Source organism: Serratia fonticola (assembly GCF_001006005.1).
Classification (GTDB): Bacteria; Pseudomonadota; Gammaproteobacteria; order Enterobacterales; family Enterobacteriaceae; genus Chania; species Chania fonticola.
This window is the reverse complement of sequence record NZ_CP011254.1, coordinates 57,672-173,014: the sequence shown is the minus strand read 5'-3', so window position 1 is coordinate 173,014 and position 115,343 is coordinate 57,672. Positions and strand designations below refer to the sequence as shown.

Annotated in this window: 85 protein-coding genes, 4 pseudogenes and 1 riboswitch (2 of these 90 cut by a window edge); of the genes and pseudogenes, 34 read left to right on the top strand and 55 right to left on the bottom strand. The window is 53.9% G+C overall.

Annotation, left to right across the window (positions count from 1 at the left end; translation table 11 throughout):
* Positions 1–1,380 carry the 3' portion of a glutamine-hydrolyzing GMP synthase gene (gene guaA, locus WN53_RS00660; RefSeq protein ID WP_024484226.1) on the top strand. The gene continues 198 nt to the left of window position 1, outside the view, so only the last 1,380 of its 1,578 coding nucleotides appear in the window; the start codon falls outside the window, past its left edge; it ends in the stop codon at positions 1,378–1,380.
* A gap of 217 nt (positions 1,381–1,597) precedes the next feature.
* On the opposite strand, the gene WN53_RS00655 is transcribed toward guaA, so the two are convergent.
* Entirely contained in the window at positions 1,598–1,885 is a 288-nt protein-coding gene (locus WN53_RS00655; RefSeq protein ID WP_037411904.1) for a putative quinol monooxygenase, read from the bottom strand.
* 2 nt (positions 1,886–1,887) lie between these two features.
* On the bottom strand, positions 1,888–2,337 hold the full coding sequence (locus WN53_RS00650; protein ID WP_021807173.1) for a winged helix-turn-helix transcriptional regulator: 450 nt from the start codon (positions 2,335–2,337) through the stop codon (positions 1,888–1,890).
* A 94-nt stretch (positions 2,338–2,431) separates the two neighbouring features.
* On the opposite strand from WN53_RS00650, the gene WN53_RS00645 reads away from it, so the two are divergent.
* Positions 2,432–3,640, top strand: coding sequence for an MFS transporter (locus WN53_RS00645; RefSeq protein ID WP_024484225.1), 1,209 nt, complete (start codon positions 2,432–2,434; stop codon positions 3,638–3,640).
* 109 nt (positions 3,641–3,749) lie between these two features.
* On the opposite strand, the pseudogene WN53_RS27010 reads toward WN53_RS00645, so the two are convergent.
* From WN53_RS27010 to pcaB, 3 genes and pseudogenes are all read right to left on the bottom strand, one after another.
* Positions 3,750–4,781, bottom strand: a pseudogene (locus WN53_RS27010) (MFS transporter); the annotation flags it as partial.
* A 229-nt stretch (positions 4,782–5,010) separates the two neighbouring features.
* The gene (locus WN53_RS00640) at positions 5,011–6,435 is read right to left on the bottom strand and encodes a DASS family sodium-coupled anion symporter (RefSeq protein WP_024485810.1); all 1,425 of its coding nucleotides are present in this window, start codon (positions 6,433–6,435) and stop codon (positions 5,011–5,013) included.
* 41 nt (positions 6,436–6,476) lie between these two features.
* Positions 6,477–7,829 (bottom strand): 3-carboxy-cis,cis-muconate cycloisomerase, encoded by a 1,353-nt coding sequence (gene pcaB / locus WN53_RS00635; protein WP_024485811.1) that lies wholly within the window; start codon positions 7,827–7,829, stop codon positions 6,477–6,479.
* Positions 7,830–8,074: 245 nt separating this feature from the next.
* Between pcaB and WN53_RS00630 the strand changes: the two genes are divergently transcribed.
* Entirely contained in the window at positions 8,075–8,803 is a 729-nt protein-coding gene (locus tag WN53_RS00630; protein ID WP_024485812.1) for a GntR family transcriptional regulator, read from the top strand.
* Between the two features lie 8 nt (positions 8,804–8,811).
* Here WN53_RS00630 and WN53_RS00625 read toward each other — a convergent pair whose 3' ends face one another.
* Positions 8,812–9,237, bottom strand: a complete 426-nt coding sequence (locus WN53_RS00625; RefSeq protein ID WP_024485813.1) for a GNAT family N-acetyltransferase — start codon at positions 9,235–9,237, stop codon at positions 8,812–8,814.
* Between the two features lie 88 nt (positions 9,238–9,325).
* On the opposite strand from WN53_RS00625, the pseudogene WN53_RS27005 reads away from it, so the two are divergent.
* The 3 genes and pseudogenes from WN53_RS27005 to WN53_RS00610 all read left to right on the top strand — a co-directional run.
* A pseudogene (locus tag WN53_RS27005) lies at positions 9,326–9,540 on the top strand (PTS sugar transporter subunit IIC); the annotation flags it as partial.
* Between the two features lie 219 nt (positions 9,541–9,759).
* On the top strand, positions 9,760–10,077 hold the full coding sequence (locus WN53_RS00615; RefSeq protein ID WP_024485815.1) for a helix-turn-helix domain-containing protein: 318 nt from the start codon (positions 9,760–9,762) through the stop codon (positions 10,075–10,077).
* Positions 10,070–11,329, top strand: coding sequence for a type II toxin-antitoxin system HipA family toxin (locus WN53_RS00610; RefSeq protein ID WP_024485816.1), 1,260 nt, complete (start codon positions 10,070–10,072; stop codon positions 11,327–11,329). Before WN53_RS00615 ends, WN53_RS00610 begins: the two co-directional genes overlap by 8 nt.
* Positions 11,330–11,366: 37 nt before the next feature.
* On the opposite strand, the gene WN53_RS00605 is transcribed toward WN53_RS00610, so the two are convergent.
* Together WN53_RS00605 and WN53_RS00600 are read right to left on the bottom strand one after the other, a co-directional pair.
* Positions 11,367–11,945 carry a hypothetical protein gene (locus WN53_RS00605; protein WP_024485817.1) on the bottom strand — a complete coding sequence of 193 codons (579 nt, stop codon included), beginning with the start codon at positions 11,943–11,945 and terminating at the stop codon, positions 11,367–11,369.
* A 55-nt stretch (positions 11,946–12,000) separates the two neighbouring features.
* On the bottom strand, positions 12,001–13,593 hold the full coding sequence (locus tag WN53_RS00600) for an ABC transporter substrate-binding protein (RefSeq protein ID WP_024485818.1): 1,593 nt from the start codon (positions 13,591–13,593) through the stop codon (positions 12,001–12,003).
* A gap of 245 nt (positions 13,594–13,838) precedes the next feature.
* Between WN53_RS00600 and pepT the strand changes: the two genes are divergently transcribed.
* Positions 13,839–15,068: a peptidase T gene (gene pepT / locus WN53_RS00595; protein ID WP_024485819.1), complete on the top strand. Its 1,230-nt coding sequence runs from the start codon at positions 13,839–13,841 to the stop codon at positions 15,066–15,068.
* A gap of 99 nt (positions 15,069–15,167) precedes the next feature.
* On the opposite strand, the gene WN53_RS00590 is transcribed toward pepT, so the two are convergent.
* From WN53_RS00590 to rluF, 3 genes are all read right to left on the bottom strand, one after another.
* A complete protein-coding gene (locus tag WN53_RS00590; RefSeq protein ID WP_024485820.1) occupies positions 15,168–15,383 on the bottom strand; it encodes a YgdI/YgdR family lipoprotein in 216 nt (71 codons plus the stop codon).
* Between the two features lie 81 nt (positions 15,384–15,464).
* Positions 15,465–17,051, bottom strand: a complete 1,587-nt coding sequence (locus tag WN53_RS00585) for a phosphoethanolamine transferase (protein WP_024485821.1) — start codon at positions 17,049–17,051, stop codon at positions 15,465–15,467.
* Between the two features lie 313 nt (positions 17,052–17,364).
* Positions 17,365–18,168 (bottom strand): 23S rRNA pseudouridine(2604) synthase RluF, encoded by an 804-nt coding sequence (gene rluF / locus WN53_RS00580; RefSeq protein WP_024485822.1) that lies wholly within the window; start codon positions 18,166–18,168, stop codon positions 17,365–17,367.
* Positions 18,169–18,369: 201 nt separating this feature from the next.
* Here rluF and WN53_RS00575 point away from each other — a divergent pair, with 201 nt between their 5' ends.
* From WN53_RS00575 to WN53_RS00555, 5 genes are all read left to right on the top strand, one after another.
* Positions 18,370–19,194: a hypothetical protein gene (locus WN53_RS00575; protein WP_024485823.1), complete on the top strand. Its 825-nt coding sequence runs from the start codon at positions 18,370–18,372 to the stop codon at positions 19,192–19,194.
* 256 nt (positions 19,195–19,450) lie between these two features.
* Positions 19,451–19,542, top strand: a riboswitch (TPP riboswitch).
* Positions 19,543–19,578: 36 nt separating this feature from the next.
* Positions 19,579–20,373 (top strand): hydroxyethylthiazole kinase, encoded by a 795-nt coding sequence (gene thiM, locus WN53_RS00570; RefSeq protein WP_024485824.1) that lies wholly within the window; start codon positions 19,579–19,581, stop codon positions 20,371–20,373.
* On the top strand, positions 20,370–21,170 hold the full coding sequence (thiD, locus tag WN53_RS00565; RefSeq protein ID WP_024485825.1) for a bifunctional hydroxymethylpyrimidine kinase/phosphomethylpyrimidine kinase: 801 nt from the start codon (positions 20,370–20,372) through the stop codon (positions 21,168–21,170). The genes thiM and thiD overlap by 4 nt, the downstream gene beginning before the upstream one ends.
* Entirely contained in the window at positions 21,157–21,432 is a 276-nt protein-coding gene (locus WN53_RS00560; RefSeq protein ID WP_024485826.1) for a hypothetical protein, read from the top strand. Before thiD ends, WN53_RS00560 begins: the two co-directional genes overlap by 14 nt.
* A gap of 19 nt (positions 21,433–21,451) precedes the next feature.
* Positions 21,452–21,910 carry an inhibitor of vertebrate lysozyme family protein gene (locus WN53_RS00555; RefSeq protein ID WP_024485827.1) on the top strand — a complete coding sequence of 153 codons (459 nt, stop codon included), beginning with the start codon at positions 21,452–21,454 and terminating at the stop codon, positions 21,908–21,910.
* Between the two features lie 70 nt (positions 21,911–21,980).
* On the opposite strand, the gene gutQ is transcribed toward WN53_RS00555, so the two are convergent.
* The 16 genes from gutQ to WN53_RS00475 form a co-directional block, all read right to left on the bottom strand.
* Entirely contained in the window at positions 21,981–22,952 is a 972-nt protein-coding gene (gene gutQ, locus WN53_RS00550) for an arabinose-5-phosphate isomerase GutQ (protein ID WP_024485828.1), read from the bottom strand.
* Positions 22,945–23,721, bottom strand: coding sequence for a glucitol operon DNA-binding transcriptional repressor SrlR (srlR, locus tag WN53_RS00545; RefSeq protein WP_021178807.1), 777 nt, complete (start codon positions 23,719–23,721; stop codon positions 22,945–22,947). The genes gutQ and srlR overlap by 8 nt, the downstream gene beginning before the upstream one ends.
* An 83-nt stretch (positions 23,722–23,804) precedes the next feature.
* Positions 23,805–24,161 carry a transcriptional regulator GutM gene (gutM, locus tag WN53_RS00540; protein WP_024485829.1) on the bottom strand — a complete coding sequence of 119 codons (357 nt, stop codon included), beginning with the start codon at positions 24,159–24,161 and terminating at the stop codon, positions 23,805–23,807.
* A gap of 511 nt (positions 24,162–24,672) precedes the next feature.
* Positions 24,673–25,452: a sorbitol-6-phosphate dehydrogenase gene (gene srlD, locus WN53_RS00535; protein WP_024486186.1), complete on the bottom strand. Its 780-nt coding sequence runs from the start codon at positions 25,450–25,452 to the stop codon at positions 24,673–24,675.
* A gap of 10 nt (positions 25,453–25,462) precedes the next feature.
* Positions 25,463–25,825, bottom strand: coding sequence for a PTS glucitol/sorbitol transporter subunit IIA (gene srlB, locus WN53_RS00530; protein WP_024486185.1), 363 nt, complete (start codon positions 25,823–25,825; stop codon positions 25,463–25,465).
* An 18-nt stretch (positions 25,826–25,843) separates the two neighbouring features.
* Complete coding sequence (gene srlE / locus WN53_RS00525; protein WP_024486184.1) at positions 25,844–26,833, bottom strand: PTS glucitol/sorbitol transporter subunit IIB; 990 nt, start codon at positions 26,831–26,833, stop codon at positions 25,844–25,846.
* Between the two features lie 15 nt (positions 26,834–26,848).
* A complete protein-coding gene (gene srlA, locus WN53_RS00520) occupies positions 26,849–27,397 on the bottom strand; it encodes a PTS glucitol/sorbitol transporter subunit IIC (protein WP_021807150.1) in 549 nt (182 codons plus the stop codon).
* Positions 27,398–27,640: 243 nt separating this feature from the next.
* The gene (fbaB, locus tag WN53_RS00515) at positions 27,641–28,690 is read right to left on the bottom strand and encodes a class I fructose-bisphosphate aldolase (RefSeq protein WP_021178801.1); all 1,050 of its coding nucleotides are present in this window, start codon (positions 28,688–28,690) and stop codon (positions 27,641–27,643) included.
* 251 nt (positions 28,691–28,941) lie between these two features.
* Positions 28,942–29,628, bottom strand: a complete 687-nt coding sequence (locus WN53_RS00510; protein WP_024486183.1) for a GntR family transcriptional regulator — start codon at positions 29,626–29,628, stop codon at positions 28,942–28,944.
* Between the two features lie 101 nt (positions 29,629–29,729).
* Positions 29,730–31,190 carry a mannitol dehydrogenase family protein gene (locus tag WN53_RS00505; protein WP_024486182.1) on the bottom strand — a complete coding sequence of 487 codons (1,461 nt, stop codon included), beginning with the start codon at positions 31,188–31,190 and terminating at the stop codon, positions 29,730–29,732.
* Positions 31,191–31,257: 67 nt separating this feature from the next.
* Positions 31,258–32,652, bottom strand: coding sequence for an MFS transporter (locus WN53_RS00500; protein ID WP_037413078.1), 1,395 nt, complete (start codon positions 32,650–32,652; stop codon positions 31,258–31,260).
* 107 nt (positions 32,653–32,759) lie between these two features.
* Positions 32,760–33,773, bottom strand: a complete 1,014-nt coding sequence (locus WN53_RS00495) for a Zn-dependent oxidoreductase (protein WP_024486180.1) — start codon at positions 33,771–33,773, stop codon at positions 32,760–32,762.
* Between the two features lie 14 nt (positions 33,774–33,787).
* Complete coding sequence (gene manD / locus WN53_RS00490; protein WP_024486179.1) at positions 33,788–35,002, bottom strand: D-mannonate dehydratase ManD; 1,215 nt, start codon at positions 35,000–35,002, stop codon at positions 33,788–33,790.
* A 283-nt stretch (positions 35,003–35,285) separates the two neighbouring features.
* A complete protein-coding gene (gene yegS / locus WN53_RS00485) occupies positions 35,286–36,185 on the bottom strand; it encodes a lipid kinase YegS (protein ID WP_024486178.1) in 900 nt (299 codons plus the stop codon).
* A gap of 534 nt (positions 36,186–36,719) precedes the next feature.
* Entirely contained in the window at positions 36,720–38,072 is a 1,353-nt protein-coding gene (gene trhP / locus WN53_RS00480; RefSeq protein ID WP_024486177.1) for a prephenate-dependent tRNA uridine(34) hydroxylase TrhP, read from the bottom strand.
* A gap of 180 nt (positions 38,073–38,252) precedes the next feature.
* The gene (locus tag WN53_RS00475) at positions 38,253–38,591 is read right to left on the bottom strand and encodes a YegP family protein (RefSeq protein WP_024486176.1); all 339 of its coding nucleotides are present in this window, start codon (positions 38,589–38,591) and stop codon (positions 38,253–38,255) included.
* A 153-nt stretch (positions 38,592–38,744) separates the two neighbouring features.
* On the opposite strand from WN53_RS00475, the pseudogene WN53_RS00470 reads away from it, so the two are divergent.
* Positions 38,745–39,107: pseudogene (locus tag WN53_RS00470) on the top strand (transposase); the annotation flags it as partial.
* Positions 39,108–39,197: 90 nt separating this feature from the next.
* Here the strand turns inward: WN53_RS00470 and baeR are convergent.
* The 6 genes from baeR to WN53_RS00440 are packed head-to-tail and all read right to left on the bottom strand — an operon-like array spanning position 39,198 to position 50,232.
* On the bottom strand, positions 39,198–39,914 hold the full coding sequence (gene baeR, locus WN53_RS00465; protein WP_024486275.1) for an envelope stress response regulator BaeR: 717 nt from the start codon (positions 39,912–39,914) through the stop codon (positions 39,198–39,200).
* A gap of 12 nt (positions 39,915–39,926) precedes the next feature.
* Positions 39,927–41,297: an envelope stress sensor histidine kinase BaeS gene (baeS, locus tag WN53_RS00460; RefSeq protein WP_024486274.1), complete on the bottom strand. Its 1,371-nt coding sequence runs from the start codon at positions 41,295–41,297 to the stop codon at positions 39,927–39,929.
* The gene (gene mdtD, locus WN53_RS00455) at positions 41,294–42,739 is read right to left on the bottom strand and encodes an MFS transporter (RefSeq protein WP_024486273.1); all 1,446 of its coding nucleotides are present in this window, start codon (positions 42,737–42,739) and stop codon (positions 41,294–41,296) included. Before mdtD ends, baeS begins: the two co-directional genes overlap by 4 nt.
* Before the next feature lie 34 nt (positions 42,740–42,773).
* Positions 42,774–45,854, bottom strand: coding sequence for a multidrug efflux RND transporter permease subunit MdtC (mdtC, locus tag WN53_RS00450; protein WP_046807986.1), 3,081 nt, complete (start codon positions 45,852–45,854; stop codon positions 42,774–42,776).
* Positions 45,851–48,970, bottom strand: a complete 3,120-nt coding sequence (locus WN53_RS00445; protein ID WP_024486272.1) for an MdtB/MuxB family multidrug efflux RND transporter permease subunit — start codon at positions 48,968–48,970, stop codon at positions 45,851–45,853. Before WN53_RS00445 ends, mdtC begins: the two co-directional genes overlap by 4 nt.
* A complete protein-coding gene (locus tag WN53_RS00440) occupies positions 48,970–50,232 on the bottom strand; it encodes an MdtA/MuxA family multidrug efflux RND transporter periplasmic adaptor subunit (protein ID WP_024486271.1) in 1,263 nt (420 codons plus the stop codon). The genes WN53_RS00445 and WN53_RS00440 overlap by 1 nt, the downstream gene beginning before the upstream one ends.
* Positions 50,233–50,504: 272 nt before the next feature.
* On the opposite strand from WN53_RS00440, the gene WN53_RS00435 reads away from it, so the two are divergent.
* Positions 50,505–51,458 (top strand): aldo/keto reductase, encoded by a 954-nt coding sequence (locus WN53_RS00435; RefSeq protein WP_024486270.1) that lies wholly within the window; start codon positions 50,505–50,507, stop codon positions 51,456–51,458.
* 217 nt (positions 51,459–51,675) lie between these two features.
* Here WN53_RS00435 and WN53_RS00430 read toward each other — a convergent pair whose 3' ends face one another.
* The gene (locus tag WN53_RS00430) at positions 51,676–52,221 is read right to left on the bottom strand and encodes a GNAT family N-acetyltransferase (protein WP_024486861.1); all 546 of its coding nucleotides are present in this window, start codon (positions 52,219–52,221) and stop codon (positions 51,676–51,678) included.
* 40 nt (positions 52,222–52,261) lie between these two features.
* Positions 52,262–53,614 carry a molecular chaperone gene (gene yegD, locus WN53_RS00425; protein ID WP_024486862.1) on the bottom strand — a complete coding sequence of 451 codons (1,353 nt, stop codon included), beginning with the start codon at positions 53,612–53,614 and terminating at the stop codon, positions 52,262–52,264.
* Between the two features lie 253 nt (positions 53,615–53,867).
* On the opposite strand from yegD, the gene alkA reads away from it, so the two are divergent.
* A complete protein-coding gene (alkA, locus tag WN53_RS00420) occupies positions 53,868–55,376 on the top strand; it encodes a DNA-3-methyladenine glycosylase 2 (protein ID WP_024486863.1) in 1,509 nt (502 codons plus the stop codon).
* On the opposite strand, the gene WN53_RS00415 is transcribed toward alkA, so the two are convergent.
* The 3 genes from WN53_RS00415 to WN53_RS27000 form a co-directional block, all read right to left on the bottom strand.
* Positions 55,344–58,685: a diguanylate cyclase gene (locus tag WN53_RS00415; protein ID WP_046807985.1), complete on the bottom strand. Its 3,342-nt coding sequence runs from the start codon at positions 58,683–58,685 to the stop codon at positions 55,344–55,346. The genes alkA and WN53_RS00415 overlap by 33 nt on opposite strands.
* Positions 58,686–58,877: 192 nt before the next feature.
* The gene (gene mgtE / locus WN53_RS00410) at positions 58,878–60,311 is read right to left on the bottom strand and encodes a magnesium transporter (protein ID WP_024486372.1); all 1,434 of its coding nucleotides are present in this window, start codon (positions 60,309–60,311) and stop codon (positions 58,878–58,880) included.
* A 165-nt stretch (positions 60,312–60,476) separates the two neighbouring features.
* The gene (locus tag WN53_RS27000; protein WP_065686557.1) at positions 60,477–60,644 is read right to left on the bottom strand and encodes a YfgG family protein; all 168 of its coding nucleotides are present in this window, start codon (positions 60,642–60,644) and stop codon (positions 60,477–60,479) included.
* A 527-nt stretch (positions 60,645–61,171) separates the two neighbouring features.
* On the opposite strand from WN53_RS27000, the gene WN53_RS00405 reads away from it, so the two are divergent.
* Positions 61,172–63,415, top strand: coding sequence for a sensor domain-containing phosphodiesterase (locus WN53_RS00405; RefSeq protein ID WP_024486373.1), 2,244 nt, complete (start codon positions 61,172–61,174; stop codon positions 63,413–63,415).
* A gap of 265 nt (positions 63,416–63,680) precedes the next feature.
* On the opposite strand, the gene ppx is transcribed toward WN53_RS00405, so the two are convergent.
* The gene (ppx, locus tag WN53_RS00400; protein ID WP_024486374.1) at positions 63,681–65,240 is read right to left on the bottom strand and encodes an exopolyphosphatase; all 1,560 of its coding nucleotides are present in this window, start codon (positions 65,238–65,240) and stop codon (positions 63,681–63,683) included.
* 10 nt (positions 65,241–65,250) lie between these two features.
* Positions 65,251–67,314 carry a polyphosphate kinase 1 gene (gene ppk1, locus WN53_RS00395; protein WP_024486375.1) on the bottom strand — a complete coding sequence of 688 codons (2,064 nt, stop codon included), beginning with the start codon at positions 67,312–67,314 and terminating at the stop codon, positions 65,251–65,253.
* Positions 67,315–67,569: 255 nt separating this feature from the next.
* On the opposite strand from ppk1, the gene WN53_RS00390 reads away from it, so the two are divergent.
* Genes WN53_RS00390 through pstB form a run of 3 tightly spaced genes read left to right on the top strand, consistent with a single transcriptional unit; the run spans position 67,570 to position 72,219 of the window.
* Complete coding sequence (locus tag WN53_RS00390; protein ID WP_046807984.1) at positions 67,570–69,729, top strand: ABC transporter permease subunit; 2,160 nt, start codon at positions 67,570–67,572, stop codon at positions 69,727–69,729.
* Entirely contained in the window at positions 69,726–71,378 is a 1,653-nt protein-coding gene (pstA, locus tag WN53_RS00385; protein ID WP_046807983.1) for a phosphate ABC transporter permease PstA, read from the top strand. Before WN53_RS00390 ends, pstA begins: the two co-directional genes overlap by 4 nt.
* A 28-nt stretch (positions 71,379–71,406) precedes the next feature.
* Positions 71,407–72,219 (top strand): phosphate ABC transporter ATP-binding protein PstB, encoded by an 813-nt coding sequence (pstB, locus tag WN53_RS00380; protein ID WP_024484912.1) that lies wholly within the window; start codon positions 71,407–71,409, stop codon positions 72,217–72,219.
* A 12-nt stretch (positions 72,220–72,231) separates the two neighbouring features.
* Here pstB and WN53_RS00375 read toward each other — a convergent pair whose 3' ends face one another.
* The 4 genes from WN53_RS00375 to purM form a co-directional block, all read right to left on the bottom strand.
* On the bottom strand, positions 72,232–72,972 hold the full coding sequence (locus tag WN53_RS00375; protein WP_080949233.1) for a bactofilin family protein: 741 nt from the start codon (positions 72,970–72,972) through the stop codon (positions 72,232–72,234).
* Positions 72,973–73,298: 326 nt separating this feature from the next.
* Entirely contained in the window at positions 73,299–73,856 is a 558-nt protein-coding gene (gene speG / locus WN53_RS00370) for a spermidine N1-acetyltransferase (RefSeq protein WP_024484910.1), read from the bottom strand.
* 111 nt (positions 73,857–73,967) lie between these two features.
* On the bottom strand, positions 73,968–74,606 hold the full coding sequence (purN, locus tag WN53_RS00365) for a phosphoribosylglycinamide formyltransferase (protein ID WP_024484909.1): 639 nt from the start codon (positions 74,604–74,606) through the stop codon (positions 73,968–73,970).
* Positions 74,606–75,643, bottom strand: coding sequence for a phosphoribosylformylglycinamidine cyclo-ligase (gene purM / locus WN53_RS00360; protein WP_021807122.1), 1,038 nt, complete (start codon positions 75,641–75,643; stop codon positions 74,606–74,608). Before purM ends, purN begins: the two co-directional genes overlap by 1 nt.
* 255 nt (positions 75,644–75,898) lie before the next feature.
* Between purM and upp the strand changes: the two genes are divergently transcribed.
* Positions 75,899–76,525, top strand: a complete 627-nt coding sequence (gene upp / locus WN53_RS00355) for a uracil phosphoribosyltransferase (protein WP_024484908.1) — start codon at positions 75,899–75,901, stop codon at positions 76,523–76,525.
* Between the two features lie 120 nt (positions 76,526–76,645).
* A complete protein-coding gene (gene uraA, locus WN53_RS00350; RefSeq protein ID WP_021178765.1) occupies positions 76,646–77,935 on the top strand; it encodes a uracil permease in 1,290 nt (429 codons plus the stop codon).
* Between the two features lie 213 nt (positions 77,936–78,148).
* Here the strand turns inward: uraA and WN53_RS00345 are convergent, their stop codons facing one another.
* The 4 genes and pseudogenes from WN53_RS00345 to WN53_RS00335 form a co-directional block, all read right to left on the bottom strand.
* The gene (locus WN53_RS00345; protein WP_046807982.1) at positions 78,149–78,649 is read right to left on the bottom strand and encodes a hypothetical protein; all 501 of its coding nucleotides are present in this window, start codon (positions 78,647–78,649) and stop codon (positions 78,149–78,151) included.
* Positions 78,639–79,433, bottom strand: coding sequence for a winged helix-turn-helix domain-containing protein (locus tag WN53_RS00340; RefSeq protein ID WP_158645258.1), 795 nt, complete (start codon positions 79,431–79,433; stop codon positions 78,639–78,641). The genes WN53_RS00345 and WN53_RS00340 overlap by 11 nt, the downstream gene beginning before the upstream one ends.
* 236 nt (positions 79,434–79,669) lie before the next feature.
* Positions 79,670–79,780: pseudogene (locus tag WN53_RS28865) on the bottom strand (IS200/IS605 family transposase); the annotation flags it as partial.
* A gap of 44 nt (positions 79,781–79,824) precedes the next feature.
* Positions 79,825–80,322, bottom strand: coding sequence for a hypothetical protein (locus WN53_RS00335; protein WP_046807980.1), 498 nt, complete (start codon positions 80,320–80,322; stop codon positions 79,825–79,827).
* Between the two features lie 172 nt (positions 80,323–80,494).
* Between WN53_RS00335 and hda the strand changes: the two genes are divergently transcribed.
* The gene (gene hda / locus WN53_RS00330; RefSeq protein ID WP_024484905.1) at positions 80,495–81,196 is read left to right on the top strand and encodes a DnaA inactivator Hda; all 702 of its coding nucleotides are present in this window, start codon (positions 80,495–80,497) and stop codon (positions 81,194–81,196) included.
* 37 nt (positions 81,197–81,233) lie between these two features.
* Here hda and WN53_RS00325 read toward each other — a convergent pair whose 3' ends face one another.
* Positions 81,234–81,914, bottom strand: a complete 681-nt coding sequence (locus WN53_RS00325; RefSeq protein WP_024484904.1) for a GntR family transcriptional regulator — start codon at positions 81,912–81,914, stop codon at positions 81,234–81,236.
* Between the two features lie 125 nt (positions 81,915–82,039).
* On the opposite strand from WN53_RS00325, the gene WN53_RS00320 reads away from it, so the two are divergent.
* From WN53_RS00320 to WN53_RS00305, 4 genes are read left to right on the top strand one after another with little or no spacing between them, the layout of a single operon-like run.
* Positions 82,040–82,756, top strand: coding sequence for a DUF2848 domain-containing protein (locus WN53_RS00320; protein WP_024484903.1), 717 nt, complete (start codon positions 82,040–82,042; stop codon positions 82,754–82,756).
* A complete protein-coding gene (locus tag WN53_RS00315; RefSeq protein WP_024484902.1) occupies positions 82,756–84,105 on the top strand; it encodes an amidase in 1,350 nt (449 codons plus the stop codon). Before WN53_RS00320 ends, WN53_RS00315 begins: the two co-directional genes overlap by 1 nt.
* Before the next feature lie 51 nt (positions 84,106–84,156).
* Positions 84,157–84,810, top strand: a complete 654-nt coding sequence (locus WN53_RS00310; protein ID WP_024484901.1) for a DUF4286 family protein — start codon at positions 84,157–84,159, stop codon at positions 84,808–84,810.
* Complete coding sequence (locus tag WN53_RS00305; RefSeq protein ID WP_024484900.1) at positions 84,807–86,132, top strand: MFS transporter; 1,326 nt, start codon at positions 84,807–84,809, stop codon at positions 86,130–86,132. The genes WN53_RS00310 and WN53_RS00305 overlap by 4 nt, the downstream gene beginning before the upstream one ends.
* A gap of 44 nt (positions 86,133–86,176) precedes the next feature.
* Here WN53_RS00305 and arsC read toward each other — a convergent pair whose 3' ends face one another.
* Both arsC and bepA read right to left on the bottom strand, forming a co-directional pair.
* Positions 86,177–86,530 carry an arsenate reductase (glutaredoxin) gene (gene arsC, locus WN53_RS00300; protein ID WP_024484899.1) on the bottom strand — a complete coding sequence of 118 codons (354 nt, stop codon included), beginning with the start codon at positions 86,528–86,530 and terminating at the stop codon, positions 86,177–86,179.
* 22 nt (positions 86,531–86,552) lie between these two features.
* Complete coding sequence (gene bepA, locus WN53_RS00295) at positions 86,553–88,022, bottom strand: beta-barrel assembly-enhancing protease (RefSeq protein ID WP_024484898.1); 1,470 nt, start codon at positions 88,020–88,022, stop codon at positions 86,553–86,555.
* A gap of 304 nt (positions 88,023–88,326) precedes the next feature.
* Here bepA and WN53_RS00290 point away from each other — a divergent pair, with 304 nt between their 5' ends.
* Complete coding sequence (locus tag WN53_RS00290; protein WP_024484897.1) at positions 88,327–89,403, top strand: AI-2E family transporter; 1,077 nt, start codon at positions 88,327–88,329, stop codon at positions 89,401–89,403.
* Positions 89,404–89,445: 42 nt separating this feature from the next.
* Here WN53_RS00290 and bcp read toward each other — a convergent pair whose 3' ends face one another.
* Positions 89,446–89,910, bottom strand: coding sequence for a thioredoxin-dependent thiol peroxidase (gene bcp / locus WN53_RS00285; protein WP_021178751.1), 465 nt, complete (start codon positions 89,908–89,910; stop codon positions 89,446–89,448).
* A gap of 2 nt (positions 89,911–89,912) precedes the next feature.
* Positions 89,913–90,518, bottom strand: a complete 606-nt coding sequence (locus WN53_RS00280) for a glycine cleavage system transcriptional repressor (RefSeq protein ID WP_071784392.1) — start codon at positions 90,516–90,518, stop codon at positions 89,913–89,915.
* Between the two features lie 108 nt (positions 90,519–90,626).
* Here WN53_RS00280 and dapA point away from each other — a divergent pair, with 108 nt between their 5' ends.
* The 3 genes from dapA to purC all read left to right on the top strand — a co-directional run bounded on the left by dapA (position 90,627) and on the right by purC (position 93,604).
* Positions 90,627–91,508 (top strand): 4-hydroxy-tetrahydrodipicolinate synthase, encoded by an 882-nt coding sequence (gene dapA, locus WN53_RS00275; protein ID WP_021807111.1) that lies wholly within the window; start codon positions 90,627–90,629, stop codon positions 91,506–91,508.
* Between the two features lie 16 nt (positions 91,509–91,524).
* Positions 91,525–92,577: an outer membrane protein assembly factor BamC gene (gene bamC / locus WN53_RS00270; RefSeq protein ID WP_024484895.1), complete on the top strand. Its 1,053-nt coding sequence runs from the start codon at positions 91,525–91,527 to the stop codon at positions 92,575–92,577.
* Between the two features lie 313 nt (positions 92,578–92,890).
* On the top strand, positions 92,891–93,604 hold the full coding sequence (gene purC, locus WN53_RS00265) for a phosphoribosylaminoimidazolesuccinocarboxamide synthase (protein ID WP_021178747.1): 714 nt from the start codon (positions 92,891–92,893) through the stop codon (positions 93,602–93,604).
* 182 nt (positions 93,605–93,786) lie between these two features.
* Here purC and WN53_RS00260 read toward each other — a convergent pair whose 3' ends face one another.
* Complete coding sequence (locus WN53_RS00260) at positions 93,787–94,431, bottom strand: response regulator (RefSeq protein ID WP_024484894.1); 645 nt, start codon at positions 94,429–94,431, stop codon at positions 93,787–93,789.
* Positions 94,432–94,926: 495 nt separating this feature from the next.
* Here WN53_RS00260 and WN53_RS00255 point away from each other — a divergent pair, with 495 nt between their 5' ends.
* Positions 94,927–98,133, top strand: coding sequence for an ATP-binding protein (locus WN53_RS00255; protein WP_158645257.1), 3,207 nt, complete (start codon positions 94,927–94,929; stop codon positions 98,131–98,133).
* A gap of 199 nt (positions 98,134–98,332) precedes the next feature.
* Positions 98,333–101,785, top strand: a complete 3,453-nt coding sequence (locus WN53_RS26690; RefSeq protein ID WP_024484892.1) for a hybrid sensor histidine kinase/response regulator — start codon at positions 98,333–98,335, stop codon at positions 101,783–101,785.
* Between the two features lie 250 nt (positions 101,786–102,035).
* On the opposite strand, the gene WN53_RS00245 is transcribed toward WN53_RS26690, so the two are convergent.
* The gene (locus tag WN53_RS00245) at positions 102,036–107,078 is read right to left on the bottom strand and encodes an Ig-like domain-containing protein (protein WP_152526594.1); all 5,043 of its coding nucleotides are present in this window, start codon (positions 107,076–107,078) and stop codon (positions 102,036–102,038) included.
* An 854-nt stretch (positions 107,079–107,932) separates the two neighbouring features.
* Here WN53_RS00245 and WN53_RS00240 point away from each other — a divergent pair.
* Positions 107,933–113,887 (top strand): Ig-like domain-containing protein, encoded by a 5,955-nt coding sequence (locus WN53_RS00240; protein ID WP_158645256.1) that lies wholly within the window; start codon positions 107,933–107,935, stop codon positions 113,885–113,887.
* 440 nt (positions 113,888–114,327) lie between these two features.
* On the top strand, positions 114,328–115,343 hold the start of the coding sequence (locus WN53_RS00235) for an Ig-like domain-containing protein (protein WP_046807979.1). Its footprint extends 4,954 nt past the window's final position; the window shows 1,016 of its 5,970 coding nt (coding positions 1–1,016); it begins with the start codon at positions 114,328–114,330; the stop codon falls past the right edge of the window.

The following is a 115,343-nucleotide window of genomic DNA, read 5'->3' as shown; positions in this document are numbered from 1 at the left end:
AGCAGCCCGCGCGCGCCAGAATATGTCTTCACCGCCGGCGTACCGGTATTGGGCGTGTGCTACGGCATGCAGACCATGGCCATGCAGCTGGGCGGCCATGTACAGGGTTCAACCGAGCGTGAGTTCGGTTATGCGCAGGTGGAAATCACCCAATCAAGCGCCCTGATCCGCGATATCGAAGATGCGATCAGCCCGGCAGGCAAACCGGTATTAGACGTATGGATGAGCCACGGCGATAAAGTTACCGCTATCCCGTCAGATTTCGTCACCGTTGCCAGCACCGATACCTGCCCGTTTGCCATTATGGCCAACGAGGAAAAGCGCTTCTACGGCGTACAGTTCCATCCGGAAGTGACCCATACCCGTCAGGGCCAGCGTATCCTGGAGCGTTTCGTACTGGATATCTGTGGTTGTGAAGCGCTGTGGACACCAGCCACCATCATCGAAGATGCCGTTGCGCGTATTCGTGAGCAGGTCGGTGAAGATCACGTGATCCTCGGCCTGTCTGGCGGCGTGGATTCATCCGTTACCGCCATGCTGCTGCACCGTGCCATTGGCAAGCGCCTGACCTGCGTATTCGTAGATAACGGCCTGCTGCGCCTGAACGAAGCTGACCAAGTGCTGGAAATGTTCGGTGACCACTTCGGCCTGAACATCGTGCACGTAGCGGCAGAGAACCGTTTCCTGAGCGCGCTGGCGGGTGTTGATGAGCCTGAAGCCAAGCGTAAGATCATTGGCCGCGTCTTTGTCGAAGTGTTCGACGAAGAAGCCTGCAAGCAGAGCGCCGTGAAGTGGCTGGCTCAGGGCACCATCTACCCGGATGTGATCGAGTCTGCCGCTTCCGCTACCGGCAAAGCGCACGTGATCAAATCGCACCACAACGTCGGTGGCCTGCCGAAAGAGATGAAGCTGGGTCTGGTGGAACCGCTGAAAGAGCTGTTCAAAGACGAAGTGCGCAAGATTGGTCTGGAGCTGGGCCTGCCGTACGACATGCTGTACCGCCACCCGTTCCCAGGGCCAGGTCTGGGCGTGCGCGTATTGGGCGAAGTGAAGAAAGAGTATTGCGATCTGCTGCGCTGTGCCGATGCGATCTTTATCGAAGAGCTGCACAAAGCAGATTTGTACAACAAGGTCAGCCAGGCGTTCACCGTGTTCCTGCCGGTGCGTTCTGTCGGCGTGATGGGCGATGGCCGTAAATACGATTGGGTTGTCTCTCTGCGTGCGGTAGAAACCATCGACTTTATGACCGCGCATTGGGCACACCTGCCTTACGATTTCCTTGGCCGTGTTTCCAACCGTATCATCAACGAAGTCAACGGTATTTCCCGTGTGGTTTATGATATCAGCGGGAAGCCACCGGCGACGATCGAGTGGGAATGATTCAGTCGATTTCCTCCCTGCACTGAAGCATTTAGTTTGATGATAACCCTCTGTTTTTACAGGGGGTTTTGTTTTTACTCTATTATGAATTTCGACTAACTCACACCTGTTGACGGTATTTTTGACGGTATTGCCAATTGGCATATTGTTAGTCTGCTTAACTTTATTTTTGTACGAAAAACTAGCCCAAGGAGCGCATGGGCTGCAATGCATGTTGTTAGACAAAGGGATCCATCAATATATAGCTGGCATCCTTACGTTTATGTTGATCAATTAACGGCACCAGGCGTTTAAAGTGTTCGCTCGCGCAGTGAGCATCCAGCGCCGCGCGATCGGGCCACTCTTCGATAAAGATAAAGTGCCCGGCGTCCTTTTGATCGACATACAGATCATAGGCGATACAGCGGGGTTCCTGCTTGGTGGCTTCAACCAGTTCTTGATAAAGCGGCAACACCGTTTCTATCGCTTCAACCTTGATAAAATCTTCGGCAATGACTTTCAGCATTTTTATTCCTCATCCACTTTTACGACCCGGGTATTGCCTAAGTTGAGTGCTTGCCCGGCATGACCGATTGGTGTCATGCGAGGTATCGGCTGGCCGCTGTCGTTTTCCACCAGGCGTGAATAGTCCTCTCCTGCCGCAAAAAGATGATCTTCTCCCCATTGGCGCAGTGCGACGATAATCGGGAAGATTTCTCGGCCTTTATCGGTCAGCAAATACTCCTGATAGGCGCTGCCATCGGCGGCAGGGCTAACTTGCAAAATCCCCTGGGCGACCAGCGTGCGTAGCCGAGTGGAAAGAATATTCTTTGCCATCCCCAGATTCTTTTGAAACTCACTAAACCGGCTGATGCCGTCAAAGGCGTCGCGGATAATCAGCAGTGACCACCAGTCACCCAGCACATCCAAGGTTCGTGCTACCGGGCATTGAGCATCCTCAAGGCTTTTACGTTTCATGCTGCGGCTCCAGAATTATTCTAGTTGCATTATAAAACCTCCTTCACTAAAGTGCATTGAGTTTAATAATGAAACCACCTTGACGAGGCGCTTGATGAGTGATAAACCGCTGGAAATCTTCCGCTCGCAGTCTGTTGAGCTTTTACCTACGTCATTGGTGCTGCTGTTGTCTGCAGCCTGCGCTTTCAGCGTGGCCAATGTTTATTACGCGCAACCGCTGCTTGATGCCATTGCGGTGGATTTTAAGATCAGCCTGGCAAGAGTAGGGATGGTGATCGCGGCGACCCAGGTCGGCTGTGCCTGTGCGCTGTTATTGGTGGTTCCTTTGGGGGATTTGCTGGATCGCCATCGCCTGCTAGCGGTGCAGCAAATACTGTTGATTGGTGCGTTGCTGATGGTGGTAGCGTCTAGTAGCAGCCTGGCGCTACTGGCGGCTATGCTGCTGGTGGGGCTGTTGGGAACCGCGATGACGCAGGGATTGATTGCCTTTGCCGCTACGTTAGCCTCTCCGCAGGAACGTGGACGCGTAGTGGGGGCCGCTCAGGGAGGAGTGGTGATGGGGTTACTGCTGGCGCGCACTCTCTCTGGGTTGCTGGCGGATATCGGCGGTTGGCGAACGGTCTACTGTTTCTCAGCGGCTATTACCCTGATATTGCTTCCTGTTCTAGCTCGTTTATTGCCAAAGCAGCCAACTTCCGAGTTGAAGTTAAGTTATTGGCAACTGCTGGGCTCAATGCTGAGCCTGTTGCGCCATGACCGGATTTTGCAGATACGCGGTATGTTGGCGTTGCTGATGTTCGCGGCATTCAGCATCTTCTGGAGCACGCTGGTTCTCCCTTTGAGCCAACCCCCATTTCTTTTTTCTCATTCGACTATTGGTGCATTTGGGCTGGTAGGGGCAGTCGGTGCGCTGGCGGCGATGAGAGCCGGGCATCTAGCTGACCAAGGCTGGGGGCAGCTAGCTAGCGGGATATGCCTGCTATTGCTGATGATCGCTTGGCTGCCGCTTGGGTTGATGGAGCGAGGAATGGTGTACCTGATTGGCGGTATCATCCTGCTGGATCTTGCCGGGCAAGCGATCCATGTCCTCAACCAGAGCATGATTTTCACTGCGCACCCGCAGTCCCACAGTCGTCTGGTCGGGTGCTACATGCTGTTTTATGCCGTTGGCAGTGGGTTGGGGGCGTTTGCCGGTAGCCATATTTATGCGTGGGCAGGCTGGCATGGCGTATGCTGGCTGGGCGGCTCGGTAAGCCTGATGGCATTGCTGTTTTGGTGGTGTACGCTGAAATATTGCCGTTGACCCTTCCATACGCCAGTGCAGGTTTATCCAGCAGCTTTTTTTCCGCCATACCCTGGATAAACAACAATCCCAACGCAATGACGACTGGGATAAACACCAGCATATTCAGCCAGAACCAGCCGAGAATATGCATCATCTGCCCAGATAACAGAGAGGCTAATGCGGTGGTGCCGAAGACAAAAGAGTCATTCAGTGATTGCACCTTCAGCCGTTCTTGATGCGTGTAACAAGCGCTCAGCATGACGGTCGCGCTGACAAAACCAAAGTTCCAGCCGACGCCCAGTAGGATTAATCCGCCCCAGAACCAGATGACCTCGGTGCCTATCATGGAAACCGCAGCGGCGCAGGCCGTCAGCAATAGCCCGCTGGCGCAGACGTTACGAGGCCCGAAACGCGATATCAGCCTGCCAGTGATAAACGCCGGCGCGTACATGGCCAGAATATGCCATTGGATACCTAATGTGGCGGTGGACAGGCTGTGTCCGTGATGGATCATTGCCAGCGGCGTTGCAGTCATCATAAACGTCATCAGCCCATAAGAGACCAGGGCCGCGACTGCGGTGGTGATAAAGCGCAATGAACCGGCGATTTCCCTCAGAGAGCGAATTTTATCTGTTGATGTTGATTGAACGGGTTCGGAAAGTGGGTTTGGTTGAGCCGCCAAGCGAGCGGTCATGCGCCGCATTTGCCATAAAAGCAGCAACGCAATCAACGCCAGCAGAGACTGCCCGAGGAAACTGGCCGACAGGGGGACTGGCAATAGGTTTTGCGTCCAGATCACCAGTTGTGGGCCAATTACCGCTGCCAACAGTCCGCCGAGCATAACCCGGGAGATCGCCACGGGTTGCTCAGGTTTGGCGACATAATCCGTTACCGCAAAACGGTAGCTTTGTACGCACGCCGCGTAACCCCCGGCCATCAGGCAGCCCAGACAGAACAGGATGAAGGAGCCGTTTATGACGCCCCATGTAGCTATTATCCCCCCGATGAACGCACTGAGCGCACCAAGGGTATAGGCGTTAACACGCCCAAAGCGGGCTATCAGGGCTCCTACAGGTAACACCGACAAGGCCAGGCCAATGTTGAAGAGACTGACCGGTAACGTGGATAAGGCTTTATTACTGCTTAATGTCTCACCCACCAATCCGCCTAGCGAGATGATAATCGCAGGTGAGGATGCACCTATCGCCTGAAGGGCAAAAAGCAGATGTACGTAGCGCTTTGTTTGTGCGCGGTAGGTGTCTATCCCTGTATTGACGCCAGCCGGATCCACGATGGCTATTCCTTGGTTGGTTATGGGTAGTGAATATCCTGAATGAATCAGGCGCAATATTGAACTGACCCCATGACGCCTGATTCGGTAATAGCGATCAATAGTACCCTAGCAATTTCCACCAGGCGAGGCCGACAACGAAGATCAGAATGACGTTGAACGTCACCACGCAAAAATTGATTTTGTAGAAACGTGGCCGTTCAAAATATCCCTGAGCGAAGTAAATGGGGCCAGGGCCGCCGCCATATTCGGTATTTCCCCACATCAGATTGCTGAAAATACCAAAACAGATGGCAACCATCATCGGTGGTGCGCCAGCAGCGATGGCGGTAGCTGCGAACGGAGCATACAGCGCGGCGACGTGGCCGGAGGCCGTGGCAAACAGATAATGCACATAGATATACAGTATCCCCAGAATGACAAACGTCTGCATTGCGCCAAAACCGCTAATAGTGGTTTCGAGCTTGGTGGTCATCCAACTGATAAAACCGAGGCTGGACAGCCCGCCCGCCAGGCTGATGATGACGCTGAACCAGATCACCGTATCCCACGCGGCCTGATCTTTAAGCAGATCTTTCCAACTCACCGCATGAGTAGCAAACAGATAGGCAGCCAACCCCAGCCCTACCGTGGTAGCCGATAATCCTGTCAGCAGACTGGTGCCCCAGCCCAGCAGTGCCAAGATAAAACCCAGCGCGACCTTTTTTTCAACGCCTGACATCGCACCTAGCTCATTGAGAGCACGGCGTCCCATGTCTTTCGCTTCCGGGGTCTTTTTAAGTTCCGGGTTCAAGATCTTATAGACCAGCAGTGGCATCAGGAAAAAGCACACCATGGCGGGAACGACCGCGGCCACGAACCAGCCACCCCAGGTTATTTCTACCCCCAACGAATCTTTTGCCAGACTGCCCACCAGTGGGTTCGCCGCCATACCTGTCAGAAATATGGCACCGGTAATGGGGGTGAACTGGAAGCACACCATAATCAGAAAGTCGCCGATCTTTTTACCGCTCTTACCTGGTGCCGAACCTAAGACTTCATTGATAGAGCGTACGATGGGAAAGATGATGCCTCCCGATCTGGCGGTTACCGAAGGCATGGCCGGAGCCATAATCAGATCGGATACCCCTAGCGAGTAGGCAATCCCCAGGCTGCTGCCACCAAATAATGACAGCATTTTATAGGCGATGCGCTTACCTAAACCGGAGGTAACGAACCCCAGTGACAGGATATAAGCACAGAAAATCAGCCATACTGTCCCACTGGCAAAGCCGGATAAGGCTTTAGCCTCTGTCAGGGTACCGGTAAAAATGGCTACGCAAAGCGCGACCAGCATAACGGCCCCGGAGGGCAGTGGTTGAGTCAGAATTGCTGCAATAGTTGCTGCAAAGATGGCGAACATCTGCCAAGCCTGCGGTGTTAATCCCTCGGGTACCGGATAAAACCAGATCGCCAAGCCTAAAAGCAGGGGGATCAGGGTGGCGATAGCTTTTTTCTTTCTGTCGGGTGATCCTGCTGACATAATTATCTCCTTATACAAGGATTGAATTTCCTGCGGATGCGTTAGCCCTGTTTGGCTGAATGTTGTACTGCCCGATCCACCATTTGCGGTGCCATACCCAAATAATTGGTCGGGTCGGTAAGCTGCTCAATCAGCTCTGGCTGCAGACGGCTGGCAATGGCCGGCAACGCGTTCAGCACATCGGCGAGGCGTCCTCCCTGTTCATTGACAATACGGCAGGCGTCATACACCACATCATGGGCATCCTGGCGGCCAATATAAGGTGCAAGCCCCATCATCACGGCTTCGGCTACGATCAACCCATTAGTCATGTTCAGGTTTTTTGCCATGGCAGCTTCATCCACAATCAGCCCACCGAGCATAAATCTTGCCTGCTTCAGTGCACCGGCGCTGAGAATGAAGCTTTCTGGGATGGCTATCCATTCGGCATGCCAAGGCCCGGTGGCGCGCTCAAGATCCTGGACCATCGCATCCAACATCAACCCAGCCTGTTGACGGACCCCTTTGGCGCAGGCCAGCATAAGTTCACTGGAAATAGGATTTCGTTTTTGCGGCATGGTACTGCTGGCACCACGGCCTTTGACGAAGGGCTCATAGAGTTCGCCGAATTCGTTTGAGGCCATCAGCATGACGTCATAGGCGATTTTGCCCAGTGAGCCGGTGATCAGGCCCAACAGGTTAACGGCTTCGGCAAAACCGTCGCGTGCTACATGCCAGGTGGAGGCAGGAGTGCCCAGCTTCAGCTCTTCCATCATCGCCTGCTGCACAGCCAGCCCCTTATCCCCCAGCGATGCCAACGTCCCGGCGGCTCCGGCGAATTGGCCTACCAGAACGCGCGGGCGGGCTTGCGCCAGGCGTTCGGCGTGTCGATCAAACATATTGAGCCAGATTGCCGCCTTATAGCCGAAGGTGATCGGCAAGGCTTGTTGCAAATGGGTGCGTCCGGCCATTGGGGTGGTTCGGTAGCGCTGTGCCATGTCAGCCAGAATGCGGCGTAGTTCGGTGATATCGGTTTCGATAAGTTCGAATGCATCGCGGATTTGCAGGACGACAGCGGTATCCATAATATCTTGTGTCGTTGCACCCCAGTGAACGTATCCCCCTGAGCTGCCAGCCTGCTTCGATATCTGATGCACCAACGGCAAAATGGGATAGCCAACGATTTCGGTTTCATGACGCAGTAGGTCAAAATCCAGCGTGTCTGCACTGCAACTGGCCGCAATTTCCTCTGCGGCTTCCGCTGGGATCACCCCACAGCGAGCTTCGGCTTTGGCCAGAGCGACCTCCACCTCGACGTACTTGCGCACCAACTCGCGATCATCAAAAATGGCACGCATTTCCGGGGTACCAAAAGCGTCACGGAACAGAATAGAATCAAGAACATTAGAAGCCATATTGCCTCCCTGAGTGTAAGAATGATGGTAAGATTTATTTCATATGTCATATAGGGACAGGTGGCTAAGCAGCAGCTCGTGAGGAGCGAGGAAACGAGGGCTCTTGCTGTTCAGGTTACTTTAAATGTCCGTACATTTGATATGTCCGGACAATATATAATGTACGGACATTTGAGCAAAGCTGTCTTGCTACAACTTTGTGATGTTGATCTGAAAGTTTTTTCGGGAGTAACGGCCAGACCGCTATGAAAGAATCTCTTTATAAACGTATTGCTCGTGAGCTGGTGCAAAGCATTGCCTCGGGTAAGTACCCGGTTGGCACGTTGCTGCCACCTGAAATGGAGCTGTGTGAACAGTTTGATGTCAGCCGACATACCATTCGTGAAGCCTTGCGTGATATCACCGAGCAGGGATTGATCGTCAGGCGCAAGGGGATTGGCACTCTGATAGTGGAAAAAAAATCAGACAGCGCTATGAATCACCCGTTGGCCAGCCTGGAAGATTTGCTTTTCCTGGCCAACAATAACCTTCGGGTGGTTAAAAAGATTGATGAGGTGGTGGCTGATGAGGAACTATCTCAAGTGATCGGCGGTTCGCCGGGTTCGCGCTGGTTACATATCGCCAGTATCCGCGAAGACGGCGCAAAGAAAGACGCGCCCATTTGCTGGACAGACAGCTATACCCGCCTGATTTACGACAAAATACGTCGCCTGGTGCGCAGCGATCCCTATGCATTGATCAGTGAGCTGATTGAAAAACATTATGGGGTCAAGAGTGAAGAGGTTCGGCAGACCATCACCGCCGTTGGCGTATCGCCGAAAATTGCCAAAGTGCTTGGCGTTGAACCCGGTTCACCCGCGCTGAGAATTGTTCGTCGTTATGTTGACCGCCATGGGGAGACGTTCGAAACGACGGTGTCTATCCATCCGGCGGACAGATACGCTTGTTCCATTGTGCTGAAACCGCAAGCTTAAGAACAACGCTATCTTTTCGGCGAATGCATCAGGTAATACTCTTCTCCGCCGTCACCACCGGTGGAGACGCTCTGCCAGCCGTGTTTGTGATAGAACGCTAGCGCCTTGCGATTTTGCACCAGGCACTTGAGCGAGCCGGTTGAGGTAAATGTCTGCTCTGCGGCATGCAATAGCGCACTGCCCACGCCCTGTGGCGGCAGGAGGGGATCGACATACAGATTATGAATAAAATCTTCAGCTCGATAGATCGAGACAAAGCCGATCAGCTTGCCGTCCTGTTCGGCTACCCAGATCTCTTCGCCAATCGTTGAACGATCAAAATCTTCCAGCCGGTAATTTCGCGTGTCGCGCCAGGTAAAGGCGGCTTGGCGGGCGGCAAGGTACAGGCTGCGCAGGAAAGGGCGATCGGCCTCTTGGTAAGGTCTTATTTGCATGGCGGCTCCTGATGATTTGCTAGCACTATAGCTGACAATCAACTCATTTCAACGCTGGTACCTAGCCATTTACCGACCCTTCTACTTCGCCGTTGGTTTTGGCCTGCTGCTCAAGGTTATGATGAAGACGCCGTTTATTCCGTTCTTTATCGTCGGCTTTTTGTTCGTCACCTTTATTCCGGTACAAAATCTGCTGCCGGTAGCCGTGCTGGGCGCGGCGTTTGCGGTCTACGAATTCTTTAACCAGCAGAAAAAGGCTGGGTTCCAGCAATCACTTCGGGGGATCTGGAAGATGGCATCTGAAATCAATGTGACCGAAGCGGCGCTTGAAACTCTCCCTCGGGCTACCTGGGAGTGGCCCTTTATTTTTCGAGTGATTCAGGAGTGTAAATCCATTTTATTGTGGATTAAATCTAATTTATTAGTATAAGACACAATATTTTATAGTTATGAGCCTTGTTGGCTGTAACTGCTAACTCTATAATTTAGTGTGTTAGGGAGCATAACTAAGGGGGGACAAACATGTTGGACTTAAGCCTCAGTAAGCCGAGTGAGATAGTCAAACTGCTGTGCGAGCGCCTACGTACAGAACGGTTAGCTTTGCAGATGACGCAAGCTGATGTGGCCGCACGCGCTGGTATTGGGGTCAATACGGTGTCCAATTTGGAGGCTGGGCGCAGCGTGGGCTTCGAGAACGTGATCCGGGTAGCCATGGTGCTTGGACGAAGTAAGGAGCTGGAAGCGCTCTTCTTGCCTAAGCTGGATAGCTTGGAGGACATTCTGCGCTATGAAAGCAGTGCCAAGCGTCAACGCACCAAGAGGAAACTCACTCATGCTTGAACAGGTTGATGTCTATTATGATGGCTGGGGTGAGCATTGGCGGTGGGGCACACTGGTTTCTACGACAGCGATTACCGGTCGTCCGCTGATTGCGTTTGAGTTCAGCGACGAGGCGAAGAATAGAGGATTAGAGTTGTCCTCCTTCAGACTTCCTTTGGCGGGGGGCAAGTTACGCAGGGATTTCCCACCCCATCAATGGGGGCTACCTGGGCCTGTCTACGACTCGTTGCCAGACGGCTGGGGCATGTTGCTGATGGATCGTTTGTTTAAGCGCCGCGGCCTCAATCCAGCACGTATTGGCCCATTAGAACGCTTGGCCTACATTGGCAATAATGCCATGGGGGCAATGTCGTTCGAGCCTGTGGCACTCGAGGGGCTAGTGCCTGAAGTGCATCTTGCCGTTGAGCGGCTGGCCGCAGAAGTACAGGAAGTGCTCAATGGTGAGGGAGGGGAGTTCCTGCAGCAATTGCTGTTGGTGGGCGGTTCTCCGCAAGGTGCCAGGCCAAAGGCCCTGGTTTATCGCGATCCTCAAAACGGAACATTTACCACCGCTTCCATACCAGGATTTGAAGCCTGGCTGATCAAGTTTCCGGCCAAACAAGAGCATCCCGAAGTGTGCGCCATCGAAATGGTCTATGCCGAATGCTTGCGCACGTGCGGTATCCAGACCCCCGATACTCAGCATTTCACACTGCCTGATGGGTTGGCGGCCTTCGCGATCAAACGCTTTGATCGCCAAGACGGCCTACGCGTGCCCATGCAAAGTCTTGCCGCGTTTACCGGAGCCGATTACCAAACTGCTGGCGCTTTGGACTACGTAAATTTCTTGCGTGCAACTCAGTTATGCACCAATGATATGCGGCAGAAGGCGCTCGCGTTTGAGCGTGTAGTCTTCAATATTGTGTTCAACAACCGAGACGACCACCCCAAGAATTTTTCCTACATCATGTCATCGACCGGTGAATGGAAGTTAGCACCAGCCTACGATGTGACTTTTTGCGAGGGGCCGGGCGGGTACCATCAGATGGACGTGATGGGCGAGGCTTTGGAGATCTACCGAGAAGGTCTGCTAGCCCTGGCGGATGAAGCAGAAGTCCCAATGGATACGGCTGGCAGCATCATTGATCGAATGTGTGACGTGGCCAGTCAGTTTGCGACTATAGCTCGCAACATGTACCCAAGTGCGATCACGCAAGATACCCTGCGCACTATTCAACATCGCATTGACGAAAACATCGATCTGCTACGCTAAACCTGGGGTTAAGTACTCAAGGGCAACGGCCCGAAGGTTATAACCCCTTCACCGTAATCAACGCGGTGTTTAACTGAGCTACCGCCTGCTTGGCAGACATATCGGGATAGGTGAAAAAGACATTCAGCACGCGGAAAAACACCTCTTTCGTCTGTACATCCACCGCTATTGAGTGTGCCATGCTCGGTAGTAAATGGTCGGCGGCTCCTGCACTCTTGAACAGCTTGGCAGCTTTTTGTGCGCAAACATCAAAGGTGCTCATGTCGATATCGGTACGTGCCGGAATTGACCCTTTGAACTGATTAAAACGACGTTGGAAATCGGGATCCATAAGCACATCCGCCAAGTGGCGCTGTGCCTCAATGGCTGTGGCGTTGCCGCTCTGCTGCAAAATGGTAAAGCTGTCGGTGCCGTAGATAAAATAGTTTTCACTGCCGGGTGTCGCGACGCACAGAAAATCGTTCCCCGGCACGGCGCCCATCTGCATCAGTTCGTCTTTGGCCCTGTCCCCCATGATCATCATGGCTACCTTACCGCTGTAGAGCAGCTCGACGGACTCATGCCATGGGCTGCGTACGTAATTAGGATCGATCTCGTCATGCAGGCGGCGGAACAAAAAGGCTTCATTCCTCTCGGTTTGAAGCCACTAGTCATCGGTCATAAAACCGTGTTTACTTCATATCGACCTGATAGAAAATGTGTTTGCCGAACGGGTCGATTTCGTACCCGGTCACTTCTTTGCGCACTGGCTCGAAAATCGTTGAGTGGGCAATCATCACCGCTGGCATCTGGTCGTGCATCATCTGCTGGGCTTCCTTGTACAGCTCCACGCGCTTTTGGTGATTACTTTCGGCGCGCGCTTCCAGGATCAGCTTATCAAACGGCTGATAACACCACTTCGACGAGTTGGAGCCGCCGTTGGCTGACGTACAGCTATACAGCGGGCCAAAGAAGTTATCTGGGTCGCCGGTTGCAGTGGTCCAGCCCATCAGTGCGGCCTGATGCTCGCCGTTTTTCACCCGCGTCAGGTACTCGCCCCACTCAAAGGTGACCACTTTGGCCGTTACGCCCACTTTCGCCCAGTCTGCCTGGATCATCTCGGCCATGCGCTTGGCATTCGGGTTATATGGGCGCTGAACCGGCATTGCCCACAGATCGATGGTCATGCCGTTGGTGAAACCGGCTTCTTTCAACAGCGCTTTGGCCTTCTCAGGATCGTAATCGTAGTCTTTCAAATCCGCATCGGCACTCCACACGCCTGGCGGCAGTATATTTTTCGCCGCTGTGCCGGTGCCGTGGAATACCGCCTCGATGATCGCCGGTTTATTAATGGCCAGCGCCAACGCCTGACGGACCTTCACGTTATCCAGCGGTGCCTTCTGGGTGTTAAATGCCAGGAAGCCGGTGTTCAAACCCGCTTTTTGCATCAGGTTGATGTCTTTATTTTCCCTCATGCGCGGCAGGTCTGCCGGGTTAGGGAACGGCATCACCTGGCATTCATTTTTTTCCAGCTTGGCGTAACGGATCGACGCGTCCGGCGTGATGGAGAACACCAGACGGTCGATTTTCGCTTTGCCCTGCCAGTAATCAGGGAAGGCGCTAAACAGGATGCGGGAGTCTTTATGATATTGCTTCAGTTCAAACGGCCCGGTGCCAATCGGGTCCATATCCACACGCTCTGGTGTGCCTGCCTTCAACATGCTATTGGCGTATTCCGCAGAGAGAATTGAGGCGAAATACCAGCCTAAATCGGCAACAAACGGCGCTTCCGGATGGGCCAGCGTGAAACGCACGGTATGGTCATCAACCTTGTCGATCGCGGTGATTAGCTTGCCGAACTCCAGGCTTTCGAAGTTGGAGTAGTTGCCGTTGGAGACGTTGTGATAGGGATGGTTTGGATCTTTCTGGCGCATAAACGAGAAGATCACATCATCGGCGTTAAAATCGCGCGTTGGCTTGAAATATTTGTTGCTCTGGAACTTCACCCCTTGGCGCAGATGGAAGGTGTACACCTTACCGTCTTCGCTGACGTCCCAGCTTTCTGCCAGGCTAGGCTGCAGCTCGGTGGTACCGACTTTGAAATCCACCAGCCGGTTATAGATCGGCACCGCGCTGGCATCTACGCTGGTCCCGGAGGTGTAGAGCTGCGGGTTAAAGTTTTCTGGTGAACCTTCTGAACAATAGACTAATGTTTTTGCTGCTACCCCAGAGCTTATTGAGAGCGCTGCTATGGCCAGCGCAAGCTTTGTAATTTTAATTATCATTACTATCTTCCTGTTGGTGAGCCTACCACTGAAAAATAAAGCTTGTACTAAAGCGCTTAATAAATAACATTAAATTTACATTGTCAGCAAACAACATCGAACGATAACCATAAGGTCAACGCTAGCCTCGGTAAAGGCGGTAGTTGGCAAAGATAAACTCTAACGAAAGGGTGAATTCTGAAAGATTGCTCTGGTGATCCTAGCCATGGAAGCCTTGCAAACGGGATGCGTTCATATACAACACAATGTCTTCACCGCTCGCCACGCAGTTAACCCAACGTTTCTTCCGCTACCTGGCCGTCACCAGCCAGAGCAACCCAGCGGTAAGTACTTTGCCCAGCACTCCTGGCCAGTTCGCTATGGCGGAGATGCTGGCTGAGGAACTACGCCAACTCGGCCTGGATAATGTGGTTATTGACGAACATGCCACCGTCACCGCAGTGAAAAAAGGCAACGTACCCGGCGCGCCACGTATCGGGTTCATCACCCATATCGATACCGTTGACGTCGGTTTATCGCCGGACATCCATCCACAAATCTTGCGCTTTACCGGTGAGGACTTGTGCCTGAACGCGCAGCAAGATATCTGGCTACGCACTGCTGAACACCCGGAAATCAAAGCCTATCCGGGGGAAGAGATTATTTTCAGCGACGGCACCAGCGTGTTGGGGGCGGATAACAAAGCGGCCGTCACGGTAGTGATGACGGTGTTGGAAAACCTTACTGCCGAGGACCAACACGGCGATATCGTGGTGGCGTTTGTACCGGATGAAGAGATTGGCCTGTGCGGTGCCAAAGCGCTGGATCTGGCGCGTTTCGACGTCAACTTTGCCTGGACCATCGACTGCTGCGAATTGGGCGAAGTGGTGTATGAAAACTTCAACGCCGCCAGCGCCGAACTGCGCTTTACCGGCGTGACCAGCCACCCGATGTCCTCCAAAGGCGTGCTGGTGAACCCGCTGCTGATGGCGATGGATTACATCAGCCACTTCGATCGCCAGCAGACTCCTGAGCATACCGAAGGGCGTGAAGGCTATATCTGGTTTAACGGTATGCAGGCATCACAAAGTGAAGCGCTACTTAAAGCCAATATCCGTGATTTTGATTTGGCGAACTTTGAGCGCCGCAAACAGCAGATTGGTGAAGTAGCGGAGAAGATTGCTGCGCAATATCCCACTGCCCGCGTGGAGTATCACATCACCGATACCTACAGCAATATCAGCAATGCCATCACCGATGACCGCCGTGCCATCGATTTGATTTTTGCCGCACTGGCCGAGTTGAACATTGAGCCTAAAGTCATCCCGATGCGTGGAGGCACTGACGGTGCTGCGTTGTCCGCCAAGGGGTTATTAACGCCCAACTTCTTTACCGGCGCGCATAACTTCCATTCGCGGTTCGAGTTTTTACCCCTTAAGTCGTTCGAGGCTTCCTACAATGTGGCGTTAACGCTGTGTAAGCTGGCAGCTAAATAAGGGCGGATATCGCTTCAACATTATCGCTAACCAGGCTTGTTCAAGCCTGGTTAGCGAAAGTTCTATTGGTTTGGTTAATTCCAATAAACAAGAAAGCCGCTATTTTTTCACTATCCCTGAAATATCATTGGTATTGATCAGATGATAATCGCCGTTCATGCCGGTATAGCTGGTCATACCGCTATTGCGATCTGTGTCCGGCTCGCCGTGGGCCTGTAGGATATCGCCATATTTAGTCGTGATAATGTAGTCACTGGTACAACCCGCCAGCGCCAGTGTTAGGACAATGAGAGGCAGAAAAGTCAGTTTTTTCATTGGGTAACAGGCTCTTTTCATTTTAACTGCCTCATATTACAGACAAAGTGGCCCGAGATGCAAAGGCTACCTTGTTACACTTCAGCGCGTTTGGGTTTCAAAGATATCTGTTGGCAAATGAGTGTAGTCCACCGGCTTGAGCTTAAAGTTGGTGATATAGACGGGGCCGGCTTTTTGCTCTGAAAGAAACGAGTATTTCGGCGTTAGCTCTTTGGTTTTAATCCCGGTCCACGAGGCGAAAAAGGTCAGGAAATCATTGGCTGAACGAGGGGCTTTAATCAGGCGGTGTGCGGTGTCATCGCTGGAAAGCACCATAAAGGGGACCTGAAAATTTTGCTGAAACTGGTCATCGTGCGCCAGATATTGCACCTGGGTGCCGCGCTCTTTAAACGCCAGACCGTGATCGGAGAAGTAGACCATTGAGAAACTTTCCCCGGTGTCGCGTAACTGCTGATAGAGCTGTTTCAGCAGGTTGTCAGTTTGCGTCATGGTGTAAAGATAACAGGAGGTCTCTTTGGATTGCACAAAGTCCGTGTATTTCCCCTGAGTCCGGTCGCAGGCTTGCGGATGTGAACCCATCAGGTGCAAGACGATCAACTGCGGGTTAGTGCTGCGCGGAGCGGCAAAAACCTGGGCGGTCATCTTGAGCAGCGTTTCATCATGGGTATTCTTATCCGCTTCAAAATCACCGTTTTTCAGGAACTGCACTTCATCGGCACGTTTGGCAATGCTGGCGATAGCGGTGTCATATTCGCCAATTTGGCCTTGGTTTGAGAACCACCAGGTCTGAAAACCTGCCCGATTGGCCAACGTGACGAAGTTATCCTGATACTGTGGTTTGCCGTTAATGACACGAGTTAACGTTAAGCCGAGCGATTTCTGTGTTGAGCCGCTGGCAGCAATATAGTTAAGCAACAGCGTGCCGTTTACGTGGCTGGCAAAAGGTGTATTGTCCCAATGCCCACCAAACGCACCTAAGGCATCTCGCCGCGCGCTTTCGCCGATCACTACCATGTAGATGTGATACTTCGGTTTCACCGCCAGCACGTTCCAGGAATCTTTCAGCTGTGAAAACGCCTGCATACGGGCTTTTTCATCAATCACTTCCTGGTTATTGACGATCACATCCCTGACGAAACGAAATACCGGATAACCAGAGTCGGTCAATTTAAACACGCCACCATACGCCAGATTCTGCACTGGCGTGACAAAAAAGCAGACCACGCTGATGGTGAGACATAAGCTGTGGAGGGTGTTCCAAGCGCCTTTCGGGGTTGGCTTGCGACGTAACGCGATAATGCCCAGTGCCAGAATAAACAGGGACACCAGATAGCTGTACCACGGGAAGATGGTCAATATCTCGCTGGACTCTTCCACCGTGGTCGAGTGTAACGCCAGCAGGGTATTAAAATTGGGCGAGCCATAGGCCTGAGAAAATGGGAAATACATGGCGGCGATGAGGCTACACAGCCCGATCACACTCTTTTGCAAGCGTGGGCTGAGACGCCACAGCAGCAATAACACACAGCCGAACGCCACGGCATACAGCAGACTAAATGGATAGCCGAGAGCGAAGTTGATCAGCAGCGACTGCAGGAAGTAAAAGCCTGTCCACGGGGTTAGGGTGACGTCACGCGCTGCCAGGGTATCTTTAACCGTTGAGTTCATGTTTACCGAAAGTTATCAAATGCTGTGTGGTAACTCTGACAAGAAAAGAGTCATAAATCCGTTTGGTAGACGGAAAGGGGAGGAGGGATAGACCGCATCCAGCGAGCCGCTTCATGTACCCGGATGCGAGAAGATAGAGCCGAATGAAAACAAGATCAACTGATAATTATCGGCTGTTTTGAGAGGTTGATTGCAATTTCGAACGCAAGGAGAGGTAAAGGTAGGAAGGTGCGGATTTTCAAGAAAATTGCAGGCCCCTCAGTGAGGACGGATCGCTATCAGTACGCCCCATTCCTGGAATAACGCAATCAGGTTAATCAGTGATTGCCGGAGTTGGAGTAACGTTACTGTCGCTTAAATTTGGCGTTATTGAAGCGGGAGTGAAAATATCCTCGGACGAGGAGTGTTCAATCAGCTCGAATAACTCGATCCGTTCATCAGCGGTAAAATCCCGCCATTCGCCTAGCGGCAACCCTTTCAGTACGATGTTCATAATACGTTCGCGCTCAAGCTTGATGACTTCATATCCAAAATATTTGCACATGCGGCGGATTTGGCGGTTAAGCCCTTGCACCAGGGTGATGCGAAACACCCGTGGGGCTTCTTGTTCCACTAGGCATTTTTGAGTCACCGTGCCCAGGATGGGGACGCCCGCACTCATGCCCTGAATAAACTCATCGGTTACCGGTTTGTTGACGGTGACCAGATACTCTTTTTGGTGATTGTTGCCAGCACGGAGGATCTTATTGACCAGTTCGCCGTCATTGGTCAGGAAAATCAGCCCCTGGGAGTCTTTATCCAAGCGCCCGATAGGAAAGATGCGTCTGCTGTGATTAACGAAATCACCGATGTTATCCCGCACATGCTTCCCCATGCTGGTAATGATGCCAACAGGCTTATTCAGTGCGATAAGCACCAGATCGCCCGCATCACGCGGTTCGATCGGCTGGCCGTTAACTGTCACCACATCCCCGGCCAATACCTGAGCGCCCACGGAGGCTAACTTGTCGTTGATGAAAACGTTGCCTTGCTTGATGTGGCGGTCGGCAGAGCGACGAGAACAAATGCCGCTGTCGCTAATGTATTTGTTCAGGCGGATAGATGAGTGAGTGAGCATGGTTTCCCCGTTAAACGCGAACTATACATTACCTGAGGGGCCTTGCGAACTGCGTAAGGCGCTTGAACGGAGCGAAAGCATACGGATATGGCGATCGTGCCTTTAAATATCCCTAGCCCTAAGGAGCGCGTCCCAACGTTGGGTTACAAAACAACAACATCTTCTTTAAGATGTAAGCAAGATAATTATCTGGGGGACAAAATGAAACAAGCGAAAGGATATGTTACGACAAGGATTGGCCAATCATTCCTGATAACGTGGTGTAGGCAAGGGGTGCTCGGATTCCTTGGGTTGGTACTGAGTATGGCATCTGTTTATGGGCAAGAGGATGCTCTCCCCATAAAATATCAGTCTATAGTGCACTCTTTTATCGATGCTGCAAAAAATAAGGATCGTCAGGCCATTGGCGACCGGATCGCCTACCCTTTGAAGCGAGAATATCCTATTGCGGAGATCCGTGGCCCACAGGAGATGCTTTCACGCTTTGATGAAGTATTTGATAGCACCCTTCTCGATACCATTGCGCAATCCAGTGCCCAACAAGATTGGCAGGCGATGGGATGGCGAGGCATTATGCTGGGTAGAGGTGTGATATGGATGGATTACGATGGCAATATTATTGCTGTCAATTATCAGACAGCGCTTGAAGCCAGGTTGGTCAGCGAGCTGATCGCCAAACAAAAAAATACACTGCATTCAAGCCTGAAAGAGTATCAACGTCCGGTGCTGATGTGGCAGACCGAAAAATTTACTATTCGCATCGACCAATTGAACAATGGCAAGTATCGCTATGCCTCTTGGGCCAAGGGAAATCCGATCGGTGAAAAACCAGATCTGGTACTGAAAAATGGCGAGGTAAAATTCGAAGGGAGTGGTGGCAATCACACATTTCAATTTCAAAGCGGCCCTTACCAATATGACTGTCTGGTGACGGTGATTGGTACCAGTGATAGTCCGCCAGGTGTGTTGATGGTTTATAAAAATGGGGAGTTAATAGTGGAGCAGCCAGTGCTCAAAGTGCAATAACTTTAATTAGCACATGTACTTAGCGAGACAGACCCCTTGTTTGCCTTGCTTAATGGTAGAACACACCGTTTGTTCTTAAAGTTCTGCAATAAGCATCCCTTTTTGCGCTCTGGGAAGATGCGGTGTTTAAACTACCCTATATCGCTATCAAAGAGTCTGTTAGGCCGTAGGACAGACGATGTTGGTGGCGGCCAGAGCTCACTCTCGCACATACCCATTCGGATTGACCTTATCGACCGTAACGCCAATAATGGCATACGTCGACACGGGGTGCCCTTAGGGGCTGAGAAATTACCCGTATTACCTGATCTGGATTATGCCAGCGTAGGGATGTCGCGGTATCTCAACCGGTACCCGCCTTCTTGAACGCCGGTTGGGAGCATTATGTTCACTCGACCTGATGTGTTACCCGGCACCCGTGCCGCGGCCTGTTTTAACCAATTTAAACGCCAACCTCCATTGATCCACTGCCTGACCAACGAAGTGGTGCAAGAGCTGACGGCCAACGTGCTGCTGGCGCTTGGCGCTTCTCCAGCCATGGTGGTGGAACCGGAAGAGGCCGCGCAGTTCAGCCGCGTGGCTGATGCGCTGTTGATCAATATCGGCACCCTGCACGCATCGCGGGCAGAGTCGATGTTAGCCGCCATCGAGGCTGCAAATCGTGCTGATAAACCCTGGTTACTGGATCCGGTTGCCGTTGGGGGATTGGAATATCGCGCTACCTTCGCCCGCCGTTTGCTCACCCTGCGGCCAGCAGCGATCCGTGGCAACGCGTCGGAAATCATTGCATTGAGTGGCCTGCAGACCAGCGCCCGTGGCGTGGATAGTCAGGATGACTCGCTGGTGGCGTTACCCGCAGCACGCGTATTGGCACGTAATTGCGGGGCCATTGTGGCCGTCACCGGTGAGACAGACTATATCACCGATGGTGAACGAGATTGGGCCGTCACGGGTGGTGATGTATTAATGACGCGCGTGGTGGGAACGGGCTGCGCGCTTTCGGCCGTCGTGGCAGCGTTTTGCAGTTTGCCGGGCGATCGGCTGGATAACGTCGCCACCGCTTGTCGGGTGATGGCGCTATGTGGTGAAAGGGCCACGGCGCAATGTTCTGGCCCTGGCAGCTTTACTGCTGCCTTCCTGGATGCTCTCTACCAACTGCGCATGGAGGATCTGCTATGAAACGGATTAACGCTCTCACCATCGCTGGCACCGATCCTAGTGGCGGAGCCGGTATTCAGGCCGATCTGAAAGCCTTCTCCGCGTTGGGGGCCTATGGCACCAGCGTGATCACCGCGCTGGTGGCGCAGAACACCCGTGGCGTACAGTCGGTATATCATATCGAACCGGCATTTGTGGCCGCCCAGTTGGATTCGGTACTCAGCGATGTGCGTATCGACAGCGCTAAAATTGGCATGTTGGCTAATGCCGATATCGTGCGGGCAGTGGCCGAGCGTCTACGCCATTACAAGCTGCCTTATGTGGTGCTGGATACGGTGATGCTGGCTAAAAGTGGTGACCCGCTGTTGGCACCGGAAGCGGTGGGGTCCATCCGCCGTGAGCTAATGCCATTGGTTTCCATTATCACGCCGAACTTGCCAGAGGCCGCTGCTTTGCTGGCCTGCGCTCCGGCACAAAACGAATCGCAAATGCGTGAGCAGGGCCAGGCATTGTTGGCGATGGGCTGTCAGGCGGTGTTGATGAAGGGCGGCCACCTAAGTGAAGAGGAAAGCCCAGACTGGTTATTTACTCCCGGCTTTGAGCAGCGCTTTAGTGCGCCACGCATAGCGACCAGGCACACGCACGGCACTGGTTGCACCTTATCTGCGGCATTGGCTGCCCTGCGCCCGCGCCACCAGAACTGGGCCGATACCGTGGCAGCGGCAAAAAACTACCTGCAACTGGCTTTACAGCAGGCCGATAGCCTGGAGGTGGGGCAGGGAATTGGGCCGGTACACCATTTCCATGCCTGGTGGTGAGCCTGAGGTTGAGATTATTCTGGCGAAACGGGTGGCGGCATTAACTGAAGATATTGGTGACAAGCAGAGAATCCTAGCCAAAATGTCGGAAGAAATGTCGGAAGAAATGTCGGAAGAAAATTTACCTCCGCTTCCTGGAGCGAAAGCGGTTAATCAGGGTTGGGGCAACCAAAAAAGGGTATTGGCAGGTAGTCTGACGAAAAACGCTGAGCCAACTTTCCCGTTTAATTGTGGTCTGAGCTACTTGGAGCTACGCTTTTGATTTACCGAGGGAGAAGACCATGATAGGAAAAAAGAGGTTGCTGGGAGCCCTGGTTGCGACCCTGCTTGGATTTAGCACCGGCAGTTTTGCCGAACAGATTATCACTGCCTCAGATCTGATCCAGCAGCCGGGCTACCAAACCAGTTGGAAAAATATGGTAAAGGGCCAAGCACAGTTACCGGGTTGGGCGCGCAAAGGGATCGGCACTTCCACACCAGCCGAAACTGTCACCTGGCAAGGGCAAAGCTACCAGATCGGTAATATCTGCAAGCCGCATGACTGCGCCAATAACTTTATGATTGTGGCTTTTAAAGCAGACAAGTCCCAGGCTTGGGGCGTGCGGGTTGAAGTGCACAATAAGCCGCAGGCCATCGACCATCCGAAGAAATACGCCAAATATCAATGGCTGGGTAAACCGGATGATCAGATGAAAGCGTTGCTGAAGAAACAGTTTGAGGGTAATCCGGACTGGAAGTAACGCTGCTGAGGGGCAAAGCTACGCGCCAGGGTAGTTAAGCGGGCGTAGCATGCTACGCCCCTACGTGATATCAGCCGATCCCGGCCTGATGCAGGTCGTGCAGGTTGATTGCCCCTACCAGTACGCCATCGATGTCCACCACCGGAGCGGCGCTGATATGTTGTTCGTGCAGCGCTTCCAGGGCTTCCCCGGCACGCCACTGTTCTGGCAACCGGTAGCCGGGGCGAGTGATCGCCGGGCTGAGGCCGTCATTGAGGCTATTGCCCTTCACCAACCAGCGGCGCAGGTCACCGTCGGTAAACACCCCCACCACTTTTTGCTGTGCATCACATACGGCTACCAAGCCTAGGCCGGTACGGCTCAACTCCAGCATGGCTTCCATCACGTTGGCGCTTTCTTGCACCATCGGCAGACGATCGCCGGTACGCATCAAATGATGGACGCGATTTAGTAGGCGAGCACCCAGGCTGCCACCTGGATGGGAGCGGGCAAAATCCTCGGCATTAAAACCGCGCTGTCGCATCAGGGCCATCGCTAATGCATCCCCCATCATCAGCGTAGTCACTCCGCTGGAGGTTGGTGCCAGGCCCATCGGGCAGGCTTCACGTTCAACGCTGATATCTAACGTACAGGCAGCCCCGAGCGCCAGTGGCGACTCTTTGCCACCGGTCATGGCAATGACTGGGATCTTGCTCTCTGCCAGCAGAGGCAGGATCAGATCCAGTTCTTTGGCGCGGCCTGAATAAGAGATAAAGATCACCACATCATCGGTGCCGATCATCCCCAAATCGCCATGCAAGGCTTCCGCCGGATGGACGAAAAACGACGGGGTGCCAGTGCTGGCCAATGAAGCGGCAATCTTCTTGCCGATATGGCCGGATTTACCAATACCGGAAATCACCGCCTTGCCACGGCAGTTGAGCAGCAGTTCACAGGCTTGGACAAAGTTGTCATCCAGGCGTGTCAGCAGGCGCTGCGCTTCGGTCAGCTCAATTTCCAGCGTTTCACGGGCAAAGTTGAGCAGGGCAGTGGCGTTACTCATCAAGGGGGTCTCCTACCAGAATGATATTGATACCTTTGGCCTGTAGCGCAGCCAGGTAATCCGGGTTGATGCCGTTATCGGTGATCAGGGTATCCACGACGCTCAGATCGCACACCACATTGGGGCTTTTGCGACCAAACTTCGAGGAATCGACCAGTAACACAATACGGCTGGCGGCTTCACACATCGCCTTGCTGACATTATGCACCTCATTAAAGGTGGTGACACCCGCATTGAGGTCGACACCGTCGGCCCCAATAAACAGCTTATCGAAGCTGAACTGCTGAAATGCCGACTCCGCCAGGCTGCCATGGAAGGAGGCGGATTTTTTACGGTAGGTGCCGCCGGGCATCAGGATGGTTTGATCGTTATCCAGTTCCACCAGCGCGTTAACGATAGTCAGGCTGTTGGTCATCACGGTGATGTTATTGAACTGCGCCAGATGGGGCACCATCTGCAATACCGTGCTGCCTGCGTCAAAGATCAGCGAATCACCATCGTCGATCAGCTTGATGGCCGCATAGGCGATCTGGCGTTTCTTTTCGGTGTTGATATGGGTTTTACGATCGATGGGCTGATCGCCATCGTCACGGCTAAGCACCACGCCGCCATAGGTGCGGATCACCTCGCCTTCTTCTTCCAGCAAGGTGAGATCTTTACGGATGGTGGTGCCGGTCGTGGAGAAATGCTCTGCCAGGGCATCCACTGCCGTTTTGCCATGCCGCTGCAAGTATTCGAGGATAGCGGCTTGCCGCTGCTTTGGTTTCATAGAGATCCCTGTTCACAAGAGTTGACCATTCCTCTCGGTGATATAGTTCACTATGAAAGGTAATGTCTTTTAATGTGAAAATATCATGATTTCGGTGCGATCGCTAACGATAGTGCAGTTTGGCATGCCCGATCCTGAGGAAAGATCACATCTGGGCAGAGTTGTTGCTGGTGCATACCATGTAACTGCGTGAGTTGTTTCGGCTGGGCGAAGATGGTCAGGCCGCGCATCAGCATGCTGCCACATACCCGCTGTTGGGCGTCAAACGCCAGCGCCAATACCACGCGGGGTTTGAACCGGCCCCCAGAGCGGCCAACGCCCACGGTGCCTAACTGGCATAGGCTCTCGAACGCGCGGTTAAAGCGTTCGAGCTGCCACCAACCCAAGGCGATTTGCAGCAGCCAGGCGATAACGGCGAAGGTAACTAGTGCGCTGGTCATACGGTTGTTCTCCTGTGTGAAGATAAAGGTGAGAGTCCGGTGATCGTCCCCTCACCCTAACCCTCTCCCACAGGGAGAGGGGACTGTACGTGCTACGAATTAACTTTCGTACCTAGCCATTGAGCCTATGCCACAGATGATCTCCAGCACCTTACCGCGACACCGAACTGGCTCCCTCATCCACAGGGAGAGGGGACTGTACGTGCTACGAATTAACTTTCGTACCTAGCCATTGAGCCTATGCCACAGATGATCTCCAGCACCTTACCGCGACACCGAACTGGCTCCCTCATCCACAGGGAGAGGGGACTGTACGTGCTACGAATTAACTTTCGTACCTAGCCGTTGAGCCTATGCCACAGATGATCTCCAGCACCTGATTGCGACACCGAACTGGCTCCCTCTCCCTAAAACAGGTGTCCATGAGGAGCACGGTCTATGCATTGGGAGAGGGGGGGGTGAGGGGCTGTTAGGTACATATTTTAGTTAGCCCTTATTCCCAGCCCGTAAATTAGAACATCACCTGCCCACCAGTAATGTTAATCGACTGGCCGGTGCAGTAAGAGGCTTTATCGCTGGCATAAAACAGCAGCGTGTTCAGCACGTCCTGGTAGTCACAGCCGCGTTTCAGTGGCACCTTATCGGTGTAATATTTCTCAACTTCTTCCGGCTTGATGCCCAGCTTCTGCGCATATTGCGGCAATAGCGACTGGAACATCGGCGACTTCAGCAGGTTACCGAGCATCAGAGAGTGCACGGTAATACCGTAATCGGCCAGATCGAGCGCCAGCGACTGTGTCAAACCAACGCCACCGAACTTGGCGGCGCTGTAGCCGGAATTATGCTTGCTGCCGACCTTGCCGGATTTAGAGTTGATTTGAATGATGCGCCCGGCAATACCGTCGCGGATCATCAGGCGAGAGAACTCGCGGGCACACAGGAAATAACCCACCAGGTTCACCTGCAAGGAGCGGTCAAAATCCCCCAGTGGGAAATCGGTGATCGGCGCGGCTTTGGCAATCCCGGCGCTGTACACCAATAGGTTGGTCTGACCGAAAGCCCGGTCGACTGCACCAGCCAGCGCGATAACGCTGGCCTCATCGGTGGCATCGGCCTGGAAACCGATGGCGCGATCGGCCCCGAACTCCTGATTGATTTGCTGTGCCACCAGATTGGCGTTGTCGGCATTCAAATCGGCGACCGCAACGCGATAACCCGCTTCAGCCAGGCCATGGCACAGGAAAGCCCCCAACGTTTGGCCACCGCCAATCACTACAGCTACTTCAGACATGATCTACTCCTTATGCGATAAATTTCAGTGTGCTGCCTAACGGGATATCAGCGGGCGTGCTGCCTGTTACGTGGATCGTGCCAGGGAATTCGGCCTGAGTTTCTCCATCAAAACGTATGGTGATATGGCCCAGTTCGCGCAGGTTCTGGGTGGCAACTTCTCCGACGGCGGTGATGGGATAGCGCCGATCGCCAAGCTCCATCACGCCCCCGGTTTGTAATTCACCGGCGGTCTCGCCGTGCTGGTGGATGAAGCAGTACTCTTCAATATCTGCCGGAGCGCCTTCGCGGAAGGTGATCAGCATGTTGTCCAACAGTGCGTCACGGGCGCAGCCGCCAATCTGGGTGATAGTGGTCTGGAAAATGGTGCTCATGGTTTTCCTCCGGGAAATTTATTGATAGATAAAGGCCGATGCGGCCCAGGCGATCAGTACCGTAGGTGCGCCAGTGAGGAAGCGCCCAACCAGTACCGAAGGGACGCCGACACGCACCGTATCCTGCTTGGCCTCTGCCAGGGACAGACCCACCGGGATAAAGTCACAGGCGGCCTGGGCGTTAATGGCGAACAGCGCCGGGAGCGCCAACTGAGGGGGGATATGGCCAAGACCAATCTGTACGCCCACCAACACGCCGATGACCTGAGCGATGACGGCGCCAGGGCCGAGGAACGGTGAAAGCAGGGGGAAGGAACAAATCAGCGCCAACGTCACCAAGCCGATTGGGCTGTTGGCCAGCGGCGTCAGGCCGTGGGCGATAAAGTCACCCAGACCAGAGGCCATGATGATGCCGATCAGCGCCGAGACGAAGGCCATAAACGGCAGAATGGTTTTTAACACGGTGTCGATGGTGTCACGCCCAGACTGGAAGAACACCGCTACCACCGAGCCCATCCCCATCCCGACTTTTGCCAACAGGCCATCGCTCTGTTCGGTGATTTTTTTGCTGGTATCGTAGTCACGAACCTTTGGTTGTGGCTGTTTTTCGGTGAGCGGAGGAGTTTCAGCCCCTTGTGCAACCTCAATCAGGCTGATGTTGTTTTCCCGTACGCCGGAAACGTAAATATCCTCCAGAATAAACTGCGCCAGCGGGCCAGAGCGGCCAGTTGAATGAATATTGATGGTTGGGATGCGGCGTTTAGGATAGATGCCACAACGCAACGTCCCCCCACAGTCAATAATCGCCAGACCAATCTCTTCCGCCGGTGGTTCGCCTTCTTTGAAACCGTCTACCGCAGGCCAGCCGGTTAAATCGCTGAGTTTGTCGACGATCGCCGGGCGGGTACCGGCGGTGATATAGACGATTTTCTTACCTGGCTCGATAGGTAACTGTAGTGGGCCACCCCAGCCGCCAGCACCTTTCTCAATACGGATATAAGCACTCATGCTGCGCTCCACAAATTAAAGTTGAACCTGGCGATCCAGTTGGATGCCCATCTTGCGTTCAAATATGCTGGTGGTGAGATCGGTGATCCAACCGCGGAAGAAGTTGGTGAACAGCCCAACCAGGAAATAACTCACTGCCAGAGGAGCCAACGGCAGGCCAAGCGTGGTCAAACCGCTGGCAATTCCGAGGTAAACGAACAGTTCACCAGGGTTGATATGAGGGAACAGGCCGTTCATGGAGTGGCAACTGTAGGAGGCTGCGGCGTAATAACTGGGTTTATATTTCTCTGGCATAAAACGTCCGAGACTCAACGTCATCGGATTACAAAACACAAAGGTGCCGATCAGGGGGAGTAGCAGGTAGCGTGAAACCGGGTTACCGGCACAGCGCTGTGCCAAACGTTCGATACGTTCCTGGCCAACAAAGTTGATCAACGCGTTCATGATAACTAACAGGCTGATCAACAACGGTAAAATGCCGGTCACCATACCGACAAACACTTCCCCGCCTTTTTGGAACAGGCCGATAAACCATTCGGCTCCGTGGGTTATTAGCTCAATCATTTTTTTCTCCTGTGATGGATGCTATGGCCTGGAGCGAAGTGCGGCTCTGTCGCCATGGGTCATACAGTAACCACTTTGGTTCGGCTTTTGTTTTAAATGGATCACACTTTGAAAGATAAATATTTTATTGTGAAAGATTAAGTTGAAAGAAAAACAATCATTGATGAAGGGAGAGGGGAGTTAGGACATGAAAAAGGCCCAGCAGAGCTGAGCCTTGAAGACTAATAATTTGATAAATAACGATTAAGCGATGGTGACGCTATTGTCGAGATAGGTGTCCTGCACGGCATTGATCAGGGCGATGCCATCCTTCATCGATTTCTTGAACGCTTTACGCCCCAGGATCAGGCCCATCCCACCAGCCCGCTTGTTGATCACGGCGGTACGCACTGACTCTTGCAGGTCGTTTTCCCCTGCCGCGCCGCCAGAGTTGATCAAACCGGCACGGCCCATGTAGCAGTTTGCCAACTGGTAGCGCACCAGATCGATCGGGTGATCGGTGGTCAGCTTGTCATAGACGCGATCGTCGGTATAACCGAATTTCACTGCACGGTAGCCGCCGTTGTTCTCGGCCATTTTCTGTTTGACGATATCGGCACCGATGGTGGCCGCAATGTGGTTGGCTTGGCCTGTCAGATCGGCGCTGGAATGATAATCGACGCCATCCTTATTGAACGCAGGGTTACGTAGATAGGCCCACAATACGGTCACCATGCCCAGTTCGTGAGCGCGCTCAAAGGCGATCGAGATTTCTTCAATCTGGCGGCGTGATTGCTCGGAACCGAAGTAAATGGTTGCACCAACCGCCACCGCCCCCATGTTGAACGCCTGCTCAACGCTGGCATACAGGGTCTGGTCGTATTGCGTTGGGTAACTCAGGGTTTCGTTGTGGTTCAGTTTGACCAGGAACGGGATCTTGTGGGCGTAGCGGCGGGAGACCGAAGCCAGCACGCCGTAAGTGGATGCCACGCAGTTACACCCGGCTTCGATCGCCAGTTCAACGATGTTTTTTGGATCAAAATAGAGCGGGTTGGCGGCAAATGAGGCCCCGGCAGAGTGCTCCACACCTTGATCGACCGGCAGGATCGACAGGTAACCGGTGCCCGCCAGGCGGCCATGGTTGAGCAAGGTTTGCATTGAGCGCAGCACGCTGTTTGGGCGGTTGTTGTCGATCATCACCCGATCAACAAAGTCGCCACCGGGCAGGTACAGATTTTCCGCAGGGATGGTGGTGCAGCGGTGTTGCAAAAGGTCTTCCGCTTCCTTACCTAACAATTGTGCAATATCTGTCATGATTCACTCCCGTTAAAGCTTCCTATACACCGGTAAGTCTGGGTATTTGGCCACCGGCGTAGTCAAAAGCGGTGATTGAAGCTATGCAAAAGATACTAATCAAAACCTGATGATGCGAAGAGACAATAGATGCGATTGAGAATAAATGCCATTTAAACGAGACAACATTCAGTAATCAGATCGCGGAGTAGGGGCGCCGCATGCTGCGCCCGCTTGGCTGTACGTGGCACTTGTTTAGATAATCAGCGGGGTTACTCGGCTTCAAACCAGTCGGTGTTTTGCAGGGCAATCGGGGTAATCGAATAGATCATTTCCTGCAAATGCTCATGAATAGCCCGCTCCGCCGCATCCGGATCCTGGGCCTTCAGGGCCTCAAAAATACGGTAATGCTGGTGGATCAGATTCTCCGGCGGAGACACTTCGCTCAGGCTGAGGAAGCGCACCCGGTCCATCGTCGCTTTGATGGTCTCGATGGTTTCCCACGCCAGGGCGCAGTTGGCCATTTGCGTCAGCAGATGGTGGAATTCGTCGTCCAGCGCCAAAAACTCACGGATCTGATTATTCTGTGCCGCCAGCTCCTGGCGATGCAGGTTATGTTCCAGCGTCATCAGTTGTTCGGGGGTGATACTGGTGGCAACGCGCCGCACGATGGCACATTCCACCGCCTGACGGATAAAGCGCCCGTCGGCCACTCGTTTGGCGGAAATTTTCATCACGAAGGTACCGCGCTGCGGCAAGATCTGCACCAGCCCGGCTTCAGCCAGTTTGATAAAGGCTTCGCGCACCGGTTGGCGTGAGACGCTGAAACGGGTGGAGATCTCTTTCTCGGAAAGCAACGTGCCCGGTGGGATGGTGCAATCGACAATATCTTTGCGCAGGAAACGATAGATCTGCTGATTGACCGGGACATTATTCGTGAGGACGTACGATTCTGACATGGCGACAATCAATATATGAGGGTAATAGTGAATGTCACCATACTAGCAGATTAACCTGTGAAAGAGGGCGGATAAATCCACCCGCATTCTAGGCTTTTCTATTAACGCGCCAGCACCCTTGCCACCGTTGCTTTAGCTCCCCGCGCCAACAGTGCCAGATAAGCATTGGTCACGGCATTGACGAAGCGTTGGTTATCCGGCAGGTCGCGTCCGAACACCGAGGTCATTTGCAGTAACGCCATCACGCGAGGCTCACCTTCAGCACTGTTGGCGACGCGCCGGGCAATTTCCTCACGCAAGGGATCGCTGATGTCGATCGGTTGACCCTGTTCGTCCTTACCGCCGACGTAACGCATCCAGCCCGCTACGCCTAGCGCCAGACAGTCAAAATCACTGCCGTTGGCCAGGTGCCAGCGCACCGAATCCAGCATGCGCTGCGGCAGCTTTTGCGTGCCGTCCATGGCGATCTGCCAGGTGCGGTGCTTCAATGCCGTATTGCGATAGCGTGCCAGCAGGGAATCGGCGTATTTCTCCAGATCGGTGCCCAGGGTGTTCAGTGTTGGAGCCTGCTCAGCCAGCATCAGATGGCGGGCGGCCTTGACGTAATGCTCATCCTGCATACAGTCACTGATGTGTGGGTAACCGGCTAGATAACCCAGATAGGCCAGGAACGAGTGGCTACCGTTCAGCATACGCAGCTTCATCTCTTCGAACGGCAAGACATTGCTGACCAGTTCTGCACCGGCTTGTTCCCATACCGGGCGGCCCGCGACAAAATTGTCCTCAATCACCCATTGGCGGAACGGCTCGCAGGCCACTGCTGCTGGATCCTGCACGCCGGTTTGTTGTGCGACCTGGGCCAGGGTGTCTGGTGTCACGGCAGGCACGATGCGATCGACCATGGTCGAAGGGAAGGTGACGTAGGTTTCGATCCACGTTGCCAACGCCGGATCGAGCGCTTTGGCATAGGCGGTGATCACGTTACGGGTTACATGGCCATTTTCCGGCATATTGTCGCAAGACATTACGCTGAACGCAGGTTGCCCGGCCGCTTTACGCTGCGCCAAGGCTGCGACGATGACCCCAACGGCGCTCTGCGGCTGATGCGGATTAGCCAGATCCCGCACAATTAGCGGATGATCAAGCTGCAACTGGCCGGTGGCGGGGGAATGACAGTAGCCTTTCTCGGTGATGGTCATGGACACAATCGCCACTTCGGGCTGGGCCAGGGCCTGGAAAACGGCGTCCAGCCCGTCGACCTGCGCATGCAGCGCCTGTTTTACTACACCCACCACCCGGCATTGCCAGGCATCGGCTGACATCTCGGCCACGCTGTAGAGCATATCTTGCTGTTTGAGATCGGCGATTTGTTGCTCGCCGCCGATCAGGTTGATTTCGCAGTAACCCCAGTCGCTGCCATGCTCCTGTGCCAGGATATCGGCGTATACCGCCTGGTGGGCGCGATGAAAGGCACCAAAGCCCAAATGAACCAGGCGTGGAACCAGTTTGCTACGATCGTACTGCGGAACAATGGCGTTGGCGGCTAACAGCTTGGTATCCATGTTAAAACTCACTGTGTGAAGGTTTGATTGCCGCAGAACGCTCTCTGCGGCAGAGAATTGAAGGGAATTAATGACTGCTGACGCGTTGGGCTATCGGGAGCGCTGGGCTTTCCGCGGCATCTTCCGCCAGGCTCAGGTCGCGATCTCTGACTTCTGGCATCAATATCGCTGCCAGCAAGCCGATAACGGAGTACAGGATCATCATGACGGCGATTGGCCACCAGGAGTCGGTCATATTGCAGAAGATACCGGCTAATACCGGGCCGAAGCCGACCGCCACCAAACCACCGGCCTCTTTGGAGATCGCCATGCGGGTAAAGCGGTTACGTGAACCAAACATTTCCGCCATGGTGATGTTTTCCAGCGCAAACAGGCCCAGCACCGCGACGTTATGGATAATAATGATCGAGGCCATAACCACGTTCACCTCATTGGTCTTGTCCACAATCATCGAAATCATTGGGTAAGCCAGAATGATGGCGGAGATATTGACCAGGATATAAGGTACGCGGCGGCCGATCTTGTCGGAGAGCCAACCAAGGAACGGGATGGTAATAAAGCCAATGGCGGAGCTGATCATCAAGGCGTCGGTTGGGATAGCCTTCTCAAACAGCAGGGTTTGCACCAGATAACCGGCCAGGAAGGTCTGGATCAGCCCGGAGTTGCCTGCCTGACCGAAACGCAGCCCGGTAGCCAGCCAGAAGGATTTGCTGCTGAACATTGCCGACAGCGAATGGGTATTGTCAGCCACGGCGTTAGCCGGTGTTGCGGTAGTGCTGTCGTCGTTAACCTTTTCAAACACCGGGCTTTCTTTCAGGTTCATACGCAGCCAGATGGCGAACAGCATAACGACCACGCTGGCCAGGAAAGGTACGCGCCAGCCCCAGGCCAGCAGCTCTTCTTTAGACAGGAAGAAGAACATGACGGCCCAGATGGCGGTTGCCGACAGCGTGCCGCAATTGGTGCCCATGGCCACCAGTGAGGAGATAATCCCACGTTTACCTTTAGGCGCATATTCCGCCAGCATGGTTCCTGCTCCGGAAATTTCCGCACCGGCGCCCAGCCCTTGAATAATACGCAGTAACACCAGTAACAGAGGGGCGAAAATACCGATTTGCGCATAGGTTGGCAGCACACCGATTAAGGTGGTGCAGATCCCCATCATGGTAATGGTAATAAACAGCACCCTTTTACGCCCGATGGTGTCCCCCATGCGGCCAAAGAAGAAGGCACCCGCGATACGGGCGATATAACCCGCGCCGTAGGTTCCCATCGCCAAGATTAATGCCATGGCGGCGGACTGTTCCGGGAAAAATATTTCATGGAAGACTAATGCTGCACCTAGCGAATAAAGCTGAAAATCCATAAATTCCAGTGCGGTACCAAGCCAGCCAGAAACGGCCGCCTTGATCAGGTCCGAGGTACTTCTTTCCGGCTGAGTGTTGTCAATTTTTGCGTTCATCATTGTTCTGTTCTCTGCAAATTGTTGTTGTAAGGACGGCAAAGATGAGGTTCAGAAGCCCCTGTTTCTTTCCAGCTACAGCAGGCCGTAGCTGGAAAGTGGTCAGGTCAGAATTTCAGTAAAACCTTACAGCACTGCTTTTGGTCTTTTTCGAAGATCTCCATCGCCTCAAGCACTTGCGTAAACTTGAACTGATGGGTGATCAACTTCTCTGGTTGGATCTGGCGTTGCGTCATCCAGGCAATCACCTGCGGGAAGCGGTTGCTGTTGAGGCGTGAGCTGTAAATCGAGATCTCTTTGCTGGTAATGGCCTGCTGGCTGATCACGCAGGGTTCGGCAGAGAAGCCCATAATGCCAATGCGTGCGGCGGGAGAAGCCAAGCCGATTGCCTCTGGCAGAATGGCAGGGTGGCAGGCTGCATCAATGATCAGCGTTGGCCGGATGCCGAGTTTTTGTAACTCGCTGGCCAAATCAAGCTGGCTGTTGTTGATCACCACATCTGCACCGTTGGCAGTGGCCATTGCCAGGCGCTCATCGATACGGTCAGCCACCACAATCTGTTTAACGCCGTAAACGCCGCGCAGCGCCTGAATAGAGGTGAGGCCCATCGGCCCGGCACCATACACCAACGCCACATCAAGCGGGCCAGGTTGCAGTTGGCTACAGATGTTGGCGGCAATGGTGAAGGGTTCGACCATCGTGGCTTCGTTGTCTGGAATGCAGTCCGGAACTAGATGGGCATTTTTGGCCGGTAGCGTCACATATTCGCTGAATCCGCCGTCACGGTGCACGCCAATGACCTGCAGTTCGGTGCAGACGTTTGGCCTGCCCACCGAGCAGGGATAGCAATGGCCGCAACTGACAACCGGATCGCCCACTACGCGTTCGCCGATACGTGACGGATCGACACCTTCGCCGATAGCGTCGATATGGCCAAAGAACTCATGGCCGATTACGCGCGGGTATTTGGCAAACGGATTATGGCCCCGATAGATATGCACGTCGGAACCGCAGATCCCGGCGCTAGCCACACGGATCCGGACTTCACCTTGCTGCGGCGATGGCAACGGGCGTTCTTCAATCACCAATTGCCCTGGCTGTTGAACAGTAATGCTTTTCATAGAAATTCCTCGGTTTACCAGTTCCACAGGGTGCCGTCTTCCAGGCGCGCTACCGGCAGGTAGGCAGGATCGTAGGGATATTTGGCAGCCAGTTTTTCGTCAAACTCGATGCCCAACCCTGGTTTTTCGCCCGGATGCATGTAGCCGTTGTCGAACGTCCAGTTATGTGGGAACACTTCCAGCATCTGTTCGGAGTAGCCCATATATTCCTGCACGCCGAAGTTCGGCACCCACAGGTCAAAGTGCAACGCCGCCGCCATGCAGATTGGTGAAAGATCGGAAGGGCCGTGTGAGCCGGTACGCACCTGATACAGCGAAGCGAAATCGGCGATACGGCGCATGCCGGTGATGCCCCCGGCGTGGGTGATGGTGGTACGGATGTAATCGATCAGCTGCTCTTCAATCAGCTGTTTGCAGTCCCAGATGCTGTTGAACACCTCACCGACCGCAATTGGGGTCACGGTATGTTGGCGGATCAGGCGGAAGCACTCCTGGTTTTCGGCCGGGGTAGGATCTTCCATCCAGAACAGGCGATATTGTTCAACGCTTTTGCCAAAGCGGGCCGCTTCGATTGGCGTCAGGCGGTGATGCATGTCGTGCAGCAGATGTTCGTCAAAACCGAATTTGTCACGTACGGCTTCAAACAGTTTAGGGGTGAAGTCGAGGTATTTCTCGGTTGACCATAGCTGCTCTTCCGGCCAGTTACCTTTGGTCGCAGGCTCATACGCCAGGCCTTTACCCTTGGCCATGCCGTAGGTGGTTTTCATCCCCGGTACGCCGCATTGTGCGCGGATTGCCTTGAAGCCCAACTCCTTGTGCTTGGCATAATCGTCCAGCACTTCGTCAATCGAGTGGCCGGTGGTGTGGCAATACACCATGACGCCGGTACGTGAGGCGCCACCCAGCAACTGGTAAAGCGGCATATTGGCCGCTTTGGCTTTGATATCCCACAATGCCGTATCCACCGCAGAGATGGCCGACATGGTCACCGGGCCACGGCGCCAGTAAGCACCTTTGTAGAAGTACTGCCAGATATCTTCAATCTGATGAGCATCGCGGCCGATCAACTGCGGGCAGACGTGATCTTCCAGATAAGACGCGACCGGCAGTTCGCGGCCGTTCAGAGTCGCATCGCCGATCCCGGTTAGTCCACAGTCGGTAGTGATCTTCAGGGTGACGAAATTTCTCCCCGGGCAGGTGACAAACACCTCGGCTTTAACAATTTTCATGACTTCCACATCCTGTTGTTGCTGATAACGTATGGGCGGAAATTAACCTTGAACTAACTACCATACAAGTATGATTTGTGAGAATTGCCGCTGAAGATCACATTTATTGGTGGATCGCAGACATGGGCTGGCGGTTTTATCTTGAGGTAAAAGGAGGGATGTTGGTTCGCAGGCGTGTTCAGGAGCGGGGGCTAAACAGGGTTAAAGCCTGCGCGTTCTGAGCTAACTAATCGATTATTTTAACGGGCGCAGCATGCAGCGCCCCTACGTGAGGAAACCGCGTTTATTCCAGCAGATCGCAATTTGGCGGTAAGCGGCACTCGATAGCATTAGGCAGCACCTCAATGCGGAAATCACGACCTTTCAGCGGTTCGCCATCAAGGTTAAAGGTGATTTCATGCGGCGCGGTGATTTCCAACCATGGCAATGAGGCATCGACTACGTTGCTGTTTTCCTCACCGCTAAATAAGATATTGACCAGCGTAGGCAGCAACTCTTCGGCAGTGAGCAGGCGCACCTGCAATAAACCATCGTTAATCAGCGCACCAGGGCAAAGTTTCTGCCCGCCCCCTGCCTGCCTACCGTTGCCGATACCAATCACCAGCGCTTCTCCGGTCCAATGGAAATCTGGCCCGCGGATCTCGCAGCTGTCGGCTTTCAGCGCATCCAGGCGCAGCAACCCATGGATGAAATAAGAAACGCCCCCCAGCGCCGCCTTCAGTTTTTCCGGGGTTTCGGTGGTGATGCGGGTGCCAAAGCCGCCGGTCGCCATATTGATGAAATAGCGTTCGTCATTGACCTTGGCCAGATCGATCGGTACCGCTCGGCCCTTGATGGCTAACTGCAAGGCCAAATCTGGCTGTAGAGGAATAGAGCAGGCGGTAGCAAAGTCGTTGGCGGTGCCCAGCGGCAGTATGCCGAGTATTGGCCGAAACTCTGCGGGCAGTTGTGCCAGTGCGGCAGCGACTTCGTTGATGGTACCGTCGCCACCACCGGCGATCACGGTTTCAACCCTCAGTTGGCTAGCCTCTTTGACGTAACGAGCGGCATCCCCCAGTTCCCAGGTGACGCGGACATGCAGGGTCTGGCCCTCATTACGCAGCTGGTTCACCGCTGCGCGAACTTCCTCGTTGCCGGAGCTTTTACCATTGATGATAAGCAGTGCTGGTGCATATTGGTGCATTCCTGATCCTTGTGGCGAAAAACGAATCGGCTGTCAAAGGGTGGCCAGATGGGTTTCCATGTAGCTAAACCCCTAACCCAAGCCGTTAACGATAAACCACAAGCCAGTGGTGGGCCATAAGAATATTCAGGTAATGCCGAGTTTGGCTGCTACAGGGTATTTATATAGTCAATGCCCAATGGGGGGTAATACCTTTCTCTCACGCGAGTTAAGCGTTGGTATTAACGACCTTATTAATCGCTATAGAATAATTTATATATTGCAGGGAAAATGATAAGCCACTTGGCGAATGCAAGAAATATCCTAAAAATGCCAATGAAATTTTCAGCTAATTGAAATTAAAGGGGATAAAAAAGAAAAGGCCAACCCAAGGGAGATTGGGCTGGCTAAGGAGGTGGTTCCTAGTATTGCTATGCAAATATTTTCGTTATTAGTTTTAAGCAGCCTGATAATAACCAAGCTGCGCGCTAATTGATGTGATCTGATTCTAATATTTGCCAAAAATTGCCACCCAGGTGGGTGGCGATAAACATCTTAACCGTTCTGGCTATCGTCCTGCTGCAAATTGCGGATCAACAATGCATAATTGAGGTCGATATCCTCGGGGATCGGCAAATAAACGATATGGCCGTTGCCCGGAGCGACATCGATCGTCTCGCCCTTCTTGTTTTGCAGGCTTTCCAGGGTAAACAACACGTTACCCCCTGGCGTCATCATCTCTACGCTGTCACCGACCAGGAATTTATTTTTTACATCCACTTCCGCCCAGCCGTTACGGCGCACCCCGGTAAATTCCCCGACAAACTGCTGCAGTTCGGAAATGGAGGAGCCGTAATCATAGTTCTGGTGGGCATCGTGCGTATGGCGGCGCAGGAAACCTTCGGTATAGCCACGATGAGCCAGGCCTTCCAGCGTGGTTAGCAGGCTAGGATCGAAGGGTTTACCGGCAACGGCGTCGTCAATGGCACGGCGATAAACCTGCGCGGTGCGGGCGCAGTAATAAAACGACTTGGTCCGGCCTTCAATTTTCAGCGAATGTACGCCCAACTGGGTGAGCCGCTCAACGTGCTGGATGGCTCGCAGATCTTTTGAGTTCATGATGTAGGTGCCGTGCTCGTCCTCAAACGCGCTCATGTACTCGCCGGGTTTCTGCGCTTCGGAAAGCATAAAGACTTTATCGGTTGGCGCGCCAATGCCCAGCGTCGGCTCAACGTTTTGCACCGCGATAGGCTCATGCAGATGCACGATGCTGCCGGTATCGTCTTCCTTGCCTTCTTCTGCCTTGTACTGCCAGCGGCAGGCATTGGTGCAGGTGCCTTGGTTGGGATCGCGTTTGTTGATGTAACCGGAAAGCAGGCAGCGGCCGGAATAGGCCATGCACAGTGCGCCATGTACGAAGATCTCCAGCTCCATCTCTGGCACCTGGCTACGGATTTCCGCCACTTCATCCAGCGACAGTTCGCGGGAAAGGATCACTCGCGTCAAGCCCATCTGCTGCCAGAACTTCACCGTTGCCCAGTTGACCGCGTTAGCCTGCACCGAGAGGTGAATGTCCATCTGCGGGAAGGCTTCGCGCACCATCATGATCAAACCGGGGTCGGACATGATCAGCGCGTCCGGGCCCATGTCGATCACCGGTTTCAGGTCACGCAGGAAGGTTTTCAGTTTGGCGTTGTGTGGCGCGATGTTAACCACCACGTAGAATCTTTTGCCTAGCGCATGGGCTTCGTTAATCCCAAGCTGCAGGTTCTCGTGGTTAAATTCGTTATTACGTACGCGCAGGCTGTAACGCGGCTGGCCAGCGTAAACCGCATCGGCCCCATAGGCAAAGGCGTAACGCATGTTTTTCAGCGTTCCCGCCGGGGAGAGGAGTTCTGGTGTAAACATAGTGATTCTCGGTCTGATTTCAGGTCAGCACCGCGCCACCCAATGGCGCAGTGAAAGCGGGGGATTGTAGCGGCAGCCCGCCAAGAAATCAGCAATTAACCGGAAATTTTCAAGGGAGATTGATCTTCATCATCAGAAAAACCGCGCGGTAGCGGATACCGCGCGCAGGCCGGATGAGATTTATGCGCTTAAATCGCGCACGTCGGTGGTAGGGCCATTTTTGATCACCGACTGAATACCGCTTTTCGCTGCGCTATCCGAGCTGTACATCTGGCTGGTGCCAATCACCTGATGGTTTTTGGCTTTCAGCACGAAATAGGGTTTGTTGTTGCTGCTGATTTTCACTTCAAACTGCGCCTCATGAGGCGAATTGGTTTGCACGGACGCAATCCCGTTTTCCGCCGAGGCTTTGCTGGCATACATCTCGCTGGAGAGAATGATCTCGCCATTGCTGGCCTTCAGGTTGAAGTGATACTGCCCGTTGCTCGATTTTGTCAGCTCATAATGTCCGCTTGCCATGGTCCTGCTCCTGATTAGTGCCAATAAGTGAGATAAGTGTAGCTAATGTCTCAGCCAGCGTTTTTTTTAACGGTGAAGTAATGCGTAACAGTGCACAGAAATGGGTGGCTTTTTGTGCTTTTGGTTTGAACGGAAAGGATTGCATGGTTAAAATTTGTCCTGGTAAAAACGATGCTGGATAAGGCGCTGAGTACGCTAAAAACGGAAGAAAAGCCGTTGCTGCACAGTGACCAAGGTTGGCACTATCAGATGGCGGCTTATCAGCATCAGTTGCAGGAAAATGGGATAGAACAGAGCATGTCTCGCAAGGGTAACTGCCTGGATAATGCGGTAATGGAAAACTTCTTTGGCCATCTGAAAGCTGAACTGTATTATTTACAACGCTTTGAGAGTGTGGAACAGCTGTCTGAAGAGATAGACATGTACATAGATTACTACAATAACCGACGTATCAAGCAGAAGCTCAAAGGCCTGAGCCCTGTGGAGTACAGAACGCAGGCCTTGATGGTTGCTTAATTTTAAACCGTCCAACTTCTTGGGGTCAGTTCATTGCAGCGCCCCTACACGGTCGCGGAGCTTGAGGTGGAAGACTGGACGCAGTAAGCGTCACAGCCCATTGACCAGCCGACACTGTTCGGCTTCCCAGCGGTAGCCCACCCCGTAGACCGAGCGGATAAACGCCTTGTCACCGTCGATCAGCTCCAGCTTGCGGCGCAGGTTCTTGATATGGCTATCGATGGTGCGGTCGGTCACCACCCGGTAATCGTCATACAGATTGTTCAACAGTTGTTCGCGTGAAAACACATTGCCCGGCTGGCAGGCCAGGGTTTTCAGCAGGCGGAATTCCGCCGGTGTCAGATCCAGGATATGGCCCTGATAGCTGGCTTGAAAGCGCGGCTCATCAATGTGCAACAGAGACTCATCGTCACTATGTTCCTGTGGACGATAGCAACGACGCAAGATGGTTTTCACCCTGGCAACCACTTCGCGCGGGCTGTAAGGTTTGCAGATGTAGTCATCCGCCCCGATCTCCAGCCCCAGCAGCCGGTCGATCTCTTCGATTTTGGCGGTCACCATGATGACGGGGATGTCGGTAAAGCGCCGTAGCTCACGGCAAACGGTTAAGCCATCGCAGCCAGGCAGCATTAAATCCAGCAAAATAAGCGCCGGTGGCTGCTCATGCACCGCCGGGATCACCTCGCTGCCGTTGCTCAGCCAGCGGGTGGCGTAGCCAGCAGCCTGCAAGTAATCTACCAACAACTGGCCCAGCTTGGGTTCATCTTCCACAATCATGATCTGTAGTGACTGATTTTGGTTTTCCATCAAACAACCTTATTATTCACCAGAGATGGGGAAATCTACTGTAATGCGCACGCCGCCTAAAGGCGAGTGTTGTGCACGGATCTCGCCGCCGTGTGCCTCCACAATGTTCTGACAGATGGAGAGCCCCAGCCCCGAACCGCCGCTGGCGCGGTTACGCGATCCTTCGGTGCGATAGAAACGTTCGAAGATGAGAGCCAACTGCTCGTCGTTCACTCCCGGGGCGCTATCCTGCCAGTAAATCCGCACCGTTCCCGGCAGGCGTTCGATACCAATCTCCAACCGGCCACCGGCATCGGTATAGCGTTGGCTGTTTTCCAACAGGTTGTTGAATAACTGGAGCAGTCGGTCGGGATCGCCAAACAGTGGCATCTGTTCCGGTAGATAGGTGACGATATCCAACTGCTTGGCATGAAAACGTTCACGGAAGGCCGCCACTGCGATCTGCACCAGATGCACACAATCTACCGGCAATTTACGGTAGGCGAGGGCACCGAGATCGGAGAGTGACAGTTGGTGCAGGTCGTCCACCAATTTGGTGAGGGTTGAGACTTCCGCCTGTAGCGAACTGAGCGACGCCGGTGTGGGTTGGCGAACGCCGTCTTGCAGCGCCTCTAACTCGCCACGCAATACCGCGAGTGGGGTACGCAGCTCGTGGGAAACATCCGCCATTAACGCCCGCCGCATCTGTTCGTTCTTTTCCAGCGAGGTGGCAAGCTGGTTGAAATCCTGCGCCAGTCGGCCCAGCTCATCCTGGCTGCTGACCGCCACCCGAGCGCTGAAATCACCCGCCGCCAGCCGATGAGTACCACCGACCAGGCGTTTGACAGGTGCCAGCAGGCCGCGTGACATCAGCCAGGTCACTGCCGCCGCCAACAAGGTGGATAACCCAACGATCATCCAACTGGTGCGCCGCTGTTGGCGATCGAAGTTGATGTCCGCATTACGCGTCAGCTTTTCCGGTGGGGTAGCCACCACCCAACCGACGATCTGATTGTTGTAATGAATCGGGTGGCGTGTGCTCTCTTTAGGGATCGGGCCGGAATGACCCACCAGCCGGTTATACTGGCTGTCCACCACCCAGAATTGGGTGCGCCAGCCCTTGGGGGGCAGATTGTGGCTGCTGTCGCTATTCTGCTCAAACGAACGCATGATCTGATACACCACCTGATCGTTGTTACGCAGAAATTCCCAGTTGCCGTGGCGGCGATACTGATCCTCCAACGCGTCGCCGAGCATGCTGATGCGTTGCTCATTGCTGTGCTTGATGTAATCGATAAAACCCCGTTCAAAGCTGACGCGTACGCCCCAGTGCATGGTGATCAACACCAACATGCAGGTGGCGAAGATCGCCATAAACAGCTTGCCGGTTATGCCAATTCTCATTGTTTCCTCGTGGAGCCGGTGCCCGGCTCTTTGGTCAACGTACGGTTGGGGGCGATGTCGGTCGGTACGCGGGCGAAAGCCAGCGCCGGCAGGGCAATAATCAGTGCCATGCAGCCATAGCTGTAAATAAAGGCATTGTGGATCGCCGGGCTATCGGCCACCACCTGATGATGCGCGAAGCTGCCAATCAGGATCCCGGCAATGCTGACGCCCAGGCTCATGGACAGCTGCATCACCATCGACAGCAGGCTGTTACCACTGCTGGCGAGCCGATCGGGCAAATCTTTCAGCGTCAGGGTATTCATGGCGGAAAAACGCAGGGAGTTAACCATGCCTTGGAAGAAGAGTATCACCGGCAGCAGATAAACCCAGCCCAGCATCGCCACCAGCGGAAAACTCAGGGTGACCAGCGCCAGCATCAGCGTGGCGGCCACCAGCACATTACGATAACCGAAGCGATTCACCACCTGCACCACGATGCGCTTCATGCCCATGCTGCCGATGATCATCGGGATCATCATCAACCCGGCGTGAAACGGGGAAAACCCCATGCCCACCTGGAGAAACAGCGGGGTCATAAAGGGCAACATACCGCTGCCGATCCGCCCCAATAGGCTGCCGGTCAGGCCGACGCGGTAGGTTTCGGTCTTGAATAATCGCAGTGAGAACAGCGCGCGGCTGTTCCCACGGGCGTGCAACCAGTAGCCAGCCAGCGCAGCGCAACCCATTGCCACCAGCCCGACGATGGTAGCAGAGGAAAGCCCCATGCCTTTGTGCCCGTCGAGCGCCAGCGTCAGCGTCGCCATGCCGATCGCCAACATGATAAAGCCGCTGATATCAAAACGCCGGGTCTGCATGGTGTAATTGGGCATCAGCAGCGCGGTGGCAATTGCCCCGGCGATACCCACGGGAATGTTGATCAGGAAGATCCAGTGCCAACTGGCGTATTGCACCAGAAAGCCCCCCAATGCTGGCCCCATCAGCGGGCCGATCTGGCCGGGCAGGGTGACGAAGGTCATTGCCGCCATATACTGTTCACGCGGGACGATTTTCATCACCGTCAGCCTGCCGACCGGTACCATCATCGCGCCGCCGATGCCCTGTATCACGCGGGAGGCCACCAGCTCATTCAGGGTTTCAGAACGGGCGCACAGGATCGACCCGAGCGTGAACAGCACGATGGCGCTGAAGAACACCCGTTTGACGCCTACCCGATCCGCCAGCCAGCCGCTGGCGGGCAGCATCACCGCGACCGTCAGCACATAGGAGACAATCACCGACTGCATGCGCAGCGGGTTTTCCCCCAGGCTGGCCGCCATGGAGGGCAACGCGGTATTGACGATGGTGGTATCCAGCGTCTGCATGAAGAAGCCGAAAGCCACGATCCACAGCTGCCATCGCACCGAGGTGGACCCTAGCGGGGCGCTGGGTTTGATGCTCATCTCATAAGCCCTTTATCTCCCGCGTTGCTGCCGATCAGTGAGGCAGCGGCGTCAGTTTTTTACCGCGACGGAACTTCATCTGTAAGCGGTCAAAGTACAGATAGATCACCGGCGTGGTATACAGCGTCAACAATTGGCTCATCAGCAGCCCCCCGGCAATGGTGATCCCCAGCGGCTGCCTCAGCTCCGCCCCATCGCCGCTGGTCAGAACCAGTGGTAAGGCGCCAAACAGGGCCGCCAACGTCGTCATCATGATGGGGCGAAAACGCAGTAAGCAGGCCTGGAAGATCGCCTCACGGGCGCTGATCCCGCCGTTGCGTTGCGCATCCAGGGCAAAATCGACCATCATGATGGCATTCTTTTTAACGATACCAATCAACAGCATAATACCGATTAGCGCAATCAGGCTAAACGGTGCGTCAAACAGTTCCAGTGCCAATAGCGCCCCGACCCCGGCAGAAGGCAGCGTGGATAGTATGGTCAGCGGATGGATATAGCTCTCATACAAAATACCCAGCACGATATACACCGTGGCGATGGCCGCCGCGATCAGGAACAGCTGTGATTGCAATGTTTCCTGGAACACCTGTGCGGTGCCGGCAAACGAACCTCGCACGGTGGAGGGAACTCCCAGCTGCGTCATGGTCCGTTCGATGGCTGTCGTCGCCTCGGACAGGCTGCCACCGTCCGGCAGGTTGAACGAGATGGTGGAGGCTGCCGACAGCCCCTGATGGTTCACTGCCAGCGGTGCGTTGGCTGGCCGCCATTGGGCAAAGTAAGACAGCGGGATCGGCTGGCCGCTGCTGTTGATCACAAACATTTTGTCCAGCGAGCTCACGTCCTGGGTATAGGGCGGAGCCACCTCCATCACCACTTTGTATTGGTTCAGCGGCTGATAGATGGTGGAAATCTGGCGCTGTCCGAAGGCGTTGTTGAGCAGGTTGTTGGCGTCGTTGACCGAAATGCCCAGCCGCGCCATGGTTTCGCGATCGTAGGTCAGATCCATTTCCGAGCCTTTGTCCTGCTGATCGGAGTTGACGTCCGCCAGCTCCGGCAAGGCTGCCAGCGCGGTGCGGATCTTTGGCTCCCATTCGCGCAGCGCGCCAAGATCGTCGGCCAACAGCGTGTATTGATAGCTGGCGTTAGCCTGCCGCCCGCCGACGCGGATATCCTGCACCGCCATCAAGAACAGGCTAGCCCCCGGTTCTTTCGCCAGTTTGGCACGCAGGCGAGCGATCACCTTCTGGGCATCATCGGTGCGTTCCGACAGCGGCTTGAGGGAGATAAACATCGAGCCGCTGTTGGTGCGCGAGCCGCCGGTGAAACCGGTGACGTTATCCACATCCTTGTCTTCCCGCACGATCTTCATAAATTCTTGCAGTTTAACGCGCATCGCCTGAAACGAAATGCTCTGGTCGGCCTGGATAAAGCCCATCAGGCGGCCGGTATCCTGCTCGGGGAAGAAGGTTTTTGGAATACTGATGTACAGCCAGACGTTGAGGGCAATCGTGGCCAGGAACACTGCCATGACCCAGCGGGAATGGCCCAATACCCAGTTGAGCGAGCGGCCATAGCCCTGCTGTAAACCCAGCAACATGCGGCCAAAACCCCGAATACGCCGCTGTTCGCGCGGTGGCTGGTAGCGCAGCAGATAGGCACACATCATCGGCGTCAGCGTCAGTGAAATCAGCAATGAAAGCCCGATCGACACCGAAAGCGTCACGGCAAATTCACGGAACAGCCTGCCTGGCAAACCAGCCATAAACAGCAAGGGAATAAACACCGCCACCAGCGATACGCTCATGGAAAGCACGGTGAAGCCGACTTCACGCACCCCTTGCAGGGCGGCTTTGATCGGTTTCATTCCGGCCTCGACGTGGCGAGAAATATTTTCCAGCACCACGATGGCGTCATCCACCACAAAACCGGTGGCGATGGTGAGCGCCATCAGCGATAGGTTATTCAGGCTGAAGCCGCACAGGTACATGGCGGCGAAGGAACCGATCAGGGAAACCGGTACGGCCACTGCCGGGATCAGCGTTGCGCGGCCAGAGCGCAGGAAGATGAAGACCACCAGGATCACCAGCCCGATGGCTATTACCAAAGATTGCTCCACCTCGGCCAGCGAGGCACGGATCGTCGGTGAGCGATCCTGGGCAATACTCAGTTCGATCGAGGCGGGGATGTTCTCCCGCAACGCGGGCAACTCGGCGCGGATACGATCCACGGTTTGAATGATATTGGCACCGGGAGCACGGCTGATGGTGAGAATGATGGCCGGTTTGGCGTTGGTCATCCCGGCGTTGCGTACGTCCTGGACCGAATCGATGACGTTGGCCACGTCGCTCAATCGTACCGCCGCGCCGTTGTTATAGTGAATAACCAACGGCTGGTAGGCCGCCGCGGTTTTCAATTCGTCGTTGGCCTGGATCTGCCAGCGCTGCTGCGGGTCATCCACCGCGCCTTGCGGGCGGCGCACGTTGGCGTTGGCGATGGTTTGCCTTACCGCATCCAGTGAAATCCCCTGGTTGAATAAGGCACCGGGATTAAGCTCCACGCGTACCGCAGGTAAGGAACTGCCGCCGACCGAGACATCGCCTACGCCTTCCGTCTGGGCAATTTTTTGCGCCAACTGCGTAGACGCGAAGTCATACAGCTGCCCTTGGTTGTAGGTATCCGAAGTCAGCGTCAGGATCATGATTGGCGCGTCGGACGGGTTGATCTTGCGATAGGTGGGGCGGCTTGGCATCCCGGTAGGCAACAGACTTTGGGCGGCGTTAATCGCGGCCTGTACGTCACGCGCAGCCCCGTTGATATCGCGATCGAGATCGAACTGTAGGATCACCCTGGTGCTGCCAAGTGAACTCGTCGAGGTCATTTCATTAACCCCGGCGATCCGGCCCAGGGCCCGTTCCAGCGGTGTAGCTACCGAGGAGGCCATGGTTTCCGGATCGGCGCCAGGCAATGAAGCGCTGACCAGAATGACGGGGAAATCCACCTGCGGCAGCGGCGATACCGGCAGCAACTGGAAGCCAATCACCCCGGCGAGGGTGATCGCCAACGTCAACAGCGTTGTGGCAACCGGCCGGTAGATAAACAGGGCGAAGAATTTCACGACAGCTCCTGCGGTTCTGGCTGACGGCGGGTATTGCGCGCCAATTTATCAAACAGCAGGTAAATCACCGGCGTGGTGAACAGCGTCAGGATCTGGCTCATCACCAGGCCACCGACCATACAGACGCCCAGAGGGCGGCGCAGTTCGGCCCCGACGCCGGTACTCAGCATCAGCGGTAATGCCCCCAACAGCGCGGCCAGCGTGGTCATCAGGATCGGGCGAAAACGCAGCAGGCAGGCCTGATAGATGGCGTCGTACGGCGTCATCCCTTGCTCACGCTCGGCAGCCAATGCAAAGTCGATCATCATGATGGCGTTCTTTTTCACGATGCCGATGAGCAAAATTATGCCGATAATGGCGATCACATCCAGCTCATGGCCGGAGAGCATCAGCGCCAGCAGGGCCCCGACACCGGCGGTGGGCAGGGTAGAAAGAATGGTCACCGGGTGGATAAAGCTCTCATACAGCACGCCCAGCACGATATACATCGCGACCACCGCCGCCAGGATCAGCCACAGCGTGCTGCCAAGGGCAGCCTGAAATGCCAGCGTGGCACCCTGGAACTGGGTGGTGATGTCTTTGGGCATGTTGAGGTCTTTCTCAGCCTGAGTAATGGCCTCTACTGCTTCCCCGAGCGAGTAATTACCAGCCACGTTAAACGACACGGTGGCCGACGGGAACTGATCGAGATGGTTGATCGACAGCGGGCCAAAGCGCTCTTCTATTTTGGCGATGGTGCTTAATGGCACGATGGTGCCGTTGCTGCTGGTCAGGCGGATATCGTTTAACGCGGAAAGCCCTGGTGTGCTGGAGACATCATGCTCCAGCACCACCCGATATTGGTTGGCCTGGGTGTAAATGGTCGAGATCAGGCGCTGACCGAAGGCGTTATACAGCGCGCTGTCGACATCGCTCATGGTGATTCCAAGGCGCGAGGCTGAGTCTCGGTCGACATTCACATAGGCCACCAGCCCCTGATCCTGCCAGTTGCTGGTTACTTCGGCCAGTTGCGGCGCCTGCTGCAATTCGGCCATCAACTTCGGCACCCACAGGCTGAGTTCATCCAGTGACATCGCCTGCAGGGTGAACTGGTACTGCGTACGGCTCACCTGGGTGTCGATGGTCAGATCCTGCACCGGTTGCAGATACAGCTTCAAGCCGGGGAACTGCGCCGTCTGTTGCTGCAGGCGGGTAATGATCGCCGGGATGCGATCGCTCCGTTCGCTCAGCGGTTTAAGGTTGATCTGCAAACGGCCGCTGTTGAGCGTAGCATTGCTGCCGTCCACGCCGACAAAGGACGTCAGGCTTTCTACAGCCGGATCCTTGAGGATTTCGGCTGCAACCTGCTGTTGGCGCTCGGCCATGTTACTGAATGACACGCTCTGTGGCGCTTGCAGCGTGCCCTGAATGATGCCGTTATCCTGTACCGGGAAGAAGCCTTTCGGCATCAGCAGATACAGCAACACGGTCAGCGCCATAGTGCTGAACACGACGCCTAACGTCAGCCACTGATGGTTCAACACCACTTTCAGCCACACGCCGTATTGGGCGATCACCCGGTCAAAGAAACGCTCGGAAGCACGAGAGAAACGGTTTTGCTTACGCAGCGACTCGTGGCTAAGCATTCGGGCGCACATCATCGGCGTCAGCGTCAGCGACACCAGCGCGGAAATCAGGATCGCCACTGCCAGCGTCACCGCAAACTCACGGAACAGACGGCCAACGATATCCCCCATAAACAACAGTGGGATCAGCACGGCTACCAGCGAGAAGGTCAGCGAGATAATGGTAAAGCCGATCTCTCCGGCCCCTTTCAGCGCCGCGTCGAGCGGTTTTTCACCTTTTTCGATATAGCGCGAGATATTCTCGATCACCACGATGGCGTCATCCACCACAAAGCCGGTGGCGATGGTCAGCGCCATCAGCGTCAGGTTGTTGATGGAGAAGTCGAGGAAATACATGACGGCAAAGGTGCCTACCAGGGAAAGCGGCACCGCCACGCTCGGAATAATGGTGGCGGGAACGTTACGCAGGAAGACGTAGATCACCATGATGACCAGGGCGATCGCCAGCAGTAGCTCAAACTGTACGTCGCTGACCGAGGCCCGGATGGTGGTGGTGCGGTCGGTCAGCACCTTCACATCTACCGACTTTGGCAGGCTCTTGATCAGCTCTGGCAGCATCTCGCGAATACTGTCAGCGGTGGTGATGACGTTGGCACCCGGCTGGCGCTGAATATTCAGCACGATGGCCTGCTCTTTATTGGCCCATGCCGCCAGGCGGTTGTTCTCTGCGCCTTGCTCAATGGTGGCGATATCTTGCAGGCGGATGGCTGCGCCGTTCTGATAGGCGATAATCAGCTGACGGTAATCCTCTGCGGTTTTCATCTGATCGTTGGCAGAGAGCGTAACCGAACGCGTCGGGCCGTCCAGGCTACCTTTGGCCGAGTTGACGTTGGCGTTACTGATGGCGGTGCGAATGGTTTCGCTATCCAGCCCATAGGCGGCCACCGCCGTAGCATTGAGCTTCACCCGCACGGCCGGGCGTTGTCCGCCAGAAATGGTGACCAGACCGACCCCGGTAACCTGCGAAATCTTTTGCGCCACCCGGGTTTCCACCATGTCTTCTACCTGGGTCATCGGCATGGCGGTTGAGGTGACGGCCAGCGTCAGGATCGGTGGATCGGCCGGGTTAACCTTACTGTAAATCGGCGGGTAGGGCAGATCGCTGGGCAGCAGGTTGGTGGCGGCATTGATGGCCGCCTGCACTTCCTGCTCGGCAACGTCCAGCGGCAGTTCAAGCTGGAATTGCAGGGTGATCACCGAGGCACCACCGGAGCTCTGCGAGGCCATCTGCTTAAGGCCGGACATCTGGCCAAACTGGCGCTCCAACGGCGCAGTGATCGCCGAGGTGACCACATCCGGGCTGGCGCCTGGGTAAAGCGTGACGATCTGGATGGTTGGGTAATCCACTTCCGGCAGGGCGGAAACCGGCAGCGAGCGATAGCCAATGATCCCGGCCAGCATGATAGCCAGCATAAACAGCGTGGTGGCTACCGGGCGAAGAATAAACAGGCGGGAAGGCCCACCGCCGCTATGGGGGGACATCGACTGCATCAGGAGTTCCCCTGAGGTTTAGCGCGGTGCTTCGGTTGTTCTACATTCGGGGTAGCCGCTGTTTGATGAGGCGCCACCACTTCAACCTGCATGCCTTCGGTCAGGCGGTCGATGCCGTCGGTCACGACGCGGTCGCCCGCATTGACACCGGCGCTAATGACCACCTGCTGGCTATCCTGAATACCGGCGGTAACCCGATGTTTGCTGACCTTATTGTCTGCGCTCAGCAGCCAGACGAAGTTGCCTTCATTGCCCATTTGCAGTGCGGCAGTAGGGATCACCACCGCATTTTGCAGGGTGGCAACCTTCAGCCGGGCGTTAACGAACTGATTCGGGAACAGCGCATCGTCCAGATTGTCGAAGCGAGCCTTCAGTTTGATGGTACCCGTCGCGGTATCGATCTGGTTATCCAGGCTCAATAGCTCACCGGTGGTTAACAACTGCTGGTTGGTGCGGTCCCAAGCTTCGACGCTCACGGGGCCAGCTTTCTGCGCTTTGACCAGATCGGCGATATTGCTCTCCGGCAGGGTGAAGACCACATCGATCGGATGCGTTTGGGTGATCACCACGATGCCGGTAGTGCTGCCGCTGGCGATGTAATTGCCCACGTCAACCAGCTTAAGGCCCACGCGGCCATCTATAGGTGCGGTGATTTTGCTGTAGGTTATTTGCAGTTTGGCGCTGTCCACCGCCCCTTGGTCGGCCTTGATCGCCCCTTCGGTCTGGCGAACCAGCGACTCCTGGGTATCCAGCTCCTGGCGCGATACCAGATTGGTTTTTGCCAACTGTTGGTAACGGGCGAGGTCGCGTTTGGCATTGGCCAACGTCGCCTGATCTTTGGCTAACTGCCCCAGAGCCTGAGTTAATTGCACTTCGTAAGGGCGTGGATCGATTTCAACCAGCAGGTCTCCCGCCTTGACCTGTTGGCCTTCGGTAAAGTGGATTGCCATCAACTGACCATCGACGCGGCTGGTGACGGTCACGGTGTTGGCCGCGGTGGCGGTGCCCAATCCCGAGAGGAAACGCGGTACGCTCTGCACTGTGGCGGTGGCGGCCTGTACTGGAGACATAGGAGCCCCTCGTCTACCACCGGCTCTGCCTGCAGCTCCTGCGGGACCTGAACCTGCCTGCTGCGCACCCGGCGCTGCATCGGTAGCCTGTGGCGCGCTAAAGTGACGCCAGATCAGAATGGCGGCAAGCACTACGATAACTATGGCTAACAGGCGCAGCAGCAGTGAGCGGCGTTTGGGTTTTGTATTCATGGCGTTGGGTATTCTCTCCAGAGACAGTCGTGCGGGCAATCAGTTGCCAAAAGTGATACTCCTTACAGGATACTAGTTTAGCGAGCTGTCACGGTGTAAAAATGAAGGAAATATGGAGGAAGCGTCAGGTTTGTCGGCAGAGAATGTCTATTTTACCGAAACAACGCTTAGCTAGACATTTTCTGACATATAACCGATTCGTTTTAGCGTTCCAGCCGCTTTCGCGCTAATAATTGAGAGCGAATTTTTTCTTTTCCCTCAGGAGCCACATCATGAGTAAGAAACCGTTGGGTCGTTCAGGCATTCAGGTCCCGCAGCTGACCTTTGGCGGCAACGTATTTGGCTGGACGGCAGACGAGGCCACGTCTTTCAGCCTGCTGGATGCGCTGGTAGCCAATCAGCTGAATTTTATCGATACCGCCGACGTCTATTCGAGCTGGGCGCCGGGCAATCAAGGCGGTGAATCAGAAACGGTGATTGGTAACTGGCTGAAGAAAAGCGGCAAGCGCGACCAGGTGATCATCGCTACCAAAGTGGGAAAACCGATGGGTGAGGGCAAGCAAGGCTTGTCGCCACGCTATATTCGTCAGGCCGTAGAGGATTCGTTGCGCCGCCTGCAAACCGATTATATCGATCTTTATCAGTCCCATGATGACGACCAGGACACCCCGCTGGCGGAAACCCTGGCGGCGTTTGATGAACTGATCAAGGCCGGGAAAGTGCGTGCCATAGGCGCTTCAAACTATCAGGCAGACCGGCTGGTGGAAGCACTGAAAGTCAGCGAGCAAAACGGACTGGCGCGCTATGAAACCTTGCAGCCGGAATACAATCTGTATGCTCGTGAAGGTTATGAGCAGGCGCTGGAAGCGGTGGCGCAGCAACAGGGATTGGGGGTGATCAACTTCTTCTCACTGGCTAGTGGTTTCCTTACCGGCAAATATCGTAGCGCACAGGATGTGGGTAAGAGCCAGCGTGGGGATACCATTGTGTCGCGTTATCTGAACCCGCGAGGTTTCCGCATTCTGGCAGCCCTCGATCTGCTGGCCGAGAAGCACCAGACTACACCCGCACAGATCTCGTTGGCCTGGCTGATTGCTCGCCCAAGCATCACCGCGCCAATCGTCAGCGCCACCTCGTTAACCCAGTTGGATGAGTTGGTGAGTGCCACACAGTTGCAATTGGCTGCCGAGGATATCAAGGCGCTGGATGAGGCAAGTGCCTGGTAAGTTTCTGCGATGCCCCTCACCCCAGCCCTCTCCCACAGGGAGAGGGAGTTAGATTGGTGGTGATTTATATGATTTTCAATCACCTAGACTTTATGAGGTTGGATTGTATGGTGGTCAGATGCAGGCGCTAAACTGTGGCTCGTTCAGTCCCCTCTCCCTTTGGGAGAGGGTTAGGGTGAGGGGATATCAACTATTATTCAATGAGTTATCATCACCATCACTTGTTTGGCGATAGCTTACGATACAACACATGCTTGCGTAACGGATGGCACAGAGGTAAACGGGGATGTTCGAAGGTTTCACCGCTGAAGTTCATCCCGATGCGCTCCATCACTCGGCGGGAAGGGAGATTAATTTCAGCAGTAAAGGACACTACTTCTGACAGTTGCAGCCTATTGAAAGCGATATCCAGCGCGCAACGTGCCGCTTCGCTGGCATAGCCTTGGCCCCAATGCTCCTTCGACAACCGCCAGCCAATTTCCACGCAGGGAGAGCAGGGCAGATCGTCACCAGGAATGGCCAGCCCGACAAAGCCGATAAAGGCAGCCTGATGCTTCACCTCGACGGCCCACAGCCCCCAGCCGTGCTGTTGCATAAATTGGCGGATGCGATTTGCCTGGGCATCGCTTTCAGCGCGGTTTAGCGCTGCCGGGAAGTATTTCATCACCTCAGGGTCGCTATTGAGCGCAGCAAAGGCGGGCAGATCGCTATCTTGCCAACCGCGCAGCAGCAATCTGGGTGTTTCACCAGTTGTGATAGCCATAATGCTCCATTGTCAGGGGCGTTAGCCGCCCCTGCGTTAATCAACGAAACAGCGTCTGCGCCCAGCGTGCCAGCCCGGCGGTAACCGAGCCAAAATCGTTGCCACCGACGATCGGGATCCCTGGCAACTGCTGTTGCAGTGCGGTTCGCAGCAGTGGTGAGCGTGCGCTACCACCGGTCAGGTAGATAACCTGCGGCTTGCTTTGGCTGGTGGCCAGGGCGGCGCTAACCTGTTCCTGGATACGCAACAGAGGTTGGGCAATGGCATCGGCCAACTGCTCCTGGCTGATCATCTCTGCCAGCTCCGGCTGCACAAAATCCAGTTGGGCGCTGATGCTTGCCTGACCCGACAGCGCGATTTTACTCTCTTCCGCCGCACGTACCAGCCGATAGCTCAGGCGCTGCTGATGGACTTTCAACAGACGTTTCACCTTCTCGGGTTCGGCAGCGTCGCGGATCAGATCGCGCAGCATACGGCCATTGGCCGTGCTGTAGAAATCGATTTGGGCCGGGACATCGTTGGTCGCTACCGCGTTCCAGTAAGGCAATGCAGGCATGGCAATGCCTTTCTCGGTTTCACCGCCCATACCGAACAGCGGCATCAGCTGTTTGAACGCCAGCATAATATCCAGATCGTTACCGCCCACGCGGCAACCGCTGTGCCCCAACAGGCTCTGTTGGCGATCGGCACGATCGCGCCATTGTGGCCCCATCAGCAGCACCGAGCAGTCGGTGGTTCCGCCGCCGATATCGACCACCAGCACGGTTTTCTCTTCGCTCAGCGTCGCTTCAAAGTCCAGACCGGCGGCAACCGGTTCGAACTGGAACTCGATCTCTTTGAAACCGGCTCGTTGTGCGGCACGATGCAAAATCCCCTGCGCCTGCTGGTTAGCCTCTTCACCGCCGGTTCCCTGGAAGTTGATCGGGCGGCCAATGACGGCCTGTTCGATGCTGGTTTGTAATACGCCTTCCGCCTGGCGCTTGATGTGGAACATCATGGCGCACACCAGATCTTCAAATAGCGCAATCTGCTGTGGCTTAAGGCCGTTAGCCCCTAGGAAGGATTTCGGTGAGCGGACAAAATACACTTCTTCCGGATCTTCGATGTAGTGGGCCAGCGCCTGCAGGCCGAACAGCACGCTGTCGCCGTTGACCGGAATATCTTCTTCGCGGTTGAAGGTGATGGCGCGGCGCAGCAGTTGCTGGTTTTCCTCGCTGCCGGTTGGCACCTGCCAGTGGCGATGCAGGCACTCACTCACCGCTTCACGCGTCGGTGCGCACAGCATTGAAGGGAGATACGGTTCGTTGTTTTCCAACGTCAGTAATTCAGGGCCCTGATCGCGCATAACGGCGACAGAACAGTTGGCAGTGCCATAATCGAAGCCAATAAACATTTTTCGTTCCCCATGCCGATGAAGGGGGGCGACTTTACCCGAGACTGGTCTGCCGAGCAACGAGTGGGCGGCTAACTGGTGAAAAATTTAGCGGTAATCGCGGCGGCATGGTTAACTTGAACCAGATTGGAGACAAGGACACTGAATTTGTAGGGGCGCCGCATGCTACGCCCGTTTAACTGTATCCCGACAAAGTGAGTCAAGCAGGTTAATGTCCGATTCCCGCACGTCAGCCACAGGTCCGAGCGCCATAATGAACAAAAAACTGACTCCGAGCGATGCCATGAAGAATCAACAACAGGCGCTGTATAGCGCGCTGAGTGCGCGTGACCGTAAGTTTGACGGACGATTTTTTGTCGGTGTCTCCTCCACCGGTATCTATTGCAGGCCGGTATGTAGCGCCCGCACGCCGAAAATCGAAAATTGTACGTTTTACCCCAGCGCCGCTGCCGCCGAACTGGCCGGTTTTCGCCCCTGCCTGAAATGCCGCCCTGAATTGGCTCCAGGGCTGGCGCTGATCGACCTGGGCAATCGCTATGCTCAGGTTGCGGTTCAGCTGATCGAGCAGGGCTATCTTTCAGAGCACAGCTGTGAACAGCTGGCTACCCGCTTGGGGATTTCCGATCGCCATCTGCGGCGCATTTTTGCCGAGCAGTTCGGCGCCTCCCCCATTGATTACGCCCAGTCGCATCGTCTGTTACAGGCCAAACGGCTGCTGGCGGATACCGATTTGCCCCTGAGCGAGGTGGCATTTGCCGCCGGGTTTGGCAGCCTGCGGCGTTTCAATGAGCTGTTTAAGGCCCGTTATCGCCTGATCCCTTCGGTATTGCGTAGCACTGCTGGCCGTAGTGAGCGTGCCGCCACCAGCGGACTGGTGTTTCATCTGGGGTATCGGCCACCTTACGATTGGCCGCGTATGCTGGGGTTCTTACAGACGCGTGCGGTCAGCGGCGTGGAAAGCGTTGTCGGTCAACAATACTGCCGTTCGATCGCGGTGGAGCAGGGCGGCGTCGAATATTGCGGTTGGGTGAGCGTCCAGCCGGAAGAGGCGCGAAACCGGGTTCGGGTGGAAATTGCCCCGTCACTTAGCCGGGTGACGACCGAAGTCCTGCGGCGCATTCGCCAACTGTTCGATCTGGATGCCGCGCCGGACCGCATTTGCGAGGCGTTAGGCGCGCTAGCGGCAGATGCGCCCGGCTTACGTTTGCCTGGCTGCGTCAGCAGCTTTGAGCAGGCTACGCGTGCGGTATTGGGGCAGTTGGTCAGCGTCAAGATGGCGGCTACCTTTGCCGGGCGGATGGCCGAACGCTGGGGAACGGTCCTGGAGCAGCCGTATGGCGATATCACTCATGTTTTTCCGCAGGCGGCGCGGATCGCCCAACTGCAACCGGAGGATCTGCGACCATTGGGCGTACAGCTGAAGCGCGCGGCGGCGCTGATAGAAATTGCACGCAGGGTGACAGAAGGGCGTTTGCAGTTGGATAACGTGTTGGATATCGAACAGGGTATCAAGGAGTTAACCGCACTGCCGGGGATAGGCAGTTGGACCGCCAGCTATATCGCGATGCGGGCCTGGTCATGGCCGGACGTTTTTCTGGCAGGGGACTATCTGATCAAACAGCGTTTCCCCGGCATGACGCCGCGCCAGATTGAGCGCTATGCCGAACGCTGGCGGCCTTGGAGGTCCTACGCCACCTTGCATCTGTGGCATAACGATTGTTGGGCACCTTCAGTGAATACCGAAGTAGCCGCCGCTGAGTAAATCGCTCAGCGGTAGCTCCAGCGCAACGGTGTCACCGTCTACCAGATCGACCCCGATGGCTGTCAGCGCACTTAGCGTAACCTGTTGATGTGCTGGGCCGGCCAGAGTTTGAGTATTAATACGGTGCGCGGCACCATGGATCATCGACACCATCAGTTCATCCATTTGGTTGCAGTGGACGTCGGTGATAAAACGTTCGTCAATGCGGATGTAATCGATAGTCTGGCCGTTTAACTGATCGAAGGCGTTCAGGTTGCGGCCAAAATCATTGACGATCAGCTTGCAGCCCATCTGCTGCAAACGGCGGATAAAGGCACCGCCATCCTCTGGGTGATCGAGCACGATGGTCTCGTCTACCATCAGATACAGCGTGCTGGCCGGCAGCACGGAAGCCGCCAGTAACTCCAGCAAGTAATTTTGAAAATCAAGATCTAGCACGCTGTCTGTGGCCAATGGCAGCGTAATGGCCAGCCCCTTGCGGCGTAGAGCTTCGGCGTGTCTTTCCAGTATCTGGCTTACCAACCAGCGATCGACCTCCGGCAGCAGGCCGTAGAGCTGGGCAGCGGCGAGGAAGGACTCAGAGGCCAGCAGGCGATCATCGGGTGGGCGAACGTGCAGCTTTAACTGATAGAAACAGACCGCCTGCGGCGTTTTAGGCGGCGAGGCTGCCCTGACGCGTAACAGCAATTGCTGATTATCGATAATATTCAGCACTTCCTGGCGCGTTAGCAGCTCATGCCGGCGCTCCATCTGCTGTTTTTGCCGGGCTTCATAAATATAAACCTGGCCGCGGCCGTGGTGCTTGGCGGTATAACAGGCGATATCGGCCTGTGCCAATAGCTCGCTGCTCTTGCCGCTGGCGGCACCGATTGGTGTAATACCGGCGCTGGCGCCAACATGATAAATCTTGCCTGCCCAGCAGAATGAGTATTCGCCGATCTGCTCGATCATCTGTTGCATCAGCAACTTGGCCTGCTCCAACGAACAGTCGAACAGGATCAGACCAAATTCGTCGCCCCCGAGCCGTGCCAGGCAGTCGCTGTTACGCAGCTGGCGCTGCATCAACTGGCCAATCTCCCTGAGCAAGGCGTCGCCTGCCGCGTGTCCGGCACTATCGTTAACCGCTTTGAACCTGTCGAGATCGAGGAACACCAGCGAGTGCTGTTGCTGGTTTTCGGCCACGCTGGCAATAGCGCCCTTCAGCCGCTTTTCGAAGCTGGTACGGTTTTTCAGGTCGGTCAGCGCATCGTGAGAGGCGTTGTAGCTGAGCTTTTTCATCAGTTCCCGCGAGGCGCTGACGTCCTGCAACACCATCACTGCCCCCATCACCTCCCCCTCGATGGTTTTCAGCGGCGATACGGATTCCTGTACGTCGAAGCGGCGGCCGTCGCGGCTATGCAGTACCAGCGCGTATTCTGCTGGCAGGGGAGGCCCCTCTTGCAGGCAGTTTTGCACCGGATTTTCTATTTCTGGGCCATTCTGGCCGTTGGTCATCCGCACCACGCCGTTAATCGGCATACCTAGCGCCATCTCCAGCGGCCAACCGCACATCTGTTCTGCTACCGGGTTCATAAAGGTGATGCGCATTTCGCGATCGGTGGAGATCACCCCTTCGCCGATGGCGTCCAGCGTAATGTGTAAACGTTCCTTCTCTTCGTGCAGCGCTTCGGCCAGCGATTTGATTTCCGTCATGTCGATATTGGTACCGATCATCCGCTTCGGCTCGCCGTGCTCATCGAGGATGGTATTACCCTGGCCGCGAATATGACGAATTCCCCCCAGCCTGGTCTTGATGCGGAACTCCATCACAAACGGCCGATGCCGATCGCTGAGCGTAGCCACTTGCCGCCCGATGCGTTCGCGATCTTCTTCCAGCAGTAATGAGCTCCACAGCGCCAGGGTGGGAGTTTGGTCCGGCGTCAATTCGTACAGCTCGAACATTCGCTTGTCCCAGGTGAGCTTATCTCCGTTCAACATCCATTCCCACACGCCGATCCCACCAGCCTGATTGGCTAGTGTAATGCGTTCTACCAGGCTGCGGTTCTCCGCTTCGGTACGCTTTAGCTCGTTGATATCTTCTACTTGAGAAATAAAGTACAGCGGTTGGCCCTGCGGATCGCGCACCAGGGATACCGCCAGCAGTGTCCAGACGCTCTCACCGTCGCTACGGATATAGCGTTTTTCCATGGTGTAGCTGCTGATGTGGCCATCAAGCAGGTCTTGTAACTGTGTCAGATCGGCATTTAAATCATCGGGATGGGTGATTTCTTGAAACGTCAGGCGGCGCAGGGTTTCTGGGGGATAGCGCAGCAGTTTGCACAGCGCCTGATTGACCTGTAACCATTTCCCTTCTGGTGACACCAGCGCCATGCCGATGGCCGAATACTCCAACGCATTACGAAAACGCGCTTCGCTTTCCACGATATGTTCTTTTTCCACCCTGAAAGCATGCATCACCATTGCCATGGCGTGGGCCGGGATCAGGATCAACATCAGTGGCAGGTAGACTGTCACATCGCTTAAAAACGTTCCCCTATCCTGAAAATGCAACAGCCCGAGCGAGATCATCACCGTAATCATCAGGGTCGTGGTAAAACAGATAATAAAGGCTTCGAGCCGCGGCAGGCTGATCGCTGCCCACAGCAACGGCAGGATGATAAAGGTAAACGGGAAGGGTAGGTTGAGCAGCGCCAGAGAGCTGAAGGTCAGTGTTCCCAGCAATACTAACAGCAGTTCGAACAGGTTCAGCGTTCTTAACATTGAGCGGCGATAAACCAGCCCGATCGGTGCCAGAGCCAGTACGCCGATCGCTTCGGAAATAAACCAGGTGCTGAAGGGCTGCCAAAAGGTTTCCCCAGGTGCGGGCGCTAGTGAGGCCGCCAGCAGTGCGCTGAACATTGGCGTGAAGATCACGGCGCAGAACACAAATTTCAACCAGCTTGCCAAGCCGTTTAACGGATCGTCTGGTTTCAGTACTCGCCGTAACAGCAGGGTACAGACGATGGCTTCCAGCAGGTTAATCAGCGTGAGTTTGACCGGGAACCAACTGAGGCCGAATAGCAGGAAACTGGCAATACACATGCCGATCCCGCTGAGGATCAAGTGCAATGGCCAATTGCGCGGTGGCTGGTGGAACATCAGCATAATAACGGCGGCAGTCGGGAACCACAGCGGGGTAAAGTGGCTGGATTCTGCTGACAGCGTCAGGCACAGGTAGGCCAGCAGAAACACCATCAATGCGCTCAGCAACGAGTGAGTGAACAAGGTACCTTTAGCTTTGAGTGGGTGCTGCGCTGCGCTGAGATCCATCGGTAACCTTCACTTTGTGCTATCGACCACTAAACCCTGCCGCCGCAGTACTCACCAGAGGGGAGTACTGCGGGCGAGGAATACCTATCCAAGTATATACCCAACCTTTATCAAGACACACCGTGGCGATTCGGCACTTTCTCCGCAAGGGAAACCTGCGATTTGCTCTGGCCTAGCTATAGGTGACGTTGACTAAAGCAGGAACACGGTCGCCAGCCCCAGGAAGATAAAGAAGCCGCCGGTATCGGTCAGGGCGGTGATCAGTACGCTGGAGCCGACGGCAGGATCGCGGCCCAGTTTGAGCATGGTCATCGGTATGATCACCCCCATTAGTGCGGCTACCAGCAGGTTGAGCATCATGGCCAGCGTCATCACGCCCCCCATCGCCAGATCGCCATACAGCAGATAGGTGACCAGCCCCATGATGCCACCCCAGACTACCCCGTTGATGATGGCTACGCCCAGCTCTCTGAACAACAGGCGCGAAATATTGCCCTCTTCGATCTGATGCAGCGCCAACGCGCGCACGATCATGGTAATGGTCTGGTTGCCGGTATTGCCGCCGATACCGGCGACGATGGGCATCAAGGCAGCCAACGCCACCAATTGTGAAATGGTGTGTTCAAACAGGCCAATGACCCTGGAGGCGATAAAGGCGGTACAGAGGTTGATTGCCAGCCAGGCCCAACGGGTTTTCACCGCTTTGCTGACCGGGGCAAACACGTCTTCTTCCGGGCTTAACCCGCCCATACGACGCAGAGTGGTGTCGCTTTCTTCGTTAACCACGTCAACGATTTCTTCGATGGTTAACCGCCCCATCAGTTTGCCTTTGGCATCGATCACCGGGGCGCTGATCAGGTCATAACGTTCGAACGCGCTGGCCGCAGCCTCGGCTTTGTCTTCCGGCTGGAAAGTGGTGGGATCGCTGTCCATCACCTTAAATACCGGGGTTTGCGGATCGTTAAGCAGGATCGCGGTCAGCGGCAGTTCGCCTAACAGGGTATTTTTGCGATCGGTGACGAACAGTTTATCGGTGGCATCCGGGATGGCTTTACGTTGACGCAGGAAGCGGTGTACGGCCCCCAAAGAGACATCCGGGCGTACCGAGACCAGTTCGAAGTCCATCATCCAGCCGACGGTATCCTTACCGTAATGGACCATCTCGCGCACCTGCTCACGCTGCTCTGGCTCCAGTGAGGTCAGCAGGCGGCCCATCAGGTTACGTGGCAGGTATTGCGCCAGATAGGCCTGTTCATCGACATCCAGGGTTTTGATCGCCTTGAGCAGGTCTTTATCGCTCATCTCTTCGATCAGGCTATCCCAGACGGGTTCGGCAACTTCTACCAGGGTTTGGCCGCGCTTGGTGTTATCCACCAGCCGCCACAGCGCCAGGCGTTCATCTTGTGGCAACGCTTCTAGCAGGTCCGCCAGGTCAGCGGCGTGCATATCTTGCAGCAAGTGGGTGATTTCGGCGGTATGATTAAGCAGTTCGCCTTCGCTGAGTTGTTTTTCATCCCCTGGGCGGCCAAGAATGCCGTCAACCAAAGGGGTATTATTTAACAGTAGGCTTAGAATGCGCTGGCGATACTCAGCGACTTTTTTGACGTTATGTGTTGCGGCGGACATGGAATTCCTTAACGCTGACTTGGCACACCGGGTTCCTTTTAGACTATCTTTAAAAGATAGAGCATAGCGGCAGTTGGCGTGATTTTTATCAATCTGATGGTGCAGGGTCAGCAGCTTTGGCGTGCCGGTGACTCAGGGTGATGGTCGCTTGGTAGGGCAAGATAATCACCGATTATCCACGCGGGCTTCCTGGGTCTGCGGTTCAGGCAGCGATCTTTTTTCCTGATGATGGGGAATAGCGGCAATGGCGGCATACAGCAGGCGACCGACTAGAATGATGAAACTGATCAGCAGCACGACTTTGGTCATGCGCCCGGTTGTGGTCTTTCTCATGGTTCATTGAGCCCGTCGGTTTTTCCCATTGGCATTGTTTAAGCACCCTGTTGGGGCTGCCGCTGGAAAATGATGGTGGCGATTACTGTTGTTTGACGCATGCCTGCCATGGCTAACATTGCTTTAAATTGTAAATGGAATTCTAGGCTCTGATGACAAAAGATGTCCATTTATTTCCGTGCGTTTGACTGAGCAATTTAGCTGGGGTTTATGTCCACCCCTTTTTAAGCGGTCACTCGAAATGCATGGGATATAGATTTTGTCTGATTTTTTGTTGTCTATTAATAGGTTATTATCAGCCTATGAAGTGGCTTATGGATTTTTCTTAGCCTTTTCTCTATTAATTGATCGTGGTCAAATCTTAAGCTATCGCAGAGAATAGAATTCACAGCCATTCTTGATGCTGGAAGTGCATGTCTCAGCTTGCTCCCCGAATGGTTCTGTGGTGGGATCGGATCCTGCCTTTTCTGCGATTTAAAACGCTTGAGCGACGAAGTGAATCACGCCTTAGCGGATACAGTGTCTTGATGGGTATTTTAAAGTTCTGGAATAATTTACGTGACCGTTGGTGGGGGCAGCCTATCGTGCTGAGCCTGCTGCTGGTGCCGCTTGCAGGCTGGCTATCGCCACGCCTGATGCTGCCTGATGGCAAAGTGTATCTGGTTTATCTACCGCTGGTGGTCTGCTTTTCTTTGCTGATGGTTTATGACTGGCGTGCCATGCCAGGCATCGCTTTGGCTATCCTTATCCGCTACTCCAACCGTACCGGCAGCGAAGTCGACGTGATCATGACGTTGCTGTATGTGGGATGTCTGAGCATTTGCTGGTGGGGCTATCGCTGCCAGTCGCAGCGCCACTGGTGTGTGGGGCTCACCGAGTTAAAGCTGGGTAAACACCGGCTGATCTGGCTGGTGCTGATGCCGCCAGTGCTGTTTATTTTTGGTTTACAGCTGGTTATCGGCCTCGATTTGCTGCCGGATGAACTCGGCATGCTTTCCGGTAGCGGTAATCATTTACACGCACTGATCAATTTTCAGGCCATTTTGATTGGCTGCCTGTCATCCATGCAACTGTTCTATTTCGCCTTGCGGATCATTAAGAACCCCAAATTTGCCCGCGTTTTGTGGGGGCGGATCAGCCGTGAGATGGCGCCGTCGGTCAAAAAGAGCGAGCTGCAACTGTGGTTGGTGGTGCTGGTTGCCTTGGTGGGGGTGCTTGCCTACCACTCGGCAGATACCAACGCGATGCAGGTGCCCGACTACAGCCTGACGCTGTTATTGCCGGTGATGTTGTATAGCGCCATGCGCTTTGGTTATCTGTTCAACTGTATTATTTGGGCAGCAACCCTTCTGGTGCTGTTCTTTAACTATCCGGGTTATGTGCAATGGGACAGCCTGCTGCATAACCTGACCATGATCTCGTCAATGATGCTGGCGTTCACCCTCAGTATTTTGCTGACATCTGCGGTGCATACTCGCCAGCGGATGGATCATGCCAAGGCGCAAAACGCCTCGCTGAAAGATCCGGTCATCGGCTTACCCAACCTGCGCGCATTGAAGCGCGATCTGGCCAAGGTGCCGCGTTCTACGCTGTGCTTCCTGCGGATTTCCGAGCTGGATTTGCTCAGCCGGAACTATGGCATGCAGCTGCGCATCCGCTTCAAACAGAAGCTGGCGGGCAGCCTGCGCACGGTGCTGGAGGAAGGGGAAGACGTCTATCACCTGCCGGGGTACGATCTGGTGCTGCGGCTCAACGGTTCCGACGGTGAGGCCCGGGTGGCCAAAATCCACAGCACGCTAGAGAAGTTTCGTCTGGTGTGGAACGGTCTGCCAATCCATCCGCCGCTGGGAATTAGCTACTGTGGAGTCTATTCGGAAGTGGAACACCTGCATGTGTTACTGGGGGAATTGAGTTCGTTGGCGGAAATGTCTCTGACCAGTGGCCGGCCTGAAAACGTGCAGAACGATCATCATGTGGTTCAGAATGAAATCAAGCGCAAGGTCGCCTTGTTACACTGGGTGCAACGCTCGCTGGATAACGACGGTTTCATGTTGATGGCTCAACCGATTGTTGGGGTTCGTGGCGATTCTTACCATGAGATCCTGCTGCGTATGCTGGATGATGAAGGTAACGTCATTCCTCCCAACGAATTTCTACCGGTGGTGCATGAGTTCGGGTTGGCTTACCAGTTGGATATGTGGGTACTGCGCCAAACCTTGCAGTTTATGCAGCTCCATCGCGAAGGTATGCCTAGCGCGCGCTTTGCCGTGAATCTGTCACCGTCCTCGCTGTGTCGCCCGAGCCTGTGCCAAGACGTGCGCGATGCACTGCGGCAATATCAGATTGAGCCTTATCAACTGGTGTTGGAAGTGACAGAGTCTCATCTGGTGCAGGATGTGAAGTATGCCAAGAACTCGCTGAAAGAGCTGCGCCAGTTAGGTTGCCGCATTGCCCTGGATGATTTTGGCACCGGCTATGCCACCTACGATCGCCTGAAGGAGCTGCATGTCGATATCTTGAAGATCGACGGCAGTTTTGTGCAGGACATGCTGACCAGCAAGGTGGATTACCAGATCATTGCGTCAATCTGTAAGGTAGCGCTGATGAGAAGGTTGTCGATTGTGGCGGAATATGTCGAGTCGGCCGAGCAGCGCGATGCGCTTAAAAGCCTGGGCGTGGATTATATGCAGGGCTACTTTATCGGTAAACCTCAGTTGTTGGCGTCTCTGGTGCCGATGGAGCCACTACCGGAAGACGAAGAGTCTGACTGAGAATATGGCCCCTCACCCTACCCCTCTCCCACAGGGAGAGGGAACCGATCGAGCGAGGTTGAAATTGTAGTGATTCATCTTGGATGAGAGACGATCGAGTACGCTGATTTTTCTGCGCCATACCTTGGCTTTATTATTCAACATGTTATGAAGTAACGTAGCCAACCAAGTGCTCCGGTCAGCTCCCTCTCCCTGTGGGAGAGGGTTGGGGTGAGGGGGAGCAAACGGTTATGCTCCATCAGGATATCACCAGAAATTCAATGAATTAAGCCGCAGGTTTTGCGTCTGCGTCCTGTTCGCCTTCTTCTTCTATCACCAGTTTCCAGCCAACCACGTCATTCCAGTATTCCTGCTCGCGCTCAAAATCGAGCTGTACCAGGTTGTTCTGCGTCAGATAGCCCGCGGGGAAGCGCAGCGTCCAATGATTATCATCCGTTGCCAGACGCAGGGTTTCCGGTGTAGTGGTGGCCTGACGCTGATTGTTAAGCAGGGTGCTCAGGCGTAACAGCTGGATCAGCGGCAGATAGTACTTCTTCTTGAACAGGTTCAAGCGGGGTAACTCTTCGAGCTTGATCGCTTTACGCTGGAAACGCACCAGCGCCGACAGCAGCAACTGCTGCTCCTGGTTGAAGCCTGGCAGGTTGGTATTTTGCAGAATATAGGCGGAGTGGCGGTGCATACCGCTATGGTTGATGCTCAACCCCACCTCATGCAGCATGGCGGCCCATTTCAACAGCGCTTCCAACTGTGGCTGCACCAGCTTGGTATTTTGCGCCATCCACTGGGCGTATAACAGCTCGGTGGTTTCGAGCACGCGCTTGGCCTGCTCGCGGTCAATATTATAGTGATCGGCCAGGCTTTTGGCCGTGCGGCTGCGAATATCCTGGTGGCGGAAGCGACCTTCCATTTCATACAGCACGCCTTCGCGCAAGGCACCGTCGGACAGGCGCAGATCGCGGATTGCCAGCGCATCAAATACCCCACACAGGATCGCCAGCCCCGGCACAAATACCGATTGACGATCTTCCGACAGGCCCGGCAGGCTCAGGGCGCTGAAGTTTTTAAACTGCAACACCTGCTCAACCAGCAACTCCAGCCTTTCAAGGGTAATCAAACCGTCTTTTTCACCCATGGCCACCAAAACTTCGTGAGCGGCCTTGATGGTGCCAGATGCCCCCAAGGCATATTGCCAGCCCTGGATGCGGTATTGCCAGGCCAGGGTTTCCAATTTTTGTGCGGCGGCCAGGCGTGCCCGCTTAAAGTTGGTTTTGCTGATCTCCCCTTCAGGGAAGAACATGTGGGCAAAGCTCACGCAACCCATGCGGCGGCTCTCTGCCAGCAGAGGCTCGAAATCCTCCCCGATCACCAGTTCGGTAGAGCCACCGCCGATGTCGATCACCAGCTTGCGGCCTTTTTCCGGCTGAGTATGTTCGACCCCCATAAAAATCAGACGGGCCTCTTCCTGCCCGGCGATGATTTCGATCGGATAAGGGATCACTTTTTCCGCCCGCTTGAGGAACACCTCGGCATTCACCGCCTGACGCAGGGTGTGGGTACCCACGATGGTGACGTTATCCGCCGGGAACCCCTGTAATCGCTCGGCAAACAGCGCCAGGCAGGCCAAGCCCCGCTCCATGGCTTCTTCACTGAGCACGTTTTCGCTGTCCAATCCATCGGCAAGGTGTACCCGCTGTTTTAAACGGCCTAACACCTGTAAGGCGCCGTTAACGACGCGGGCGATCACCATATGGAAACTGTTCGAGCCAAGATCGATGGCAGCGATTTCCTGTGGCTTATTATTGGTTGCAGTGCTTTTTAGCGGCATAGTGGCTGGCCTAGTTGTCCGGTTGTTCCAGAGCTTTTAAATACTCATAAATGGCCACCTGTGCACGGACCTTACGGCGATTGCCACGCGGTACATACTGGTTGCTCAGTTCTTTATCGATATAGCGGGCCTTGACCGTATCGCTAAACAGCAGCTCCAGAATATCCAGAACGCGCTGCTTGAGCGCCGGATCAAGCAGCGATACTGCCACTTCGATACGGTAATCTATGTTACGGGTCATCCAGTCGGCGGAAGAGAGGTAAACCCGTTTGTCACCTTTGTTTTCGAAAACGTATACCCGATCGTGTTCCAGAAAACGGTCGACGATGCTGATAACCTGAATATTGTCACTAATTCCCGGCAGGTTGGGGATCAGCGAACACATGCCGCGCACCAACAGACGGATTTTCACGCCAGCAGCGGCAGCGGTATATAACCGATCTACCAGCCCTTTATCCACCAGATTATTTATTTTCAACATAATAGCGGCGTTTTCACCGGCTAATGCGTTGGCAATTTCCCGATCGATCAGATCGTACAGCATGCGGCGGGAGTTCTGCGGCGAAACCATCAGGTTGTCGAAGGAGACCGGCCGGTACGGATTTTCAATAAAATTGAATACCCGGCGTACTTCGTTAGTGATGCGCGAATCGGCGGTCAGCAGCGAGTAGTCGGTGTAGATACGGGCGGTTTTTTCGTTAAAGTTGCCGGTACCAATATGAGCATAGCGCACAATATCGTCGCCTTCACGGCGCGAGATCAGGAATAGTTTGGCGTGAATTTTCAGCCCCGGCGCGGAGAAGATCACGTGCACCCCGGCCTCGGTCAAGCGTTTGGCCCAGTGGATGTTGGCCTCTTCGTCGAAGCGTGCCTGTAGCTCCACCACCACGGTCACTTTCTTACCGTTATGTGCAGCATGGATCATCGATTCGATAATGCGTGAGTCTTTGGCTACCCGATAGATATTGATTTTTATCGCCAGCACGCTGGGATCGAACGACGCCTGACGCAGCAGCTCCAGCACGTGTTCAAAGGTGTGATACGGGTAGTACAGCAGCACGTCTTTTTCGCGGATGGCATCGAAGCCGTTGCGGAATTTATCGAACCAGATATGCCGCAGGCGCGGTAGCGGTCGGTTGACCAGATTGGCCTTGCCGACGTTCGGGAAGCTGATGAAGTCTTTAAAATTGTGGTAACGGCCACCGGCGATCACCGAGTCGTAGTTGGATATCCCCAGTTTGTTACGTAGCAGCTCTACCATCTCATTGGGCATATCGCGCTGATACACAAAGCGTACCGGCTCGGCGGTCAGGCGCTGTTTCAGGCTCGACGACATCAGTTCCAACAGGCTGGATTCCATTTCGGTCACCAGATCGTATTCTGCATCGCGCGTCATTTTCATCGAATAGGCGTTGAGCGCGTCATAGTCGAAGAAGCCCTTGAAGATGTCGTCCAGGCAATAGCGCAGGATGTTATCCAACAGGATCATTGGCTTGCGTCGGCGGGGGGCTTCCGGCGGCAGATTGACGAAACGGGGCACTTTGTCGGACGGAATTTCCAGTAACGCATAATCGATGCGCGTACCGCGAATGATCTCCACCGCCAGATAGGTGTAATCGTCCTTCAGGAACTGCACCAGATTGGTGTCGTGATTGATCAGGATCGGCGTGATGTGCTGGCGCAAATGATGCTTGAAGTATTGCCGCAGCCAGATTTGCTGGTTCTCTGACACCTGGCGCTCGTTGATCAGGAATATCTGGTTGCGCGCCATCTCCAGCAGCAGATCGTTGTACAGGCCGTCGAACTCCTGATCGGTCTTCAGCACCTTGGCCTGAATTTTTTTCAGCAGATGACGTGAAGCGCCACCTGAACCCTGTTCTTCGCTGATCAAGATGCGCCGTTTCAGATCGGCAAAACGGACTTTATAGAATTCGTCCAGGTTATTGGAGTAAATGCCCAGAAATCGCATGCGCTCAATCAAGGGATTGCTCTTATCTGCGGCTTCCTGCAACACGCGTTCATTAAAGGATAACCAGCTTAATTCTTTGTCGATGTAGAGCTTTTCCTGACCCATTGCTACTCCAGTTCAATTTTAGAAAAGGATCGGACTTATCGCCGAATACCGCTCTAGTGTCCTTCTTCATTATTGCGAGAGATTGACAACAATGTCCAACATATCTGCGGAGTTATCCCGCCGCATTGCCCGCCGCAAATTGTTATTCTTCCAGCATGGCCCTCGGCAACTTTGTCATGCAAACGTCACAAAACTGACATAAGATGCCCGGTTATCTTTGGGCGCAAGCCCGACAACGGAACCGACGACAGGCAAATGGCACAGACAACGCTTAACCAACATCCCCGGGATCGCCTGCGTGCGCACGTTGATCGTGGCGTACAAGGGGCCGTGACCGTCAGTGGGTTGCTGGTATTGATGACGCTGATGCTGATCTTTGTCTATCTATTGCTTTCGGTTTTACCGCTGTTCAAACCGGCCTCGCTAGGCACTTCACGCGTATTGCCAATGAGCTACAGCTCCCCGGCGCTCGCCATCGGGATGGACGTACAGCAGCGTATTGGTTATCGCATCGACCGCCAGGGGGAAGGGTATTTTTATCAGTTGCAGGCACCGAACCATAACCCTATACAGCAAACGCTATTGAGCCAGCCTACCTTATTGGCTCAGGCGGTTGGAGAGCGTGACCTGTTTGCCCTGGCGCATGCGGATGGCCGATTGGTGGTTGCCCAGGCCGATTTTGCACCGGCGGGCGGTGGTGAACCGCAGTGGCGTTTTCCGCTGGGGCAGGATCCCTTGGCATTTGATCCCCATGGGCATGCACTGACATTGCTAAGCCTGGCGCAAGTCCGCCAGGGCAATTTCCTGCTGGCGGCGGTAACGGACGACAACCGGTTGCTGTTGGGGCGTTTCAGCCCGACGCTTCAGGGCCAACCCGCGGAAATCCCTTTGACCACCGCACCACAACAACTGCTGCTAACGCCGGATGGACGCCAGCTTTATCTGTTAACCGGCAACCAACTGGCCCGCTATCAGATTGAAGGGGCACATCCGCAGCTGCGTGAGACGCGAACCTTGGGTGAACATCCTCCCTACCGCCTGACGGCGTTGCCAGGGGGGAGCGCATTATTGATCCAGGCTGGTGACGGTAGCCTGCGTGAATGGTTTGACGTGGAGAAAAACCAGCGCCACCAGTTAGCACCAATACAGCAATTTACCCATCAGACTTCCGCACAGGAGTTGTTAGTAGCCGAACCGTATCGGCGGGTGTTCGCAACCTTGCAGCCGCAGGGCGAGTTCGCCTTGTTTTCCAGTATCCAGTCCAAGCCGTTACTGAAGGACAAGCTCCCCGTCAACGTACAACAGATGGCGTTTGCCCCACGTGGCGACGGTCTGTTGCTGGAAACTGCCCAGGGTTGGCAGCATTATGCCGTGGATAATCTCTATCCAGACGTTACCTGGCGTTCACTGTGGCAGCGGCTGTGGTATGAGAACTACCCTGAGCCAGCGTATGTGTGGCAATCCACTTCGGGTGAAGATAGCTACCAGGCTAAATTCAGCCTGATGCCGGTGATCTTTGGCACCTTCAAGGCGGCAGCATACTCCATGTTATTCGCCATCCCGCTGGCGCTGGCCGGGGCGATCTATACTGCCTGTTTTATGTCAGCAGGGTTAAGACGGGTCGTCAAACCGGCGGTTGAGGTGATGGGCGCGTTGCCAACGGTAGTGATTGGGCTGGTGGCCGGTATCTGGCTGGCACCGATGATCGAGCGTTATCTGCTGGCCGTGTTGGCGTTGCCGTTCCTGTTGGCCGGGGTCGTGCTGTTATGCAGTTGGCTGGTTAACCGATTTACGGCGCGGCCTTGGTCACCGGGTTGGGATTTACTGTTGCTGTTACCGGTGGTGGTGCTGACCGTTTGGCTGGCGCTTGCCGTAGGGCCTTGGCTGGAGCTTAAGCTGTTTGGTGAGCCGCTGCACTTCTGGTTGGGCGAGGATTTCGATCAGCGCAATACGTTGGTGGTGGGCGTGGCGATGGGCTTCGCACTGGTGCCGATTATCTTTTCACTGGCAGAGGATGCGTTGTTCAGCGTGCCAGCCTCGCTTAGCCGGGGTTCGTTGGCCCTGGGGGCCACCCAGTGGCAAACCGTATTGCGCGTGGTGTTGCCTTCCGCCAGCGCCGGTATTTTCTCTGCGCTGATGATCGGTTTTGGCCGCGCGGTGGGGGAAACCATGATCGTTCTGATGGCCACCGGCAATACGCCGCTGATCGACGGCAGCCTGTTCCAGGGCTTACGGGCGATGGCGGCCAATATCGCTATCGAAATGCCAGAGGCCGTCACGGGCAGCAGCCATTATCGGGTCCTGTTCCTGACCGCGCTGGTGTTGTTCATCTTTACCTTTGTGTTTAACACGCTGGCGGAGGCGATACGTTTACGCTTGCGTAAGCGCTATACGCTGAACCAGGAGACACCATGAGAAGCTGGGTGAAAAGCGGCTCCCCGTGGATTTGGCTGACGGCGGCATCGGTGGCCATCAGCCTGCTGGCGCTGATCGGCATTTTACTGCTGCTGGCCGGGCAGGGGACGCGTTATTTCTGGCCTAGCCCAGTCTATCAGTTCGAGCTGAATCAGACGGCCGCAGGCCCGGTATCGGTAGTGGGTGAGCTATATCAACGGCAGACGATCTCGCGCCAGCAACTGCAAGACGCCGGTGTTGTGTTGCCACCAGGGGAAGCGCAGAGCTTTATCCGCTACCTGATCAAAGTGGGGAACCGGGAAAGCGAAGGGCAGGATTTCCGTACTTTGCTGGCCAGTGACGTCAGTAGCATGACTACCCCACGCGATTTATTAGTGTTGGAGCGTAACAGCAATGGCACCGCGTACGGCTATCTGGCTGGTTTACTGGAAGATGGCCAACCGTTGACCGGCAGCGATCTGAGCCAGGCGTTGCAACAGCGCTTGCCGCAAATTGCGGCGCTGACGCGACAGGCGCGCGATATTCAGTTCCGCGACATGGCACGGATTAACGAACAGTTTGAGCATTTACGCTTGCATGAAAAGAGCCTGCAGCGTGAGAATAAGCTGGATGCGCGCTGGCAAGCCTCTATCCGTGCCGAACGGCAGGAGTTGCAACGCCAATACCGCCAGCTTGCTGGCAAACTGCAAGGGTTGGAACGCGATCGCCAGCGTGATGCTTTACTGCTGCGCGACATGCACGGGCAGGTTCACACCATTCCCCTGAGCCAAGTGCGCGATGCCTGGTATCCGAACGACATGAGCAGCGGGCAGAAGCTGGCGCATTGGACCAAGCAAGTACAAAAATTCCTGACCGACAGCCCACGGGAAGCCAATACCGAAGGGGGCGTGTTCCCGGCGATCTTTGGTACCGTGTTGATGGTGATCCTGATGTCGATTGTGGTGATGCCGTTTGGCGTGATTGCCGCCGTCTATCTGCACGAGTATGCCGGTAATAATCTGCTGACGCGGCTGATCCGCATCTCTGTAGTGAATCTGGCGGGGGTGCCGTCGATCGTCTACGGCGTATTTGGTCTGGGGTTCTTTGTCTATATGGTGGGGGGCTCGCTCGATCGGCTGTTTTACGCCGACTCCTTGCCGAACCCGACGTTCGGCACACCGGGCGTGCTGTGGGCCGCCTTGACCCTGGCACTGCTGACCTTGCCGGTGGTGATTGTTGCCACTGAAGAAGGGTTGTCGCGTATTCCCGTTTCGTTGCGCCAGGGATCATTGGCTCTGGGAGCCACCCGGGCGGAAACCCTCTGGCGGATTGTGCTGCCGATGGCGGCACCGGCGATGATGACCGGCTTGATCCTGGCCGTAGCACGAGCGGCGGGGGAAACGGCACCGCTGATGCTGGTTGGCGTGGTGAAATCGGTACCGGTGCTGCCGGTGGACGATATTTTCCCCTATTTGCACCTGGAACGTAAATTCATGCACCTGAGCTTCCAGATCTACGATATGGCGTTCCAGAGCCCCAGCGTAGAAGCGGCGCGGCCACTGGTGTTTGCCACGGCATTCCTGCTGGTGGTCATTGTGGTTGGGTTGAACCTGACGGCAATGGGCATCCGGCATTCGCTAAGGGAGCGGTATAAAGCATGGTCGCAGTAACAAGGTTGAATCTTTTGGGGAGTGCCAAATGAGTCTGATAACGCCGGGCAGCCTACCCCGGCTGGATGTCCAGCAGTTGGCCGATGAGCAGACCGCGCTGGCGGTCAACGGCCTGGATCTGTTTTATGGTGACAAGCAGGTGCTGCACAATATTTCCCTGCGTATTCCCAAACACCGGGTGACAGCGCTGATCGGCCCTTCAGGCTGCGGCAAGTCGACGCTGTTGCGCTGCTTTAACCGGATGAACGATCTGGTGGATCGCTGCCGGATTGACGGCGAACTGCAGCTTAATGGCGAAACCATTTCCGGCCCGCAGATTGACGTTGCCGCTTTGCGGCGGCGCGTGGGTATGGTATTCCAGCGGCCAAACCCGTTCCCGAAATCGATCTACGAAAACGTAGTCTACGGCCTGCGCTTACAGGGAGTCCGTGACAGGCGTATTCTGGATGAAGCCGTGGAGCGATCCTTGCGTGCCGCCGCGCTGTGGCATGAGGTGAAAGATCGGTTACGGGAAAATGCGTTCCGTCTCTCCAGCGGCCAACAACAGCGGTTGGTGATTGCACGGGCGATCGCGGTTGAGCCGGAAGTGTTGCTGCTCGATGAGCCGACCTCTGCGCTGGATCCGATTTCCACCTTAACCATCGAGGAATTGATTTCGGTGCTGAAACAGCGCTACAGCGTGGTGCTGGTGACCCACAACATGCAGCAGGCCGCACGGGTTTCCGACTATACGGCGTTTATCCACCAGGGGACGCTGGTGGAATATAACGATACCGACGCGATTTTCACTTCGCCACGCCAACGCCGTACAGAGGATTACATCACTGGTCGCTATGGCTGACGGGTGAGGGGCTTAATTGGCATGCTTGCTCGGCTGTGGGGTCGGTTGTTCCTGCTGTTCAGGTTCAACCTTTTTCAGTGCGGTCACTTTTGCCTGAGCGGGCTGGGCTTGAGGAGGCGTTTTTTGCATCAACTGGGACTGGCCAATAAACAGGCCGCCTTTCTCGATGGAGATTTCGTCGGCGAAAATATCACCGCGCATGCTGCCCTTCGGCTGGATTGACAGCGAGTCGGCGAAGCAACGGCCTTCAACTGGGCCATTGATCGTGATCTGCTGGGCGCGGATTTCGCCTTTGACATGGCCGCTGGTTTCAATGCGTACCATGTGGCTGCAAATGATATTTCCCTCAACCCGGCCTTCGACAATGATATTGCCATCGCCTTCGATCACACCGGTGAACAGCGCACCATTAGAGATAAAGGTGTCCTTCTTGGCACGGATTGGCTTGATGGCGTCGGCAACTTCAGACAGGATGTTTGGCTCGGAGTGAGCAGCCGGCTGAGGCACGGGCTGATCGATCAGCTCCTGTGCTTTTTCCTCATTAACGGCTTTATTTTTCTTGTTGAATGACAGCATTTGATTCGTCCTTGTTATTTTGTAGATAAACGCCAGCGTTGCCAACAGTGCCAGAACCAAGGCGGCCAGCAGCGCGCGTTTTAAGTAGATACCGGTGAAGCTGATCCCTGTCAGCCAGAGAACGATGGACAGCGTCCATAATCCCCATATACACCATAATAAGTTGTAATTACGCATGTTTTTCAGGCCGTTTGAAGTCCATTCGCCGCGAAAGTGCGGGTTGCCAGGCGGCAGCCAGCGTGACGGTTCCTGTAGGGCTATCCGTAGTGCTCGGGATGATACCTAATATTGTCGCCTAATTCACCACTCGGTTGGCCAATCCGAGTCTATAGCCATGCAGAAATTAATTTATTATTTGTATGATTCACGATAATGAATTGATTTTTTAAATATATTAGCGTCGAGTGGACATAAACTATTAACTAGCTCAAACGTACAAGATTTCCTGTTGATCTTCATCTATCTGTCATCAGGGGGGATATTCATCGCCCCCTGCTTTCAACTTACTTCATCAGAGGCTTATCACCAGACTGGGCAGTCTTGAACTTCGCTAAATACTGTGGCTGGAAGATGCACATGCGCAGCACGGTGCGGTATGCGCCGCTAACGAAGAATTCGTCAATCAGTTCGCCTTCGACCTCAAAGCCCAGCTTGCTGTAAATATGGATCGCCTTCGGGTTTTCTTTATCGACGATCAAATACAGCTTATACAGGTTAAGTACCGAGAAGCCGTAGTCCATCGCCAGCTTGGCTGCGGTGCTGGCGTAGCCTTTGCCTTGATGAGCCGGATCGATGATGATCTGGAATTCGGCACGGCGGTGGATATGGTCGATCTCTACCAGTTCAACCAGCCCGACCTTGGCTCCTTCATGCTCGATGATAAAACGCCGTTCGCTCTGGTCGTGAATGTGTTTATCGTACAGATCGGAAAGCTCGACAAAGGCTTCATAAGGTTCTTCGAACCAGTAGCGCATGACGCTGGCGTTGTTATCCATCTGGTGAACAAACGCCAGATCTTCCCGCTCCAGCGGGCGTAGCCTGACGTTGGTGGTGCTCGACATACATTCTCCTCGGTTCATTAATCTGGCAAAATTATAACCTCAGGAGCTGATTGAAGGCGAAAAAAAACGGTACCGTGAAAGGCACCGTTTAGATTGCGGTTAAATTGCGGGTCAGTCGGCGGCATAACCTTGTGCTGACAGGCGTTCACCATCCAGCCAGGCAGCGTTATCGCGCATTGCCAGCCGCCCTTCGATAAACCAGCTCACCACCAGCGGGTATAGGGTGTGTTCCTGGGTCTGCACACGCTCAATGACCTCATCTTCCTCGTCACCGGGGAAGATCGGCACTTTGGCTTGCAGGATCACCGGGCCACCGTCGAGCTGCTCCGTGACGAAATGCACCGAAGTGCCATGTTCGGCGTCGCCGTTGTCGATAGCCTGGCGATGGGTATGCAACCCGGGGTATTTCGGCAGCAGGGAAGGGTGGATATTCAGCATACGCCCGGCATAGTGCTGCACAAAGGCGTTGCTGAGAATGCGCATATAACCGGCCAACACCACCAAATCGGGTTGGTATTGGTCGATAGCTTGCGCCAGCGCGGCGTCAAAGGCTTCGCGATCGGCAAAGTCTTTGGCATCCAGCGCTTGAGCGGCAATGCCAGCTTCCTCGGCACGCTGCAGGCCATATGCCTGCGCGTTATTGCTGAATACCGCCACGATAGTGGCGGCGATCCGGCCCTGTTGGCAGGCGTCGATCAGCGCCTGGAGATTACTCCCCTGGCCGGAGACCAACACCACAATCTTTTTCATCACTGGATGACCACTTGTTGTTCGTCAGAAGAAGCGGTCAGTTTACCAATCTGCCAGGCTTTTTCACCCGCGGCGGTCAATATTGCGATGGCTTTTTCTACCGACTCCTGTGGCAGCGCAATCACCATACCGACACCGCAGTTAAAGGTACGGTACATTTCATGACGGCTCACGTTGCCCGCCTGCTGCAACCAGCTAAACACGGCAGGCCACTGCCAGCTCGACTCGTCGATCACCGCCTGCATCCCTTCTGGCAATACGCGTGGGATGTTTTCCCAGAAGCCGCCGCCGGTCAGGTGAGCAATCGCGTGCACTTCCACTTTCTCGATCAATTCCAGTACCGATTTGACGTAAATCTTGGTCGGCTCGAGCAGATGGTCTGCCAGCGGTTTGCCTGCCAGATCAGTGGTGGTGGGGTCGGTTTTGCTCACTTCCAGGATTTTGCGCACCAGCGAATAACCGTTGGAATGCGGGCCTGAAGCGCCCAGAGCGATCAGCGCATCACCAGACTGTACTTTGCTGCCGTCGATGATTTCTGATTTCTCAACCACGCCCACGCAGAAACCTGCGACGTCATAGTCTTCACCGTGGTACATGCCGGGCATTTCCGCGGTCTCGCCACCGACTAACGCACAGCCGGACTGTTTACACCCTTCGGCAATCCCGGTGATCACGCTGGCGGCGGTATCCACATCCAGCTTGCCGGTAGCGAAGTAATCGAGGAAGAACAATGGCTCGGCGCCCTGAACCACCAGATCGTTAACGCACATCGCCACCAGATCGATACCGATGGTGTCGTGGCGTTTTAAATCCATTGCCAGACGCAGCTTGGTACCCACGCCGTCGGTGCCGGAAACCAGTATCGGCTCGCGGTATTTCTGCGGCAACGCGCACAGGGCGCCAAAACCGCCCAGCCCACCCATGACTTCCGGGCGGCGGGTCTGTTTCACTACACCTTTGATGCGGTCTACCAATGCGTTGCCAGCATCGATATCGACACCTGCGTCTTTATAGCTGAGAGAGGTTTTGTCGGTCACTGCGCGATCCCCACGACGGTTTGCGGTTTGAGAACGGTGCTTCCGGCGGTGATGCCGGAACCAGGCGCGGCAATTCTAACAGCGCAAGCAAACGTTTGCGAGAACCATGTGAGCCCGCTCGAACTTTTCGTCTTCTATACTGTTGATCACTCTTTTGTTGATCTCGATCCGGCTATTGGTAGTGGCGTCGGAAGCAAAAGGCGGTATAATCCGGCGATTTTTTTGGCCGTCAACCACCTTAATAGGAGAAAAATGATGAAGATCGTTGAGGTGAAACACCCGCTGGTTAAGCACAAGCTTGGTCTGATGCGCGAACATGATATCAGCACCAAACGCTTTCGTGAGCTGGCTTCTGAAGTGGGTAGTTTGCTGACCTATGAAGCGACCGCCGATCTGGTAACCGAGAAAGTTACCATCGAAGGCTGGTGTGGGCCGGTTGAAGTTGAGCAGATTAAAGGGAAAAAAATTACCGTAGTGCCAATCCTGCGTGCCGGTCTGGGCATGATGGAAGGGGTACTGGAGCACGTACCGAGTGCTCGTATCAGCGTGGTTGGGGTTTATCGTGATGAAGAAACCCTGGAGCCGGTCCCATATTTCCAGAAACTGGTTTCCAACATTGACGAGCGTATGGCGCTGGTGGTTGACCCAATGCTGGCTACCGGTGGTTCGATGATCGCAACCATCGACCTGCTGAAGAAAGCCGGTTGTAGCAGCATCAAGGTGCTGGTACTGGTCGCTGCTCCTGAAGGGATCGCCGCGCTGGAGAAAGCGCATCCGGATGTTGAGCTGTATACCGCGTCGATCGATCAATGCCTGAATGACAAAGGGTACATCGTGCCTGGCCTGGGTGATGCAGGCGATAAGATATTTGGTACCAAATAATAAATAAGCCGACCTGAGAGTCGGCTTTTTAATGCCCTTTGGATTGCCAACCCTGGTAATCCATTGAGCATTGATCACCAAGCCAACACAACTGATACTAACTCAGAGGAAAAACACCCCATGACCCGTCGCGCCATCGGCGTTAGTGAACGCCCGCCGCTGTTCCAGACCATCCCACTCAGCTTCCAGCATCTGTTTGCCATGTTCGGGGCCACCGTGCTGGTGCCGATCCTGTTCAAGATCAACCCGGCGACGGTGCTGTTGTTCAACGGCGTGGGAACATTGCTGTATCTGTTTATCTGTAAGGGCAAGATACCCGCCTATCTGGGCTCCAGCTTTGCGTTTATTTCACCGGTGTTGCTGCTGTTGCCGCTGGGGTATGAGGTTGCACTGGGTGGTTTTATCATGTGTGGCGTGCTGTTCTGCCTGGTCGCGCTGATCGTCAAGAAGGCCGGAACCGGATGGCTGGACGTGATGTTTCCGCCTGCGGCAATGGGCGCAATCGTTGCCGTTATCGGTTTGGAACTGGCAGGCGTGGCGGCCAACATGGCCGGATTGTTACCGGCGGAAGGTACCTCCGCAGACAGCACGACCATCACTATTTCACTGGTGACGCTGGGTGTTACCGTATTGGGCTCGGTGCTGTTCCGCGGCTTCCTGGCGATTATCCCGATCCTGATCGGGGTGTTGGTAGGCTATGCGCTGTCGTTCTTTATGGGCGTGGTGGATCTGACGCCAATCCGTGACGCGCACTGGTTTGCCTTGCCGACCTTCTACACGCCACGCTTTGAGTGGTTTGCCATCTTCACCATTCTGCCTGCGGCATTGGTGGTGATTGCCGAGCACGTTGGTCACCTGGTAGTCACGGCGAATATCGTCAAGAAGGACCTGCTGCGCGATCCGGGCCTGCACCGCTCAATGTTCGCCAACGGCATTTCCACCGTGATCTCCGGCTTCTTCGGCTCTACGCCTAACACCACCTATGGTGAGAACATTGGTGTCATGGCCATCACCAAGGTTTACAGCACCTGGGTGATCGGCGGAGCGGCAATTCTGGCCATTCTGCTTTCCTGCGTAGGCAAGCTGGCGGCGGCGATCCAGGTGGTACCGGTGCCGGTGATGGGCGGTGTTTCTCTGTTGCTGTATGGCGTGATTGGCGCTTCGGGTATCCGCGTATTGATTGAATCCAAGGTGGATTACAACAAGGCGCAGAACCTGATCCTGACCTCGGTGATCCTGATTATCGGCGTTAGCGGCGCGAAAGTGCATATCGGTGCGGCGGAGTTGAAAGGTATGGCATTGGCGACCATCGTCGGCGTCGGCCTGAGCTTGCTGTTCAAACTGATCAGCCTGTACCGCAAGGAAGAAGAAGTGATTGATGTGCCAGAAGAGCGACTGGACCAAAAATAATCGGCAAAGCTCTATTAGCTTGCTGGTAGAGCGGGCCTGATAGTGATTGTGCCAATATGACTCACCTTAACGGTGGGAATATTGGCTTCATGACCAGGCGATGTCTATTGAGTGCTTCTAGGTCCACTATAGCCTGCTTGCTGTGTCTTGATAGCAGGCTATTGGCACGGATAATTGGGCAACAGTGTAGTATATCTGCCAACGGTTGCCCGGTTATAACCGATTACAATAAAAGACCGGAATGTCGGTTTCATAGATAAAGTACCCTTGCTTACCTGCTGGGCGTATGGTGTAGCCTGACAGACTGTTTATTTTAGCAAAAACATCTGGCACAAGGCGTTTTTCGACATTCTCAGGAATGGTATCTCGGGCATACTTATTGATATAAAGGGTTTTGAAAAAATACAAACCATTATCGTCAACTTGGTAGCTGGCAATGACATCACGCCTGATAAAGTACTTGTTCATCCCATCATAAAAGTTTGCAGTTATTGAGAATTTACCTCTGCCATCATCTTTGTCACTGTCGCCTTTTAAATTTATTATAATGTTATAGTTGGCAACCACTTCAGGTTTTGGCACAAAAAATTTAAAATAAAGCTTAGACTCACAAGAGATAGTCTCTGTTTTGTTATCTAAATAAAGAAAGTAATACGCTACGGCCAGTATGGCACATATTAATATTACTAATGGAATAATGATTTTAGTTTTCATAGCCAGTCCAATGATATGATTTACAATTACTTCTAGCATCACCATCAATGCGGTTGTCACATAAGAAAATTGACTCTCGTTTAATTGCAGGATTTCCAAAGTAATACAAAGACTGGTTTCCTTCGTTATTACACTCTATGTTGTGATTTTCAATTCTTGATTTGATATATAAGAGGGTGAATCTTCCATTCTCTCCATAAATATCACAATTTTGATACTTCCCTATTAAGGTGTAATCGGCTTCTAAAGGTTTTTTGGTGTTATAAATGTAAATTGATGAGGCAATAATGAGGGTGAGAACCACCACTAAAGAATAGATACTGCGTTTTTTTAGAAAACCTGGTTTTTTCTTGGGTAACTCATTGATTGTTAATGCAGGTTTTTCTTCCGCCTGTTGATGTTGTTCTTGATGATCTTCTTGTTTTACGTATTCAACTTTATCCTGAAATGGCTCAATAGTAAATTCTTGCGGGATATTGAACCCGGAGCGCGGCGTGGTTTTAATAATGTTTTTATCTAATCCCAGTGAGCAAAGGTGTTTTCTCAGGATATAGATATGCTGATATAGGGTATTAGTGCCTACGATGACGCCTTTCTGTCCCCAAATGTCATCGATAAGCTCATCTGGCGAGACAATTTGATGATCTGCATCAATGAGTTTCTGTAAACATTTAGCCGCAGGGTTAGAAAGCTTTACTTTTACTTCTGGCTCATTAAGGTTGAAAATTTCCCCGTGATCATTATTGTAAACTATCTTTTTATCTATCAAATAGTAACCAACCATCTCAATCCTCTGAGTAATGAACGCCACCCTTAAGGATAAGATTATTCCCAGTGCATGTAAAGTCTTATCCGTATTTAGTACAATCCGCCGCATACTCATTGCCCAATGCGGGTGGGGATATAAGATGAAAAAACCGAGAGGTTTTAGGGGAAGTTACTCCGAAGTATTCTGACTGGCTACGCACGTCATGAGCGTTCCACCTCTGCGCCACATGTGAAGTACAATATTTATCTTGGTATCCCCGTTTTGCTCTGCATTCGCAAATGCGTATTCTGCTGACTGAGTCGGTGTGTCCCAAAAGACTTTAAATTATCCATCATCACGCTGATAGACAACTTGGATGAGTAGTCAAGCGGGCGCAGCATGCTGCGCCCATACAGAGCAAATCTGTTTATTGATTAGCGGGCTGAGCCGGTTGTTCGGTTTTACCGTCGGCTTGTTGAGCCTTATTGTCCATGCTGTTCTTGAGCTGTTCGGTTTTTGCCTTGGCCTGTTGCGCCAGATCGTTCGCTCCGTTGATCGCATCGGCCTTGATGTTTTTGGCTTGATCGATCAGCTGCTGGCTTTGTTTGTCAGCATCCTGTTTGATTGCTGCGGCCTTGGCCTTGGCATCATCAGTGAGGGCATCCGCCTGCTTGGCGGCGTCATCTTTAATGGCGGAAGCTTGGTCCTTCAGCTGTTCCGTCTGGGCCGCCGCGGCCTGCTTGATCTCTTCCGCTTTGGCCTTGGCATCGTCGGTCAGTTGATCCGCTTTCTTTTCCGCCGCATCTTTCATTTGTTCGGCACTGTCTTTGGCCTTATCCAGATGAGAATCGACCTTGGCATCATCGCAGCCCACCAGCAGTAAACCTACCATTGAGGCCAATAGCACTTTATTCCACGCTTTCACGGTCTAGCTCCTTTCGGTCATCTTCAATTTGTGCGATTTATCTTAGAACAGCTTTGCCGTATAAGACAAATTTGGCAACTAAATCGCGTTGTTCTCATGGCGGGTTCAACAGCGGTTGCTTTCTGTGGTAGACTCTTCGCGTTTTCCTGCCAGTTTTGGTTGAGGTGCTTTTCTGAATACGCCGGCACAGCTTTCACTGCCACTTTATCTACCCGATGATGAAACTTTTGCCAGTTTTTATCCGGGTGAGAACCCATCCTTATTAGCCGCGATCCAATCCGCAGTCCGTCAGGAGCATGGTAGCTACATCTATTTCTGGTCACGCGAAGGCGGGGGACGCAGCCATTTGCTGCATGCGGCCTGTGCCGAACTCTCGCAGCGTGGCGAAGCGGTAGGCTATGTGCCCTTGGATAAGCGGGCCTATTTTGTGCCCGAAGTGCTGGACGGCATGGAACAGCTGGCGTTGGTCTGCATCGATAACATCGAGTGCATTGCCGGTGATGAGGAATGGGAAATGGCGATTTTCAATCTCTATAACCGCATTCTGGAAACCGGCCGCACCCGCCTGTTTATCACTGGCGATCGTCCGCCGCGCCAGCTAAATCTGCATTTGCCGGATCTGGCCTCGCGCCTGGATTGGGGGCAGATCTACAAGTTACAGCCACTGTCGGACGAAGAGAAACTACAGGCGTTGCAGTTGCGCGCCAAACTGCGTGGTTTCGAACTGCCGGAAGACGTGGGCCGTTTCCTGCTCAAGCGTCTGGATCGTGAAATGCGCACGCTGTTTATGACGCTCGATCAGCTGGATCGCGCGTCGATCACGGCACAGCGCAAGCTGACCATTCCGTTTGTGAAGGAAATCCTGGGGTTGTAGCTAGCCGCCTATTCCCCATTCCCACTCTTTAGACTATTCAGCCTTCGTGTAACAGCGCACTGCGGAATGACAGGATGTGCGCCTGTGCAGCACTGGCGGCGGCGTCGCTGTCCTGTGCGGCCAACGCGCTGATAATCGCCCGGTGTTCATCGATAACTTCCTGCATATGCCCTTCCCGCGACAGCGTGCTGGCCCAGAAACGTTGGGCTCTGGCGTGCAGTACGCTCAGAATATCCGTCAACATGTTATTCCCGGCGATCTGCGCCAGCTCCTGATGGAATTGATGATCCAACGTCATCATCCGTACCCGGTCACGATCCAGGCTGGCGGCTTCAATCTGCTGATTCAGCGCGTTCAGTGCGGCAACCTGTGGTTGGGTGATCTTGGCACTGGCCAGGCGCATACACAGCATTTCATTGGCCAGCCGGACATCAATCAACTCTAACGCATCGTCTATCGACAGCGGCGAGACCATCACCCCTTTGCGCGGGATCACCTGCAGCAAGCCCTCATTCGCCAGACGGTGGATCGCCTGATTGATCGGTGTCCTGCCCATATCCAGTTCACCCATTACCTGCGCGGTATTGAGGTATTCACCCGGTTTGTAACTTAACGTCACCAATGCCTGCTTGAAGCGGCGGTAGGCCACTTCATTAAGTGACAAACCGGCTTCCTCTGCTACCGGGAACCCTCGATCTTCTGCGTCAATGGTCTTCACATACTACTCCTGCAAGAAGAAATTTTTAGACATGGTACACAAAAACGTCACATGGCAGTCGCTTAGTTGTTAACTGAAGATATAGTGAAATTTCACACTATTTTAACCAAAGGGACACAATTGCCATGAGGCTGACCTTTACTTTACCAGAAACCTGTAGTGCCAAGACGCTGGATGCTGACATCGATCATCTGGTCATCGCTGGTTGGACCGGTCGTGATTATAAGGCAATTCAACATCATATCCAGGAGCTGGCCGAGCTGGGCGTCCCTCAACCCAGCAGCGTCCCGCTGTTTTACCGTGTGGCGGTTAATCAACTTAGCCAAGGCGAATGCATCGAAGTGATCGGCGAGGCGACCTCCGGCGAAGCGGAACCGCTGATTTTCAGCCATGGCGGCGAACTGTATGTCTCATTAGCGTCCGATCATACCGATCGTCAGTTGGAAGTACACAGCGTAGCACTGTCCAAGCAGATCTGCGTTAAACCGGTAGCGCGTGCTGCCTGGCCGTTACACGAAGTGAGCGATCACTGGGACTCCTTGATCTTGCGTTCATGGATAAAGGAAAACGGCGCGTTTCAGCTTTATCAGCAGGGGACTCTCGCCAGCCTGCGCACCCCCGGTGACTTGCTCGAACGCTATCTGAGCGGGCAGCAACTGCCAGAAAGTGGCATGACGCTCCCCCAGCTACCGAGTGACGGCTTGGCAATGACCTGCGGCACGGTGGCGGCGATCGGGGGGATCCGGCCATCAGCCGAGTTCCGTATGGAACTGGTGGATGAGGTGTTGGGGCGCACCATTGCCCATAGCTATCGCAGTATCGAACTGCCGGTGGTGGCGTGATGGCTAAGTTAACGCTTGTGCAGGCCGCCGCCGGGTTGGCCAGTGGAGAGTTTACCTCTAGGCAGTTGATCGCCGATGCCTTGGCGAAAATCGCCGATCCGCAGGGGGAAGGGGAGCGAACTTTTACTCAGGTGTATGCCGATTGGGCACAACAGCAGGCGCTGGCGGCCGACCAACGTCGCGCGGCAGGCAAATCTTTGTCTCCATTGGATGGCGTGCCGATCTCAATCAAAGACCTGTTTGACGTGAGTGGACAGGTGACTACTGCCGGTTCTCGGGTGCTGGCTGGTGCTGCGGTGGCCAAGAAGCACGCTGCGATAGTGGAGCGTCTGTTGCAGGCGGGAGCTGTAGTGATCGGTAAAACCAACATGACCGAGTTTGCCTACTCCGGGCTGGGTATCAATCCGCATTTTGGCACTCCAGCTAACCCCTGGGATCGCGCTAACCAGCGTATACCCGGTGGCTCATCTTCCGGTGCGGCGGTCGCGGTAGCCGACGGTATGTGCTGCGGTGCCGTTGGCAGTGACACCGGGGGATCGGTACGTATTCCGGCCGCTTTCTGTGGATTGACCGGCTATAAGCCTACCGCCCGTCGAATTGCCAGCGGTGGACTGCTGCCGTTGTCGCCTTCGCTGGACTCAATCGGGGTGATTGCTCATGACGTTGCCAGCTGTATCGCACTGGATGCGGCAATCGCCGAACAAGCGCTACGGCCTGAGTCACCCTCCTTGGCGCAGGCACGTTTTGCCGTTCCGCAAACGCTAATGCTGGATGGGTTGGACGAAGAGGTTGCAGAGGCGTTTCAGCGTGCCTTGAAACGTTTGGCTCAGGCCGGTGCGCGGATTGAAGCTATCCCTTGCAGTGAATTTGCCGAATTGGCGGAGATCAACGCTGCGGGTGGTTTTACCGCACTGGAGTCTTGGCATTGGCACCAGTCGTTGATTGCTGAAAATGCCGAGGGTTATGACCCGCGAGTGCTGTCACGCATTCGTCGTGGCCAGCCGTTGGGCGAGAGCGATCTTCAGCAGCTACGGCAGTTGCGTGCCAGTTGGCAACAGCGGGTGACGGCCAGGGTGCAGGGCTTTGACGCCTTGTTGATGCCAACCGCGCCGCTGATAGCACCAACCCTTGCCGAACTGGCAGAGGACGACGAAGCCTACTTCGGTGCCAACGGTGCCGCGCTGCGTAATCCTTCCGTAATCAACTTCCTCGACGGCTGTGCGTTATCACTACCCTGCCAACGGCCAGGTGAGGCCCCCGTTGGCCTGATGGTGGCCGGATTACCCATGCATGACCAGGCGCTGCTGGGTTGGGCGCTGGCAATCGAACGTTGCCTTGCTGACGCGTGATTTTTCGGCAGGGTGCCGCCTTGCCTTACTGACTCTACCAGGAGAATACCCATGACCGGTTCCCCGAACGGAATGCTGTTTGTTGCAACGGATGTCGCCGCGCAGGATGAGGCGGATTTCAATCAGTGGTACGACCGTGAACATGTAGAGGAGCGGGTGCGTGTTCCCGGTTTTCTCTCCGGTACGCGCTATCAGGCGCTACAGGGTGGGCGTAAATACCTTGGGCTGTATAAGACCGCCTCCCTGGCCAGTTTTACCTCCCAGGCCTATCGCAACGCTTTTACCCAACAGACGCCGTGGTCGGTTGCCTGCCTGGGCAAGATGCGCGATCCCATGCGCCGGGTCTGCACGGTTGAAGCCGTCACCGGCCAGGGCAGCGGTAGCCATCTGAGCATCATCACTCTGGCACTGAGTGAGAAGGATGTTCTGAAAAACGATGTTAAGCACATGGGTTCCGTGTTGGCTGAACAGCCGGGTTTTGTGCACAGCAGCCTACTGTTGCCAAACGCCGAGCTCAGTTCACCGCTTCCGCAAGAGTCGCGGGAAAATCGTCAGCTGTTACCTATGGTGTTGATCGAAAGTAGTAGCGCAGAGGCGGGGCAGCGCTTGAGTGAGCTGGCTTACCACACGTTGAAAATCCCTGCTGGCGAGGCGGTGCATTACGCACTTGGCTGGCAACTGACCTCACAGGAGCTGGCATTATGAATACGTCCACCACTGAAACGCCGATTGTGGACTTATCGGTGAAAGATCACGCCGTCGATCCTCCTAAAACCGGCAGGCTGGCGGCAGCCAGTTCGATAGGCACCGCGCTGGAGTGGTATGACTTCACCGTTTACAACATCATGGCTGCCTTGATTTTCAACCATGTTTTCTTCCCGTCATTCGATCCGCTGGTCGGCACCATTCTGGCGTTTTCTACTTATGCGGTCGGCTATGTTTCACGGCCCATCGGCGGCATCGTGTTCGGGCATCTTGGTGACGTACTGGGACGGCGTTTTGTGTTGGTTGCCACGCTGGTGATCATGGGCGTGACCACCACGCTGATGGGGTTACTGCCCGGCTATGCAAGTTGGGGGATTTGGAGTCCGTTGTTGCTGGTGGCACTACGTTTCATCCAGGGCATTGCGCTGGGTGGGGAGTGGGCTGGAGCCGTGCTGCTTTCGATGGAACACGGTAAGCCACATCAGCGTGGGCGTAACGCCTCATTTGCGCAGGTCGGTCCCTCCTGTGGTTCGCTGATTGGCACCGGGCTGATCGCGTTGGTGACCATGGCGATGTCGGCAGACGATTTCCAACAGTGGGGCTGGCGCATTCCGTTCCTGTTGAGCCTGGTGTTGGTGATCTTTGGCCTGTGGCTGCGCCGTGGGGTTGGGGAAACACCGGCGTTCCTGAAATTGGAAGCGTCGAAGGATGTTACCCATTCGCCGATCCGCGAGGTTTTCACCCAACACCCACGTTCGCTGCTGATCGCCGGTGGTTCGCGCATTGGCTCCGACGTGCTGTACGCGTTGGTGGTGGTATTTACCCTGACTTACGTGACCACGGTGCTGAACCTGCCACGGCCACTAGCGCTGACGGCCACCATGCTGGGGGCGATAGGCAACGCGATTACCGTACCGATGTTTGGCGCCTTATCCGATCGCTTAGGCCGCCGGCCAGTGTATATCGGCGGGGCACTGGCGGGGATAGTCTGGGCATTTGCCTTCTTCGTGTTGCTCGATAGCAGTCAGCCGGTGTTGATTTGTACCGCAGTAGTGATTGGCTTGCTGATCCATGCGGCGATGTTCGGCCCGCAGGCGGCCTTTATCACCGAACAGTTCCCGACCAAGGTGCGTTATGCTGGTTCTTCGCTGGCTTATACTCTGGCGGGGATCGTGGGAGGTGGCTTTGCGCCGTTGATCATTGCTTCGTTATTCACTTCTTTTGACAGCACGCTGGCGATATCGGCCTACGTTGTGCTGGCATTGCTAATTACCTTGTGGGCGTTGCTAGCTGCCCGGGAAACAGCGCATAAACCGTTGTAAATACAGCTGCCGGGCGGATAATCGCCCGGCTTGCCGTCACAGGATCACAAAATCTCCAACACCTGCTCTGGTGGCCTGCCAATGCGGGCTTTGCCGCCTTTGACCACGATTGGGCGTTCGATCAGTTTCGGATTGCTCACCATCGCTTGCAGCAGTTGTTCTTCGCTCAGGGTTTCATCCGCCAGATCCAGCTCCTTGTAGAGATCTTCTTTCTTGCGCATCAATTCGCGGGCAGAAGTGAAACCAAGTTCTTGTAACAGCTTTTTCAACTCGGCGACGGAAGGAGGCGTATCCAGATACAGCACCACTTGCGGTTCGACGCCATGCTGTTCCAGCAGTGTCAGCGTCTCACGGCTCTTCGAGCAGCGCGGGTTGTGATAAATAGTGACGTTTTTCATCTTTTCTCTTTCCTTGTTCAAATCAAGTGCGTTGGAACTTGCTGAAGGTTCTTTGCAACTGACGCAGTTGGTCAATCCGCGCGTCGTAGCGAGCCTGTTTCAGGCTGCCCAGCTTTTGTAATGAGCTGGCGTTGCTGAGCAAACCTATCGCCTGATCCAGACGGCCTGCCAGCGCCAGGCTTTCTGCCCGCGCGGAGAGTTCTTCATCGCGTAGACCTTGGGCAGCACTGGCCTGAGCCAGCAGATCCCAGCCGTTAGGATCGTTCGGATGGGCAAAGGTATAACGGTTGAGGATTTTTGATGCTTGAGCGGGTTGATTGCCCTCAACGTAGGCGTTCGCCAGGTTGAGCAGCAACACCGGGTTATTGCTTTGCGCCGCATTGACCGCCTCAAGGCGAGCAATGGCCTGAGCGGCTTTATTCTGACCCAGATCGATGTCGGTCAGCAGGTCCAGCATCCAGACGTTTTTCGGATCTTTTGCCAGCAGTGGCTGAATAAGATTGCGCGCTTCGTCGTATTTCTTGGCTTCATAGAACAGGATCGCCCGGCCATATTTGGCGGCTATTTGCTCGCGAATGTTGCCTTTGCTGTAAGTGTCCAGCAGGTCTTCGCTCAGACCATAGCCTTCCGAGCTGTACATGCCCAGCGTACGGACCCGCGCTAGCAGATAGTCTTGACTGGATTGCACCAGTTGGCGTGGCATTTGGTTGGCGCGGTTGCGGGCGTCCGAAAGCCGGCTGTCTGGCAACGGGTGCGTCAGCAGCATTTCCGGTGGTTTTGAGGCGTAGCGGGACTGATCGGCCAGCCTTTGCAAAAAGTCTGGCATCGCTTCGGGATCGAACCCGGCGCGCTGCAATACCTGAATACCGATACGGTCAGCCTCTTGTTCATTTGCTTGGGTGAAGCTGATAATCCCCTGCTGCGTTCCTGCCAGCGTACCGCTCAGCGCCGCCATGCCCATGGTTGGGTTGGCCATCGCCAGCAGGATAGAGCCCAGTGCACCCACCCAGGTCAGTGGCGCGTTGCGTTGCTGGTCTTCCATTGCGCGGGCCAGATGGCGCTGGGTCACGTGTGAGATTTCGTGTGCCAGGACCGAGGCCAGTTGGCTCTCGTTGTCGGTTTCACGGAACAGGGCTGAGTGCAGCACCACGTTGCCGCCAAAGAAGGCAAAGGCGTTGATCTCGTCGTTACGGACTAGAAAGAAGTGGAACGGGGTGCGTACCGAATAGGCGCTGGCGACCAGCCGGTTACCCAACTGGTTGATATACTGGGTCAATAGCGGATCGTTGATCAACGGGGCGCTAGCGCGTAGCTGCCGCACGTAAAAATCGCCCATGGTCAGTTCCTGGCCGATGCTCAACGTCCCCCCTGCGGAAGTCCCCATATCCGGCAGCTGGTCTTGCGTTTGGGCGTTAACCGGCGCCAACGCAGAGGTGCAAAGCGAGCCGAGCAGCAGGACAGTTAGCGCTGTTTTAGTCAACCGGATGGTCATAGTCAGGTCATTCCCTCAATAAAGTCATCAAGTAAGACGTCAGTATCAGATAAGAGTTCTTCTTCCGTGCCAGACTCTCCAGTACAATCAGCGCGAAAGTGCGTTGGCTCACAAAAATGCATTTTCAGGGGATCGTGCGCCTGAGCGGCAAAACGCTATCACATCATAGCCAGCCACAACCCACATTGAAACGCTGCACGGTGATAACCGGGCTAAAATTATTTAAAAATCATGTCATACCTGCTCGGCCGCATAGGGATTGGCGAGCCTCACCCCCCATTGATGGAATAAGGAGCAATCTCTGATGTTGGAGTTGTTATTACAGTGGTACCGACGTCGTTTCACCGATCCACAAGCTATTGCGTTGCTGGTGATCCTGGTTGCCGGGTTCTGCATCCTTTATTTTTTTCACGGTATCTTGACCCCCTTGCTGGTGGCGCTAGTGCTTGCTTACCTGCTGGAGTGGCCTACCGTACGCCTTCAACGCCTGGGATGTTCGCGTACCTGGGCGGCAAGTATCATGCTGATCGTGTTTGGCGGTATTGCCATGCTGTTGGTCTTCGTGGTCGCGCCAACCGCCTGGCAGCAGGGCATCAACCTGATGACCGATTTACCGGGCATGCTCAATCAGTTCTATAACTATGCGGCGACTTTGCCGACACGCTACCCGGCGCTGGTGGATGCGGGCATCATTGATATGATGGCGCAGAACCTGCGTGAGCGCCTGTCGGGCATGGGAGAATCGGTGGTGAAATTCTCACTGGCCTCACTGGTTGGGCTGCTGACTCTGGCCATCTATCTGATCCTGGTCCCTTTGATGGCGTTCTTCCTGCTGAAGGACAAAGAGCAGATGATCAATGCGGTGCGCCGTGTGCTGCCGCGCAACCGTGGGCTGGCAGGGCAGGTATGGATCGAGATGAACCAGCAGATCACCAACTATATTCGCGGCAAGGTGTTGGAGATGGTGATCGTCGGGGTGGCGACCTATCTGGTGTTCTTCATCCTGGATATGCGTTATTCCCTGCTCTTGGCGGTGTTGGTCGGCCTCTCGGTGCTGATCCCATACATCGGCGCAGTGCTGGTGACGATCCCGGTGGTGGTGGTGGCCATGTTCCAGTGGGGCATTGGTGCCGACTTCTGGACGCTGATTATCGCTTATCTGGTAGTGCAAGGCTTGGATGGCAACCTGCTGGTGCCGATCCTGTTCTCAGAGGCGGTCAACCTGCATCCGCTGGTGATCATTCTCTCGGTGATTATCTTCGGCGGTCTGTGGGGGTTCTGGGGCGTATTCTTCGCCATCCCATTGGCGACGCTGGTGAAAGCCGTGATCCACGCCTGGCCGGATGACATGCTGGTGGATGTGGGTGATGAAGTGAAGTGAGAAAAATAAAGCGCAGCAACCGATGCTGCTGCGCTTTACCCTTTACTGCTGCAGGTAGTTCAGAACGATTTCGTGGTGATTGGTGGTCTTGAAATCATCGAACACTTTCTCAACCTTGCCGTCGGTGCCGATCAGGAAGCTGATACGGTGAATGCCGTCATAGGTTTTGCCCATGAAGGTTTTCTCGCCCCAAACGCCAAACTGCTGAGCTACCTGATGATCTTCGTCGGATAGCAGCGTGAAATTGAGCAGTTCTTTCTCAACAAAACGCGAGAGCTTTTCGGGTTTATCGGTGCTGATACCCAGCACTTCGACGCCCGCCTTTTTCAATTCATCCATGTTATCCCGTAACCCGCAGGCTTGCACGGTGCAACCTGGCGTCATGGCTTTGGGATAAAAGTAAACCAGTACTCGTTGTCCCTGGAAGTCGGCCAAGTTAATTTCCTCGCCATCCTGGTCGAGTAAACTAAATTTCGGCGCTGTATCACCGGCTTTCAATGGGCTCATAACTACTCTCCATCTCTCTCATCATGCTGTGGATAGTTCACCACGCTAATACTGCCTTGCGCATTCAATTCTGTACATAGGCGATAAAAGGCTTGTTCAATATTTGTGGCATCCTGACCGCCGGAACTGTGAGCGGTGATCTGAATATAGAGCTGCGAGGGCTGCTCACCTTTTGCTGGCTGAGTCCGTGACACCAGCTCGGCAATGTTCATCTGGCTCGAATCAAACAGGCCGGTAAATCGCTCGATGATATGCGGAGAGTCTTTCACCTCAACCTGTACCCACACTGTAGCGGGCATTGGCGGTCTTTCTTGCGAGTTTGTGCGTTTCATCACGATCAGTAAATCCAGCTCGGCGCCTTTTTGCGGCAAAGTGGATTCGATCAGGGTAATCGCGTTCCAGCTACCTGAAAGCAGCATGATGAAGGTGAACTCTTCACCCAGCATGGCCAGACGGCTATCTTCGATATTGCACCCGCAGCTACTGACGTGGCGGGTGATGGCGTTGACGATACCGGGGCGATCGGCGCCCAGTGCGGTGATCACCAGATAGTGTTCATCAGGCTTAGGCAAAATGCAGCTTCCTGTCGTACTGAATGGGGTTACCATGGTAAACACAAAAAAAACCGCCTGCCAAGCGCTTAGACACGTTGTTTGCTTGCTTTTGGATAGGTGACAAAAGTACCATGGGTAACTTGTTTGTGAAGGGGACGGCCAATGTTTACGGGAAGTATTGTTGCACTGGTTACGCCGATGGACACCAAAGGTGCTGTCGATCGTGCGAGCCTAAAAAAACTGATTGATTATCATGTAGCCAGTGGGACTGCGGCGATCGTTTCCGTAGGAACTACCGGTGAGTCCGCCACGCTGCCCCATGACGAACATGTGGACGTGGTCTTGCAGACGCTGGAACTGGCCGCAGGCCGTATTCCTGTGATCGCCGGCACCGGTGCCAACGCTACCAGCGAGGCTATCTCACTGACGCAGCGTTTCAGCAATACCGGTGTCGTGGGCTGCCTGTCGGTCACGCCTTACTACAACAGACCGACCCAGGAAGGTCTGTATCAGCATTTCAAAGCCATTGCCGAAAGCACCGATCTGCCGCAGATCCTCTATAACGTGCCTTCACGCACCGGTTGTGACATGCTGCCGCCAACGATTGCTCGTTTGGCCAAAATTAAGAATATTGTTGCCGTTAAAGAGGCAACAGGGAACTTAAGTCGTGTTAGTCAGATCCAAGTGCTGGTTGATGATGAAGACTTCATTTTGCTGAGCGGCGACGACGCCAGCGGTCTGGACTTCATGCAACTGGGTGGCAAAGGGGTGATTTCCGTGACGGCCAACGTGGCAGCGCGTGAAATGGTCGAACTCTGCCGCCTGGCGGCGCAAGGCAATTTTGCCGAAGCCCGCCGTTTGAATCAGCGCTTGATGCCTTTGCATCAGGATTTGTTTGTAGAAGCAAACCCAATTCCGGTGAAATGGGCCTGTAAGGCATTGGGATTGATGGCAACCGATACGATGCGTCTGCCTATGACGCCGTTGACCGACGCTGCCCGTCCTGTCGTGGAGCGTGCGTTGAAAAGCGCCGGTTTGCTGTAACTCTTAGGGAGATTTGATGGCTTATTCATTGCAAAAGTCGACGCTAGCAACGGTCGTGGGATTAGCGCTGGTGATGACGCTGGCGGCTTGTTCTACCGATCAGCGCTACAAACGCCAGGTTAGCGGCGATGAGGCCTATCTTGACGCCGCACCGCTCAAACCGTTGAGCGCGCCGTCCGGCCTGATCCTGCCGGTACAAACCGGTAATTATGAAGTTCCGGCAAACGCGCAGAAAGGCGCTGTTGGCAAGCAACTGGATATCCGGCCACCGGTACAGCCGCTGGCACTGTTGAGCGGTTCCCGTGGTCAATATGCGGGTGACAGTGGCACGCTGCTGCTGGAAAGCAGCCCGCAGAACGATAACCTGTGGTCGCGTGTAGCCAGCCTGTTGCAGAGCAAAAACATTCCGATCGCCTCACGTACGGATGCCAGCCAAACGCTGACCACCGACTGGGTTAAGTGGAACCGTCTGGATGAAGACAACCAGTACGAAGGCCGCTACCAGATCACGGTACAGAAACAGGGTTACCAGCAAGCGCTGGTGGTGAAAACTCTTGAACTGCGTCAGCAGGGGCAAACCGACAAGGTTACCGAACCTTCTGAAGTTCAGCGCTACAACGGTATGATGATGAACACCATCGTTGAAGGCCTGGATAAGCAGGACAGCCTGTCGAGCAGCCAGTCCGCCAACCGTATTGGCGTATTGGACGTGCAGAGCGGCGCGGATGACACCGGCCTGCCAACGCTGATCGTGCGTGCGCCGTACACGGTAGTGTGGGATCGTTTGCCACCGGCACTGGAAAAACTGGGGATGAAAGTGGGTGACCGCAGCCGTCCGCAGGGTAGCGTTGCCGTAACCTACAAATCCCTGAGCAGCAGTGATTGGGATGCGTTGGGCGCGAAAGATCCTGAACTGAAAGAGGGTGATTACAAACTGCAGGTCGGTGATTTGAATAACCGTACCAGTTTGCAATTTATCGATTCCAAAGGTAAGCCGTTGACCCAGTCGCAGAACGATGCGCTGGTAGCGGTGCTCCAGACGGCTTTCAGTAAAACCAGCGTTAAATAAATACATCTAGGGGCTACGGCCCCTTTTAGACTGGTGACAAACAGCCGAAAAACGTGGTTTTCGACTGTTTGGCGAAGTTCAAAGACAGCATCCTTGGTATTTATCAGCCCTGAACAGGGGGGCTTTTAACGTCAGAGGACTATGTCAGCGGTCTGAGGGGCTATGGCCCCTTTTTGTTTTGCTGATACGGTATCGTTTGCGTCGCAGATTTGGCACAATAGTTATCAGCAAACCAAAGAACTTATCAGGTCAATTTTGTGCCCAGTAGGCTGTCTGGCAGCCGGAAGGTACCATCTCATTGGAGTAAGTTAAGATGCAAAAGCTAGCTGAACTGTATCGCGGCAAGGCAAAAACCGTCTACACCACCGAAAACCCGGATCTGCTGGTGTTGGAATTCCGTAACGATACGTCAGCACTGGATGGTCAGCGCATTGAGCAGTTCGATCGCAAAGGGATGGTGAACAACAAGTTCAACCATTTCATTATGAGCAAGCTGGAAGAGGCCGGTATCCCAACGCAGATGGAACGCCTGCTGTCAGATAACGAAGTGCTGGTGAAAAAGCTGGAGATGGTCCCGGTTGAGTGCGTGATCCGTAACCGCGCTGCGGGCTCTTTGGTCAAGCGCTTGGGTATCGAAGAAGGCTTGCCGCTGAACCCGCCGCTGTTTGATCTGTTCCTGAAGAACGACGCGATGCACGACCCAATGGTGAACGAATCCTATTGCGAAACCTTCGGTTGGGTGAGCAAAGAGCATCTGGCGCGGATGCGTGAGCTGAGCTACATGGCTAACGACGTGTTGAGCAAACTGTTTGACGATGCAGGCCTGATCCTGGTCGATTTCAAGCTGGAGTTCGGCCTGTTCAACGGCGAAGTGGTGCTGGGCGATGAGTTCTCCCCGGACGGTAGCCGCCTGTGGGACAAGAATACCCTGGCCAAGATGGACAAGGACCGCTTCCGCCAGAGCCTGGGTGGCCTGATTGAAGCCTACGAAGAAGTCGCCCGCCGTATCGGCGTGAAGCTGGACTAATCGTTAAATCATGCCCCTCTTCCTATGGTTGAGAGGTCTGCAACTATAGAAGGTTCAGTGGCGGATTTGCGCCAAATCATCTACCCCCTTCTGGATCGCATATCCAGAAGGGTTTGCCAGCCAAAGCCTCACTCAGTTATGTGTCCACAGCGCGTGGGTAAGACTCGTTCATTGTGCACAAATTATTGCCCGCTCGTCATACCCGACTCAAATGCAAAGCGGAAGAGATCGGCATCACGTGATAAGCCCAACTTACGCATAGCACTGGCTTTCTGGGAACTGATCGTTTGCTTGGTGCGATGTAGCTGGGAGGCAATCTCGTTAACTGACAATCCTGAGACATAAAGTCGCACCACCTCCATCTCGCGCTTGGTAAGAGCAAGGTGTGAAGCGGGATCTTGCTTAATACCACTATGGCCTGTGACAAGGTCATTAGTGGGAAAATAGTTCGAACCGGCATAAACCGCATGGATTGCCGAGATCAACTGGCTGGTATGCTGTGTTTTCCCCAGCACACCGTTTACACCGAGCTTCGCCAGTTCTTGCGTTAGAGCCTGGTTTTCCAACGTGGTAAAAACCACGATCTTCAATTGCGGCCTTATCCGTTTGATATGAGTCAACAAACCAATACCATCACCGTATTTACCTCCAGGCATAACGTAATCAGTGACTAACACGTCACATTCCTTACTTTGTAACAATTCGACTAATGCATCGGAATCTATTGCAGTACCTAACACTTCCAAGGTAGGGAGTTTAACCAGTTCATGTACCAATCCTGCGAGTAGTGCGGGGTGATCGTCAGCTAACAAAAGGCGAATTTTCATATTATGGCCACACCTTTTACGTGGGATACTGTAAGTTATTCGAGTCGCAGGAAGGCGGCAAGCTTAGGAACCTTAGGGAGCACGGCCTATCAGGTGGTCAGCGTGAACGCGTACGGTCAACCTACCTACAACTTCAAGTATGACGGGTATAACTGTTCTGGTTAGATGATATACCACATGTAACTAGCATAGGCTTTTTGGGGGAACCTCGTCTAATATTGTTGATGAATTTCGTCTTTGTCTGTTATTCCTTAGATAAGACTAGGATTAGTTCGTTTTTTCCAGAGTAATGTTCCACATATACGTTATATGCCTCATGATGATATTTTTTTACGAGGTCGAACTGTACTTTCGTTCGTTTGTGCTGCCGTGTTAAATCTTCATATAGAGTCTCTCATACGCTTTCGTCGCTACCAGCGACTATTGGTTTTTGGTTGTGGCTTTCTTATCACGTTTATGCTCCTTTTAGTTTTTATCATTGGGGTAAGAACAACCGTGATTGGTCATATTGATGGGTTGCGCCAAGACTTTATTGATGAACATACTTTCTTGGAACAAGACCTTATCAGGCGGCAAAATGCTGTCAGGACGCTGCTTATTGGTGCAGAAGTCCTGTTAAAGGAAGGTGTTCACCCTTACAGTCACTACGTGCAAAAACGCTATCTCATTGATAACAAGGAGCTTTTAAATCCTGTATCTGCAATGGCATCACAGTGGGTCTATAGTCCCACAGATTTAACCGTAGATGAAAAGACGGTCAGGTACTTCTTGAGTTTAGCCACTTATGTCGGCAAGGTGATGTCCACCGATAATCTGATGATGAAAGAAGACATTCTCTCCAGCTATTTTTACAGTGTCGACCATAAAATGGCAGGTATTATTCCTGCTCCCTCTTTGGCAGTGCGTGAACAGCTTAAATCAGACAGAAAACGTGATCTAAATTTGCTGACACAAGATGTGGATAGGCGTGTTTTTCCAGTGGGGCAGATAAAAATAAGTCATGATACCAATGGCTTATATTGGATGCCTCCTTATTTAAACCCGTACTCAGGTAAAAAAGTATTGCGCCTCGCTGCACCGATCCTACTCGATAATAAGCCGTTTGCGGTTCTTGTCGTGGAGTTTTCTCCCTCAGCGTTAATGTCAGCTTCCATGCTGGAGAATAAACAGGGTTCTTATACTCTTTTATCACAGCAGGGGGATATCATCAGTAATGGTGGGGTTAATAATGTTGTTCAACTGAATACTGAGCGATTAAGCCTGGGGAAACTTGCTGCGCATAATGGCAAGAAACCCCCGGTACAGTATCAGGAAAATGGGATCACTCTCATTGCAACTGTGGGCGAGACTAATTGGTTGCTGGTGTTTCACAGTTCATGGCGTGAGATCGCTGTGACGGTTGTTCGTCAGGTAGGGGGGGATGCGTTTGTTACTTTTGGAGCCGCGGTGCTTGCATGGTGTTTCCTGATCTATTTTAAATTTTATATCTTTCGTCCGCTAATCAGGCAGTCTCAACAGATCTTGGAAAGTGAGCAACTCAGCCGAACTTTGATTGAAACTGCCCCTGTTGGGTTGGGGTTACTGCAGCTGGAAAGTGGCAAGCCGCTGCTGCATAGCCCGGCGATGACGCAAATGCAGGCGCGGTTACGAAAGGCAGGCAACAGCCTACCTGCTGAATTTGCCGAGTGCTATCGCCAGCAGGAAAAAATATCAGCAAGTGGATTGGTGCGTCAGGAACTGACCTTCGTCACGCACGACGGCCAGTCTGTTAATCTGCACGTCAGTATGGCCCCAGTCCGTTACAGGGGAGCGGATGCACTCGTGGTGGCATTTATTGATATTACCGACAAAAAACTGTTGGAACAGCACCTGATTGTGGCCAGAGAGGCGGCCGACAAAGCCAGTGCTGCCAAGTCTTCTTTCCTTGCGGCGATGAGTCATGAGATCCGCACCCCGCTAAATGCCATCCTTGGCAATCTGGAATTGCTGGCCCATTCGGCTTTGGCAGAACAGCGTGATCGCCTTGATATTATTCGCCATGCGTCAGATAACCTGCTGGCGACTATCAGTGACGTACTGGATTTTTCCAAGATTGAGGCAGGGGAGCTTCATCTGGAAAATATTGAGTTTGATGTGCTGGAGATGTCGGCCCATGTGTTGGACATTTTTACCCCGAGTGCACAGGCGAAAGGGTTGGTTCTGTGGGGGGAATTAGGGGAAACCGCCAGCCAACCCATGATCGGCGATCCGACCTGCCTGGGGCAGGTGCTCAACAACCTGTTGTCTAACGCGCTGAAATTTACTGAACGTGGGCAGGTAGTGCTGCGGATTTGCCTTGATGCTCCAGCTTCATTAATACGCTTTAAGGTCGAAGATACGGGCATTGGTATGTCGGCATTACAGCAACAACAGGTATTCAGCGCCTTCAGGCAGGCGGATGAGACCATTAGTCGGCGCTATGGCGGCACAGGGTTAGGGCTGGCCTTATGTACACAGTTAGCCCAGGCGATGGGCGGAGAGCTTTCTGTCACCAGTGAATTGGGCAAAGGAAGTGTATTTCAACTGTCGTTACCGCTATCGCAAGAGGCTGGCCAGGTGGATAGCCCATTATTCAACGGAGAGCAGGTCTGTCTATTGGCATCGATGCCAGAGTGCCGGGCGTATCTGTCCAGGGTATTAACAGCGTGGGGGCTTGAGGTGGATGCCTACCAACATCCGGCTCAGATTGACGACACCGCTTTAAGTTCTCTACAGACGCTGGTGCTGTGGGGCGATAAAACCACTTGGCATCCCGATGATGAGAACCGTTTGGTTGAAGAAGCCAGCAGAGTGATCGATTGCAGCAACGAAGGGCCGCGTATACCCGTGGCTACCGGGCGAGTATTGAGAGCATCGGTCAATGGGCTTAAAGGGCTGGCTGATGCTTTGCGCCATAGTCTGCAGGGGCAGGCACTGTCGGAACGTGAACAAGGGGAGCAGATTTTGCCGGGTAAGTTACGGGTGTTGGTGGCAGAGGACAACCCGGTCAACCGGCGCCTGTTTGAGGAGCAACTTTGGCTGTTAGGTTGCACTGTGTGCCTGGCGGAAGGGGGAGAACAGGCATTAGCCTGTTTGCAGCAGGAGCGGTTTGATATTTTGCTGACCGACCTTTCCATGCCAGGTATGGATGGCTATACGCTGGCGCGGCAGGCACGGGAAGCATGGCCGATGATGCCAATCGTGGCGGTAACGGCAAACGCGACCCAGCAGGAGTACGCAGAATGTACGTCGGTAGGAATAGCGCAGGTGCTCATCAAGCCGCTGTTATTGAACGAGTTGAAAGAGGCGTTGTTGGCGGCGTGCGGTCTGGATATGGTTTTCAGTGAGCCACTCACACAGGCAGGAGAACTGGTCTATGCGCCATTGGGTAAGCATCCATTGCCAGAGGATATGTGGGATATTTTTGAGAATGTCTGTCGTTCGTCTTTTGTCGCTATTCGCGCAGCACAAAGTATCGGCGATATAACGGCTATTCTGCAGGAGTTACACAAGCTCCGTGGAGCACTGGGGGTGTATCGTTTTCCTGAAGCTGAAAGACACCTGGCAAAGATTGAATCATGTCTCAAGTCAGCTAGACCAGATACTGGGGAACTACTAGAGCTCTTTCTGTACGGACTGCAACAGGAATTGCTTCTCCGGCGTCTATCTGCACCCGCTCTTTAGTATTTTGAAAGAGCTAGGTGATGGCTGAAATAAATTAGCAAAGCGGTGCCACTGACAAGGTTCTGTTACTGCACCATAATCATTTTGACCGGGCTTGGTTATTTTATCCCTCATACTTTAAGGGGGAGCCAGGGCCGCACTCTGCCACATTGAAGTCACCCGATGCGGTATTTGAAAAAATCTTGAGAGCCTCCTGCTTATGAAAAACCTTCACAAAGATGAAGTCTTGGGGCGCTTACGCCGCCACCACTATATGCTGATAAACGGTGGTGGTCTGGTGATTACCTTGATCGTCTTACTCACCAGCGGGTTGGAGATGTGGGCGGATATACGCGGGTACTTGGCCAATGTCCGAGATGAAATTTCTTTTGATGTCAGTAAATTATCAAGCCAGGTGGCACGTTCGACGGCGGTGGTCAGTGTTAACGCACATAATGTCGAGTTGGCACTGAGTCGTGAAAAGCCTATAAATCATGCCACTGTGTTGCGTTTTAAGGCGAATGGTAACAGTTTGACGATTCAGCGGATCCCCGAGGAACCGCCTATTCTGGTCATGGCGACTCAGCCCTTGGCAAATACGGATGACGCCTGGATTCATCTCTCTCTGGCGAAAAATGTTTCTTCTATCGCTACTAGAGCCAAAGAACGCAATAGCGGTGAACTCAGTGCTTATGTTTACAGCGCGGATAAAAGATTCTTGCTATTCACCACTGCACCTTGGGAACAGGCTACTTTACATCGCTTATTATCCCAACAGCGTTCCATCTTGATGGAAAATTTAAGCCAGGACATAGAACCTGTCATTGCTTCCAACAACGAATTGAGTCGTCCGATACTACCGGTTTTACATTGGTTTCCTCCGGCCAAAAGTCAGTTGAACGGCAAACCCGTATTCCGTGTGGCTTCAGTCATGTGGAAAACCGAACAGCAAAGGTTTGGTACGTTGGTTTTTGAGTTGCCAGTCGAGAAACTGGCCTCGACTCTCCCTAGCTCCAGTTATGGAGGAAACTGTCTGGTCCTGGATCCAAGCGGGCGACTCATGTTGCCCTGCAATAACCTTGCCGAGAGCAAATTGCTTAAATCGGCACAGCAGGGGCTGAAAGCAGGATTGGGCGAGAGCCGCCGAAGTTATTATCAAGATGGTCAGATACTCTATAGCTGGAAGCTCGGTCGTAACGGCTGGATACTGGTTTATTCCCTTTCATTGCGGGATATCGCTACTGATACAAGGGGGCAGATCCTGATCCCTCTTATCCTGGGTAGCGTGATCATTCTGGTGACATGGATTTTATTGCTGTTGGTGAAGCGGCGTGTCTTGGCACCTGCGGTACAACAGTCTGAACAGATTTTTGAGAGTGAGCAACTCAGCCGCACCTTTATTGAAACCGCCCCTGTGGGCTTGGGGTTGCTGGCTGTGGAAAATGGCGCCCCTTTGCTGCGCAACCTGGTTATGGTGCAGATGCAGGAACGGTTTCAAAACGGCGACGAATGCCTGTCTGCAGCATTGGCTCTATGCTATCGCCAGCAAACAGATACGCCAAAAAAGGGGCTTGTGCACCATGAGCTCACGTTCGAAACGCATGACGGACAACCGGTTAGTCTATCAGCCAATGTAGCTCTGGCGCGTTACAGAGGGGAGGATGCGTTGGTGGTGGCTGTTGTCGATATCACCGAGAAAAAGCAACTGGAGCAATATCTGATCGCGGCCAAGGAGGCGGCCGATAAAGCCAGTGCTGCCAAGTCTTCTTTCCTTGCTGCGATGAGCCATGAGATCCGTACCCCCCTTAATGCCATCCTTGGTAACCTTGAGTTATTAGCCCATTCGGCCTTGGACGAACAGCGCGATCGTCTTGATATTATCCGCCATGCGTCAGACAGCCTGCTGGCAACCATCAACGATGTATTGGATTTTTCCAAGATTGAGGCCGGTGAGTTGCACTTGGAACACATCGAATTTGATCTGCTTGAGGTGGCCGCACGGGCGCTGGACATCTTTGCCCCGGTCGCTAAGGCTAAGCGGATTGCCCTGCTAGGGGAGTTGGAGGAAACCGTCACCCTCCCAATGCTGGGCGATCCGACCTGTCTGGGGCAGGTCATCAACAACCTGTTATCGAACGCGTTGAAATTTACCGAGCAAGGGCAAGTTGTGTTACGGGTTAATGCAGATCTCTCCGCTTCCCTGGTTCTGATAGAGGTCGAAGATACCGGTATCGGCATGTCGGCTTCACAGCAGCAAAAAATGTTCCGTGCATTTAGGCAGGCGGATGAAACCATCAATCGGCGCTATGGTGGCACCGGTCTGGGGTTGGCACTGTGTCAGCGGTTGTCGGAGGCCATGGGGGGGGAACTGTCCGTCACCAGTGAACTGGGTAAAGGGAGCGTGTTCCGACTGTCGTTACCCTTATCCCTGGGCACAGCGCAGGCCGATCGTCCGTTATTTAATGGGGAGCGAGTCTGCGCATTGGTGATGATGCCAGAGTGTCGGGCATATCTGACCAGAGTTTTGACCGCATGGGGGCTGGAGGTAGAGAGCTATCAGCACCCGGCTCAGATCGATAACAAGGCGTTGGCCGCCCTACAGATCTTGGTCCTGTGGGGGGATAGAACCACTTGGCATCCCAATGATGAGAACCGTCTGGTTGAAGAAGCCGCCTGGGTGATTGACTGCAGTAATGAAGGGCCGCAAATACCGCTGGCCACCGGGCGGGTATTGAGTACATCGGTCTATGGGTTAAAAGGGTTGGCTTACGCTTTGCGCCATAGTTTGCAGGGGCAGAGTTTGCCGCTACGCGAACAGGGGGAGCAGGCTTTACCGCGGGCGTTGCGAGTGCTGGTGGCAGAGGATAACCCGGTAAACCGGCGCCTGTTTGCGGAACAACTGCGGTTGTTGGGCTGTACGGTGTGCCTGGTTGAAGAAGGTGAGCAGGCGCTGGTCCGTTTGCAGCAGGAGCGGTTCGATATTCTGTTGACGGACCTCTCCATGCCGGGGATGGATGGCTATACACTGGCACGGCGAGTACGGGAAGCGTGGCCAGCGATGCCAGTGGTAGCGGTAACGGCAAACGTGACCCAGCAGGAGCACGAAGAGTGTGAAGCGGCAGGGATGACGCAGATCCTCACCAAACCGCTGTTATTGAAAGAATTGAAACAGATGCTGTTGGTTGTGTGTGGTCTGGATGCCATTTATCATGAGGCAAAAATTGAACCTGAGGTGGGTACTGTGCAATCCGGGCTGCTGGCTGGCAATGCGCTGCCTGCGGATATTCAGCACCTTTTTGAAAGTACCTGCACCAGTTCGCTTGCGGTGCTCAGAGAGGCCAACAAGACAGAAGATACCCCGGCCATTTTGCGTGAACTGCATTTTCTCAATGGTGCGTTTGGTGTTTTTGAGATGCATGAACTGATGAGACAGGCTACAGAACTGGAAAATCTGATCAGAAACTCGGGGAACACATCAGCCGATACGGTCGATAGGCTATTAGCCGCATTCTGCGAAGCCTTAGAGCAAATCACCTTGGCGGCACCCGTTAGGGCGGAGTCTTTGGTAACCCACATTATTACGCTGGCTGAATCCTGCCCGGAGGCGAAAGTTGCTGGGGAGATTGCACGGTTGGGCAACGAATTGCTGGCCATCTTATCCAAGCGGAAGTAAAGAAGTTGGCAAGGTGTGTGCTGGTGCGTTCAGGCATAATGATAAAGAAAAAGGTTACCCCTATTGAGGTAACCCTTGAGACTGCTGACAAACCCTCACCGGACTCATAACGTAGGGGCAGCTGCATGCTGCGCCCGTCCAAATAATCAATGGGTTAGTAAGTGGGCATGGCTCGATTCCTACACATTCAGCAATATTGCCACTTTGTTATCCATCTGAAGAGTTACTTTTATCAGGTAACTCTTACGGCTTACATTACGGTTACATGGATATTCTGTTCTACCAACAGCTCCGTTGCGCCTGCAATGTAGGTATGGTAGATCACGCCACCAATTTCTGCCTCTCCGGCTTCCATCCACGACTCGGACTGTGTATCCAGCAACTGGAGCGCGTTCGAACCGTCGCCGTTGATCACCAACTGGTTCTTGCCGTCGGCCATAACCATATCGGTCTGTCCTAACCCGTCGAGTGCAGAGGCACTCAGACTCAGGCTGTTGGCGTTGCCCTGACCGAGGTCGATCTTCTCGATCCCGGTGATGCGGTCGACTAGTGCGTCAAGATCCAGCGCCATGTTTTTGCCATCCAGTAACAGGGTGTCAATACCCTCGCCACCGTGGATGGAGGTGAATGAAGTATTAGTAATACCAATAACATCATCGCCCGCACCGCCTCGCACTGCCGACAATGATTCGCCGCTCAGCATCAGACCAGAGGTTGAACCATCATCCAACAGCATCCATAGACTACCGTGATCGGTATTATCAGCCAATGTCAAGGTCACGTGCTCTTCATTGGCCCCTTTTTCCTGTACCGTTGATCCCAAGTTCAAAGTACTATCCAGATCGATAATCCGCCCCTTGATCGCGGAACCACCGCCATCACCCACGCCGTAGTCGGTCCAGGTGACAAATAGACGGCCATCCTCAAGGAAAGCAACATCTGGTTTTATTTGATCGCCAGCAACCAACTGGTTGAGCTGTAGCTCCTGTCCTATACGGCTCCCTGCATCGTCAAAGAACTGTGCGTAGATTCCGAGGGTGTTAAGCCCAGGGTTTGTATCTGCGCTTGACTCGTAAATGACGATAAAACCGCCACCAGGGCGCGCAATAGCATAGCCGTTCTTCTGGTCATAGGGGGTGTAGGTATTGACGAGGAACTCATTACCGACGGCTACGCCGTCCGGCGTGTAGATACGAGCCCACATTCCCCAACCACCTTGATCTGCACCAGAATTATCGTTTGAATCCCAGGTCATCACAAAGTTGCCATTGCTTAGTTTGGCGATGCCAGCTGCAGTCTGATTACCTGCAGTTGTCTGGTTAACCATGACTTCTGGCCCAAAGGTCTTACTTTGCGGGTCATAGATCTTGAAGGCAATATCGGTACCAGATTTCTGTTTGGCGTAACCAAACACCAAACGACCATCCGCCAATGTTTCAACAGTACTTATATGCCATGTAGCAGGGTTGTCTCCTGTGATGGCGGTTTTGGTCACCAGCATATCATCAGGGGTAGTAGCTATACCGTTCTTATCAAACTGGCGCGCCATGACCGACCATTGACCGCCAGATACCGCGATCCAAGTAACTACATAACCACCGTTATCAAGTGCAATAATAGTGGAGTCTCGGTTCTCTTGGCTTGTGTCAGCATTAACGCGTGAGCTGCTGCCGATTGGCGTTAAACCAGAAGTACTATCCCCCTCATAACGTTGCGTACGTATGACATCGCGACCATTTTCGTTACTATGCCAAGAGACTATCACATCACCGTCTTCAAGAGTCGTGACAGAGGGCCTGCGTTGGATCCCCGCGGTTATGGTATTGACCGTAAATTCTTTACCTACGGGTATACCGCTAGCATCAAAGACTTGGGCCATCACCTCAGAGTTAGTAGTACCAAGGTGCCAGGAGTCCCAGACAACAATAAATCCACCGCTAGGAAGTTTAGTGGTGACCGAGCGTTCTTGATTGCCTGCTGTCGTCGTGTTGACGATAAATTCCGAATAGAAACCGGCATCAATATCAACAACCACGCCTTCGATGCCAAAACCGCTAGGATCGATTTTGTCGCTGTTCCAGGTGACGAAAACATTGCCATCATCCATCAGCGTAGCGTCAAGGATATGGGTCAGATCGGTATTATCCCAACCCGACCCCTGGTTGCCCCAAGTGGTCGGATTCACCAGGAATTCATGGCCAACCTTGTTACTATTGGCATCAAAACGCTGGGCAAAAATGGCTGAACCATCACCGTCACCGCCTTCCGAACCCCAGAACAGTATATAACCGCCATCTTCCAGTGCCACGCCCACGGGCTTGTACTGCTTGCCGGCTTGGTATTCGTTGACGATAAAGTCGCCGTTACCGATCAGCGTGGTGGCGCCGGTGACAGGATCAAAGCTGTAGTGAGCGGCACGAATATCACTGCCCACGGCCTTGCTGTCCCCGCTATCCCACATAACAATGAAGCTGCCATCTTTCAGCGTAATCACATCTGGAAACTGTTGAGAGGCATCCAGGGTGGTGTTCATGATCAGATTAGGGCCTACTGCGGAACCATCAATTTTCTGTAACTTGCCATTAACACCTGTGCTCATAGTGTCCGTCCCACACCATACGGTGAGGAACCAACCGGTGTCGCCCAACAAGACCATTTCCGGGCCACCAACTGCGTCTACGGCACCACCACTTTTGACAATAACCTCGTTGCCCACTGGCTGGTTATGAGCATCGTAGGTACGTTGTACGATCGAACCACCGCTCTGCTGGCTGTACCAGGAGATGATATAGCCGCCATCAGGTAGGGCCAATGCACTGGCCGCTCGCTGAGCGCCAACTGTCGTCTGGTTAACCAGGAATTCATCGGTCTGGGCAGCACCATCGGCACCGTATTTACGGGCGAAGACAGCATCGCCGCTGTTGTCCAGAGCACTGGCCTGATAGGATTCAAACACCACCAGGAACCCGCCATCGGCCAGCGCCACTACCTGTGGGCTGTCTTGGTTATTGATGTGGCGCTGGTTGACCATCTGCTCCCTGCCAATTTTTTGTGTACCAGTCGGGTCCATCAACTGCATGTAGACATCATATCCATTGTTACTTCCCTGCCAGGTCACCACCAGGTTGCCGTTGGTCAGCTTGGTCACCTGCGGGTTATTTTGATCTCCGACTACCGTGGTGTTGATCGCGCCACCTGATGTCTGACTACCACCGAGGTCAAAGCCACCGATCGTATCGTTGGTGGTGACGGTCACTTTGTAACCGTTGCTGTGTGGTGTGGCATTACCGGCTGTATCAATGGCGACGGCGGTGAAAGTATGTGTGCCCAAGCTTAAGGCTTCCTGTACCTCAAGAGTCCAGGTGCCGTTGTTACTGACCTCGACACGCCCGACTTCACGCTGCCCTTGGGCATCCGTGACAAAAACGATCACGGTTTCCCCCACTGGGCCAGTGCCGCTGATGCCTGGTTTCTGGTCGTCGGTACGGCCACCGTGGACGACGTTGCCGGTGATGGTGCCAACGTCATCGTAGATACCGGTGATACGTAGATTTGACGCATCAGGCGGCGTCAGATCCAGAACTATCTCGAATGCTGAGGAAAGTGCGCTAGGCGAATGAGTCGCATCAAGCGCCTGCACCTGGAAAGCATGCTGGCCTTCTTTAAGCGCGGGATGAGGTGTAAATACCCATTCGCCCGACGAATTAGCCTCGGTTTCACCGATAAAGATGCCGTTATCAAAGATTTTTACCGTATCGCCAGCCTGCGATTTGCCACGCAAAGTGGGTGTAGCGTCATCGGTATAATCACCCTGTTTCAGTATGCCCTGAATGCTGCCTACATCGTCAGTCAGGCTGTCAATGGTTGGGGTAGACGTGCGGTCCTCGCCCAGAACCAATGTGAAGGCGTCGCTTTCAGCGTTGCTGGAGTTACCTGCCTGGTCACGGGCTGACGTGGTGAAATGGTGTTCGCCGTCTGCCAGTGGTGCTAACGGAGTGAAAGACCAGTTGCCATTGACACCGGCCATGGTGGTGCCCAACAGTTTGCCATTGTCATTGATAAATACCGTCACGCCTGGTTCAGCCTTGCCGGACAGCGTAGGCGTGCGGTCATCGGTCAAATCACCGGAGTTTAGAGTACCCTGCTGTGCACCAAAATCGTCAGATGCCTGCAGGATGGCTGGCACCGCGGGTGGGAGGGTATCAATAGTCATTGTGTAGGGTAATGACCCAAGGCCGGTGTTACCCGCAAAGTCGACAGCCTTGGCGGTGATAGTGTACGCACCATCCGGGAAGGTGAAAGCCGAAGAGAACTCCCAGGCTCCTGTAGCATCGGCAAGAGCAGTACCGATCATGGTCTTGCCATTGTAGATACCCACAACGCTAAGTGCTTCAGCATGGCCTTTAATCAATGGCGTATTGTCGTTGGTATAGCCATTTTTCTCGATCAGAGTAGTGCCGTTGTTATCGCTGCTGATGCTGTCGATCACTGCACGTGACGGGGCAACAGAGTCGACGATCAACGTGAAGCCGTCGGATGACTGGCCGCTTGCTTTATCGCGAGCCACCAATACGTGCCCACTTTCACTGTATTTCTCCTCAGGCGTGAAGCTCCAAAGGCCGTTTGCACCCACGAGCACCTCGCCGATCACCTGTGTACCCTCAATAATCTCGAGAGTGGCTCCAGGCTTACCGCTACCTTCTAACACCGCCCATTGATCATCAGTGACGTTACCTGATTTCAGTGATCCTTGGCGTGCCCCCACTTGGTCAAGGGCGTGAGTGATTTTAGGTGCCTCATCCTGCATCAGAAAAGCCATCGCCATCATGGCAGGTTGAGATGCAGCGTCGTTGGCTTCGGATAACGAAACCTCATGAAGCATACTTAGCGCCTGACTTAGTGGTTGCTGTTCGATGTGGCCTAATGGTTGTGCGCTAAAGGTGATTTGGCCTTGCTGTGGGTTATCCTGAGCTGACAGGCTACGGATAAACTCGCCGTCCTGTGTGATCTGGTGCAACTGACCGTTATGAGCAAAAAAGTTCTTTAAAGCCAGGTGTGGCTGGCTGTCTTCCAGGCTGCGCAAGGTGACAATCAGATCTTCACCTGAACGTTCGGCAACTAAGATATCCCCAATCGATGCAGCCTCAACTTCTTGTACCACATACATATTAACCGGAGTGTACGGGATATGTTGTGTTGGCTCATTCAGAGACGCGTCCAGAAAGCCGGTTTGTATTAATGATCCTTCAGTGATGACTGAGAAACGGATTGAGCTATCAGTAATATTTTTCATTTAAGTTAAATCATCAGGTAATTAATGAGGGGATTCTAAGAAAACAAGCACAAAATATAAGTTGCGTTATAGCTGTTTTCAGCAGTAGCACAACTTCCAGCATTAATACCAGGTACGAAAGTTCTGGTCTTTCCAGGATGTGTCTATGCCGTAGTTACTTAGAAAACGTCGCGAATTAACGCGATGGATAGAATAAGGGGAGAAAAAGGAAATAAATACCTGACCAGTTCGAAAATCTGCCTGTAACTCCCCTTATACTTGAAGATTCGACGAAATTGGTGCAGCCTGTGCGTATGCCGTTTCTCAGGACTGGGCAGCTTCCCCGGTAGGGGACGAGTTAGCCTTAACTGACAAGCACTCCCCATGGATAGCTAACTCATGGCCAAACTTTGCTGAGTTATCGCTTGATTGCTGCTTACTCACTGCCTGTGGGTATTTTGGTGTATCATATTGTTTTTATTGTGTTAATCAACGCCATCTTTACTCTTTCGTACCTGACTGCTTATCCACGCCAAGAATTCATACCAATCAGAAAGACTCTTTCCTCAGAAATCTGTTCAATATGGCTTCCAAGGGAAATGGCCTGTTGCAGATGAACGGTAACCGCCTCCCAAACTCTATGTTAAGCATCATTATAGACACCATCAGGATTGTTACATTTCTTCTATAAGAAAGACGCTATGTAACGGTTGTACTGTTAGAAAATTGAAATTAATTAGGAAGAATATATGGTAATGCGGCCAACAAAACTCGTATTGGTTGATGGCAAAGAAGTAAAACAAGAAGTCTCTTTGCATGCAAAAAATGCGGGAACACCCCAAAAGATAAAAGCCATTGCTAATGGCAAGTTTATCTTGGCAGATCAGGAAACCGGTTTCGCCCCTGAAAACATCACGGTTAAACGAGTGGGCAAAGATCTGCATGTGAGTATTGAAGGGGACCCACTGGATCAGCCCTCCGTCATTATTGAGGATTTCTTCCTGCAAAATGCGGAGCTAATCGGCATGGCCGAGAGCGGCGCGTATTATCCATATATCTCTTCCAACGGTGATGATGATAATGCCGTTGCGGCAATGTTGTTGGATGGGGAAAGTTCATCTCTGGTTTTGGGCGGAGAAGCTTTGTCTAGCAGTGAGAGCAGTCCTCTACTGGGGGTGCTAAGCATTCTTGGATTGGGTGCGGCGGCTCTGGGGGCTATGGCTAGCCAGAGTCGGTCAAGCAAGCGTAGTGGCGGCAATAACAATGAAGAACCTCAATCCCCTGGTGTGCCACAGCCTGCGCCAGACGTTACTACACCGACTCTAAGTCAGGTTATTGATAATAAGGGATCTCTGCAAGGCGCTATCGCTGCGGGTTCTGAGACTGATGATAATACCCCTACTTTTTTGGGTGGTAACGGTACACCTGGAAATACCATTGTCTTCTACGATAATGGTAAGAAGATTGGTGAAGTTCAGGTTGGACAGGATGGTCGCTGGTCATTCACTCCTGGTGAACCTTTAGATGACGGTTCTCACAGTATCACTATGGTTGAACAGAATGCCGACGGTAAGGTTAGTGCTCCATCGGATGCGTTCGAGTTTATTATTGACACCGTAGCGCCAACTGAACCTACCATCGCCAGCATCTTTGACGACGTCGGCAGCCAGACCGGGGAACTGCAACCGGGTGACGTGACCGATGACACTACACCGACCCTGAAAGGCAGGGCCGAAGCAGGCGCGAAGGTAGAGATCTACGACAATGACCAGAAAATCGGTGAAACCACTGCCGATGCTGAAGGGAACTGGACATTTACGCCGGAAAGCGAACTGGCTGAAGGGGATCACAGCTTTACCACCTGTGCTATTGACGCGGCGGGTAACGTTTCCGAGATGTCACAGCCCTGGAAATTGGTTATCGAGATACATGAGTTCGAGCCGATTGATGGCGACGAAGAGCCAGGCATTAGCGAGATCATCGACAATGAAGGGCCGATACAGGGGCCGATCCTCAGCGGCGGGAGCACTGATGACACCAAACCAACGCTGAACGGCAAAGGTGAGCCGGGTGACACCATCATTATTACCGACAACGGCGATAAGATCGGTGAAACCACTGTTGATGAAAATGGCGACTGGAGCTTTACACCGGATATCGAACTGAGTGAAGGCGAGCACGAGCTCGCGGTGATCATTGAAGACAAAGGGGGTAACCAGTCCAAGCCGTCTGATCCGTGGATTGTGATTGTGGACACCACGCCACCGGATGCGCCGACCATTGGCAGTATCTATGACGACGCGGGTAGCAAACAAGGGTACCTGCAACCGGGTGACGTGACTGACGATACTACACCGACCCTGAAAGGCCAGGCCGAAGCAGGCGCGAAGGTGGAGATCTACGACCATGGCAAGAAAATTGGTGAAACCACAGCCAATGCTGAGGGCAACTGGGAGTTCACGCCGAGCAGTGAGCTGGCGGAAGGTGAGCACAGCTTTACCACCCGTGCGACCGACGAGGCAGGCAATGCTTCCGAGCTGTCCCAACCGTGGGAGCTGGTGATCGACAATACTCCACCGGACCAACCGGGTACTGACGGCAATGGCCCGGGTATCAGCGAGATCATCGACAATGAGGGGCCGATACAGGGGCCAATCGCCAAAGGGGATACCACTGATGACACCAAACCAACGCTGAACGGCAAAGGTGAGCCGGGTGACACCATCATTATTACCGACAACGGCGATAAGATCGGTGAAACCACTGTGGATGAAAATGGCGATTGGAGCTTTACACCGGATACCGAACTGAGCGAAGGCGATCACGAGATCGCGGTGATCATTGAAGACCCAGCGGGTAACCAGTCGAAGCCGTCCGATCCGTGGGTAGTGATTGTGGACACCACGCCACCGGATGCGCCGTTGATTGATAGCATTTTTGACAACGTAGGCGACAAAACCGGTGCGATTCAGTCGGGTGAGGTTACTGATGACAATCGTCCGGTAATGCAGGGGAGAGCAGAAGTAGGTTCTAAGGTTGTGATTTATGACCATGGCAAGCCGATCGGTGAAACCACGGCTAATGAAGCAGGTAACTGGAGTTTCAAACCAGATCCAGCGCTTGATGTGGGCGATCATGTGATCACGGTGAAAGCTGTCGATGCTGCGGGAAATATGAGCGAGCCTTCATCGGCTTTCGATTTCTCACTGATTACGGCAAATGCGCCAAGCGCCCCGGCTATTATTGCCGTGCTTGATGATGTTGGCAGCATTCAGGGACCAATGCAGAAGAATACGGTGACTGACGATGCTCGTCCTACCTTGGTAGGGACTTCAGAGCCGGGTTCGACAATCAGCATCTATAGCAACGATAAGTTGTTAGGCAGTGTTGTAGCTAATGCTGCAGGACAATGGCGTTTCACACCAGAAAGTGACTTGCCTGAAGGGGTAAACAACCTGTCGGCTGTGGCAATGGATGCTGCGGGTAATAGCAGCCCGAAAACCGGTGATTATCCATTAATTATCGATACAACACCGCCAGCTGCGATCGAATCAGGAGAGTTACTGGACGACGTTGGTAACATTCAAGGGGCGATCATGAATGGCTCTGTCACTGATGATGCGCAGCCTACCTTCAATGGCAAGGCGGAAGCAGGGGCAACAGTTGTTATTTATGACAATGGTACAGAGATCGGACGAGTTGTCAGTAATGACAAAGGTGTTTGGAGCTTTACCCCAGATACGGCGTTAACCGATGGTGAGCACAGTTTGACTGCTCAGGTTATCGATCGGGCTGGAAATGAGAGTGAAGTCAGTGAACCTATCGCGTTTACCGTCGATACTCGTCTGGTTGAAGTGTCTATTGACGTCGTGTTGGATGATTTTGGTGTTAAACAAGGCCCAATCAGTCAGGGCGGGGTGACGGATGATACTACACCAATCTTTAACGGTCGTGCGCTCCCTAACTCGACCGTGGTGCTCTATGACAACGGTATTGAGTTAGGTTCGGTGACCAGTGATGGTACTGGAAACTGGCGGTTTGAGCCACAGACACCTATGTCTGAGGGAAACCATGCAATCAGCGCAACGGTGATCACTGCGGCTGGCGGTGAGAGCCAGGCGACTCCGGTATTTGACTTCAATATCGATAGTACGCCACCCGGCAAACCTGGCAACGACGGGGACACCGGGATCGGCAGCGTTATTGACGATGTTGGGGTTGTTCAGGGGCCAATAGCGAATGGTGGAACCACGGATGACACGACACCGACCTTTAACGGTAAGGGTGAGCCAGGAGATACCATCCATATCTTTGACAATGATGAATTGTTGGGCAGCGTTGAGGTTCAGCCTGATGGTGATTGGAGTTTCACTCCGCCATCATTGTCCGAGGGGGAGCATGAAATCACGGTGATCATCGAAGACCCGGCGGGTAATCAGTCTGAAGCATCCGATCCGTGGGTAGTGATTGTGGACACCACGCCACCGGATGCACCGACTATTGGCAGCATCTATGACGACGCGGGCAGCAAGCAAGGGTACCTGCAACCGGGTGACATGACAGACGACACCACACCGACCCTGAAAGGTCAGGCTGAAGCAGGCGCGAAGGTGGAGATCTACGACCACGGTCAGAAAATTGGTGAAACCACTGCCAATGTTGAGGGCAACTGGGAGTTCACGCCGGGCAGTGAGCTGGCGGAAGGTGAGCACAGCTTTACCACTCGTGCGATCGACGCCGCAGGCAACGCTTCCGAGCTGTCCCAACCGTGGGAACTGGTGATCGACAATACTCCACCGGACCAACCGGGTACTGGCGGTAATGGCCCAGGTATCAGCGAGATCATCGACAATGAGGGGCCGATACAGGGGCCAATCGCCAAAGGTGATACCACTGATGACACCACACCGACCCTGAACGGTAAAGGTGAGCCGGGTGACACCATCATTATTACCGACAACGGTGATAAAATCGGTGAAACCACCGTTAATAAAGATGGCGAGTGGGAATTTACGCCGGATACCGAACTGAGCGAAGGCGAGCACGAGATCGCGGTGATCATCGAAGACCCGGCGGGTAACCAGTCAAAACCGTCCGATCCGTGGATTGTGATTGTGGACACCACGCCACCGGATGCACCGACCATTGGCAGCATCTATGACGATGCGGGCAGCAAACAAGGGTACCTGCAACCGGGTGACGTGACTGACGACACCACACCGACCCTGAAAGGCCAGGCAGAGGCGGGCGCGAAGGTTGAGATCTACGATAACGGCCAGAAAATCGGTGAAGTCACCGCGGGCCCTGATGGCAACTGGGCATTCACGTCGAAGAGCGAACTGGCGGAAGGGGAGCACAGCTTTACCGTACGTGCGACCGATGCGGCGGGCAACGCTTCCGAGCTGTCCCAACCGTGGGAACTGGTGATCGATATGGCTCCTTCAAAGCAGCCGGGTAAGCCAGTGATTGATGCGGTGATTGATGATGTTGGTCCAGTGACAGGGGAGCTGGTCTCCGGTGATGTAACCGATGATCGTCGCCCTGAAATTTCAGGCAGCACCGAACCTGGTGTTGCGGTGATTGTTTATGACCGTGGTGTCGAAATCGGCCGTACTCAAGCTAACGATCAGGGACGCTGGAGCTTTACGCCGGAGAACGATCTGAAGGATGGTGAATACAGTTTCACCGCAGTTGCTGAAAACAGCGCGGGTAGCAGTATGGCTTCCGATGCGTTTGAACTGATCGTTTATACCGGCAATGGCCCGACCCAGATTGCCCGCCTCTCGCAAATGGGCAAGGACTCAGGTTATAACGCCAATGACTTTGTCACTGACAACGGTAATGCTGGGCGTCTGATGCACGGTACGTTAAGCGCAGAACTGGTCCCGGGGCAGACCCTACAGGTCTCTACCGACGGTGGTGTCACCTGGTTTAACGCCTTGGTGGAAGGGACGCAATGGGCAGCTCAGGACTTGAATGAGCATGCCGTTAACTGGACGATCCAGACCCGCGTGATGGATCAGTCTGGTAACGCTGGCCACGTGATGTCGCAAGCCGTTGCTCTCGATATCACTGCGCCACGAGCCCCTGGCGCAGTCCGTCTGGAAGGGACCAATCTGCTGGTTGAGTTTGACCCGACCAACGTTGTAGTCGGTGAGCGTATTAGCGTGGTTGCCGATGGTGGGGCCCAGCGTTTTGAGCACACTCTAAGCGCACAGGATATTGCCGCCGGGTCAGTGACGTTGGCAGTGGGTTCGGTAAGCAGTGCTAGCGCTGCACTGGTTGATCTGGCCGGCAACCTGTCAGGCTTTGCCAATACCAGCGGTGCAGCACCGGGTGTGAATATGGGAGTAACGGGGGATGTGTCCGAAATCTACGGACAAAACCGCGACAACATCTTCACAGTCGACGATGTTAACGTGCTCAACAACGTCAAGGTGATTGAGGGTAATGATGGCATTGATACACTGAAACTAACCGGAGCTGATCAGGTGTTGGATCTGTCTGCCTGGGCAGGGCGCTTGAGTTCGGTGGAGATTATCGACATCACCGGTTCTGGCAATAACACGCTGAAGATCTCTCTGGGCGACGTGCTGGATCAGGGCTTCCGTGGTGCGTTTATCAACGACGATAGCGTGCAGTTGGCGGTTAAAGGTGATGCTGGCGATGTGGTGATGCTGAGCGATCTGCTGCCTAATGGCATGGACGTGGGGGATTGGGAAAACCTCGGGGAAGTGATCTCGGCGGGTATCTCTTACGATGTATATCACCACACCGGGCTGGAAGCCGAAATCCTGGTACAACAGGGGGTTGATGTTCAGTTCCATTAATTATGCCACAAGGCCTGATTAGGTCAGCAATAAAGCGGGCTTTGCCATACAGGGGTAAGCCCGCTTTCTCTTTAAATCAATATACCCATTGCCCTTCAAACCTTTGAGGAAGTGTCTGTTTACCCATATCTCGAAGATACGTGGTTATAGGGGCAATGAAACAAATTTAGTACGGGTCCTACTCTCTACCATTTAAATTCGAACGTGCATGACAGACAGATAAGCCGTTGGGATTTAAAGTAATGCAAAGATTTACAGATGATTAGTTTTAAATTTCACTAAAACAAGTTTCACCATATGAAGGTGGGCTTGCGTTACCTTTAAATAGACTTATCTATACGGACAATGATGCAATGAATTTTTCTTTTTTAACTGATGAAGATACTTTATTTTTCCATCCTATAAGTGAAGCTGATGCTTTATATTTTCCTATCCAGTCTATGGATGGTGCTCGTTATATTATTACTGAGCAATCCGGCGTTGATATTAACGAAAACGTTGCAGCGGAACGTGTTGATAACGATCTGCATCTGAAGTTTTATGCCGATTCACAGGCACCTTCTACCGTTGTCATCAAGGACTTTGGCCTGACCAACGGCAAAGTTTTCAGCTTGACTAATAATGGCGAATATCGCCAGCATATTTCCAGTGAAAACATGCCAGCTCAAGGGCCGGTAGCCCTAACTAGCGTTTATCTTGGCACACAACAGGAACAGGCAGAAGCGGTTCCTCTGAAGGTGATCCAGCGTGCAGCCAGCTTGCAAACGCTCGAAACACTGGCTGAATCGTTGAACCCGACCAGCAATGTTTCTCCTGAGCTAATGAACGGTGCAACCGTTGCCGATACGTTGCCACAGTCTACTGCAAACCAACTGGAAGATATGGCACTCGTTGCAAAGCCCTCAATCACCACGATCTATGATCAGGTTGGCGGCAAGCAGGGAGCTTTTGCTGGTAACGATACTAACATCACTATCGACGATAAAACGCCAAAGTTCGAAGGTATGGGGCAACCTGGTGCGCAATTGGAAGTACGCCAAGACGGTGAGCTGATTGGTTTTACTGATGTTGATATGAACGGTAACTGGTCGTTTATCCCTTCCGTACCGTTGCAAGAAGGCGGGCATATTTTCTCTGTCTGTGATCCCGCAACCAATCAATACTCCGCTAACAGCATGTTGTTCATCGATACGGTGGCTCCTTTACGTTCTGAAATTTCCAGCGTGGCTGCCGATAACACTGGCACTCATGTAGCGATCAGCAAAAACGGCTATACCAACGATAATACGCCGACCCTGACGGGGAAAGGTGAACCCAACTGTTTGATCGCCATTTACAGCGGTAATGCACTGGTTGGTGCGGTCTATTCGTCATCGTCTGGTCTTTGGGAATTTACACCATTCTCACCACTCCTGGATGGCCAGTACGAATTCAGGGCTGTGGGTATCGATTATTC

Bases quoted from the DNA above. Each gene is read 5' to 3' on its own strand.
- WN53_RS00655 (WP_037411904.1), bottom strand. From the start codon at position 1,885: ATGCTGAAAGTCATTGCCGAAGATTTTATCAAGGTTGAAGCGATAGAA.
- WN53_RS00650 (WP_021807173.1), bottom strand. From the start codon at position 2,337: ATGAAACGTAAAAGCCTTGAGGATGCTCAATGCCCGGTAGCACGAACC.
- WN53_RS00645 (WP_024484225.1), top strand. From the start codon at position 2,432: ATGAGTGATAAACCGCTGGAAATCTTCCGCTCGCAGTCTGTTGAGCTT.
- WN53_RS00640 (WP_024485810.1), bottom strand. From the start codon at position 6,435: ATGTCAGCAGGATCACCCGACAGAAAGAAAAAAGCTATCGCCACCCTG.
- pcaB (WP_024485811.1), bottom strand. From the start codon at position 7,829: ATGGCTTCTAATGTTCTTGATTCTATTCTGTTCCGTGACGCTTTTGGT.
- WN53_RS00630 (WP_024485812.1), top strand. From the start codon at position 8,075: ATGAAAGAATCTCTTTATAAACGTATTGCTCGTGAGCTGGTGCAAAGC.
- WN53_RS00625 (WP_024485813.1), bottom strand. From the start codon at position 9,237: ATGCAAATAAGACCTTACCAAGAGGCCGATCGCCCTTTCCTGCGCAGC.
- WN53_RS00615 (WP_024485815.1), top strand. From the start codon at position 9,760: ATGTTGGACTTAAGCCTCAGTAAGCCGAGTGAGATAGTCAAACTGCTG.
- WN53_RS00610 (WP_024485816.1), top strand. From the start codon at position 10,070: ATGCTTGAACAGGTTGATGTCTATTATGATGGCTGGGGTGAGCATTGG.
- WN53_RS00600 (WP_024485818.1), bottom strand. From the start codon at position 13,593: ATGATAATTAAAATTACAAAGCTTGCGCTGGCCATAGCAGCGCTCTCA.
- pepT (WP_024485819.1), top strand. From the start codon at position 13,839: ATGTCTTCACCGCTCGCCACGCAGTTAACCCAACGTTTCTTCCGCTAC.
- WN53_RS00590 (WP_024485820.1), bottom strand. From the start codon at position 15,383: ATGAAAAAACTGACTTTTCTGCCTCTCATTGTCCTAACACTGGCGCTG.
- WN53_RS00585 (WP_024485821.1), bottom strand. From the start codon at position 17,051: ATGAACTCAACGGTTAAAGATACCCTGGCAGCGCGTGACGTCACCCTA.
- rluF (WP_024485822.1), bottom strand. From the start codon at position 18,168: ATGCTCACTCACTCATCTATCCGCCTGAACAAATACATTAGCGACAGC.
- WN53_RS00575 (WP_024485823.1), top strand. From the start codon at position 18,370: ATGAAACAAGCGAAAGGATATGTTACGACAAGGATTGGCCAATCATTC.
- thiM (WP_024485824.1), top strand. From the start codon at position 19,579: ATGTTCACTCGACCTGATGTGTTACCCGGCACCCGTGCCGCGGCCTGT.
- thiD (WP_024485825.1), top strand. From the start codon at position 20,370: ATGAAACGGATTAACGCTCTCACCATCGCTGGCACCGATCCTAGTGGC.
- WN53_RS00560 (WP_024485826.1), top strand. From the start codon at position 21,157: ATGCCTGGTGGTGAGCCTGAGGTTGAGATTATTCTGGCGAAACGGGTG.
- WN53_RS00555 (WP_024485827.1), top strand. From the start codon at position 21,452: ATGATAGGAAAAAAGAGGTTGCTGGGAGCCCTGGTTGCGACCCTGCTT.
- gutQ (WP_024485828.1), bottom strand. From the start codon at position 22,952: ATGAGTAACGCCACTGCCCTGCTCAACTTTGCCCGTGAAACGCTGGAA.
- srlR (WP_021178807.1), bottom strand. From the start codon at position 23,721: ATGAAACCAAAGCAGCGGCAAGCCGCTATCCTCGAATACTTGCAGCGG.
- gutM (WP_024485829.1), bottom strand. From the start codon at position 24,161: ATGACCAGCGCACTAGTTACCTTCGCCGTTATCGCCTGGCTGCTGCAA.
- srlD (WP_024486186.1), bottom strand. From the start codon at position 25,452: ATGTCTGAAGTAGCTGTAGTGATTGGCGGTGGCCAAACGTTGGGGGCT.
- srlB (WP_024486185.1), bottom strand. From the start codon at position 25,825: ATGAGCACCATTTTCCAGACCACTATCACCCAGATTGGCGGCTGCGCC.
- srlE (WP_024486184.1), bottom strand. From the start codon at position 26,833: ATGAGTGCTTATATCCGTATTGAGAAAGGTGCTGGCGGCTGGGGTGGC.
- srlA (WP_021807150.1), bottom strand. From the start codon at position 27,397: ATGATTGAGCTAATAACCCACGGAGCCGAATGGTTTATCGGCCTGTTC.
- fbaB (WP_021178801.1), bottom strand. From the start codon at position 28,690: ATGACAGATATTGCACAATTGTTAGGTAAGGAAGCGGAAGACCTTTTG.
- WN53_RS00510 (WP_024486183.1), bottom strand. From the start codon at position 29,628: ATGTCAGAATCGTACGTCCTCACGAATAATGTCCCGGTCAATCAGCAG.
- WN53_RS00505 (WP_024486182.1), bottom strand. From the start codon at position 31,190: ATGGATACCAAGCTGTTAGCCGCCAACGCCATTGTTCCGCAGTACGAT.
- WN53_RS00500 (WP_037413078.1), bottom strand. From the start codon at position 32,652: ATGAACGCAAAAATTGACAACACTCAGCCGGAAAGAAGTACCTCGGAC.
- WN53_RS00495 (WP_024486180.1), bottom strand. From the start codon at position 33,773: ATGAAAAGCATTACTGTTCAACAGCCAGGGCAATTGGTGATTGAAGAA.
- manD (WP_024486179.1), bottom strand. From the start codon at position 35,002: ATGAAAATTGTTAAAGCCGAGGTGTTTGTCACCTGCCCGGGGAGAAAT.
- yegS (WP_024486178.1), bottom strand. From the start codon at position 36,185: ATGCACCAATATGCACCAGCACTGCTTATCATCAATGGTAAAAGCTCC.
- trhP (WP_024486177.1), bottom strand. From the start codon at position 38,072: ATGTTTACACCAGAACTCCTCTCCCCGGCGGGAACGCTGAAAAACATG.
- WN53_RS00475 (WP_024486176.1), bottom strand. From the start codon at position 38,591: ATGGCAAGCGGACATTATGAGCTGACAAAATCGAGCAACGGGCAGTAT.
- baeR (WP_024486275.1), bottom strand. From the start codon at position 39,914: ATGGAAAACCAAAATCAGTCACTACAGATCATGATTGTGGAAGATGAA.
- baeS (WP_024486274.1), bottom strand. From the start codon at position 41,297: ATGAGAATTGGCATAACCGGCAAGCTGTTTATGGCGATCTTCGCCACC.
- mdtD (WP_024486273.1), bottom strand. From the start codon at position 42,739: ATGAGCATCAAACCCAGCGCCCCGCTAGGGTCCACCTCGGTGCGATGG.
- WN53_RS00445 (WP_024486272.1), bottom strand. From the start codon at position 48,970: ATGCAGTCGATGTCCCCCCATAGCGGCGGTGGGCCTTCCCGCCTGTTT.
- WN53_RS00440 (WP_024486271.1), bottom strand. From the start codon at position 50,232: ATGAATACAAAACCCAAACGCCGCTCACTGCTGCTGCGCCTGTTAGCC.
- WN53_RS00435 (WP_024486270.1), top strand. From the start codon at position 50,505: ATGAGTAAGAAACCGTTGGGTCGTTCAGGCATTCAGGTCCCGCAGCTG.
- WN53_RS00430 (WP_024486861.1), bottom strand. From the start codon at position 52,221: ATGGCTATCACAACTGGTGAAACACCCAGATTGCTGCTGCGCGGTTGG.
- yegD (WP_024486862.1), bottom strand. From the start codon at position 53,614: ATGTTTATTGGCTTCGATTATGGCACTGCCAACTGTTCTGTCGCCGTT.
- alkA (WP_024486863.1), top strand. From the start codon at position 53,868: ATGAACAAAAAACTGACTCCGAGCGATGCCATGAAGAATCAACAACAG.
- WN53_RS00415 (WP_046807985.1), bottom strand. From the start codon at position 58,685: ATGGATCTCAGCGCAGCGCAGCACCCACTCAAAGCTAAAGGTACCTTG.
- mgtE (WP_024486372.1), bottom strand. From the start codon at position 60,311: ATGTCCGCCGCAACACATAACGTCAAAAAAGTCGCTGAGTATCGCCAG.
- WN53_RS27000 (WP_065686557.1), bottom strand. From the start codon at position 60,644: ATGAGAAAGACCACAACCGGGCGCATGACCAAAGTCGTGCTGCTGATC.
- WN53_RS00405 (WP_024486373.1), top strand. From the start codon at position 61,172: ATGGGTATTTTAAAGTTCTGGAATAATTTACGTGACCGTTGGTGGGGG.
- ppx (WP_024486374.1), bottom strand. From the start codon at position 65,240: ATGCCGCTAAAAAGCACTGCAACCAATAATAAGCCACAGGAAATCGCT.
- ppk1 (WP_024486375.1), bottom strand. From the start codon at position 67,314: ATGGGTCAGGAAAAGCTCTACATCGACAAAGAATTAAGCTGGTTATCC.
- WN53_RS00390 (WP_046807984.1), top strand. From the start codon at position 67,570: ATGGCACAGACAACGCTTAACCAACATCCCCGGGATCGCCTGCGTGCG.
- pstA (WP_046807983.1), top strand. From the start codon at position 69,726: ATGAGAAGCTGGGTGAAAAGCGGCTCCCCGTGGATTTGGCTGACGGCG.
- pstB (WP_024484912.1), top strand. From the start codon at position 71,407: ATGAGTCTGATAACGCCGGGCAGCCTACCCCGGCTGGATGTCCAGCAG.
- WN53_RS00375 (WP_080949233.1), bottom strand. From the start codon at position 72,972: ATGCGTAATTACAACTTATTATGGTGTATATGGGGATTATGGACGCTG.
- speG (WP_024484910.1), bottom strand. From the start codon at position 73,856: ATGTCGAGCACCACCAACGTCAGGCTACGCCCGCTGGAGCGGGAAGAT.
- purN (WP_024484909.1), bottom strand. From the start codon at position 74,606: ATGAAAAAGATTGTGGTGTTGGTCTCCGGCCAGGGGAGTAATCTCCAG.
- upp (WP_024484908.1), top strand. From the start codon at position 75,899: ATGAAGATCGTTGAGGTGAAACACCCGCTGGTTAAGCACAAGCTTGGT.
- uraA (WP_021178765.1), top strand. From the start codon at position 76,646: ATGACCCGTCGCGCCATCGGCGTTAGTGAACGCCCGCCGCTGTTCCAG.
- WN53_RS00345 (WP_046807982.1), bottom strand. From the start codon at position 78,649: ATGAAAACTAAAATCATTATTCCATTAGTAATATTAATATGTGCCATA.
- WN53_RS00340 (WP_158645258.1), bottom strand. From the start codon at position 79,433: ATGGTTGGTTACTATTTGATAGATAAAAAGATAGTTTACAATAATGAT.
- WN53_RS00320 (WP_024484903.1), top strand. From the start codon at position 82,040: ATGAGGCTGACCTTTACTTTACCAGAAACCTGTAGTGCCAAGACGCTG.
- WN53_RS00315 (WP_024484902.1), top strand. From the start codon at position 82,756: ATGGCTAAGTTAACGCTTGTGCAGGCCGCCGCCGGGTTGGCCAGTGGA.
- WN53_RS00310 (WP_024484901.1), top strand. From the start codon at position 84,157: ATGACCGGTTCCCCGAACGGAATGCTGTTTGTTGCAACGGATGTCGCC.
- WN53_RS00305 (WP_024484900.1), top strand. From the start codon at position 84,807: ATGAATACGTCCACCACTGAAACGCCGATTGTGGACTTATCGGTGAAA.
- arsC (WP_024484899.1), bottom strand. From the start codon at position 86,530: ATGAAAAACGTCACTATTTATCACAACCCGCGCTGCTCGAAGAGCCGT.
- bepA (WP_024484898.1), bottom strand. From the start codon at position 88,022: ATGACCATCCGGTTGACTAAAACAGCGCTAACTGTCCTGCTGCTCGGC.
- WN53_RS00290 (WP_024484897.1), top strand. From the start codon at position 88,327: ATGTTGGAGTTGTTATTACAGTGGTACCGACGTCGTTTCACCGATCCA.
- bcp (WP_021178751.1), bottom strand. From the start codon at position 89,910: ATGAGCCCATTGAAAGCCGGTGATACAGCGCCGAAATTTAGTTTACTC.
- WN53_RS00280 (WP_071784392.1), bottom strand. From the start codon at position 90,518: ATGGTAACCCCATTCAGTACGACAGGAAGCTGCATTTTGCCTAAGCCT.
- dapA (WP_021807111.1), top strand. From the start codon at position 90,627: ATGTTTACGGGAAGTATTGTTGCACTGGTTACGCCGATGGACACCAAA.
- bamC (WP_024484895.1), top strand. From the start codon at position 91,525: ATGGCTTATTCATTGCAAAAGTCGACGCTAGCAACGGTCGTGGGATTA.
- purC (WP_021178747.1), top strand. From the start codon at position 92,891: ATGCAAAAGCTAGCTGAACTGTATCGCGGCAAGGCAAAAACCGTCTAC.
- WN53_RS00260 (WP_024484894.1), bottom strand. From the start codon at position 94,431: ATGAAAATTCGCCTTTTGTTAGCTGACGATCACCCCGCACTACTCGCA.
- WN53_RS26690 (WP_024484892.1), top strand. From the start codon at position 98,333: ATGAAAAACCTTCACAAAGATGAAGTCTTGGGGCGCTTACGCCGCCAC.
- WN53_RS00245 (WP_152526594.1), bottom strand. From the start codon at position 107,078: ATGAAAAATATTACTGATAGCTCAATCCGTTTCTCAGTCATCACTGAA.